General features: G+C 61.7%; 104 protein-coding genes, 1 tRNA gene and 2 pseudogenes (2 of these 107 only partly in view). 57 read left to right on the forward strand and 50 right to left on the reverse strand.

Annotation, left to right across the window (positions count from 1 at the left end):
• On the forward strand, positions 1–1,269 hold the 3' portion of the coding sequence (locus tag ACFQDI_RS15280; protein ID WP_377168262.1) for a pectate lyase. 153 nt of this gene lie to the left of the window's left edge; 1,269 of the gene's 1,422 nt are visible here — the last part of the coding sequence; its start codon lies off the left edge, out of view; the stop codon is at positions 1,267–1,269.
• A 7-nt stretch (positions 1,270–1,276) separates the two neighbouring features.
• Positions 1,277–1,657, forward strand: coding sequence for a hypothetical protein (locus ACFQDI_RS15285; protein WP_377168264.1), 381 nt, complete (start codon positions 1,277–1,279; stop codon positions 1,655–1,657).
• Positions 1,658–1,686: 29 nt separating this feature from the next.
• On the opposite strand, the gene ACFQDI_RS15290 is transcribed toward ACFQDI_RS15285, so the two are convergent.
• Positions 1,687–2,421, reverse strand: coding sequence for a CorA family divalent cation transporter (locus tag ACFQDI_RS15290; RefSeq protein WP_377168266.1), 735 nt, complete (start codon positions 2,419–2,421; stop codon positions 1,687–1,689).
• 144 nt (positions 2,422–2,565) lie between these two features.
• Between ACFQDI_RS15290 and murC the strand changes: the two genes are divergently transcribed.
• Positions 2,566–4,872, forward strand: a complete 2,307-nt coding sequence (gene murC, locus ACFQDI_RS15295; protein WP_377168268.1) for a UDP-N-acetylmuramate--L-alanine ligase — start codon at positions 2,566–2,568, stop codon at positions 4,870–4,872.
• 6 nt (positions 4,873–4,878) lie between these two features.
• Here the strand turns inward: murC and ACFQDI_RS15300 are convergent, their stop codons facing one another.
• Positions 4,879–5,580: a hypothetical protein gene (locus ACFQDI_RS15300; protein ID WP_377168270.1), complete on the reverse strand. Its 702-nt coding sequence runs from the start codon at positions 5,578–5,580 to the stop codon at positions 4,879–4,881.
• A gap of 181 nt (positions 5,581–5,761) precedes the next feature.
• Between ACFQDI_RS15300 and ACFQDI_RS15305 the strand changes: the two genes are divergently transcribed.
• The 4 genes from ACFQDI_RS15305 to ACFQDI_RS15320 all read left to right on the forward strand — a co-directional run bounded on the left by ACFQDI_RS15305 (position 5,762) and on the right by ACFQDI_RS15320 (position 10,808).
• A complete protein-coding gene (locus tag ACFQDI_RS15305; protein WP_377168272.1) occupies positions 5,762–7,678 on the forward strand; it encodes an O-antigen ligase family protein in 1,917 nt (638 codons plus the stop codon).
• 53 nt (positions 7,679–7,731) lie between these two features.
• Positions 7,732–8,328 carry a 3-isopropylmalate dehydratase small subunit gene (leuD, locus tag ACFQDI_RS15310; protein ID WP_377168274.1) on the forward strand — a complete coding sequence of 199 codons (597 nt, stop codon included), beginning with the start codon at positions 7,732–7,734 and terminating at the stop codon, positions 8,326–8,328.
• A gap of 24 nt (positions 8,329–8,352) precedes the next feature.
• A complete protein-coding gene (locus tag ACFQDI_RS15315) occupies positions 8,353–10,107 on the forward strand; it encodes a putative manganese-dependent inorganic diphosphatase (RefSeq protein WP_377168276.1) in 1,755 nt (584 codons plus the stop codon).
• Between the two features lie 251 nt (positions 10,108–10,358).
• Positions 10,359–10,808, forward strand: coding sequence for an endonuclease domain-containing protein (locus ACFQDI_RS15320; RefSeq protein WP_377168278.1), 450 nt, complete (start codon positions 10,359–10,361; stop codon positions 10,806–10,808).
• Here the strand turns inward: ACFQDI_RS15320 and ACFQDI_RS15325 are convergent.
• A complete protein-coding gene (locus ACFQDI_RS15325; protein WP_377168280.1) occupies positions 10,741–11,409 on the reverse strand; it encodes an esterase/lipase family protein in 669 nt (222 codons plus the stop codon). The two genes, ACFQDI_RS15320 and ACFQDI_RS15325, sit on opposite strands and share 68 nt — an antisense overlap.
• Before the next feature lie 107 nt (positions 11,410–11,516).
• Entirely contained in the window at positions 11,517–16,622 is a 5,106-nt protein-coding gene (locus ACFQDI_RS15330; protein ID WP_377168282.1) for a DUF1549 domain-containing protein, read from the reverse strand.
• Between the two features lie 166 nt (positions 16,623–16,788).
• On the opposite strand from ACFQDI_RS15330, the gene ACFQDI_RS15335 reads away from it, so the two are divergent.
• From ACFQDI_RS15335 to ACFQDI_RS15350, 4 genes are read left to right on the forward strand one after another with little or no spacing between them, the layout of a single operon-like run.
• Positions 16,789–18,252 carry a Wadjet anti-phage system protein JetA family protein gene (locus ACFQDI_RS15335; protein ID WP_377168284.1) on the forward strand — a complete coding sequence of 488 codons (1,464 nt, stop codon included), beginning with the start codon at positions 16,789–16,791 and terminating at the stop codon, positions 18,250–18,252.
• A gap of 9 nt (positions 18,253–18,261) precedes the next feature.
• Positions 18,262–18,921 (forward strand): DUF4194 domain-containing protein, encoded by a 660-nt coding sequence (locus ACFQDI_RS15340; RefSeq protein WP_377168286.1) that lies wholly within the window; start codon positions 18,262–18,264, stop codon positions 18,919–18,921.
• Complete coding sequence (locus ACFQDI_RS15345) at positions 18,918–22,313, forward strand: SbcC/MukB-like Walker B domain-containing protein (RefSeq protein WP_377168288.1); 3,396 nt, start codon at positions 18,918–18,920, stop codon at positions 22,311–22,313. Before ACFQDI_RS15340 ends, ACFQDI_RS15345 begins: the two co-directional genes overlap by 4 nt.
• Positions 22,303–23,523, forward strand: coding sequence for a Wadjet anti-phage system protein JetD domain-containing protein (locus tag ACFQDI_RS15350; RefSeq protein WP_377168290.1), 1,221 nt, complete (start codon positions 22,303–22,305; stop codon positions 23,521–23,523). Before ACFQDI_RS15345 ends, ACFQDI_RS15350 begins: the two co-directional genes overlap by 11 nt.
• On the opposite strand, the gene ACFQDI_RS15355 is transcribed toward ACFQDI_RS15350, so the two are convergent.
• A complete protein-coding gene (locus ACFQDI_RS15355) occupies positions 23,514–24,755 on the reverse strand; it encodes a M48 family metallopeptidase (protein WP_377168292.1) in 1,242 nt (413 codons plus the stop codon). The genes ACFQDI_RS15350 and ACFQDI_RS15355 overlap by 10 nt on opposite strands.
• Positions 24,756–24,844: 89 nt before the next feature.
• On the opposite strand from ACFQDI_RS15355, the gene ACFQDI_RS15360 reads away from it, so the two are divergent.
• Positions 24,845–25,660, forward strand: a complete 816-nt coding sequence (locus ACFQDI_RS15360) for an NYN domain-containing protein (RefSeq protein ID WP_377168294.1) — start codon at positions 24,845–24,847, stop codon at positions 25,658–25,660.
• Positions 25,661–25,721: 61 nt separating this feature from the next.
• Here ACFQDI_RS15360 and ACFQDI_RS15365 read toward each other — a convergent pair whose 3' ends face one another.
• The gene (locus ACFQDI_RS15365; protein ID WP_377168296.1) at positions 25,722–26,984 is read right to left on the reverse strand and encodes a bifunctional folylpolyglutamate synthase/dihydrofolate synthase; all 1,263 of its coding nucleotides are present in this window, start codon (positions 26,982–26,984) and stop codon (positions 25,722–25,724) included.
• Positions 26,985–27,056: 72 nt separating this feature from the next.
• Here ACFQDI_RS15365 and ACFQDI_RS15370 point away from each other — a divergent pair, with 72 nt between their 5' ends.
• Together ACFQDI_RS15370 and ACFQDI_RS15375 are read left to right on the forward strand one after the other, a co-directional pair.
• A complete protein-coding gene (locus ACFQDI_RS15370) occupies positions 27,057–28,598 on the forward strand; it encodes an ArnT family glycosyltransferase (protein ID WP_377168298.1) in 1,542 nt (513 codons plus the stop codon).
• Positions 28,599–28,649: 51 nt separating this feature from the next.
• Positions 28,650–29,270 (forward strand): phosphatase PAP2 family protein, encoded by a 621-nt coding sequence (locus ACFQDI_RS15375; RefSeq protein WP_377168300.1) that lies wholly within the window; start codon positions 28,650–28,652, stop codon positions 29,268–29,270.
• 10 nt (positions 29,271–29,280) lie between these two features.
• On the opposite strand, the gene bioD is transcribed toward ACFQDI_RS15375, so the two are convergent.
• Genes bioD through cdaA form a run of 5 tightly spaced genes read right to left on the reverse strand, consistent with a single transcriptional unit; the run spans position 29,281 to position 32,578 of the window.
• The gene (bioD, locus tag ACFQDI_RS15380; RefSeq protein WP_377168301.1) at positions 29,281–29,904 is read right to left on the reverse strand and encodes a dethiobiotin synthase; all 624 of its coding nucleotides are present in this window, start codon (positions 29,902–29,904) and stop codon (positions 29,281–29,283) included.
• A 2-nt stretch (positions 29,905–29,906) separates the two neighbouring features.
• Positions 29,907–30,077, reverse strand: coding sequence for a hypothetical protein (locus ACFQDI_RS15385; protein WP_377168303.1), 171 nt, complete (start codon positions 30,075–30,077; stop codon positions 29,907–29,909).
• A 12-nt stretch (positions 30,078–30,089) separates the two neighbouring features.
• Complete coding sequence (glmM, locus tag ACFQDI_RS15390; RefSeq protein ID WP_377168305.1) at positions 30,090–31,451, reverse strand: phosphoglucosamine mutase; 1,362 nt, start codon at positions 31,449–31,451, stop codon at positions 30,090–30,092.
• A gap of 34 nt (positions 31,452–31,485) precedes the next feature.
• Positions 31,486–31,794 (reverse strand): hypothetical protein, encoded by a 309-nt coding sequence (locus tag ACFQDI_RS15395; RefSeq protein ID WP_377168307.1) that lies wholly within the window; start codon positions 31,792–31,794, stop codon positions 31,486–31,488.
• Positions 31,772–32,578 carry a diadenylate cyclase CdaA gene (gene cdaA / locus ACFQDI_RS15400; protein WP_377168309.1) on the reverse strand — a complete coding sequence of 269 codons (807 nt, stop codon included), beginning with the start codon at positions 32,576–32,578 and terminating at the stop codon, positions 31,772–31,774. The genes ACFQDI_RS15395 and cdaA overlap by 23 nt, the downstream gene beginning before the upstream one ends.
• Before the next feature lie 104 nt (positions 32,579–32,682).
• Here cdaA and priA point away from each other — a divergent pair, with 104 nt between their 5' ends.
• The 9 genes from priA (at position 32,683) to ACFQDI_RS15445 (ending at position 41,455) form a co-directional block, all read left to right on the forward strand.
• Entirely contained in the window at positions 32,683–35,016 is a 2,334-nt protein-coding gene (gene priA / locus ACFQDI_RS15405; protein WP_377168311.1) for a replication restart helicase PriA, read from the forward strand.
• Between the two features lie 72 nt (positions 35,017–35,088).
• Positions 35,089–35,583: a hypothetical protein gene (locus tag ACFQDI_RS15410; RefSeq protein ID WP_377168313.1), complete on the forward strand. Its 495-nt coding sequence runs from the start codon at positions 35,089–35,091 to the stop codon at positions 35,581–35,583.
• A gap of 11 nt (positions 35,584–35,594) precedes the next feature.
• Positions 35,595–36,134: an STAS domain-containing protein gene (locus ACFQDI_RS15415; RefSeq protein ID WP_377168315.1), complete on the forward strand. Its 540-nt coding sequence runs from the start codon at positions 35,595–35,597 to the stop codon at positions 36,132–36,134.
• Positions 36,135–36,170: 36 nt separating this feature from the next.
• The gene (locus tag ACFQDI_RS15420; RefSeq protein WP_377168317.1) at positions 36,171–37,619 is read left to right on the forward strand and encodes a PP2C family protein-serine/threonine phosphatase; all 1,449 of its coding nucleotides are present in this window, start codon (positions 36,171–36,173) and stop codon (positions 37,617–37,619) included.
• Between the two features lie 30 nt (positions 37,620–37,649).
• Positions 37,650–38,216 (forward strand): nucleotide exchange factor GrpE, encoded by a 567-nt coding sequence (locus ACFQDI_RS15425; protein WP_377168319.1) that lies wholly within the window; start codon positions 37,650–37,652, stop codon positions 38,214–38,216.
• Positions 38,217–38,234: 18 nt separating this feature from the next.
• On the forward strand, positions 38,235–39,386 hold the full coding sequence (gene dnaJ / locus ACFQDI_RS15430; protein WP_377168321.1) for a molecular chaperone DnaJ: 1,152 nt from the start codon (positions 38,235–38,237) through the stop codon (positions 39,384–39,386).
• Between the two features lie 6 nt (positions 39,387–39,392).
• The gene (cyoE, locus tag ACFQDI_RS15435; RefSeq protein WP_377168323.1) at positions 39,393–40,295 is read left to right on the forward strand and encodes a heme o synthase; all 903 of its coding nucleotides are present in this window, start codon (positions 39,393–39,395) and stop codon (positions 40,293–40,295) included.
• A gap of 11 nt (positions 40,296–40,306) precedes the next feature.
• Entirely contained in the window at positions 40,307–41,017 is a 711-nt protein-coding gene (locus ACFQDI_RS15440) for an SCO family protein (RefSeq protein ID WP_377168325.1), read from the forward strand.
• A 3-nt stretch (positions 41,018–41,020) separates the two neighbouring features.
• A complete protein-coding gene (locus ACFQDI_RS15445) occupies positions 41,021–41,455 on the forward strand; it encodes a DUF420 domain-containing protein (protein WP_377168327.1) in 435 nt (144 codons plus the stop codon).
• 166 nt (positions 41,456–41,621) lie between these two features.
• Here the strand turns inward: ACFQDI_RS15445 and ACFQDI_RS15450 are convergent, their stop codons facing one another.
• The 8 genes from ACFQDI_RS15450 to ACFQDI_RS15485 form a co-directional block, all read right to left on the reverse strand.
• Positions 41,622–41,930 (reverse strand): putative quorum-sensing-regulated virulence factor, encoded by a 309-nt coding sequence (locus ACFQDI_RS15450; protein WP_377168329.1) that lies wholly within the window; start codon positions 41,928–41,930, stop codon positions 41,622–41,624.
• Positions 41,931–42,008: 78 nt separating this feature from the next.
• Entirely contained in the window at positions 42,009–42,881 is an 873-nt protein-coding gene (locus ACFQDI_RS15455) for an alpha/beta fold hydrolase (protein ID WP_377168331.1), read from the reverse strand.
• 33 nt (positions 42,882–42,914) lie between these two features.
• Positions 42,915–43,955 carry a 3-deoxy-7-phosphoheptulonate synthase gene (locus ACFQDI_RS15460; protein WP_377168333.1) on the reverse strand — a complete coding sequence of 347 codons (1,041 nt, stop codon included), beginning with the start codon at positions 43,953–43,955 and terminating at the stop codon, positions 42,915–42,917.
• Between the two features lie 45 nt (positions 43,956–44,000).
• Complete coding sequence (locus tag ACFQDI_RS15465) at positions 44,001–44,441, reverse strand: hypothetical protein (protein ID WP_377168335.1); 441 nt, start codon at positions 44,439–44,441, stop codon at positions 44,001–44,003.
• 34 nt (positions 44,442–44,475) lie between these two features.
• Positions 44,476–45,855: an APC family permease gene (locus tag ACFQDI_RS15470; protein ID WP_377168337.1), complete on the reverse strand. Its 1,380-nt coding sequence runs from the start codon at positions 45,853–45,855 to the stop codon at positions 44,476–44,478.
• A gap of 113 nt (positions 45,856–45,968) precedes the next feature.
• On the reverse strand, positions 45,969–46,349 hold the full coding sequence (locus tag ACFQDI_RS15475) for an Hsp20/alpha crystallin family protein (RefSeq protein WP_184339709.1): 381 nt from the start codon (positions 46,347–46,349) through the stop codon (positions 45,969–45,971).
• 52 nt (positions 46,350–46,401) lie between these two features.
• Entirely contained in the window at positions 46,402–46,839 is a 438-nt protein-coding gene (locus ACFQDI_RS15480; RefSeq protein WP_377168339.1) for an Hsp20/alpha crystallin family protein, read from the reverse strand.
• 436 nt (positions 46,840–47,275) lie between these two features.
• Positions 47,276–48,052, reverse strand: coding sequence for a TerC family protein (locus tag ACFQDI_RS15485; RefSeq protein WP_377168341.1), 777 nt, complete (start codon positions 48,050–48,052; stop codon positions 47,276–47,278).
• 142 nt (positions 48,053–48,194) lie between these two features.
• Here ACFQDI_RS15485 and ACFQDI_RS15490 point away from each other — a divergent pair, with 142 nt between their 5' ends.
• Both ACFQDI_RS15490 and ACFQDI_RS15495 read left to right on the forward strand, forming a co-directional pair.
• Positions 48,195–49,217, forward strand: a complete 1,023-nt coding sequence (locus tag ACFQDI_RS15490) for an NAD-dependent epimerase/dehydratase family protein (RefSeq protein WP_377168343.1) — start codon at positions 48,195–48,197, stop codon at positions 49,215–49,217.
• A gap of 96 nt (positions 49,218–49,313) precedes the next feature.
• On the forward strand, positions 49,314–49,502 hold the full coding sequence (locus ACFQDI_RS15495; protein WP_377168344.1) for a hypothetical protein: 189 nt from the start codon (positions 49,314–49,316) through the stop codon (positions 49,500–49,502).
• 177 nt (positions 49,503–49,679) lie between these two features.
• Here the strand turns inward: ACFQDI_RS15495 and ACFQDI_RS15500 are convergent, their stop codons facing one another.
• On the reverse strand, positions 49,680–50,606 hold the full coding sequence (locus tag ACFQDI_RS15500) for an aspartate carbamoyltransferase catalytic subunit (protein WP_377168346.1): 927 nt from the start codon (positions 50,604–50,606) through the stop codon (positions 49,680–49,682).
• On the reverse strand, positions 50,603–51,154 hold the full coding sequence (gene pyrR / locus ACFQDI_RS15505; protein WP_377168348.1) for a bifunctional pyr operon transcriptional regulator/uracil phosphoribosyltransferase PyrR: 552 nt from the start codon (positions 51,152–51,154) through the stop codon (positions 50,603–50,605). Before pyrR ends, ACFQDI_RS15500 begins: the two co-directional genes overlap by 4 nt.
• A gap of 138 nt (positions 51,155–51,292) precedes the next feature.
• Here pyrR and ACFQDI_RS15510 point away from each other — a divergent pair, with 138 nt between their 5' ends.
• Both ACFQDI_RS15510 and ACFQDI_RS15515 read left to right on the forward strand, forming a co-directional pair.
• Positions 51,293–51,952, forward strand: a complete 660-nt coding sequence (locus ACFQDI_RS15510; protein ID WP_377168350.1) for a hypothetical protein — start codon at positions 51,293–51,295, stop codon at positions 51,950–51,952.
• A complete protein-coding gene (locus ACFQDI_RS15515; protein ID WP_377168352.1) occupies positions 51,949–52,965 on the forward strand; it encodes a murein hydrolase activator EnvC family protein in 1,017 nt (338 codons plus the stop codon). The genes ACFQDI_RS15510 and ACFQDI_RS15515 overlap by 4 nt, the downstream gene beginning before the upstream one ends.
• A gap of 61 nt (positions 52,966–53,026) precedes the next feature.
• On the opposite strand, the gene ACFQDI_RS15520 is transcribed toward ACFQDI_RS15515, so the two are convergent.
• Genes ACFQDI_RS15520 through hemL form a run of 5 tightly spaced genes read right to left on the reverse strand, consistent with a single transcriptional unit; the run spans position 53,027 to position 57,791 of the window.
• Positions 53,027–54,223 carry a redoxin family protein gene (locus tag ACFQDI_RS15520; protein ID WP_377168354.1) on the reverse strand — a complete coding sequence of 399 codons (1,197 nt, stop codon included), beginning with the start codon at positions 54,221–54,223 and terminating at the stop codon, positions 53,027–53,029.
• Between the two features lie 8 nt (positions 54,224–54,231).
• Complete coding sequence (locus ACFQDI_RS15525; RefSeq protein ID WP_377168356.1) at positions 54,232–54,555, reverse strand: putative signal transducing protein; 324 nt, start codon at positions 54,553–54,555, stop codon at positions 54,232–54,234.
• A 46-nt stretch (positions 54,556–54,601) separates the two neighbouring features.
• Positions 54,602–56,128 carry a hypothetical protein gene (locus tag ACFQDI_RS15530; RefSeq protein ID WP_377168358.1) on the reverse strand — a complete coding sequence of 509 codons (1,527 nt, stop codon included), beginning with the start codon at positions 56,126–56,128 and terminating at the stop codon, positions 54,602–54,604.
• Positions 56,129–56,136: 8 nt separating this feature from the next.
• The gene (locus ACFQDI_RS15535; protein ID WP_377168360.1) at positions 56,137–56,484 is read right to left on the reverse strand and encodes a cupin domain-containing protein; all 348 of its coding nucleotides are present in this window, start codon (positions 56,482–56,484) and stop codon (positions 56,137–56,139) included.
• Between the two features lie 20 nt (positions 56,485–56,504).
• Positions 56,505–57,791, reverse strand: a complete 1,287-nt coding sequence (gene hemL / locus ACFQDI_RS15540; RefSeq protein WP_377168362.1) for a glutamate-1-semialdehyde 2,1-aminomutase — start codon at positions 57,789–57,791, stop codon at positions 56,505–56,507.
• Between the two features lie 163 nt (positions 57,792–57,954).
• On the opposite strand from hemL, the gene ACFQDI_RS15545 reads away from it, so the two are divergent.
• Positions 57,955–58,680: a hypothetical protein gene (locus tag ACFQDI_RS15545; protein WP_377168364.1), complete on the forward strand. Its 726-nt coding sequence runs from the start codon at positions 57,955–57,957 to the stop codon at positions 58,678–58,680.
• Positions 58,681–58,887: 207 nt separating this feature from the next.
• Here ACFQDI_RS15545 and gluQRS read toward each other — a convergent pair whose 3' ends face one another.
• Positions 58,888–59,730, reverse strand: a complete 843-nt coding sequence (gene gluQRS / locus ACFQDI_RS15550; protein WP_377168366.1) for a tRNA glutamyl-Q(34) synthetase GluQRS — start codon at positions 59,728–59,730, stop codon at positions 58,888–58,890.
• A gap of 2 nt (positions 59,731–59,732) precedes the next feature.
• On the reverse strand, positions 59,733–60,500 hold the full coding sequence (locus ACFQDI_RS15555) for a hypothetical protein (RefSeq protein WP_377168368.1): 768 nt from the start codon (positions 60,498–60,500) through the stop codon (positions 59,733–59,735).
• Between the two features lie 30 nt (positions 60,501–60,530).
• Here ACFQDI_RS15555 and ACFQDI_RS15560 point away from each other — a divergent pair, with 30 nt between their 5' ends.
• Positions 60,531–61,286, forward strand: a complete 756-nt coding sequence (locus ACFQDI_RS15560; protein ID WP_377168370.1) for a Nif3-like dinuclear metal center hexameric protein — start codon at positions 60,531–60,533, stop codon at positions 61,284–61,286.
• A gap of 372 nt (positions 61,287–61,658) precedes the next feature.
• Complete coding sequence (locus ACFQDI_RS15565) at positions 61,659–62,261, forward strand: DNA-3-methyladenine glycosylase (RefSeq protein ID WP_377168372.1); 603 nt, start codon at positions 61,659–61,661, stop codon at positions 62,259–62,261.
• On the opposite strand, the gene ACFQDI_RS15570 is transcribed toward ACFQDI_RS15565, so the two are convergent.
• Entirely contained in the window at positions 62,258–62,476 is a 219-nt protein-coding gene (locus ACFQDI_RS15570; RefSeq protein ID WP_377168374.1) for a hypothetical protein, read from the reverse strand. The two genes, ACFQDI_RS15565 and ACFQDI_RS15570, sit on opposite strands and share 4 nt — an antisense overlap.
• Positions 62,477–62,594: 118 nt before the next feature.
• Between ACFQDI_RS15570 and ACFQDI_RS15575 the strand changes: the two genes are divergently transcribed.
• Together ACFQDI_RS15575 and ACFQDI_RS15580 are read left to right on the forward strand one after the other, a co-directional pair.
• Positions 62,595–62,684, forward strand: a tRNA-Ser gene (locus ACFQDI_RS15575).
• 124 nt (positions 62,685–62,808) lie between these two features.
• Positions 62,809–63,063: a GIY-YIG nuclease family protein gene (locus ACFQDI_RS15580; protein WP_377168376.1), complete on the forward strand. Its 255-nt coding sequence runs from the start codon at positions 62,809–62,811 to the stop codon at positions 63,061–63,063.
• Between the two features lie 21 nt (positions 63,064–63,084).
• Here the strand turns inward: ACFQDI_RS15580 and ACFQDI_RS15585 are convergent, their stop codons facing one another.
• Positions 63,085–63,408 (reverse strand): hypothetical protein, encoded by a 324-nt coding sequence (locus ACFQDI_RS15585; RefSeq protein WP_377168378.1) that lies wholly within the window; start codon positions 63,406–63,408, stop codon positions 63,085–63,087.
• Between the two features lie 95 nt (positions 63,409–63,503).
• Here ACFQDI_RS15585 and ACFQDI_RS15590 point away from each other — a divergent pair, with 95 nt between their 5' ends.
• From ACFQDI_RS15590 to ACFQDI_RS15615, 6 genes are all read left to right on the forward strand, one after another.
• Entirely contained in the window at positions 63,504–64,586 is a 1,083-nt protein-coding gene (locus ACFQDI_RS15590; RefSeq protein WP_377168380.1) for a mannose-1-phosphate guanylyltransferase, read from the forward strand.
• Positions 64,587–64,616: 30 nt separating this feature from the next.
• On the forward strand, positions 64,617–65,108 hold the full coding sequence (ruvX, locus tag ACFQDI_RS15595; RefSeq protein ID WP_377168382.1) for a Holliday junction resolvase RuvX: 492 nt from the start codon (positions 64,617–64,619) through the stop codon (positions 65,106–65,108).
• The gene (gene truA / locus ACFQDI_RS15600) at positions 65,083–65,922 is read left to right on the forward strand and encodes a tRNA pseudouridine(38-40) synthase TruA (protein ID WP_377168384.1); all 840 of its coding nucleotides are present in this window, start codon (positions 65,083–65,085) and stop codon (positions 65,920–65,922) included. The genes ruvX and truA overlap by 26 nt, the downstream gene beginning before the upstream one ends.
• A gap of 469 nt (positions 65,923–66,391) precedes the next feature.
• Positions 66,392–66,634 carry a DUF350 domain-containing protein gene (locus tag ACFQDI_RS15605; protein WP_377168386.1) on the forward strand — a complete coding sequence of 81 codons (243 nt, stop codon included), beginning with the start codon at positions 66,392–66,394 and terminating at the stop codon, positions 66,632–66,634.
• Between the two features lie 16 nt (positions 66,635–66,650).
• On the forward strand, positions 66,651–67,223 hold the full coding sequence (locus ACFQDI_RS15610) for a hypothetical protein (RefSeq protein ID WP_377168388.1): 573 nt from the start codon (positions 66,651–66,653) through the stop codon (positions 67,221–67,223).
• A 7-nt stretch (positions 67,224–67,230) separates the two neighbouring features.
• A complete protein-coding gene (locus tag ACFQDI_RS15615) occupies positions 67,231–68,346 on the forward strand; it encodes a glutathionylspermidine synthase family protein (RefSeq protein WP_377168390.1) in 1,116 nt (371 codons plus the stop codon).
• Between the two features lie 39 nt (positions 68,347–68,385).
• Here ACFQDI_RS15615 and ACFQDI_RS15620 read toward each other — a convergent pair whose 3' ends face one another.
• On the reverse strand, positions 68,386–69,828 hold the full coding sequence (locus ACFQDI_RS15620) for a glycoside hydrolase family protein (protein WP_377168392.1): 1,443 nt from the start codon (positions 69,826–69,828) through the stop codon (positions 68,386–68,388).
• Positions 69,829–70,001: 173 nt separating this feature from the next.
• Between ACFQDI_RS15620 and ACFQDI_RS15625 the strand changes: the two genes are divergently transcribed.
• The 8 genes from ACFQDI_RS15625 (at position 70,002) to ACFQDI_RS15660 (ending at position 76,526) form a co-directional block, all read left to right on the forward strand.
• Complete coding sequence (locus ACFQDI_RS15625) at positions 70,002–71,612, forward strand: peptide chain release factor 3 (protein WP_377168394.1); 1,611 nt, start codon at positions 70,002–70,004, stop codon at positions 71,610–71,612.
• Positions 71,613–71,654: 42 nt separating this feature from the next.
• Positions 71,655–72,281, forward strand: a complete 627-nt coding sequence (locus ACFQDI_RS15630) for a hypothetical protein (RefSeq protein WP_377168396.1) — start codon at positions 71,655–71,657, stop codon at positions 72,279–72,281.
• A gap of 14 nt (positions 72,282–72,295) precedes the next feature.
• Complete coding sequence (locus tag ACFQDI_RS15635; RefSeq protein WP_377168398.1) at positions 72,296–72,514, forward strand: hypothetical protein; 219 nt, start codon at positions 72,296–72,298, stop codon at positions 72,512–72,514.
• Between the two features lie 12 nt (positions 72,515–72,526).
• Complete coding sequence (locus ACFQDI_RS15640) at positions 72,527–73,216, forward strand: SDR family oxidoreductase (RefSeq protein ID WP_377168400.1); 690 nt, start codon at positions 72,527–72,529, stop codon at positions 73,214–73,216.
• Between the two features lie 207 nt (positions 73,217–73,423).
• Positions 73,424–74,074, forward strand: coding sequence for a phosphopantothenoylcysteine decarboxylase domain-containing protein (locus ACFQDI_RS15645; RefSeq protein ID WP_377168402.1), 651 nt, complete (start codon positions 73,424–73,426; stop codon positions 74,072–74,074).
• On the forward strand, positions 74,071–74,829 hold the full coding sequence (locus ACFQDI_RS15650; protein ID WP_377168404.1) for an inositol monophosphatase family protein: 759 nt from the start codon (positions 74,071–74,073) through the stop codon (positions 74,827–74,829). Before ACFQDI_RS15645 ends, ACFQDI_RS15650 begins: the two co-directional genes overlap by 4 nt.
• Positions 74,830–74,946: 117 nt before the next feature.
• The gene (locus ACFQDI_RS15655; RefSeq protein WP_377168406.1) at positions 74,947–75,732 is read left to right on the forward strand and encodes an ABC transporter ATP-binding protein; all 786 of its coding nucleotides are present in this window, start codon (positions 74,947–74,949) and stop codon (positions 75,730–75,732) included.
• A complete protein-coding gene (locus ACFQDI_RS15660; RefSeq protein WP_377168408.1) occupies positions 75,729–76,526 on the forward strand; it encodes an ABC transporter permease in 798 nt (265 codons plus the stop codon). The genes ACFQDI_RS15655 and ACFQDI_RS15660 overlap by 4 nt, the downstream gene beginning before the upstream one ends.
• Before the next feature lie 219 nt (positions 76,527–76,745).
• Here ACFQDI_RS15660 and ACFQDI_RS15665 read toward each other — a convergent pair whose 3' ends face one another.
• The 3 genes from ACFQDI_RS15665 to ACFQDI_RS15675 are packed head-to-tail and all read right to left on the reverse strand — an operon-like array spanning position 76,746 to position 82,057.
• Positions 76,746–77,756 carry a Gfo/Idh/MocA family protein gene (locus ACFQDI_RS15665; RefSeq protein ID WP_377168410.1) on the reverse strand — a complete coding sequence of 337 codons (1,011 nt, stop codon included), beginning with the start codon at positions 77,754–77,756 and terminating at the stop codon, positions 76,746–76,748.
• Positions 77,757–77,813: 57 nt separating this feature from the next.
• On the reverse strand, positions 77,814–79,526 hold the full coding sequence (locus ACFQDI_RS15670) for a hypothetical protein (protein WP_377168412.1): 1,713 nt from the start codon (positions 79,524–79,526) through the stop codon (positions 77,814–77,816).
• Complete coding sequence (locus ACFQDI_RS15675; protein ID WP_377168414.1) at positions 79,523–82,057, reverse strand: hypothetical protein; 2,535 nt, start codon at positions 82,055–82,057, stop codon at positions 79,523–79,525. Before ACFQDI_RS15675 ends, ACFQDI_RS15670 begins: the two co-directional genes overlap by 4 nt.
• A gap of 106 nt (positions 82,058–82,163) precedes the next feature.
• Between ACFQDI_RS15675 and ACFQDI_RS15680 the strand changes: the two genes are divergently transcribed.
• Together ACFQDI_RS15680 and ACFQDI_RS15685 are read left to right on the forward strand one after the other, a co-directional pair.
• On the forward strand, positions 82,164–82,376 hold the full coding sequence (locus ACFQDI_RS15680; protein WP_377168416.1) for a hypothetical protein: 213 nt from the start codon (positions 82,164–82,166) through the stop codon (positions 82,374–82,376).
• 7 nt (positions 82,377–82,383) lie between these two features.
• The gene (locus tag ACFQDI_RS15685; protein ID WP_377168418.1) at positions 82,384–82,806 is read left to right on the forward strand and encodes a type II toxin-antitoxin system VapC family toxin; all 423 of its coding nucleotides are present in this window, start codon (positions 82,384–82,386) and stop codon (positions 82,804–82,806) included.
• Positions 82,807–82,815: 9 nt separating this feature from the next.
• On the opposite strand, the gene ACFQDI_RS15690 is transcribed toward ACFQDI_RS15685, so the two are convergent.
• From ACFQDI_RS15690 to ACFQDI_RS15710, 5 genes are all read right to left on the reverse strand, one after another.
• On the reverse strand, positions 82,816–83,718 hold the full coding sequence (locus ACFQDI_RS15690; protein ID WP_377168420.1) for an ABC transporter ATP-binding protein: 903 nt from the start codon (positions 83,716–83,718) through the stop codon (positions 82,816–82,818).
• The gene (locus ACFQDI_RS15695) at positions 83,715–84,077 is read right to left on the reverse strand and encodes a GntR family transcriptional regulator (RefSeq protein WP_377168422.1); all 363 of its coding nucleotides are present in this window, start codon (positions 84,075–84,077) and stop codon (positions 83,715–83,717) included. The genes ACFQDI_RS15690 and ACFQDI_RS15695 overlap by 4 nt, the downstream gene beginning before the upstream one ends.
• Before the next feature lie 269 nt (positions 84,078–84,346).
• Positions 84,347–86,524 carry an excinuclease ABC subunit UvrB gene (uvrB, locus tag ACFQDI_RS15700; RefSeq protein ID WP_377168424.1) on the reverse strand — a complete coding sequence of 726 codons (2,178 nt, stop codon included), beginning with the start codon at positions 86,522–86,524 and terminating at the stop codon, positions 84,347–84,349.
• Positions 86,525–86,906: 382 nt separating this feature from the next.
• On the reverse strand, positions 86,907–88,022 hold the full coding sequence (locus ACFQDI_RS15705; protein WP_377168426.1) for a fatty acid desaturase: 1,116 nt from the start codon (positions 88,020–88,022) through the stop codon (positions 86,907–86,909).
• A gap of 133 nt (positions 88,023–88,155) precedes the next feature.
• Positions 88,156–89,550, reverse strand: coding sequence for a sulfatase family protein (locus ACFQDI_RS15710; RefSeq protein WP_377168428.1), 1,395 nt, complete (start codon positions 89,548–89,550; stop codon positions 88,156–88,158).
• Between the two features lie 178 nt (positions 89,551–89,728).
• On the opposite strand from ACFQDI_RS15710, the gene ACFQDI_RS15715 reads away from it, so the two are divergent.
• A complete protein-coding gene (locus ACFQDI_RS15715; RefSeq protein WP_377168430.1) occupies positions 89,729–91,510 on the forward strand; it encodes a metal-sulfur cluster assembly factor in 1,782 nt (593 codons plus the stop codon).
• 298 nt (positions 91,511–91,808) lie between these two features.
• Here ACFQDI_RS15715 and ACFQDI_RS15720 read toward each other — a convergent pair.
• Positions 91,809–92,192 (reverse strand): annotated as a pseudogene (locus tag ACFQDI_RS15720) (FKBP-type peptidyl-prolyl cis-trans isomerase); the annotation flags it as partial.
• Between the two features lie 1,067 nt (positions 92,193–93,259).
• On the opposite strand from ACFQDI_RS15720, the gene ACFQDI_RS15725 reads away from it, so the two are divergent.
• The gene (locus ACFQDI_RS15725) at positions 93,260–94,831 is read left to right on the forward strand and encodes a glycerol-3-phosphate dehydrogenase/oxidase (RefSeq protein ID WP_377168432.1); all 1,572 of its coding nucleotides are present in this window, start codon (positions 93,260–93,262) and stop codon (positions 94,829–94,831) included.
• Positions 94,832–94,940: 109 nt separating this feature from the next.
• Here ACFQDI_RS15725 and ACFQDI_RS15730 read toward each other — a convergent pair whose 3' ends face one another.
• Both ACFQDI_RS15730 and ACFQDI_RS15735 read right to left on the reverse strand, forming a co-directional pair.
• The gene (locus ACFQDI_RS15730) at positions 94,941–96,659 is read right to left on the reverse strand and encodes a ParB N-terminal domain-containing protein (protein WP_377168434.1); all 1,719 of its coding nucleotides are present in this window, start codon (positions 96,657–96,659) and stop codon (positions 94,941–94,943) included.
• Between the two features lie 13 nt (positions 96,660–96,672).
• Complete coding sequence (locus ACFQDI_RS15735) at positions 96,673–97,572, reverse strand: DNA-methyltransferase (protein WP_377168436.1); 900 nt, start codon at positions 97,570–97,572, stop codon at positions 96,673–96,675.
• A 1,189-nt stretch (positions 97,573–98,761) separates the two neighbouring features.
• Here ACFQDI_RS15735 and ACFQDI_RS15740 point away from each other — a divergent pair.
• Together ACFQDI_RS15740 and ACFQDI_RS15745 are read left to right on the forward strand one after the other, a co-directional pair.
• Positions 98,762–98,986 carry a hypothetical protein gene (locus ACFQDI_RS15740; protein ID WP_377168438.1) on the forward strand — a complete coding sequence of 75 codons (225 nt, stop codon included), beginning with the start codon at positions 98,762–98,764 and terminating at the stop codon, positions 98,984–98,986.
• Between the two features lie 265 nt (positions 98,987–99,251).
• Positions 99,252–99,563, forward strand: a pseudogene (locus ACFQDI_RS15745) (HNH endonuclease); the annotation flags it as partial.
• A 413-nt stretch (positions 99,564–99,976) separates the two neighbouring features.
• Here the strand turns inward: ACFQDI_RS15745 and ACFQDI_RS15750 are convergent.
• Positions 99,977–102,580, reverse strand: a complete 2,604-nt coding sequence (locus ACFQDI_RS15750; protein WP_377168440.1) for a serine/threonine-protein kinase — start codon at positions 102,578–102,580, stop codon at positions 99,977–99,979.
• A 109-nt stretch (positions 102,581–102,689) separates the two neighbouring features.
• On the opposite strand from ACFQDI_RS15750, the gene ACFQDI_RS15755 reads away from it, so the two are divergent.
• The gene (locus ACFQDI_RS15755) at positions 102,690–103,868 is read left to right on the forward strand and encodes a Gfo/Idh/MocA family protein (protein WP_377168442.1); all 1,179 of its coding nucleotides are present in this window, start codon (positions 102,690–102,692) and stop codon (positions 103,866–103,868) included.
• Positions 103,869–103,960: 92 nt separating this feature from the next.
• On the opposite strand, the gene ACFQDI_RS15760 is transcribed toward ACFQDI_RS15755, so the two are convergent.
• The gene (locus tag ACFQDI_RS15760) at positions 103,961–105,103 is read right to left on the reverse strand and encodes a 5-(carboxyamino)imidazole ribonucleotide synthase (RefSeq protein ID WP_377168444.1); all 1,143 of its coding nucleotides are present in this window, start codon (positions 105,101–105,103) and stop codon (positions 103,961–103,963) included.
• Positions 105,100–105,621 (reverse strand): 5-(carboxyamino)imidazole ribonucleotide mutase, encoded by a 522-nt coding sequence (gene purE, locus ACFQDI_RS15765; protein ID WP_377168446.1) that lies wholly within the window; start codon positions 105,619–105,621, stop codon positions 105,100–105,102. Before purE ends, ACFQDI_RS15760 begins: the two co-directional genes overlap by 4 nt.
• Before the next feature lie 87 nt (positions 105,622–105,708).
• Between purE and ACFQDI_RS15770 the strand changes: the two genes are divergently transcribed.
• The 4 genes from ACFQDI_RS15770 (at position 105,709) to ACFQDI_RS15785 (ending at position 109,338) form a co-directional block, all read left to right on the forward strand.
• Positions 105,709–106,305 (forward strand): hypothetical protein, encoded by a 597-nt coding sequence (locus ACFQDI_RS15770; RefSeq protein ID WP_377168448.1) that lies wholly within the window; start codon positions 105,709–105,711, stop codon positions 106,303–106,305.
• Positions 106,295–106,675, forward strand: coding sequence for a hypothetical protein (locus ACFQDI_RS15775; protein WP_377168450.1), 381 nt, complete (start codon positions 106,295–106,297; stop codon positions 106,673–106,675). The genes ACFQDI_RS15770 and ACFQDI_RS15775 overlap by 11 nt, the downstream gene beginning before the upstream one ends.
• Complete coding sequence (gene pyrF, locus ACFQDI_RS15780) at positions 106,672–107,424, forward strand: orotidine-5'-phosphate decarboxylase (protein WP_377168452.1); 753 nt, start codon at positions 106,672–106,674, stop codon at positions 107,422–107,424. The genes ACFQDI_RS15775 and pyrF overlap by 4 nt, the downstream gene beginning before the upstream one ends.
• A gap of 105 nt (positions 107,425–107,529) precedes the next feature.
• Positions 107,530–109,338, forward strand: coding sequence for a lysophospholipid acyltransferase family protein (locus ACFQDI_RS15785; RefSeq protein ID WP_377168454.1), 1,809 nt, complete (start codon positions 107,530–107,532; stop codon positions 109,336–109,338).
• 46 nt (positions 109,339–109,384) lie between these two features.
• Here the strand turns inward: ACFQDI_RS15785 and hpf are convergent, their stop codons facing one another.
• From hpf to kdsA, 5 genes are all read right to left on the reverse strand, one after another.
• Positions 109,385–109,990, reverse strand: a complete 606-nt coding sequence (gene hpf, locus ACFQDI_RS15790; RefSeq protein ID WP_377168456.1) for a ribosome hibernation-promoting factor, HPF/YfiA family — start codon at positions 109,988–109,990, stop codon at positions 109,385–109,387.
• Between the two features lie 30 nt (positions 109,991–110,020).
• Positions 110,021–110,770, reverse strand: a complete 750-nt coding sequence (gene lptB, locus ACFQDI_RS15795; RefSeq protein ID WP_377168458.1) for an LPS export ABC transporter ATP-binding protein — start codon at positions 110,768–110,770, stop codon at positions 110,021–110,023.
• Positions 110,771–110,874: 104 nt separating this feature from the next.
• On the reverse strand, positions 110,875–111,900 hold the full coding sequence (locus ACFQDI_RS15800; RefSeq protein ID WP_377168460.1) for an LptA/OstA family protein: 1,026 nt from the start codon (positions 111,898–111,900) through the stop codon (positions 110,875–110,877).
• A gap of 1 nt (position 111,901) precedes the next feature.
• Entirely contained in the window at positions 111,902–112,453 is a 552-nt protein-coding gene (locus ACFQDI_RS15805; protein ID WP_377168462.1) for a hypothetical protein, read from the reverse strand.
• A protein-coding gene (kdsA, locus tag ACFQDI_RS15810) for a 3-deoxy-8-phosphooctulonate synthase (RefSeq protein WP_377168464.1) crosses the window boundary here: on the reverse strand, positions 112,428–112,817 show its 3' end. Its footprint extends 447 nt past the window's final position; 390 of the gene's 837 nt are visible here — the last part of the coding sequence; the start codon falls outside the window, past its right edge — the gene reads right to left on this strand; its stop codon occupies positions 112,428–112,430. Before kdsA ends, ACFQDI_RS15805 begins: the two co-directional genes overlap by 26 nt.

Raw genomic sequence — 112,817 nt, forward strand, 5'->3', positions numbered from 1 at the left:
AAGGAAGGAAAGATCGGCGAAGTGGAGCACGCGAAATCGCCCACCGTAACCTCCATCCAGCCGCACGGCACCACCACCATGGGGCTCGTCATGCTGAAGGCCTACCAGGCCACCGGAGACGCAGTCTTCCTCACCGCCGCCAAAGACGCGGCCAAGTCCCTGCTCAAATGCCAGCTCGCCACCGGCGGCTGGGACAGCGACTTCGATTTCGATCCCGAAAAGATCAAAAAATACCACCTCCGCAGCGACCTCGACGCAGGCGACAAAGAGCCCGGCAAACGCAGGAACTCCTCCACGCTCGACGACAACAAGACTGAGTCAGCCCTTCTCTTTCTCCTCGAAATGGTCCACGAGCCAGCCTGCAAAGACGACGTCGAGCTAAAGCGCTGCACCAAGTTTGCCTTCGACTCCCTCCTCGCCGCCCAGGCCCCCATCGGTGCCTGGCCCCAGCAGTTCACCGGTCCCGCCGACCCCACCGCGCCCGTGCTGAAGGCCAGCTACCCCGAGACCTGGAGCCGCACCTTCCCCGCAGTCAAATATACCGGCTTTTACACGCTCAACGACGACAACCTCCAACAGATCGCCAAAGTCCTCTTCCGAGCCTATGAGCTCGAAAAAGACGAGCGCTACCTCACGGCCCTCAAAAAGCTCGGCGACTTCTTCATCCTGGCCCAAATGCCCGAGCCCCAGCCAGTCTGGGCGCAGCAGTATGACCGCGACATGCACCCCGTGTGGGCTCGCAAGTTCGAGCCCCCTTCAGTCACCGGCTACGAAAGCCTCGGTGCCATGGAGGTCCTGCATCAGCTCTGGGTGCTCACGGGAGATGACAAATACCTCAAGCCCATCCAGCCCGCCCTCGCCTGGTTCGAGCGCTCCAAATTGCCCGACGGCACCCATGCCCGATTCTACGAGCTGCAGACCAACAAACCCCTCTTCTTCGTCAAGGACACCTACGTGCTGACCTACGACAGCAGCAACATCCCCACTCACTACTCCTTCACTGACATGGTGCAGGACAACATCGACGACTTTAAAAAGAAGCTCGCCAAAAGCCGCGAAGAACTGCAGAAAAACTTCGCAGGCCCACAGACGCCCAAGGAGTGGCTGAGCCGCGCCAAAGCTGCAGCCTCCAAGGCCCGCAAAGCCGCCGAATCCCTCGACAGCGAAGGCCGCTGGCTCAAAAACGATGAAATCGACTCCGGCGAATTCGTCAAAAACATGAACGCCATGACAAACTACATCGAGGCACGGAAAAAGAGCGGTGAGTAGATATTCCGTGGAGCATCCTATCGACTCCCCACCCGGATTCATGCCGGACAAGGCGTTGCGTCTTTTCATTGTCACTGAAATCCTCACCCCCTTCATCGAACAGAAGGCGGCAGAAGGCATCCGGTTGTCCGTGAACGTGGTTTATTCGAATGGCGGTCAGATGATCTCCGGCCCTGACCTTGAGCAGAAGGGGAAGGCAACCGCGGTGCAAGCGACCGTGATTTGCAAGCCCGCTCTCATTCAGCACCTCCTGACTACGGAGATCGTTCTGCAACCCATGCACGAATCCAGCCTGGACTGCCCGTCTTACTCGATTCGATGCGTCGTGCGCAAAGACGACAAAGGTTACTACCTGACGGAGAGCCAGGTCAGCACCTTGTCACCGTAAGATCCTGCCACCGTCTGCCGGGTCGTGTTTCAACGCCGGGCCACCACCAGCGAGCTCATCATCACGCCAATGAGCACACCAGCTCCTGCGATCAGCCAGAAGTTCGTCGGCGTGTCGGCCACGTCCGCCCTCACATACATGCTGAAGAGTCCTGTCAGGGCCGTGAGCGGCAGAAACAGCGCCGCCATCACATTCAGGCGGTGCGAGGTGTTTGCCATGATCTGCGCGCTTTGCGCCTGCGCCTCGGCCTGCTTGGCCACCGTGAAGTTCAGGCCAAACTGCGCATCCTGCAGCAGCAGCTCGGCGGTGCGCTCCACACCTGCGGCCTGATCCCGCAGATTGATCACATCGCGGTCCGCTTTCACAAACTCTCGCGCCTGCTGCAGCGCGCGGTGCATGCCGCGCGAGCTGCGCAGCACCGGGGCGATGGCCTCCAGCACCTCGTGATACTCGGCGGCGGTTTGCGCCGCGTGCTCCGCCTTGTCCAGTTCCTCCAGACGGGCGGCGTAGGCCGCCAGCTGGTTCTGCAGCGCCAGGCTTCCGCCGTTGTCCGGAGCCGACTTCCACACCCCGTCCGGCTGCCTCCAGAACAAAGCCGGACGCCGTTCCACATCATGCGGCCCCGGCAGCTGATGCAGGATGATGAGCAGGTGCCCTTCCTCAAAGATCGCGCGCTGCGTTCCCGCCTCACGCCCCACCCGGTTGCGAATCGCCTCCGGAATCGTTGTCCACAGTTTCGGAATAATCTGAATGTCTGGTTTCATGCATGGGATTTTAAATCCCGCGGCTATGAGAGCAGACCCCGCCCGTGGAGGCGATGACAAATAATCGCCAAGTTTTCAGGCTCCCTAAGAAGTCCCCTTCTTGCCCGAGCGCCAATCACGGCCTAGCTTCCTCACCCACACATCATGTCCCACGCCGTCCTCAGCCTCCTCAAAGAAAGCCGTCACCCCATGCGCATCGACCTCATCGGCGTTGCGGGCTCAGGCATGAGCGGGCTGGCCCTGCTGCTGCTGGGCCTCGGTCACAAGGTCAGTGGCTCGGACAAGGCCACCACCCTGGAAACGGAGCGCCTGCAAAAACTCGGCCTTCAGTTCTTCCACGGCCACACGGAAAAGGAAGTCGAGGACTGTGACATGGTCATCTACTCCAGCGCCATCAAGCCCGGCAACGTGGCCTATGAAGCCGCCTACAAGCAGGGCATCCCGCTTGTCCGCCGCGCGGAGGCTTTGGCCGCCGTGATGGCGAACAAGAAAGGCGTCGTCGTCTGCGGCACCCATGGCAAGACCACCACCTCCGCCCTCACCGCGCACGTGCTGCGCCAGGGCGGTCTCAGGCCCAGCCACTACGTCGGCGCGGAAATCCCCATCCTCGGTTCCAACGCGCACTGGGACACCGAAGGCGAGCTTTTTGTGGCTGAGGGCGATGAAAGCGACGGCACGCTGGTCAATTTCCATCCGGAGCACGCCATCGTGCTGAACATCGAACCCGAGCATCTCGATTTCTATGACGGCATCGAGGCCATCAAGACCGTGTTCCGCCAGGTCCTCAGCCAGACACGCACCCACTGGGTGTACTGCGCCGAAGATCCCGTAGCCAGCGAAGTCTGTGCCGGGCCCCAAGGCGTGAGCTACGGCTGGAGCCGCTCTCACGATTTCTCGGCCAACATCCTCTCGATGAAGCCGGATCATTCCGAGTTTGAGGTGTACCAAAAAGACCAGCTTCTCGGCACGGCCACGCTCGGCATTCCCGGCAAGCACAACGTCAGCAACGCGCTCGCGGCCATCGCCCTCGCCACCCGTTGCGGCGTCACGTTTGAGGCCATCCAGCACGCGCTGCGCACCTTCCGGGGTGCCAAGCGCCGCTTCGAAATCCGCCACAGTGGAGAGCGCTTCACCGTCGTGGATGACTACGGCCATCACCCCAGCGAGATCGCCGCCACTCTGGCCACCGCGAAAGGCCTGAACGCCAAGCGCATCGTCTGCCTCTTCCAGCCCCATCGCTACAGTCGCACGCAGCTCCTGAAAAAGGAGTTCGGCGCCAGCTTTAACGATGTGGACGAACTCTTCGTCACCGACGTCTATCCAGCCAGTGAAAAGCCCCTTCCCGGTGTCAGCGGCGAGACCATCCTCGAAGAGGTAAAGCTCCAAAACGACCACACCAAGACCGGCAGCACGCCCACGATGCCCATCGCACGCGACAAAGTGGGCAACGCCCTCCGCCCCGGCGATCTGCTCATCACCCTCGGCGCTGGCAACGTCCACGAAGTCGGCCGCTGCATCGCCCGCGATCTGCCCGTGCTCGAAAAACTCTGCGCCATCCTCGATGCCAACGGCGGCGGTGTCGCACGCCTCTACGAGCCGATGAACCGCCACACCACCTGGCTCATCGGCGGCCCCGCGCAGTATTGGATCGAACCCCGCAATGAAGCCGCCTTCGCGGAAGTCGTGCGCTACCTGCGCTCGGCCTCGATCCCCATCCGTGTCATCGGCCGCGGCTCCAATCTCCTTGTCAAAGACGGCGGCATCCGCGGCGCAGTGATTCACACGAAAGGCGACTTTGAAAACGTGACCGTGAACGGAGATCTGATCACCGCCGGAGCTGGCGCACGGCTCAAGAAAATCGCCAGCGCCGCCCGCAATGCCGGTATCGGCGGCTTTGAGTGGATGGAAGGCATCCCTGGCAATCTCGGCGGGGCCATTCGCATGAACGCCGGTGCGATGGGCTCCGAGACCTTCGACCAGATCGTCAGCGTCCGCTTCATCGACACGGACGGCAGCATCAAAGAAAAGCCGCTCGCCGAGATCACTCACCACTACCGAAGCGTTCCCGAATTCGAAGAGCGCTACGTCGTCTCCGCCGTGTTCAAAGGCACCCCTGCCCCGCAGGCGGAGATCGACACCAAGCTCGCCGCCTCCCATCAAAAACGCCGCACCTCCCAGCCTGTCGGCGCCAGCGCCGGCTGCACTTTCAAAAACCCCGAAATCTGCGGCGCAGGCAAACTGATCGACGACCTCGCCCTCAAAGGCCGCAGTGTCGGCAAGGCCACCGTCAGCGACGTCCACGCCAACTTCATCGTCAATCAAGGCGGCGCCACCGCCCGCGAAGTCCTCGACCTCGTCTCCCAGATCAAGGAAACCGCCCTCCAGGAGCGCGGCGTGACTCTGGAGATGGAAGTCAAGGTCATTGGCGAAGACCAGCCGCTTCCGCTGTGATCCTCTCTAGCTGAGTATCTGCCCGGAAATCTCATCCGTGGCGAGAAACTGCTGCACGTGCATCGTCGGATCGCAGGTGGCAAAGCGTGCAGGCGCTATCATGGTCGAATTGATGACTCTGGATGCCTGAGCGTCAGGAGATAGAATTGTTGCCCCATGCAGCACGCCATGAGTAGCCCCGAATGTGCCTTGTGCCGCCATGCTGTTGTTGATGACAACAATTCGGGGCCTGTCCTCCCGCCAGTCCGATATGGAGACGAGATACTGACGTAGCAGTTCAGCACCAGGGCTGTACATCGGGTTGTGCAGCCGCAAAAACTCAGAGGGGCTGATCCCGAGATCATGGGCACAGCGGGTGAAATCCGCGATGTGAAACTCACTGCGCACTTGCGTGGGCTCGTAGCCAAGCATCAAAAACGATCTCTCCGGCGCGCCATCCAGATGGAGCCGCGTAGTGTTTTGCTGATCAAACCGTCCCAACGAAAGATACTCAAGTCCCTCACCCCACTTCGCTGTATGCATTTGGGAAAGGAGCTCTTTCAAGGCCGTCATGTGACGCCTCAGTTCACGTGAACTCGTCTCGGCTGGTAGCACCATAACAGCAAAACCTAGCTGAGTAAAATCTGTGCGAAATACGCGCGTAAAGACCGCTTCGGCGTCCTGAGTGACGTCTTTTGTTTCCATCAACAGGCTGGCGGTTGGAGGCATGCAGGGACGAGAGGCGTGAACCGGTATTGCGCAAGCCACGGATGGATTTTTGCGCACCTTTCATTCGTGCTCCGCTGCCGCTGTGACAAGCCCCTGACAACTCAGACACTTTTTTCAGTGTCCAAGACCGCAGAATCGGTGTTCAGTTTCAGCGTTTTCCGTCCTTGGGCGGTCTTTTGGCATGCAGAAACTCGCTCTCATTCTCTTTCTCCTCGGCCTTTTCGTGACCGGATTGCTCGGCACTGAGACCCGTTTGCTGTTCTTCTGGCCAGGGTGTCTGCTTCTTGGCCTCGCAGGTTTGACGGCCGTGCTCCGCTGGAAGCTGCGAGTCAGTTTTCAGCCAAGCGACTGGTGCCTGCTCACCATGCTCCTGCTCGCGGGATACGTGGGCTGGCGTGCCTGGACCTCTCCGGTGGAGATCTACGCACGGGAGGACGCCGCCGTGCTGATGGCTGGCTTTGTGGCCTATTTGCTCACAGTGACGGCCGTCAGCGACTCAAAATGGCGTCTTGCCATTGTCTCCGTCCTGCTGGTGCTCGTGGCAGGAAATTTGACCGCCGGCTGGCTGCACTTCAAAGGACGCTGGGACTTCCATCTGGTGCCGGGCTTCTTCCGCTCCTTCCCTCCCGGGCGCATCGGCGGCTTCTTCAACAATCCCAACCACCTCGCGGCCTTCCTTTCCTTTGCAGCCTTCCTTTCGGCAGGCGTCATGCTCTTTGCCCGCATCCACATCGCCTCGCGGCTGCTGCTGGGGTTTGGCATTTTGTCGATGCTGGCCGGAGTCGCTCTCACCATGAGCCGCGCCGCCATGCTGGGCCTCGGTGTCGGCGGCGGGGTGTTTGTATTGCTCGCTCTTTGGGTTGTGTGGTGCACCAGACGTTCCCTGTTCAAGTGGCTGCTCATCGCCTTGCTGCTGGTGGGGGGCGCTGCAGGCGGCGCACTTTTCAAAGTGAACGCAGACTCCATGCTCACACGCCAGCTGACCAGCCCGCTGGGCGAAGACATGCGCGTTCACATCTGGCGTGCCGCACTCGCACAGAATGCAGAATCACCCTGGATCGGCATGGGGTCGCGCATGTTTTACGAGGGGTGCATCACCCACCGGGACCCGGAGTCCTCGGCTCATATGGGAGATGCGCTCTTCGCCCACAACGAATACCTCCAGACGCTCGCGGATTACGGCTGGGCAGGTCTGGCGCTTGTGCTCCTCGTGGTGCTGGCGCACCTGCTCAACGGCCTGCGTTTCCTGCGCTGGTTCACGGTCGAAAAATTTCCCGCCACCGGCATGCTCGGGAGCAATGCGCTGGCGCTCACCCTCGGCGGCATCGCCGCGCTGGTGGCTACGCTGGTCCAGGCCGTGTTTGAGTTTCAAGGCCACATCCCCATCACCGCGCTGGTCGGCGCCATCCTCCTCGGCATGCTCGCCAATCCGGGCATTGAGAGCGAGGTCTTCCGGCCGCGCCGCATCTGGGGCCTGCGCTTCCTCATGAAAATCGCCATGCTGGCTGCCTCCGCCGCGCTTGTCGGTGCCGCCGCGATCTTTGGCACCGCTGATGGCTATGCAGCCTTGGCTCGGTACCAAAACAGCCGGGGTGAAACCAGCAAAGCCTTGGCTCATTTCTCCCGCGCCGTTCTCATGGACCCCCGCAATGCCGTGCTGGCCTATCAGCAGGGGTTGGCTTTGATGGACTCCGTCAAACCAGGCATGACCAAGGATGCCTACCTTCGCACCGTGGAGGCTTCCCTCAAAGCTCTCACGCGCGCGACGACGCTGAACCCTTTCAACTACCTCTACCAGCTCGCGCTCGCAGACGCCCTCGACGCCGCCGGAAAAAATGACGCCGCATTCCAGGCCATCCAGCGTGCGCTGGCCCTCGCCCCCCTCTACGAGGAGCCCCGCCTGGCCCTCGGCATCCACTATCACCGCCTAAAACGCTATCAGGAGGCCGAATTTGCCTACCTCTGGGCCGGAAAAGCCGGCGCGCTCAACCCTGAGGGCACCACCAACTGGCTGGACAGCTACCGCGAGCTCCTGCGCCAGACGGCTCTGGATGCCGAAAAGGCACGCAACTCCCTCATCCAGCAGCAAGGGCGCTGAGTTTGAGATGCGCATTTGCCCTCGCGCCGAATTCCGCTACTGTCTCCCCCCTCATGGCACTCGCAAAAATCACCCAAGTCGCCGGTCGTGGCGTTTACGTCCCCGGTTCTGACATCGACACCGACCGCATCATCCCCGCACGCTTCATGAAATGCGTGACGTTTGACGGCCTCGGCGAATTCGCTTTCTACGACGTCCGTTACGACAAGGACGGCAAGCCCACCGGCCACCCGCTTGACGATCCCCGCTTCAAGGGCGCCAACATTCTCCTCTCCGGCACCAACTTCGGCTGCGGCAGCTCCCGCGAGCACGCCCCCCAGGCCCTCTACCGTTTCGGCATCCGCGCCGTCATCGCCGAAAGCTTCGCCGAGATCTTCTTCGGCAACTGCACCACCCTCGGCATCCCCTGCGTGTGCGCCAGTGCCTCAGACATCCGCGTTCTGGCCAACGAGATCGAGCGCAACCCGCAGCTCGAGGTCACCATCGACGTCGCCGCCGGCAAGGTCTTCTTTGAAGACCAGGAGTTCTCCATCACCCTGCCAGCCACCGCCCACGAGGCGCTGACCACCGGCAAGTGGGACCCCATCGCCGAACTTCTTGAAAACAAAGACGCCGTGCACGCCCGCATCACCGCGTTGGGCTTTGCCTGAGCTGGCCTCCACACCGCCTGACGCATGGCCGCCACAGAAACAGCCGCGACGGATCATTCGTCGCTGATCGTCCGTATTCCCTCGGCTATGCGTCAGTCCGCCTCGCCGGACACGATCCACGTGATCGGGCACCGCAATCCCGACACGGACGCCATCTGTTCCGCCATCGGCTATGCCGCCTTTCTGCGCGATGTCCGCGGCATGAAGGCTGAGGCCGCCTGCTGTGGAGAGCTCAGCGTGCGCACCAACTGGGTGCTCCAGACCGCCGGTGTCCCCGGCCCCAGGCTCCTCCTGGATGTGCGCCCCACAGCCGCCACCATCTGCCGGCGCGATGTCTTCACCGCCAGCCCACACCAGACTTTCCTCTCGGTGTACCGGATGATGATGGATCACAACTTCCGCAGCATCCCCATCGTCGATGACGAAGGCCGCCTGCTCGGCATGCCGGCCATTCAGGAGCTCGGACAGCTCTTTCTGCCTGCTCAGACCACTGACAAGACGGATGCCGCCAACCGTGAAGTCCGTACCAGCCTGCTCAACATTGTCAATGCTCTCGACGGCATCCTCGGCGGCGCTGCAGCAGATCTGGAGACCATTCAGGACTTCGTGCTCGTCGTCGCCGCTTCCAGCCTCGAGACCACTCGCAAACGCGCTCAGCAGTTCCCCTCAAACCGGCTGGTGATGGTCACCGGCGACCGCCCGGAAATCCACGAGCTCGCCGTCGAGATGAATGCGCGCTGCCTCATCATTACCGGCAAGTTCAAGGCCACCTCCAGCATTCTTACACGTGCTGCGCAGCAGGGCGTCGCCATCATTTACTCCCCTTACGACACCGCCAGCACCTCCCAGCTCCTGCGTTTCTCACGCCCCATCGGCGAGGCGCTGACGCACGAGTTTCTCTCCTTCGGCTCCCGCACCCCCCTGCGTGAGATCGTCCCCGCGGCGCAACATTCCGGCCAGCCTCTTTTTCCCGTGGTCGATGAGGAAACCCACAAGCTCCTCGGCGTCTTTTCCAAGTCAGACCTCATCGACCTCCCGCGCATGAAGCTCGTGCTGGTGGACCACAATGAATTTGCCCAGGCCGTCGCCGGTGCGGATGAGGCCGAGATCATCGAGGTGATCGACCATCATCGTCTCAGCGGCAATCTGCGCACCAAGGAGCCCATCCGCTTCATCAATGAGCCTGTGGGCAGCAGCTGCACCATCGTGGGCATCATGTACCGCATGCGCGCGGCCGCGCCGGACAAGGCCACCGCCATCTGCCTCTGCGCAGGCATCATTTCCGACACGCTCCACCTCACCAGTCCCACCACCACCAACACGGACAAGGAGATCCTCGAATGGCTCAGCGCCATCGCCGGCATCGACAGCGCCCAGTTCGTCAAAGACTTCTTCGCCGCAGGCTCCATGCTCCGGGAAAACACCCCTGACCGTGCCTTGGAAAGCGACCGCAAGGTCTTCGAGGAAAACGGCTGGCACATCAGCATCTCCCAGATCGAAGAACTCGGCCTCGACGAATTCTGGAAGCGCGAGTCCGACCTCCAGGGCGCGCTGCAGGCCCTGCTCTCCAAGCACAATCTCCACTTCGCCTGCCTCATGGTCACCGACATCACCCGCCACCACAGCGTCCTGCTCGTGGCCGGAGACCAGCGCGTCATCGACGCCATCGACTACCCGCAGGCCAAGGAGCATGTCTATGACATGGCCGGCGTCGTCAGCCGCAAAAAACAGCTCTTCCCCTACATGAGCCACGTGGTGACCAAGCTGGCGGCTCCGTGAGGTGAGCGGGCGAGGGCGAAATATCGCCCCTCACCCAGCCTCTCCCCGAAGATAAACTTCGAGCGGCGTAGCTTGGGACGGGGAGAGGAGAAACCAGCTACGAACCCAATTCGCTTTCAAAGCGATCCAACGCGAATCCCCTCTCCCCGCCCGAGGCTCCGCTGATCCACCGCAACCTTCGGGGAGAGGCAGGGTGAGGGGCGACCCAAAGCCACCTTGACACTCTCTCCTCCTTTGGGTGTAGTCCCCATATGCTGACTCGACTGGAAGAAATCCGCCACGAGATCACCGGCGAACGTCTCACCCTCATTGAATTCGCCCGCAAGCTCCGCCAAGACGCCACCGACCCTGAAGCCCTCTTGTGGGCCTGCCTGCGGAACCGCCGCATGAACAAACGCAAGTTCCGCCGCCAGCATCCGCTGGCTCCTTATGTCCTTGATTTCTACTGTGCGGATTTAAAGCTCGCAGTCGAGCTGGATGGCGGACAGCACAACTCCACCGAAGGAAAGCAGCATGACAAAGTCAGAGATTCGTTCTTACGATCCCTGGGCATCGAGACCCTGCGATTCACGAATGACGATATGATGCGGCATACCGACAGTGTGTTGAACACGGTCTGGAACCGTACCGCCGTCACTCCGCAAAACTCCCCGTCTTCAAAAACCGGTGCACCGCCCGGAAAACCGCCGGCTGCAGGATGATGGTGGCATGATTCGTCGGCAGCAGCACATGCTCTGCCTCTCCTTCCCCATGCGAGCTGGCTATCGTCACCACACCGTCCGACTCATCTCCAAGGAATCGGCGGAAAATGGGCAGCGTATCCTTGTTGCCCATGATGACGCCCGTCTCCGGCGGCAGCGGCCCCAGCATGTTCGGCGTGCTGTTGGCATCCGTCCCCAGCTCTGCTGACACCGGGCCCAGCAGCCAGCGCACCCAACCCCACTGGCGCAGTTCATCAATGATCTGGCTGCCCTGATTGGGAGGAGCCAGCAGTACCGCACGCCCCAGCGGAAACGCCGGATCACGCTGCGCCGCCCAGGCACGAAACACGATGCCGCCGAGGGAATGGGTGACGAAATGCACCTGCGTCCCTTCTTCGATCTCCAGCTTTTCCAACGCCGGATTGATGTGATTCTGCACCGCATCCGCAATCGAACTGCGGTGGGACGGGTAACCGATGCTTTTCACCCGATATCCGCAGAATTTCAGCCACAGCCCCACCAGCCACATGCTGCGCCGCGTACGACCCAGCCCATGAATGAGGACGACGGTGGGAGTGGGAGAAGCAGGGGGCGTTGCCATTTGAAGGCATGATCCTGAACTGAGCGCACCGAGAAATCAACAACACAGCCTTCATGGCTGATAGCCCGGCTGCGATGCGGTGCGGCCGGGCTGCTTTGCCAAAACGCTTAATGATTAAACAAGAACGCCGGTGAGTTGATCAACGCCCAGGCAAGATCCTGCGCAGCCGTCAGTCGCTTGTTGCCAAGCTGGCTCTGGCTCAGCCCGGCATCACGGCGCAGCTGCACCAGCTTGGGATCAAGCATGATCGGCTTCTGAGCATCCGCGCGCTTCGTTTCCAGCGCCACGAGCTGCGGGTCCACGGGCAGTGGTTTGCGGGCGTTGGCCAGCACCTTGTTCTGAGCTTGGAAGTCCTTGAACTGATCCAGGAAGTGCTGGGCCAGCAGCGCCTTTTGCTCCGGCTTGCGCGCAGCGGCGGGAGTCTTCAGCGCGGCTGCCACGGCGGCAGGCGCACCGAAGCGCACGGTCGGGCTGGTGGTGACCCACAGACGGAAGCGGCCAGGGTTGTACTTCCCGTTTTGGAAGTTGGAGGTGATCTGCACGCTGAACTGCGAGCCGCCCTCGTGCGCGATGGGTTTGGCAAACTCAAACGTGGCCTCATGGCGGAAGCCACCCTGCGGACTCACGGCCCAGCCACGGTCACGATTTCCCTTCTTGAGCGCCTCAGTGACGACAAAGTTTGTCTGCTCAAAGTCAGCCTTCGGATTCTTCAGCAGCTGCTCCTCGCCGCCGCGCTTGCTGCGCTTGGCATCGATGGGATCGGTGCGCACGGTGATCTCGCCAATGACAAAGTTGCCATCGGGGGCGAGGCCGGGGCCGTTGTTCGGCAGGCGGTCGTCAGGCAGCATCTCCAGCTTGATGGCGGTGATGTTGGTCAGCGTGGTCTTGCCGATGAGCAGGTAGTTGCCGGTGCTCTCACGACCCGCGGGCATCGCCGTGGCAAAGAGGCTGCCATCGGGCTGCACTTCCAGCTTTTCCACGCCCCCCGCGCGCTGCACCTTGATGCTGTCAAAGGGCTGCCACTCAGTGGTGAGGTCCAGGTAGTTTTCCCACGCAGGCTGGTTGGCCGGGGCGGTGTCCTTGATGGTTTTCGCCTTGGCTTCGGCAGTGGTGATGGCGGCTTTGCGAGCGGCTTCTTTCTTCGCCACTTCCGGCGCGATTTTGGCCTTGTAGCCTTCCAGCTCCTTCTTGGCAGCCTCAATGGCGGCCAGGCGCTCCTGCTCGGCTTTCTCGATGATCGGCTTCTGCTCGGCCTCCTTGGCCTGCAGGGTGGCAGCGAGCTCCTTGTTCTCAGGATCGATCTCCTGCATGGAGGCCAGAGCGGCGTTGATTTCTTTCTCGCTCGCATGGCGGTTGATCACGCGCATGAAGATGGCATCCACCAGCTGGCGGTCGTCCTTGATCTCATTCGTCAGCTTGGCGATGGCGTTGTTCGGATCGCTGATGGCGTCTCCCACCGTCGGGCCGCTCATGAGGGCCATCACGGGGCCGAGGTTCACCTCGTTGCTGCGTTCGCACTCGCACACGGACTCACGGGCAGGTTTGCCGAAGTTGGCGAGGAAGCCGTCCTGCAGCTTGATCTGGCCGTCTGCCAGAGCGGCGGCGCGGGTGCCTTTGGGGACGCCGGGGATGTTGGGCATGCTGCCGGTCACGGCAAAGACGGAATCAAACAGCACTTCGGCGGGCAGGCGGCGGGCCTTGGCGTGGCTGTAGTTGGTCTTGTCGTCCTCGTTCCATTTGTTGGTGGCCAGGCTCAGATTGTAGGTGCGGCTGTTGGCGATGATCTTCATCAGGTGGCGCACATTGAAACCGCTCTGGATGAACTCATTCGTCAGATACTGCAGCAGCTCGGGATTGCTCGGTGGATTGCCGGCGCGGATGTCGTCCAGCGGCTCGATGACGCCGGTGCCGGTGAGGTAGCCCCAGATGCGGTTGGCGTAGCTCATGGCAAAGTAATCGTTCTGCGGGCTGGTCATCCAGGTGGCAAACTGTTCGCGGCGGGTGCTGGCGGTCTTGCTCACGAGCTCGTTCTCATACGGCACGCGCGGAGCCACGGGCTTGTTGGTGCGCAGGTGCAGCACGTCGCCGTCCTTCTTGTCGCTCACGATTTCATACAACGGCTTGGCGCCTTCCACAGCGGTGCCGCCGATGGTCTGGCCTTTGGCGGCAGGGTCGCCCTTGAGGTCGATCTGCGCAAAGTAGGACGCGGTTTCATAATACTGGTCCATGGTCCAGCGCTCGAAGGGATGGTCGTGGCACTTGTTGCAGTTGAAACGTGTGGCCAGGAAGAGGTGCGTGGTGTTCTCGCTGATCTCCTCCGCCGTGCGCACGGTCTTGAAGTAGGCGGCGGCGGGATTGTCCTTGTTGGAGCCCGTGGCGGTGATGATGCGGTAGGCAAAGCGGTCATACGGCGTGTTGTCCGCCACCTGCTGCTTGATCCACGTCCGCAGCCCCATGGCTCCTTCATTACCGAGGAACTTGGAATTCACCTGCAGCATGTCAGCCCATTTGTTGGCCCAGTGCTCCACGAAGTCGGGATTGCCGATGAGCTTGTCGATGATCTCGCTGCGCTTGGTGCGCGTGTCGCGCTTGTCGGCCAGGAAGGCGGCCACTTCCTCCGGCTTCGGCGGCAGGCCGGTCAGGTCCAGGTGGATGCGGCGCAGGAAGTCCTCGTCGCTGCACACACCGCTGGGCTCGATCTTCATGCGCTGCCATTTCTGCGCCACCAGCTCGTCGATCTTGTTCCACTTCTCCGGCTCCTTCCAGGCAAAGCCGGTGCGGTCGCCCATCACCGTGATGGTGGTGGCCGCATACGCGCCTTCAAAGCGGGCCAGAATGGGAGCCTCGCCACGGCGCAGGCTGGTCATGAGTCCCTTTTTATCAGCTTCGATCACATCACCATTGCCGCTTTCCAGGAAGGCCTCGGCAGTCACGTCTTTGACATAGCCATCCGCATAGTGTGCGATGACGCGCAGCTGCTGGCGCCCGCCGATGCGCTCGATGACCGGGTTCTTTGGAGACAGCTCGATGCTGGTGACGCGCGGTGTTTTGAGATCCAGCTTTGCACCCTGGCCGATCCAGGCCTTCAGAGACTCATAGTAGAGCTCTCCGGGCACCGTGAGCTGACCGCCCTCATGCGGCACGGCACCACTGGCCTTGAGCAGCATGAGCGAGTGCTCCGGCGAGGCCACGTTGGCGCGGCGGCTGGAGATGTCGTCGGTGAAGGCGAGCACGTCATACACGGGATCATAGCCACGCAGCGAGAGCTTGAAGCCCGCCTTGCCTTCCTTGGCACCATGGCAGGTGCCCTGGTTGCAGCCCAGCTTGGACATGATGGGCATCACATCGCGCACGTAGTCGGGCTTCAGTGCCACATTCATACCTGCAACATTCACGGGAATGTTCGCGGTCTTGCCCTGGAAGGAGATCTTCACGTTGGTCGCGCCATCCTTGTCCGGGCGCACCATGCCGCGGGTGTTCACATCCACCACATCGGTGTTTTCTGCGGTGATCTTGGCCATGCGGGTGACGTCCGCGCGGGTGCCGTCGCTCATGCGGGCGGTGATGAGGAGCTGGGCATATTCCGTTGGCTTGCCGATCTTGATCGTGGTGGGCTCCACATCAATGGAGGCCACCGTCGGGCCCGTGTGCAGGGTTTCCACCTTGGTGTCTTTTTCCAGCACCGCACGCACGCTGTCGTCCACGATCACATCCGTGGCGGCGAGCACCTGTTCCTTCACCAGCGGCACGGAGACAAACTCCTTGGCGATGGCTCCGGTCGCAGCATCGATCACGCGGATCTGGCCGTCCTGACCTGCCACCGCAACCGTCTTGCCATCCGGGCTGAAGGTCACGCTGAAGATGCCGCAGGGCACGGGCGTGCTGCTGAGCTGCTTCACATCTTTGACGATCCACGCGTCCAGTTCAGGTCCCTTGCCGTTCACGGTTTCCACGATCTTCTTCACCGCCTCGGGCATGGTGCTGTCGTAGTCGCTGGAGTAGATGTTCACCGCGCCCGCACCTTCGTTCGAGGAACCCACCGCGATGCGCTTGCCATCCGGCGCGAAGTCCACGCCAAAGATGCGCCCCTGCATGGCTGGGAATTTACGGATCAGGTTGGCGTTGTCGCCAATCACACGCTTGGTAAGCCGCTCCATGCGGTAGATCGCCGGCACACCGTCGGTACCGCCAATCAGCACCTCATTGCGCTGCGGATGCCGCGCCAGCACCTGCACACCGCCCTTCAGTGCGCCGGGGGTGATGGAGGTGATGTTATCAACGAAACGCTGCGTGGCCACTTCCGTGAGCTTCACGCTCATGTCACGGCCGCATGATACGACATGCTTGCCATTCACACCCCACACGGTGTCCAGCACCCAGTCGCTGTGGCCGCCCATGAAGAGGGTTTCCTTGCCAGTAGCCACCTCGATGGCTCGCACCGCATTGTCACCGCAGCCAAAGGAGAGGAATTTGCCATCCGGCGACCAGCTCGCGCCATACAGTGTGTCAAACGTGAGCGACTTGGAGAGTTCAAGCTTCTTCGCCGCCACGTCCCAGATCTGGATTTCACCCATGCGTGCCGGGCTGCCACCGGTAACGGCGATTTTTTTGCCATCCGGAGACCACGCCAGTTTCTGAATGCGCTCCGCCAGACCCACCAGACGTGCGACGATCCCGCTGCCATCCGCCTTGTGCACCAGCACTTCATGATAACCCGCCACGGCGATCATGCTGCCGTCAGGCGAATACTCGATGGAGGTGATGGCAGGCGCCTTCACATAGACTGGAGGGTGGGCCATGTCGTATTCCGCCTTGGCAGAGGCAGGCGTGTCATCCTTGGCACCTTCCGCGATCCAGCGCTCGATCAGCGCGATCTGCGTTTCATGCAGCGGATCGGCCTTCTGCGGCATCTCCACCTTGCCCTTTTCATCCGGCTTGATCAGCTTCAGCAGGTTGGACTCGGCAGGTTTCCCCGGGATGATCGCATGCCCTTCCTCGCCCCCTTTGAGCAGCGCGACGAACTCCGTCATGATATAGTCGCCTTTCTTCTTGGCGGGCTGGTGGCAGCCGTTGCACTGGGCCTGGAAGATGGGGCGGATGTGCTTGTAAAAGGAGACCGGCTTGTTCGGGTCGATGCCCTCCTCCTTCTTCGGCGGTGCAGCATGCACGGCGGCGGAAAGGAAGAGCGCAGGGATGAGGAGACGTGTCTTCATGGGTTGGCTGGGGCGTTTTTGACAAAATTGGGGCAGTCCGGGACAACGCTGGTGCTATTCCACCTCTTGCGCCCCCCGTCCTGCAGGGCGGGATCGTCCATGCCTAGAGCGGAGTAGGACGGGCAGTTGCCACGCGGTGAAGCCTCCGCATGGTGGGCGGCTCACCATGTCAGACCTCCTCTCCACCAGCCTCTACCGTGAAGTGCGCGATCCCGCGTTCTTCCGCGTGCTGGCTGGGAAAAATGCGCCCACCTATGTGGACGTGCTGGACGCCTTGGATCGCGAGTGCGGAGAACAGCCAGACGGGCTGGACCGCAGCGATGCCATCGAAATCATCGCCGAGGTGTTGGCCCGGCACCCGGAATTCCAGCCAGAGGAGGACGAACCTGCGGCAGAGGGCGAGCAGGCCCCCGTCTCGCTGCCTCCGCGTGAAGCCGCCCGCCGTGTGCTGGACCACCTGGCCCGCTGCCGCTGGCTGGAGGAGCCGCCGCGCAAGGACTGGAAGCGGCGGCTCTACTTTGACGCGCACGGCTCCACGCTGATCGCCGCCTTGCGGCAGATTGCCCACCCCGAGGCCGCCGTCTTTACGGACAAGCTCACCGCCGTCTGTGCCGCGCTGGCCAATGAGCCCGAGCTGATCGAGCGCCCGCTGCAAACTGTGGACGTCTGCCTTTCCAACACCCGGCAGGGCTTGGGCGAACTGCGCACCATGCAGAAGTCTGTGCAGCGACTTACCCGGCGTCAGCTTGAAGAGGACACTCTCAAAGGCAATCTGGCCCTCGTGTTTGAGGATTACGCGGAGCAGATCGCCCACGGCGCCTACGCCGAGCTGATCCGCGCGCGACTCCCTGCTCGCCTGCCCGAAGCCGTACGTCGCATCAGCGACCGACTGCAGGATGACTCCAGCGTGATCGCCGAGATGCAGACCGAGCTGCTGCGCCGAGAGCCCACTCTGAGCGCCGAGACCGCCCGTGCGCGTGTGCGCCAGCGGTTGGATGACCTGGCCCATCTGCTGGAGCTGGTGCAGCCCATGGCGGATGAAATCGACCGCCGCACCGCTGACTTCACACGCCGTTCACTTTCGCGTTTCCGCTATCTGCAAGACGTCACCGGCGAACGCCGCGGAGAGATACGCAACTTTTTCCAGACCGTGAACGGCATGCTCTCCGGCAAGCGCCTTTCCAGCGCCTGGGAAGTGCCAGCGCTTCCAGCCCTGCGTCTGCCAGAGACACGCATGCCCGCCGGGCTGGATTCCCTCTACGCACCGCCCACACGCCGCACCACCGCCGAGCAGGCCGCTCTGGACGACGAAGTGTCCGACGCCGAGCGCGACGAGGGTCTGCGCGGCATGGCACGCGCGCTGCGCGATTCACTTTCCGTGCGCCGTGCCAACGAGTTTGTAAAACGCATCCCCGGAGAGAAGGGAGCGCGCATTTCCAGCGCCGACCTGCCCGTGGCCTCGGAGGCGGATCTCACCGAACTCATCGCCTTGCTGCTGCATGCGGAGTCCAACGAGGCCTCCTACAAGATCGAAAGCACCCGTGCCAAAACCCGCGAACACGCCGGCGACATCTCACTGGACGCGCTGCCTGGGGCGCGGGTGGAGCACTTTGACCTGATCAAGAAATAATCCCGACGAATGAGCGACACCGAAAACGGCCTTCATGAACCCTCCGCACCGGATCCGCTGCTGCGGCTGCAGGAGCAGGACCGCAACCGTCTCGCGGAAGCGCTGCAGGAGCTGCTGGCGCATGGTTCCCTGCTGGGGCTGGAGAGCGGCCAGAGCGGACTCTACAACTGGTGCCGCCAGAATTTTGACTGGCTGCGCGAGACCGCAGCGCTGGCAGGGCTGGATGTGGCTCTGCTGCACGAGGAGCGCATGGTGCAGGCCATCCCGCGCGTCTCCTCCATGGTGCTGCATCTCAAGCAGGATGCCACGCTGGTGTGGCTGGCACTCTGGTATGCCGGAGATGTGCGCTGGCGCGATGAAGGCGAGACCCAGGCCTTTCTCACCGTGGCGGAACTGAATGCCCTCATGAAGGACCAGCTTCTCCCAGATGCGGTGGGCCAGATTTCCCGCAACCGCCTGCGCGAAATCCTGCGCCAGGCTGCTCGCTTCAACCTCATCAAGTTTCAATCTGCCGAGTCCTTTGAAGACTCGGGCATCGAGGTACTTCCCGCCATCCGCCGCGTGGTTCCCTTCCGTGAACTGGCGGAGTGGACAGAATCGGCCCATGCGCTGAAGCGCGGTGAGGCACAAGCCGTGAACTCCAGCACCGAAGAGGAGGTGGAGGCATGAGCACCAAAAGCCGCGCCATTCGCCTCTCCCGCCTCCATGCCATCAACTGGTATGGCTACCAGGACACGCTGCCTGTGCAGGGAAACCTCGTGCTGGCCGGCGTCACCGGTTCGGGAAAATCCATTCTGATGGACCTCCTCATGCTGGTGCTGGTGGGTCCTGAACGTGCACGCCATCACTTCAACCGCAGCGCCACCGGCACGCAGTCGGACCGCACGCTGAAAGGCTACTGCCTGCTGGATACCAAGCAGCAGTCCGAAAGCGGTCAGCCGCAGTTCTACCACGACAAAGGCGTGACCACCTACGTGGCGGCCGAATTCTCCTGGCCCGGCAGCAAGCGCGTGGAAACCTGGGGCCTGCGCATCGAATTCCGCAACACGGCGGAAAACGACGGCCACATCACCCCCTTCTTCTGCCCCGCCAAGCTGGAGAAGGATGACTTCATCCATGTCTCGGCGGAGGATGGCAAACGCCGCACGTTGGACATCCTGGGCTTCCGCCAGCTCGTGGAGGGACGCGAGGGGCACGTCTTCGCCTCATCCCGCGAATACCTGCGCGACATGAGCAGCGGTGCGCATCTGAACTTCAACCGCGAGGTGCTGGACCGCCTGCTGCCCAGCGCGATGTCCTTCACCAACCTCAAGAGCTTTGACGACTTCTGCCGCCGCTTTGTGCTGCCTGGCGAGGCCGTGCCGGTGGAGGATGTGGTGGCCAGCTACCGCGACTTTGAATCCTACGAAAACGAGCTCCGCCTGCTGCGCGGCCAGCTCACCCGCCTGCAGACGATCCGCCAGCTTTCTGAAACACGCGCGAATGCCCAGCGCGATCGCGATGTTGCCAGGTTCCTCGCCACCGAGCTGAACCACGAGCATACTCAGGGTCTGGTGACCAGCATGGAAAAGCGGCTGGCCGAGCTGCGCGAGCGCTTCTCCGTGGATGAGGAGCGCCTGCTGGAGCTGGAGAGCGAGATCTCCCGCTGCCGCAGCGAGCGCGAACGCCTGCTGGGACTGATGCACGAGTCCTCCGAAGGCCGCCTCTACCACCAGCTCACCGAGCAGGGCCGCAAGCTGGAAGCAGAGCTGCTGCGCCTGCGTGAACTCGGCAGCAAGCTCAGCGACCGCCTGCGCAAGCGTGTGAAGGATGCGAAGGCATGGCTCAAGGACGTGAAGCAGGCTCCCCTGCCCCGCCCGGTGGACACACAGCGTTTTGAAACCGCTCTGGAACTTCTCGAGGGCTGCGATGAAGCCGCCACGGCCAATGCCCTCAGCCTCCTGCGCGATGCTGCAGATCAGGTGTGCAAAAACCTGCGCCAGGGCTTTGCCGCTGATGCCGAGGAGCTGCGCCGCCTGCGTGCCGAGCGCTCTGATCTGGAGGCCCAGATCAGCACCCTCAAAGCCGGGCTGCCGCCCATCGAGCAGCCGCTGCTGCATGAACTGAACAGCAAGCTGCTGCAATTCCAAGGAAGGTCCGCAGCGCATGCGCTGCGGGAAGTGTGCGAGGTGGCGGACGAAGGCTGGCGCGAGGCCATCGAGGTGGCCTTCACCGAGAAGTTTGCCGTGCTGGTGAACGAGGAGCAGCATGCCGAGGCGCTGCGTCATTTCCATGAGCTGAAAGCCGGAGCCCAGGGGCCAAAAGCTGCGCTGGAGTCACTCGTGCATCCAGCACGCATGCTCGCGCTAAAACCGAAGGTGCTGAAAGGCTCTCTCGCTGAAAAGATCGAAACCGACGACCCCGTGGCCCGCGCCTGCGTCGATCACTGGTTCGGTCAGGTGAAGTGCGTACAAAAGCTGGCGGACTTCGAGAAGCACGATGCCGCCATCCTGCCCGACGGCCTCATGCTGCGCGACGGCGTCACGCATCGCGCGCGGCGCTACGATGGCGTGCCGTTTGTCGGCAAACGCGGCCTGCAACGCCAGCAGGAGATCAAGCAGGCGCTGCTGCAGGAAATCGTGGCCGGCATCCGCCGCCTGGAACCGCTGGAAACGGAGATCAATGCCCTCATCTCCGACAAGGACACCAAGCTGCCAGACCACGGCACGCTCGCTCAGGATCTGGTGCGCGTGGAGTCACTGCCCAAGCTGGAACAAGATCACGAAGAGCTCATGAAGCGGCTCCAGGAGATCGACACCGGCTCCCTGCACGAGTTGGAGCAGCAGGCGCACGAACTCAGCATACAAGCGGATTCCTTTGAGAAGGAACGCCTCGAAATCGCCCGCAAAGGATTGCAGCGTGAGATCGAGCAGATCGAAAAGACACTGGCCACACGCCGTGACGATGCCTCCAAGCGTGAAGACGAGCTGCTGCGTGTGCGCAGAGAGATCGACATCTCCGCCCATCTGGACCGCTACCAAACTTGGAAGCAGGACATGCTGGAGAAATATCTCGCCGCCGATGTCGCAGCGCGGGAGTTCGAAAAAGAGCAGAGCAGGGCCGCCGTCAGTGCCGCGCAGGCTGAGGGCGACCTCAAGGCCGCGATGGTCGAATTCAAAAAGACCTTCTCCCCACGCTTCGACGACCTGCCCGAAGACGGCCGCAGTACGAAGGACTATGAAAAGCTGCTGGCCCGCATCGACGGCCAGGGCATCCCGGATTTCGAGAAGAAGGCCGGGGCCGAGCGCAAACGCTGGGAGGGCCTCTTTCGTACGCAGGTGCTCAGCCGCATGCAGAAGGCGCTCAAGGAGATCGACAACATCATCTTCCTGCTCAACAAGCAGCTCAAGCGGCAGATCGGCAATGATGTCTATCACATCAAAAAGGAACCGAACCCCGAGTTCCGCTTCTACCGCCATCTCATCGACCTCAACTCCACGCGCGATCCCGACGACCTCTTCTTCTCCAGTCTGGAGGGCGAGCTGCGCACCGCGCTCGATCACTTCCTGCAAACGCTCGTCAAGCAAGGCAGCAGCCCCGAGGCCGCACGTCTGCTGGACTACCGCCAGTACTTTGACTACGACCTCCTTGTCTCCGATGTGCGCCATCCGGACGCGAAGCCGGTGAGCGTGGACAAGCAAAGCGGCAAAATGAGCGGCGGCGAAAATCAGAGCCCCTACTTCGTGGCCATCCTCGCCAGCTACCTGCACGCCTACAACCGCCACGAGACCCGCTGGAAAGAGCCCAGCCTGGCACTCGTGCCCATCGACGAGGCCTTCAGCAAGCTCAGCGGCGAGCGCATTCAGGACTGCCTGGCCGCCATGCAGGAGCTCGATCTGCAAGGCGTCTTCAGCATGTCCAGCGGCAACATCCCCTTCGCCTTCAGCCTGTGCGACGAACTCATCGTGGTGACAAAGACGGAGAAACGCGAAGGCGGCAAAACCCGCATCCGAAACATTCCCGCCGTGCTCTTCCGCGACACCCCCGAAGGCCGCGAATGGATGGACAAGCATGGCTCATGATCTTCCAGACGTACTGAAGGTCTTCGCCGACCGCTACCGCGCGTCCCAGGCAGGTCGCACCGGCGTCAGCAGCGGAGACTTCACGCTGGATTACATGAAACTTCTCAAAGCCGCCGGTGCCCAGTCCGCCGCAGCCCGCAGCTCAGCCGAGGAGCGCCTGCGTGCAGCCTCCGCCCGGTCTCAGGGCATGTTGAAGCTCGACACCCATGCCCGCGATGAGCGCCTGATCCATATCGTGCGCCTCTCACGCGAAGGCGGCGAGCAGTGGCTGTTTCGTCATCTGCACGAATCCTCTCCCACCGAGGAGAGAAGGCAGCTTGCAGATCTATTCGGGTCCTTTGCAGACACGCATGTCCCACAGCATCAGCAAGCCTGGTCGTCCTGGTGCCGAAAGCTGGCGCAGCAGGTGCTCGATGGCACCTCCATCGCACCCTTTGCGCGAGATGATCTGGAAGGAAATCGCGAACTCCTCACCCTCCTCCCGCGCGTGCTGGGCTGGCAGGGCGAATCGCTGATCCGCTTCGCCAGTTGCAGCATCTGCCGCAGCTCGAAAAGGCTGGAGGAGCTGCGACCCCGCATCGAGCTCGCGCTCAAGCAGCTTTCAAACAGCACAATCAGCTCTCTCGAAGACCTCGGCCTCATGGAAAAGCCGCGTCAGGTCTTCCTTTGCGGCCCGCTGCTTCTGCAGCTGCCCGAAGGCCCCCTGAACCTTGGGCTTCTCAAGGCGCCTGTTTCCCTTTCTGAAACCGACATCCGCCGTGCCGTAGCCACTCACTGCACGGCCTCTCGCGTGCTCACGGTGGAAAACGAAACCACCTTCATGGAACTGACAAAGCTGGGTGGAGACACTCTCTTCATTCAAACCAGCTACCCAGGCCGTGCTGTGCTCGCCCTCTTGGCTCGTCTTCCCGCCAGCCTGCCCATCCATCACTTTGGCGACAGCGACCCCGCCGGCTTCGACATCCTCCGCGATCTCCGCGAGCGCTCCGGCCGCGCCATCACCCCGCTGCATATGCGCCACCGCCCGTGCGCAGATTCCGCCGCACTACAATCTCACGACCACCAGATTCTCGGCCGCCTCCTCGCAGATCCACACATGGCAGACTGCCACGCGGAGTTGCAGGCCATGCAAACCGCCGGCACCAAAGGCGACTTCGAGCAGGAGTCTCTGGGACCGCCAAGCCTCACGGCGTGGCCGTTTTACCGGTGATTTTCGAGCCTGGGCTCTGCTCGGGCCTTGGATGAGCGCGGAGCATTCGTCGGTATCTGGGTCAGCATCAGGACCATCATGGCCACAGGCATCAGCAGCACCACCCATCCCGGCCAGGCCATGATCCCCGGACGCTCAGGGCGCGCATAGTCAGGCGTCACCCCGGCGGCGAGCATGCGGTCATAGAGATGCGGGTGCACCATGCTGTTGCTGCGCATCACGGCGGGCATCTGGTTGGCTTCGTAAAGCTTTTCCAGCGCACGCGCATACTGCACCGGATCAGCCCCCTGGATGGCGGCATCATCCGCACGATGCTCCATCCGCCGCGCGATCGCTCGTGCAAGACGTGCACACAGCACGGGGCAGAGAAACAGCAGCACAATGCCATTCAGGCCATAGACATGCTCCACAGGATTCATGAAAGCCAGGGCGGAAATGCCCACGATGGGCAGCAGGCGCGAGAGCTTCACCCCAAACCCCTCTCGCAGATGCGCCACCTCATGGTGCAGCACGGCACGCAGCTCCTCATCGTTCAGGATCTCCATCAGGCGGGAGGTCAGCACCAGACTGCGCAGATGCACCAGCGCACCGGCAAAGGCCTTGGGCGACTTGCTGAAAAAAATCCACCGGGGTGTCAGCCCCGTCTGCACAGAGACCTCCCGCACAAGAGCCTCCAGCCTTTCCTCCTCCGGCTTCCGCTTGTGCGGAAAGAGCTTCAGCAGCGGCAGCCACACGCCGGTGGCGATGACCAGCACCCCCACCAGCCCCACGGCAAAGCGCAGCCACTCAGCAGGTCCGACAGCGTTCGGCATCGACCACATCAGCCCGAGCAGGATGCCGTAGATGCCAAACTGCACCAGCGCCATCCAGAATGTCTCACCCAGCCAGGTGAGGAAGCGGTAGCGCGGCTCGATCGCGCGCGTGAAAAAGAACGTGCCTGCCAGAAAGCCGCACACAAGTCCCGCCACGGAGCAGGAGTTCACCAGCCAGCTGGCGCGGTCCACCCCTCCCAAAAAGCCGCCCGACAGACTGCAGGCAAACACGAGCGCCACAGACACCCGCCGCGCAGGCCAGAGCAGCCGTGCACGCTCCGTCCAGTGGCAGCCCGCACTCCGCCGCCAGGGTATCAGCGCCAGATGCATCACCACCGTGGTCAGCAGCGCCATGCCTGCCGCTGTACAAAGAAAAATCTGCCATTTCAAATCCATCCGCGCATCGAAGCGGAAAAGCACAGCCAGTGTCAATCCTTTGCGCAACATACTGCGGCCGTTGACGAGACACCGGTTGACCATCCGCCTGCATGGACGGACCTTCCCTCATCATGGCAGCCCACCCCGACCGCACCCACACCATCGCCGTTTTCTGCGACTTTGAAAACCTCGCCATCGGCGTGAAGGATGCGCAGTATGACAAGTTTGACATGAGCAAGGTCCTCGACCGCCTCCTGCTCAAAGGCAGCACCGTCGTCAAGAAGGCCTACTGCGACTGGGACCGCTACAAGAGCTTCAAGGCCGCCATGCACGAGGCCTCCTTCGAGCTCATCGAAATCCCCCACGTCCGCCAGTCCGGCAAAAACTCCGCAGACATCCGCATGGTCGTGGACGCCCTCGACCTCTGCTACACCAAGCCCCACGTGGACACCTTCGCCATCGTCAGCGGCGACTCAGATTTCTCCCCTCTCGTCAGCAAGCTGCGCGAAAACAACAAGACCGTCATCGGCGTCGGCGTGAAGCAGTCCACCAGCGGCCTCTTCATCGACAACTGCGACGAGTTCATCTTCTACGACGACCTCGTGCGCGAGGAGGAAAAAACCCGCAAACGCCTGGCCCGTGCCAAGCCCGCACCCACACCCGGCAAAGCTGTCTCCCAGGAAAAGAAGCCGGGTGGTGACCCTGAAAAAGCCATCCAGATCGTGGTGGAAACTGTCGAGGCCATGCTAAGCCGCAGCGGCAGCGACACCGTGTGGGCAGGCCCCGTCAAGCAGGCCATCCGCCGCCTCCAGCCCCAGTTTGACGAGCGTTTCTACGGCTTCAGCACCTTCAGTTCCCTGCTGGAGGCCGTGGCCGGGCGCGGCCTCATGAAGCTCGAGAAAAACGAGAACGGCTACAAGATCAAAGTCACCGCCTCCGAAGAATAGTACGATGGGCACTCTTGCCCGTCGATCAGCGGCACCGCAATCCATGAGGCGCCACCGCACCTCACTGCGCACTCTTCTCAAACGCCGCCGCCCTGTCTTCCAGCAGCGCCAGCGCCTCGCCCGCCAGATAAAGCGAGCCCGCAATCAGCGTGCGCGCCTCCGGCTTCATCGCCTTCAAGGCATCCGCAACCCGTGCATGCAGGGTTACAGGCCGGGCCTCAATCCCCAGCCCGTTCCAAATCTCCCGCAGTGCCTCCGGAGTCAGCGCTCGCGGCGACTCAAAGCCTGTGAAACGCCAGCTCCCAGCAATCGGCGCCAGCTCCCGCATCACCGCAGCCGTGTCCTTGCCAGCCACTGCACCAAAGATCATCTCCGCCCGCTCGTCCGGAAACTGCTCCCGCCACGTCTGCGCCAGCACACGGGCTGAATCCAGATTGTGCGCACCATCGATGATGCAGCCGCCGGCCTTCTGAAACCGTGCAGGCCACTGCACCTCGCGCAAACCTCGCGCGATCACCTCTTCCTCAAGCTCAAACCCCGCTGCGTGCAAAGCAGCAGCAGCTAAGGCTGCATTCCAACGCTGATGCGGGCCTGCGAGACCGGTTTCCCCATGCCATGGCGAGTAGATGATCGTGAGCGGTGCCCCACGTTCCGCTGCAGCGAACGCGATTTCTTCCATCGCTTCTGGCTCCTGGTCTATCGTCACCACCGGCACTCCCGGCTTGATGATCCCCGCCTTTTCCGCTGCGATCTTCGCCAGTGTGTCCCCCAGCATGTCCATATGGTCCCAGCCGATGGGCGTGATCACACTCACCTCGGGCATGATGGCATTCGTCGCATCCAGCCGCCCGCCCAGCCCCGTCTCCAGCACCACCCACGGGCAGCCCTGCTGCGCAAACCATTCCAGAGCCAGCGCCAGCGTCAGCTCAAAAAACGTGGGGTGCGGGTCCCAGCCTGCCACACGCTCTCGCAGCCGGTTCACTCCGGCAGCAATCTCCTCCGCCGTGATCATGCGTTCCGCATCCCGGATCCGCTCGCCAAAATGGATCAGATGCGGCGAGGTAAAGAGCCCCGCGTTGATCCCGGCAGCTTTTAGAATCGAATGCATGAAGGCACACGTGGACCCCTTCCCATTCGTCCCCGCCACATGGATGAACTTCTGCCCCGCCGCTGGCAGTTTCAGCTCGCTGAGCAGCCGCTGCACATTGTCCAGCCCCAGCTTGATGCCGTAAAACTGCGTGCTGTAGAGCCAGTCGATTTCTTTTTGCGCCTTGTCGTTCATCATTCCTTTGCCGCACGGTGCCTGCGTCGCAGCAGGGTGCAAGCCGCCAAGAAACAAGACCGGCAGATTGCTTTCCCATTTCCCACCCGGCAGTCGCGGCTATCATGCGCGTGCATGTCTGTGATTCCCGCTTCTGACTCCTCGATCTGGATTAAACGCTTCTGGTGGCTTCTGGCCGCCGTTTTCATCGTGCGCGTCGGCCTCATGCTGCTCTTTGTGAATGGTGCCGATCTCATCGGCGATGAGGCCTACTACTGGGACTGGGGCCGCAGGCCGGACTGGTGCTACTACAGCAAGCCTCCCATGATCGGCTGGATGATGGGCTCCATCGGCTGGCTCACAGGCAATGCGGAGTGGGGCATCCGCTTCGCCGCCCTGCTGCTCGGCACCGCCACGCTGGTCATCATCCACCGTCTGGCGCTCGTGCTGTTTGACGCCCGCACCGCTTTCCTTGCCGCCGTTCTGGTGCTCCTCACTCTCGCCAACGCTGCTCTCAATCTCCTGCTCACCATCGATGCCCCGCTTCTCCTCTGCTGGACGCTCGGCCTCCTGATCTTCTGGCATGCCGCGCAGAAACCCGCGTGCAACCTGCGCTGGCTCGCCCTCACTCTCGTCATCGGCTTCGGCACGCTCAGCAAGCAGATGATGCTCGCCTTCCCCGCGCTCATGCTCGTCTTCGCCGCCTTCTCACGCGAGGATCGCCCCCTCCTGCGCAATCCCCGCATGTGGATCTCCATCCTCCTCGGCATGGCCTTCATCATTCCGGTGCTTCGCTGGAATCAGCAGCATGCATGGATCACGCTGGAGCATACCAAGCACCACTTCGACACCTCCAGCCTCGGCTTCAGCCGCTGGCTCGGCCGCACGGGTGAAAACATCGGCCTCCAGGCTCTGATCTACACCCCCGTCACCTTTGCCGCCCTGGTCGCGGCCATGATCGCAGCGGTCAAACTCCGCCGGCAGATCTCACGTCCCGTCCTTTTCCTCCTGCTCGCCTCCGCTCCGGCGCTGGCCTGTTTCGCCCTGCTCTCCCTGCGTCAGCGCATCAATCCCAACTGGCCCGCAGCCTTTTTTGTCCCCGCCTTCATTCTCGGGGCCGCTTGGCTGCGCGGCGTCTCACCCTTCAGGCTGCACCCAGGCTGGGAGCGCTGGTCGCTGCGCATCGGCGGTGCCCTCGTCCTCCTGGCTCATGTGGGACTGGTCGTCATCCTCACCACGGATCTGAAGGCCATTGGCAAGCTCGCCGACATGCGCGGCTGGAAAGAGGCCGGCATCGAGGCCCAAAAATTTCTGGATCGGGTGCCTCGCAGGGAAAACACCTTTGTCATGGCCCTCGGCCATCGCTACTCCGCTGCGGAAATGGCTTTTTACATGCCCTCTCATCCGCGCGTCTATCGCTGGGAGCCCAGCGGCACGGTCCTCTCTCAGTATGAGATCTGGCCAGGGCCTGAGGAGCGCATCGGCTCGGACGCCCTCATTCTCGAACCCGGCTCCTACGCCAGCCTGGCCCAAAATGAAGTCTTCACCGCTGCCTTCGAAAAAATAGAGTTCCTTGGCACCATCCGCGTTCCCCTGGGCAGCCAGGCGCTCGAGTTCAGCGTGTTCTTGGGCAGAAATTTGAAAAACTGGCAGCCGGTTCATGCCGGCGGCAAATGACGGGGCAGCCACTGTTCCGCCACGCTTCATTCTGATCACCTCTGTTCTCACATGCCGTTCCCCTGGGATCTCAGCCTTCTCCACCAGATCAATTCTGTGTGGTCTCATCCGGTGCTCGACTGGCTCATGCCTGCCCTTTCCGCCATCGAGGCCTGGCTGCCCCTCATCATCGCAGCAGCTCTGATCACCGCCTGGCGCGGCGGCAAGCGGGCCCGCATCATGCTGCTCTGTCTCGGCATCGCCATCGGCCTCGGCGACGGCGTGATCTCCAACACTCTCAAAAAAACCGTCGGCCGCGTGCGCCCGCGCGATGCCCGGCCCGATGTCATCATTCGCGATCTCGGCCACGGCTCCCCCGCCTTCATGCGCCTCTTCCAGCCTCCCGTGGTCAAACCCAGCGAGCCCAACGGTGCCACCCGTGGCAAGTCCTTCCCTTCCAGCCACACCGTCAATCTCTTCGCTGCCGCCACCGTCATTGCCTCCTTCTATCGCGGCGCAGGCATCCTCATGTACCTCCTGGCGGCAGCCGTGGCCTGGTCACGCATCTACTGCGGTGCCCACTGGCCCAGCGACATCCCGCCCTCCATGGCCCTCGGCATGCTCGTGGGCCTGCTGGTCGTTGCCGTGGCCAGGCGCACGATTTTCAGAGAGCCGGTCAAACCGGCAGTCTGAAAAACCGCATTCACAGCGGCCACTCGATTTCCGTCTCGCCGTGCATCACTTCCGCCAGCACCGGCACATCGAGAAAATGTTCCAGCACCATCCGGTTGCTGATGCTCGCCGCGTCGCGTTCCTCCTGCACATAATTGAGAATCACCCCGGCGCAGGTCATGCCACGGGCCTGGATGTTGCGCACGGTGAGGATCGTGTGGTTCAGGCAGCCCAGCTTGTTGTTCACCACCACGATCACCGGCAGCGCCAGCCGCTGCGCAAAATCCGCCATCGTCGAAAACTCATTCAGCGGCACCTCCCAGCCTCCCGCCCCCTCCACCAGCACATGCTCATGCCGCTGCGCGATCTCCTGAAACCGCTCGATGACCTCGTTCAGCTCAAACCTCCGGTTCTCCATCAGTGCCGCCGCATACGGGGCCGCAGGCACCTTGAACCACACCGGATTCACTTCGTCCACCGTCAGCCCGCCGCTGCCCGCATTCGCCAGATGGATCGCATCATCGCGCTGGCCGCAGACAAACGGCTTGAAGCCCGTCACCCGCCTCCCCTCACGCTTCAGCGCCTCCAGCAGCAGGCAGGTGACATAGGTCTTGCCTGCGTCGGTGTCCGTACCGGTGATGAAATAATGGCTCACGCTCAGTCCTTCTTTGAGATTTCCATGGCCGTTTTGAGCAGCCAGCCACCAAAGGCGATGGCGATGAATGCGACGATCTGGCCTGCGTCCCTGCCAAAACCCATGGCAATGACACCGCACCCGATGATGATGCAGGCGCCAAGGGCAAGGGCCGGAGCGAAGTGGCTTTTCATCGCAGTACGGTGTTATCCGATCTGCGCCAGCACCGCCGAAGCGATCTTGTCCGCCTGAGCTTCGAGATATTCCACATCACGCCCTTCCACCAGCAGGCGGATCAGCGATTCCGTGCCAGAGTACCGCAGCAGCACGCGGCCATAGTCGCCCAGCTTCTTCTCGGTCTCCTTGATGATCTTCTGCGCCTCCGCCAGCTGGTCCACCGGCGGCTTCGCACGCACACGCAGGTTGCGCGCGCACTGCGGGAATTTTTTCAGGCACTTGCGCAGCTCGCTCAGCGGCTCGCCGGTTTCCTTCATGATTCGCAGCACCTGCAGGCCCGAGATCAGGCCGTCCCCGGTGGTGGCCCAGTCGCCAAAAATGATATGGCCGCTCTGCTCGCCGCCAAAGTTCAGGCCCCGTGCACGCATTTCTTCCAGCACGTAGCGGTCGCCCACGCCTGTGCGGATCACGCGGCCGCCCAGCCGGGACACGAGATCATCCAGCCCGTAGTTGCTCATCACCGTCACCGCCAGCGTGTTCTGCTTCAGCGTTCCTTTGCGCAGCATGGACTCGGCAGCGATGGCCATCAGCTCATCGCCGTCCAGCGCGATGGCCAGCTCGTCGCACAGCGCCCCGCGGTCGGCATCGCCATCATGCGCGATCCCCGCCTCCGCCTGGCACTGGCGCACGATGCGCTCGATCTCTTCAGAATGCGTGCAGCCGCACTCTTCATTGATGTTGAAGCCGTCCGGCTCGGAGTGGAAGACCTGCACATCCGCGCCCAGCTGCTCCAGCGCCAGCGCGCTCGTAAAGGAGGACGCGCCATGCGCGTTGTCCAGCGCCACGCGCATCCCGTCCAGGCGCACGCCGCCCATCGAGGAAACCGCATGCGCCACATAGCGGTCCACACCGTCCGCCAGCTTCGTGATGCGGCCGATCCCACGCCCCTCAGGGCGCGGCGTGTCTTCCGTGCCCAGCACCAGACGCTCGATGGCAGACTCCGTCTTGTCGTTGAGCTTGTGCCCGTCGCCGTGGACAAATTTGACCCCGTTGTCCGTGAAAGGATTGTGAGAAGCGGAAACAACGATGCCAAAATTGGCCCCGAGCTGCGCGCTCAGCATCGCCACCGCAGGAGTCGGCAGCTGGCCGGCCAGAATTACGTCCACACCGGCCGAGTTCAGCCCGGCGGCGATCGCCGACTCCAGCATCTCCCCTGAGGCGCGCGTGTCACGGCCCAGCACGGCTTTGGGGCGCTCCCCGCCCTCCGGTTTCCCGCCGAGCACGACGGCGGCCGCCTGCGCAAGGCGCATGACGAACTCTGGGGTCATTGGATGACGATTGGCCACGGCACGAACGCCGTCGGTGCCGAAGAACTGACGCTTTTCAGACATAGGACCGCGCTTCTAGCGCAGGACTTCCTGAGTGTCAAAGCCCGGCGGCGCCGCTCAGCACTGTCCCGGCTCCGCGCGGCGGCGCAGTCCCTGCATTGGGCGGCGAAAGCATCGGCTCCAGCTCCGAAGGCAGTTGCACAGGCGGCGGTATCACTGGCGTGAGCTGCGGCGGCGCCGGAGACGTCGGCACCGGCAGCCTCGGCGCCGGCATGGGGTACGTCGGCATGTTTCGGGCGTCCTGCGCCTTGATCATGAACCAGAACAAAAACGCCAGCACCAGGGAGACGATCTTCTCCCGCCAGTTGCGTATGATAAGTTCTTTAAGCTGATGCCCCCAGTTCATGACTGCCCTCCGTTGCAGATTCCAACCCAGCGCCTGCCCCCTCCGTGAGGATTTCATTGATCCGCTGGCGCAGCTTCGCCGGCTCCAGATCATGCTCCAGCCGGCCCTGAAAGCACAGTGAAAGAGCTCCCGTCTCCTCGGAAACGACCAGCGCTATCGCATCCGTCTCCTCCGAAATGCCCATCCCGGCACGATGCCTCAGACCAATCGCGCGGTCCTGGATCTCTCGCTGGCTCACCGGAAAAACACAGCCTGCGGACGAAATCCGCCCCTGGTCAATGATCGCTCCGCCATCATGCAGTGATGTCTTCGGGTGGAAAATGGTGGTCACCAGCTCATTCGATATGACCGCATCCAGCTCCACGCCAGACTCGGCGTACGGCTTCAGGTCGATGCCGCGCTTCAGCGCAAACAGCGCCCCGCAGCGCCTTGAGGACAGCTGCTGCATCGCCTCCATCAGCACATCCAGCACCTCCGGGTCAGGACGGTTGAAGGAAAAAATACGGCTGCTTCCCAGCTCTGCCAGCACACGCCGCAGCTCCGGCTGGAAGATGATCACCAGTGCTATCGCCAGAAAGACCGAAAAGCGCTGCAGCAGGCTGCTGATGACAGACAGCTCCAGCAGCAGCGAAAGCAGCGCCAGACTCAGCAGCAGCACCAGCAGGCCCGTCAGAATGCGTGCACCGCGCGTCGCACGGAAAAAAAGATATCCGTGATACGCCAGCGCAGCGAGGATCAGTATCTCCACGCCGTCGCGCCAGTGCTCTGTCAGAAAGTTCCACATGCCGTTCGCTCCATGCTGCTCTGTGGAACTATCGCACGGGGTGTTTTGTTTCTCAAAAGAAGAATCGTTTTGGCCTGCGATTCACGAAGGCTAGGTTGCGCCAGATGCCTCCCACCAGCCCAAGCACTGCACCCCGGCCCGATCAGAGCGATCTGTTTGGCACCCCCGCCGCTGCAGCGCCTGCCCCTCCCTCACACGTACGGATCGCACGCGTTCAGCTCGAAGGGGCCGCCGCCATGGAGCTCGACTACGCCATCCCCGCCCACCTCAAAGACGAGATCGTCGTGGGCTCGCGCGTGATGGTGCCTCTGCAAAACCGCCGCATGAATGCCGTGGTCCTCGAGCTGCTCGACGACTCCCCCCACCGCGGCCGCCTCAAGGAGATCGCCTCCTTCGTCGCCAAGCGCCCCATGTTCACCCCCGGCCTGCTCAAGCTGGCGCGCTGGATCGCCGAGTACTATCTCGTCTCCGTCCACACCGTGCTGCGCACCATGCTTCCTCAGGCCGTTCGGGACAAACCGGGCAGCTTCGTCATGGACAGCCATCTCAGGCTCCTGCGCGAACCGCCTCCTGAAGAGTTTGAAAAGCTCCGCCACAAAGCCCCCATGCAGGCTCGCGTGCTCGACATCCTCCGCAGCTGCCGCGGCGAAGCCACCCTCAGCCAGATCCGCCGTGACCTGCCACGCGCCGCCTCCATCCTCAAGCCTCTCCTCAAGGCAGGCTGGATCACCCGCAGCGAGGTGCGCGTGGAGCGCGACCCTTTCCAGGACGAAGCCTTCCTTCCCACCCAGGCCCTCACATTCACCCCGGAGCAGCAGGCCGCCTACGCACGCGTCTCCGCGGCGCTCGACACCTCCGGCCAGACCCGCCCCATCCTCCTCCACGGCATCACCGGCAGCGGCAAGACCGAGGTCTACCTCCAGGCCATCGCCCGTGTGCTCGAGCGCGGCGGCACCGCCCTCGTCCTCGTTCCGGAGATCGCCCTCACACCTCAGACCATCGAGCGCTTCAAGGCGCGCTTCTCAGACCGCAGCGATCGCATCGCAGTCCTCCACAGCCACCTGAGCGATGGCGAACGCCACGACGAATGGTTCAAGATCCACGAAGACCGCGCAGACATCGTGATCGGTGCCCGCAGCGCCATCTTCGCGCCGCTGGAGCGTCTCGGCATCATCATCGTCGACGAGGAGCACGAGCCCTCCTTCAAGCAGGACGAAACACCCCGCTACCATGCACGGGACGTCGCCGTCGTGCGCGGCGGCATCGAAAAATGCGTCGTCCTTCTCGGCAGCGCCACACCCAGCCTCGAATCCTTCGAAAATGCCGCAAACGGCAAGTACGAGCTCCTCCGGCTCATGCAGCGTACCGACGGCCGCACCCTCCCCCTCATCCGCATCGTCGACATGCGCATGGAGCGGCGCAAAGGCACCGGCACCTCCGTGGCCAATGCCGGCATCCTCTCCGAAAAGCTCCGCGCCGCCATCACCTCACGCCTCGAGAAAAAAGAGCAGACCATCCTCTTTTTGAACCGCCGCGGTTTCAACACCTCCATGGCCTGCCTCGCATGCGGAGAGACCATCCAGTGCCAGGACTGCAGCATCCCCATGACGCTCCACAAGCACGAAAACCGCCTCGTCTGTCACGTCTGCGGTTCCCGGCGCCTCCCCCCCTCCAAATGCCCCTTCTGCCATGAGCCCGGGCTCAAGCTCGCAGGCTTCGGCACTGAGCGCGTCGAAACCGTCGTCCGCGAGGTCTTCCCTCACGCGCGCATCGCCCGTGTGGACACCGACACCATTCAGCGCAAAAACCAGCTCCGCGACTTGCTCCGCGACTTCCGAGCCCAGAAGCTCGACCTCATCATCGGCACCCAGATGATCGCCAAGGGCCTTGATTTCCCCAACGTCACCCTCGTCGGCGTGTTGAATGCCGACCTCGCCCTCAATCTCCCCGACTTCCGCGCCGCGGAACGCACCCTCCAGCTTCTGGTTCAGGTCGCCGGCCGCGCCGGCCGCGGCGAGGTCAAAGGGGAGGTCGTCGTGCAGACCTACGCCCCCCACAGCCCCGCCGTACAGTTTTCACGCCACAACGACTTCGAGGGCTTCGCCCAGCAGGAGCTCGAGCAGCGCCGCGCTTTTCATTACCCCCCCTACACACACGTCGTCATTCTCGCCAGCCGGGGAAAACACCAGACCATGGCGGAGTTCGCCCTCCAGACCCTCCATCGCCGCCTCCTGGAGGGCCTCCCCGAAGACGTGCTCATCGGCGAGCCCGCACCTTGCGCCATGGCCAAGGCCCACGGCCAGTTCCGTTATCAGCTCCTGCTCCGGGCCGCCAAAATACGCCCCCTCTGCCGCCACATCCAGCAGGTCCTCCAGTCCACCTCCCTCCCGGCTGACGTTATTGTCACTTGGGATGTTGACCCCGTCTCACTTTTGTAAATTATCCTTTGTCGATTCGAAGAATCGAAGGGAACGTTGACATCAAGCGTCCCGATTCAATATTCCTACTTCATGACGACAGAGAAACGCACCTCCTGCCTCCGCCTCGGATGCCTAGCCATCCTGGCCTTTGCGCTTTCTGCCTGTTCAAGTCCGGTCAAAGGCCCTGGGGGAACCATCGCCAAGGTGAAATATTATCACCTGATGCCCTTCTTCACCCCTCAGACCACCAACCAGACCATTCTGTTTGAGCGCCAGCACTACATTTACGGCGCCGTCACCAAAAAGGACATCGTTGACCGCTTCGGCCACTACTACGCCTTCTTTTGGAAAGCCGATGACCGCACCGGCCCCGTGACCGTCAAATTCGAATACCAGCAGGCAAAATCAGGCCTCAGCAAGCGCGTTCAGGAGCTGGTCATCGATGACATCCACCGCAGCAACGTCGCCAAATTCCAGGTCGTCGGCTCAGAATATCAAAAAAGTGGCCGGGTGATCGCATGGCGCGTCAGTATTTTGCGAGGCAAGGAAGAACTGGTCAGCCAGCAATCCGCGCTCTGGAACTAACTCCGCAACGCATGACTCCTCCCACTCATATTCTTGTTGGCACCATCGGTCGCGTTTTTTGGATGAGGGTGGACGGCAGAGGGACCTTTCAAAACAGTCTTCAGGCCAAACGGGCCCTCCAGCGCGTCGTCGATCAGGGCATGCGCAATCTCGTCGTCGATCTCGAGCGCTGTCCCATGATGGACTCCACCTTTCTCGGCATGCTCACCGGCGCGGCCCTCAGCCTCCGCGAGTCTGGCGGCGGCGGCTCCCTCAGCGTCGTCAATGCCAACCAGCGCAACCTCCAGCTCCTCACCAGCCTCGGCCTCGACCACATTCTGGAACTCGACCGCGACGGCAAGCTCTGGGAAGCCGAACGCAAAAAAGTCTGCGACGCCCTCCAAAACTGCGGCGAAACCACCGCCGAGTGCAAGGAAGTACAGACTCAGCACGTGCTCTCTGCACATCAGGCCCTGGCCGATGTCAGTGACGCCAACGAAAGCCGTTTTCACGATGTGATCGAATTTTTGGAAAAAGAGCTGGAGGCTGGCACATCTGCTGTTCCCGCCTAGGCGCCACCCGGATGAGCCGGGCCGCCTTTTACACCCATGATCATCGCTCTCCTTGTCCTGATCGTACTGCTGATGACGGCGGGACTGGTAATGCTGGCTAAGATTGCACGTCAGCAAAAGCACGCCATCGCAGCCCTCCGCGCCGAAGAGGAGGCCATCGTCGCCGAAGAACGGCGCATGTTCCATTACCTGCACGACCTCGGCGAGGCCATCTGGCGCGACGACCAGCAGGCCTCCATGTACCGCCTGATCGTTGAGGGGGCCATCCGCGTCACCCAGAGCACCGGCGGCGCCCTCTACCTCTACGACGAAGCCTCTCAGCAGCTCGTCCCACGCCACTATTCCGACTTCTGCGCCCCCCTCATCAGCCTCCCCGAGCGTGTGCGGCAGCAGATGAAGGAAAACTCCGCCACCCTCCTCAGCACGCTCCGCATGCATGCTGAAAAAGTCCAGTCAGGCCTCCTCGGCAGCGTTTTCATGCAGCAGAAGACCGAGCTCCTGCCAGACCTCGGCACCGACTCCCGCCTGGGCGAGCACCTCGTCCCCTCTCAGCAGCATGTCACCGCCATGATCGGCCCCCTCAGCTTTGGCGTTCGCAGGCTCGGCGTGCTGGCCGTCACCTCCCCCAAGGACGGCCGCAGCTACAACGCCAACGACTTCGAAGTCTTCAATTCCCTCATCGAGCAGTCCGCCTTCGCCCTCGCCAATGCCATGTCTCACCAGGAGGCGTCAAAAAACCGCATGGACCAGCAGGAGCTCCAAACCGCCAGCCAGATCCAGAAAGTCCTCCTCCCGGACCGCGACCCTCAGGTCCCCGGCTTCATCATCGCCGGCAAAAACATCCCCGCACGCACTCTCAGTGGCGACTACTTCGACTTCCTGAGCCTGCCCGACGGCCGCTTTGGCGCCGTCATCGCCGACGTTTCAGGCAAAGGCCTCGGCGCTGCCATGATCACCGTCATGTGCCGCACCCTCATGCGCGCACAGTCCCAGATGTACGAATCCCCCAGCGCCGTCCTCGCCGCAGTCAACCGCCAGATCGCCCCGGACATACGCGAAGACATGTTCATCACCATGTCCTACGTTGCCATGACGCAGGACGGCTCCAGACTCACCCTCTCGCGCGCCGGCCACAATGCCGCCCTGCTCTGGCGCCAGGCTTCCGGCAAGGTCGAGTCCATCCACCCCCCGGGACTCGGCGTCGGCATTGACAAAGGCGCTGTCTTCGAGCGCGTCACCAAGGACGAAAGCTTCGAAATGCTGCCCGGAGACTGCCTCCTCCTCTACACCGACGGTGTCAATGAGGCCATGGACGCCAAAGGCGTCGAATTTGGCGAAGATCGCGTCCAGCAGGAGCTCGCCAAACATGCCCCCAACGGGCCCAAGGCCGTCATCGGCGGCATTATCATGGATTTGGAGCACTTTTTGAAAGGTCGGCGCTCCCATGACGACATCACCTTGATTGCTATTCAGAAGACGGCATAGTCGCGGCCCCCCAAAAAACCGCGAAATCCTATGACCGAGCCGAGTCCAGACACGACCCAGCAACCCTCTGCTGAAGAAATCCCCAGCCCTGAAGCCGCCGCGCCCGTCGAGGAGGCTGCTCCGCTGGACCCCATCACAGCGCTCACCCAGGAAGTCGAACGCTGGAAAGACATGGCCTACCGCAGCCAGGCCGAACTCGACAACTTCCGCAAACGCTCCGCCCGCGAGGCCCAGGAAACACGCGCCTACGCCAATGCCGACCTCCTCCGCGCTCTCTTCCCCATTCTCGACAATTTCGACATGGGCCTCGAAGCCGCCCGCGCCGAATCCGAAAAATCCATGATCTTCATGGGCATGAGCATGGTCAGCCGCCAGCTCCAGGACTTCCTCCGTGAAAGCGGCGTCCAGGAAATCGAGGCGCTCAGCAAAGCTTTTGACCCCAACCTCCACGAAGCCGTCGCCCAGGAGCCCAGCACCTCCGCACCGGAAGGCACCATCATCCGTGTCACCCGGCGTGGTTACAAGCTCAAGGACCGCCTCCTCCGCGCCGCCAGCGTCATCGTTTCCAGTGGTCCCGCAGCCACCCCAGAGGCGTAACCCTCTCTCTACCCTCCCATGGCTGACAAACGCGATTATTATGAAGTCCTCGGCGTCTCACGTGACGTCTCTGCCGAGGATTTGAAAAAAGCCTACCGCAAGCTCGCGGTGAAATATCACCCCGACAAAAACCCGGACGACAAATCCGCCGAAGCCAAATTCAAGGAAGTCGGCGAAGCCTACGACGTCCTCAGCGACGAGCAAAAGCGCGCCGCCTATGATCGCTACGGCCATGCCGCCTTCGCCGGTGGCATGGGCGGCCCCTCCGCAGGCGGTGGTGGCTTCCACGATCCGTTCGACATCTTCCGCGAAGTCTTCAGCGGCGGTGGCGGCGGCATTTTCGAGCAGTTCTTCGGTGGTGGCGGTGGCGGCGGTGGTCGCCGCCGTGACGGCCCCCAGCGCGGCAGCGACCTGCGCTACGGCATGGAAATTTCCCTCGAAGACGCCGCGCACGGCGTGGAGCGTGAAATCGAGTACGAGCGCAGCGCCTCCTGCAAAACCTGCTCCGGCTCAGGCTCCGCCAGCGGCGGCGGCAAGAAAACCTGCCGCACCTGCGGCGGCGTCGGCCAGGTCATCAGCTCCCGCGGCTTCTTCCAGATCCAGCAGACCTGCCCCGACTGCAGCGGCAGCGGCGAAATGATCAGCGACCCCTGCCGCAGCTGCCACGGCACCGGCCGTTCCAAAGAACGCACCAAAGTCCGCGTCAAGGTCCCCGCCGGCATCGAGGACGGCTCCCGCCTCCGCTCCACCGGCAACGGTGATCTCGGCGTCAAAAACGGCCCCGCCGGAGATCTCTACATCGTCGTCCAGGTCAAGCCCCACGAAATCTTCGAGCGCGAAGGCAACGACCTCCACTGCGACATGCCCCTGTCCTTCGGCATCGCCGCCCTCGGCGGTGAGATCACCGTCCCCACCATGGAGTCCAAGGCCTCCGTCAAAGTGCCCGCCGGCACCCAGAACGGCACCACCTTCCGTCTCCGTGGCAAGGGCATGAAAATCCTCGGCGAAGACCGCTACGGCGACCTCTACGTCCACGTGCAGATCGCCGTCCCCACCAAGCTCAATGCGGAACAGCGCGCGAAGCTCGATGAATTTGCCAAATCCCTCGGCGAGCAAACCTCCCCCATGGAGGAAAGCTTCTTCGAAAAGGCGAAAAAGTTTTTCCGCTAACCGCCCATGACCACCCGCGATCTGCTGACTCTGACGAAGTTCCGCCTCAGCGCCCTCGTCATCGTCACGACGTTTGTCGGGTTCTGGCTGCGTGCCCCCAAGGGCTTCGACTTCTGGCTGCTTTTTCACACCATCATCGGCAGCACCCTCGCTGCCTTTGGTGCCGCCGTGTTCAATCAGCTCATGGAGATCGAGCCCGACTCGCGCATGCAGCGCACCTCAGACCGTCCCCTGCCCTCCGGCCGCGTCAGCCCTTCGGCAGCCTTCGGCATCGGCTGGCTCCTCAGCGCCTGGGCCCTCATCCATCTCACCATCCAGGTGAATATGGAGGCCGCCGCGCTCACCGCCCTCACCCTCGCGGTATACCTCTTCATCTACACCCCGCTGAAGCGTCAGAGCGCCACCAACACGCTCGTCGGCGCCGTCTCCGGCGCACTGCCTCCCCTCATCGGCTGGGCCGGTGCCGCCGGGCCCCTGCCTGCGGGCTCCGTGCCGCATTTCCGCTGGGAGCTCATGGCAGAGCCGGGGGCCATCTACCTCTTCCTCCTCCTGTTCCTCTGGCAGCTCCCTCACTTCCTCGCCATCAACTGGATGTACCGCGACGAATACCGCAAGGGCGGCTTCGTCATGCTCGCCAATGACGACGAACACGGTGCCCGCACCTCCAAGCACGCCCTCGCCTACGCCGTCAGTACCGTGCTCCTGATGTTCTATCCCGTTTACGCCGGTGCCGCCTCGGCATGGTGGTTCCTTCCCCCTGCGCTCCTCCTCAGCGGCTGGCTCTGCATGCTCGCCTTCCGTTTCAACCGCCAGCCCGAACGCGCCTCAGCACGCAAGCTTTTCTTCTGCACCCTCATGTATCTCCCGGGCATTCTGATCGTATCCATCCTTGCCTGGAAACACGCGTAAACCGCACCTCCATGAACGAATCCCCCCCCAAAGCCAAGCTCAGCCCCTGGACCATCTGGGTGCCTGTCATCATCGCCGTTCTAGGCCTCGTCGTCTTTTACAACTACCTCATCTACCGCTCCCGCATCGACAACGACGTCAACCGCCCTCCCATCCTGGGTCGCCTCGAAAAAGACCTCGAGCTCACCGAGCGCAGCGGCAAAACCGTCCACCTCGAAGATCTCAAGGGCAAAGTCCTCGTCATCTCTTGGGTCTTCACCCGCTGCCCGCGTGGCTGTGCCGCCGTCATCGCCAAGCTCAAAAAGCTCCAGTCAGAATTCGCCAGCGAACCCGGCGTCCACTTCATCAGCTTCACCCTCGACGCCGATGACACCCCCGAGATGATGCAGAAATTTGCCCGCGGTCTCGACATCAAGGACGACGCCAATTGGTGGTTCGTGAATGGTGAAAAAGACGCCGTGCGCAAGTTCATGACCAGCCAGGTGCAGTTCCGCCCCGTGCAGGACATGCCTGAGGCCGAGCGCCTCTCCCCGGACGACAAATACATCCACGACCTTCGCGTCGCTGTCGTTGACCACCGCGGCCATCTCCGCCGCCTTGAGGACATCCTGAACGGAGATCCCGAAGCCGCCAAATTCTGGGATGGCAAAATCCGCGAAGACCTTCGCTACCTCCTCGCTGACCAGAAAAAGGCCCCCTACAAGCCAGCCTCCTCAAACTGAATCATGGACGTCACCGAACTCCCCAAGCTCTACACCATTTTCAACGGCTGCGCCCTGGTGCACATCCTCCTCGGCCTCACCATGATCAAGCTCGGCCATAAAAAGCCGCACATCGTCAGCATGATCATCGCCCTGCTGTTCTCCACCGCCTTCCTCGGCTGCTACCTCTACTACCACTACCACGCGGGCCACGTGAAGTTCGCCGGCACGGGCCTCACACGCCCCATCTACTTCACCATCCTCTTCACCCACATTCCCCTGGCCATACTCAGCCTGCCCATGATCATCATGACCGTGGTCCCGGCCCTGCGCAGCCGCTTCGACAAACACAAGCGCGTCGCCAAATGGACCGTCCCCGTCTGGCTCTACGTCTCCGTCACCGGCATCATCGTTTACCTCATGTGCTACGTCTGGTACGGCCCGCCCATCCGCGGATAGGCCAAAACCTCTTCAATCAAAAATCGATTGTTCATCAATCGTCAATCACGTGCGCCCAGGACGCGCCTAAGCCGGAGGATTGACGATTGTCGAGCCTTCGATTTCTGATTTTCTAGGTTCCAAACCACCGGACAGGCTGTCGCTACATCCATCCTACGGCCAAACCTCACTCCTCAAACTTCCACGACTTCTGCTTCGTCGGTTTGAGGTCCGTTCGCCCGCGTTTCTTCCGAAACACATCAAACACCACGTCGGACCCGTCCGCCTTCATCTGGTGCACCATTTGCAGCAGCACCCCCAGGCGTCCTTTCGGAAACCCCGCCTTGTTCGCAAACCACCCCAGATACTCCGCCGGAATGTCATAGATCGGCACCCCGTTCGGCGGGAAATGCTGCGGCCCGTACTTCCCAAACGGCATGAACGTCCGCCCGATCTCCTCAAAATCGGCGCGCATCCGTGCTTCCAGGTCGTCCATGCCGCAAAGTAGTGCGGGCAATCCTGCCCGCGAGTACCTTCTGTAGCCGCAAAAAGAGACTGGGGCTATTTCACCGCCTCAGCGAGCCCCCCGCACCAGCTCCTCCACGATCTCCTCCGTGCCAAGAAACGGCAGCGAATAGTGCCCGTCCTCCTCCTTCAGAGTGAGCGTGGCATTCGGAATCTTCTGCACAAACCGCTCCACCATCGAAGCCGGGATGTTGCTGTCACGGCCCCCATGCCAGTAGCGGATGGGAAAGCTCACACTGCCCAGATCAATGCCCCAGTCGCTCGAATAGATGTTCCCATCCAGCCTCACCGCATGCACCGGAGACGTCACCCCCACACGCCCGCTCGTCGTCAGAATGCGGTACAAGTCCGGCCGCGCAAAGGCCTGCTGGTCGCGCTCGCACATCTTGCACACCTGTGCCGCCACCAAAGGCGATGCCGCTGGCAGCCGCATGAACTGCGCCGCCACCGCCAGCCCCGCCCCCAGAAACCACGGCACCCGGTCCTGCGCCCACAGCGCCAGCCGGTAGGCCCACAGCAGATCCTTCGTTCCCACCTCCCGCAGCGGCGGCGCCCCGCAGACCACACCCGCGCTCAGCAGCCGCTCCGGCATCGCATAGGCGCAGGCCAGCACATACGGCCCGCCTCCCGACACACCCAGCACATGAAATTTCTCCCACCCGAGATGCGCCGCCAGCTCGCGCATATCCCCAGGCCAGTCCAGCAGCCGGCGCCCCGGCTGAAAATCCGAAAGCCCGATCCCCGGACGGTCCGGCGACACCACACGCAGGCCAAACTTCTTGCCCGCTTCATCCAGCATCTCTCCCTGCAGCCGCGAGCCCGGCCAGCCATGGAAATAAAACATCGGCACCCCGCTCGGATCACCGTATTCCGCATAGCCCAGCCTCCTGCCGTTTGAGAGGGTCACTCTATGGTCGCTCATGGCAGGGATCAGACTACAGTTTGCGGCCCGGTGTTACAACAAACCATGCGCCTCTCGCAGCAGCGCCTCCGTCGTCTCCCAGTCAATGCACGCATCCGTGATCGACTGCCCGCGCACCAGCTTGTCCAGCGGCTGCGGAAACTTCTGGTTCCCGCCCACCAGATTGCTCTCCAGCATCGCGCCGATGATCGCCTTCTGCCCCGCCGCACGCTGGCGCACGATCTCACGAAACACATCCGGCATCCGCCGGTGATCCTTCGCACAGTTGCCATGGCTCGCATCGATCATGATCGCAGGCTTCAGCTTCGCCGCTTCCAGCCCGTCGATCGTTTCCATCACATTGTCCGCGCCGTAGTTCGGCCCGTCTTCTCCGCCGCGCAGGATGATGTGGCAGTCCGGATTCCCGCTCGTCGTCACCGCAGAGGCCACGCCATCCTCGCTCACCCCCAGGAAAGTCTGCGGCTGCATCGCCGCCTTGATCGCATTGATCGCTGGCGCGATGTGCCCAAACGTCCCGTTCTTGAAACCCAGCGGCATCGACAAACCCGACGCCATCTGCCGGTGCGTTTGCGACTCCGTTGTCCGCGCACCGATCGCGCTCCAGCTGATCAGATCCGCAATGTACTGCGGCGTGATGGGGTCCAGCAGCTCCGTCGCCGTGGGCAGCCCCAGATCCAGCACATCCCGCAGGATCTTCCGCGCCAGCCGCAGCCCCGCAGGAATGTCGCAGCTTCCATCCAGATGCGGATCCATGATCAGCCCCTTCCACCCCACCGTCGTGCGCGGCTTTTCAAAATACACACGCATCACGATGCACAGCCTGTCCTTCAGCTCTTCCGCCAGCGCCGCCAGCTTGCGCGCATACTCCATGCCCGCCTCGGGATCATGGATCGAGCACGGCCCCAGGATGACGAGAAACCGCTCATCTGTGCCGGACAAAATGTCCCGGATCTCCTGCCGCGAACGCTCCACAAAGGCTGTCTGCGCCTCCGTTGGCGCGATCTCGCTCATCATCCCGCGCGGTGCGGGCAGCGGAATGTTCGAGGCGATGTGGAGATTGGCGGTCTGGCTCATGACAAGGTGTTCCTAGCACCATCCGCTCCCTGTCTCATCTGTATTTCACCACGTTAACACATCGCACCTCACCTGCTGGCCGTCTCGCAGCCGGATGTTTCGGTCCTCCGCCGAGATCGTCAGCCCCGCCAGACCTTCACGGTTGATCATCTGCCGTCCTCTGGCAGGCCGCGGCATTTCCATGGCGATGTACTGCCAGCATTGGGAGTTGCTGGTTCCCCATGCAAAAGGTTTCAGCTTCGCCCGGTCCAGCAGCTGGCCAAGCGTGGCACCTTGCGGCAGGTGGTAATGCCCGGGGCGTCGAAACCCTTGCAGCACCGTCACCTGGATCGTTCCAGGAAGCGATGCTCCATAATGGGGCATCGCTTCGGCGCGCAGCGTTTCATAGGATGACGCGCAGCCCGTCAGGCACAGAGCCATGACGATGAAAACGACCGGGCCGGCAATGACTGCGGCGGCTTTCTGGAGACGGACGGCCTGGCTCATGGGAGCTCTCCCATAAGCCCGGAACCACCCTTCTTCAATCTTCCTGCGCCACCGGATTCTTCGGCTTGAGGATGAAGTAAAGCACCACGCTGATCAGTACCACCGCCCCCGCGATCAGCGGTGCCGTGCGCTGCGCCGCATCCGTGCTGGTGATGGCGCTCTGCACCCGCACCACGATCAGCGAGGCGCACACCAGCGCTCCCAGCACCGGCACAAACGCCGGAGGCTCAAAGCCCCCCTTCGGCTCATCAGGTCGGCGCTTCAGAATGATCAGCGAGATGTTCACCACCGTAAACACGATCAGCAGCAGCAGCACCGTGGACTCCGCCAGCTGCTTCACCCCACCGCTCAGGATCAGCACCGACACGATGCCAAACAGCACAAACACCGCCACATGCGGCGAGTGCCGCGTGGGGTGCAGACGGCCCAGCACCGCCGGCAGCAGCCCCTGCCGGCTCATCCCATACAGCAGCCGCGATCCCATCAGGTAGTTCAGCAGCGCCGTGTTACCGATCGCGAAAATGGTGATGAAGGCATACACCGGCTTGATCCCCGTGAACCACGGCGCAGCCCGCCGGGCCACCTCCATCAGCGGCGCGTCACTCTTCGCCAGCTGCTGCCAGGGCACCACGGACACCGCCGTGATCGCCACCGCCAGATAGATCATCGTGGCCAGCACCATCGCGCCGATCAGCCCCAGCGGCACATTGCGCCCCGGGTTTTTCACCTCCTCGCTCACATTCAAAATGTCCTCAAAACCGATGAACGAATAAAACGTCAGCACCGCCCCCTGCATGATCAGCGCCATCGTGATGCCCGAGCCCGTACCGCCCGCCGCCGTGTCCCCCGGAGATTCCAGGTAGTTCACCCCGCCCCAGTAGCGCACACCGATGATGATGATGAAAATCAGCCCGCTGGCCTCGATGATCGTGCACAGGATGTTCAGCCACATGCTCTCCTTCAGGCCGCGGTAGATCACACAGCCCACCAGGCCCACCACCCCGATGGCGCACAGCTTCACCACCATGTCCGCCAGCTGCCAGCCCATCAGCTCCTTGACCTGCCCGATGATCGCCTGCGCCCCGGTGGCCATGCTCGTCAGCCCGCTCATCATCACCGCGATGCCGATGATGTAGCTCAGCAGCGGCTTGCCCAGCCCGCGCTGCGTCACATACGCCGCACCTCCCGCCTTGGCATACCTTCCTCCCACACACGCATACGTCAGGCCCGTCAGCAGCGCGCCCACCATCGCCATGATGAAGGCCAGCCACATCGCATTCCCCAGCCCCGCCGCCGCTTTGCCGATCAGCGCATAGATCCCCGCCCCCAGCATGGACCCCAGACCATAAAACATGATCTGCCAGGGTCCGAGAGTCTGCTGCAGTGACGGCTGGGAAGGGGAAGAGTCGGCCATGCCTACGCTAGTAGCCGAGATCATGCCGCGCTGGAAGACAAAAAGAGGCCGCCCGCATCGCACAGTTCGGCGAGGCGGGCGGCAGGGCTTTTCAGACGCTGTCGGCTCAGAGATTACAGCACGGGGATCTGGCGCGGCTTGGCCACTTCTTTCAGTGGCAGGCGCAGCGTCAGCACGCCGTCTTCGAGCTTGGCCGTCATCTGCTCCTCATCCACCGGCGTGTTAAGGCGCAGGCGCAGGAGGTAGCTCAGCGGGGAGAGCTCGCGGTGCAGCGTCTTCATGCCTTCCGGCACGGTGGCGTTGCGTTCACCCCGGATGGTTAGGATGCTGTCTTCGAGGTCGATCTTCACGCCGCCCTTCGGCACGCCGGGCATCTCGACGCGCACTTCATACGCTTCGGCGTTGCCATTGACGTTGTAGAGGGGCTTGCGCAGAGATTCAGTGACGCCGGAGGTGGCTGGAGCGCAGGAGCTGGGAGAGCAGGTCGTATTCATGGTAGTTTTAAAGATAAAGGGATGGGATTGGAGTTGGGGGAGATGGGGCGGATTAGTTCAGAGTGATCGTGCGCGGCTTGCTGCGTTCCTGCTTCGGCAGCGTCACGGTCAGGATGCCGTCTTCGAGCTTCGCGGAGATGGCTTCGGCGTTCACCCCTTCAGGCACCGACACCGAGCGCGTCAGGCTGTAGGAGCTTTCTTTGTCGCCGTCCTTCTCGCGCTTTTCCACGGCCACGCTCAGCAGGCCGTTGTTCAGCTCGATTTTGACGTCTTCCTTCTTCACGCCCGGCACTTCAAAGCTCGCCAGGTAGTTGTCTTTGTCTTCATGCACATCCACGGCCAGCTTGTCATTGGCCACGCCGGGGAAGACCTCGCCGAGGTGGTTGAAAAACGTGCTCAGAGAAGGCATGCCCGCAAACGGATGGCGGAACCATTCGTCAAAGTCGGAGACGCGGTTGAGGCTGAAGGGATTGGTGCGGATGAGTTTCATGGCTTCGGATGGTTTGGTTTGAGTTTTGGGGTTGGAGTGATGTTCCGCTCCATACTCATGCATCAGTCGTGCCAGCCCCATTTTCACACCATCAAAACATTGATAACCAATGATTTGAAAAACATCACCCCGTTTTTCCCCACGCTCCGCCGAGCCTCATTGTGCCACAAAATTGGCACCTCTTGTCACATCACTGAGACATTTTTGCCAAATCACCGCAGCCTTCAAAAAGCTGCCCCCCTGCTGGGCCTTCACGACGCCCACGACACCTCAATTCCCGCCCAAGAACCATTCGTGAAAATTCGCGGACATTCCCCGTCATTCGTGTTCAAAACACTCAGCTCATGCTCATGACGTCTCCTCGGTGGGCCGGCAGCGTCCTCAAACAGCGCCGCTGCACCACGAAAAGCTCCGCCGCCCCATTCCGATCACCACCCTAGGCCTTGGCCGCAGCCTTCTTCTTCGCCTTCAGGTTCAGCATCTCCACCGCCATCGAAAAGCCCATGGCAAAGTAGATGTACCCCTTCGGAATCTCAAAGTGGAACCCCTCTCCGATCAGCGCCGTCCCGATCAGAATCAGGAAGCTCAGCGCCAGCATCTTCACCGTGGGATGGCGCGCCACAAAATCGCCCACCGCCTTCGCAAAAAACATCATGAACCCCACCGAGATCAGCACCGCTGTCACCATGATGGAAATGTGCTTCACCATCCCCACCGCCGTGATCACCGAGTCCAGGGAGAACACAATGTCCAGCAGCGCCACCTGCACCATCACCGCGCCAAACGCCGCCCCCTTGCCCACGCTGCTCCTCACCTCGCCCTCGGGGTCGCCTTCCAGTTTCTCATGGATCTCGTGCGTGCTTTTGTAGATCAGGAACAGCCCGCCAAAGATCAGCACCAGGTCCTTGCCCGTGATCGTGTGCCCCAGCAGCGAAAACAGCGGCGCCGTCAGAGACATCACCCACGTGATCGAAAGCAGCAGCAGAATGCGCGTCAGCATCGCCAGCCCCAGCCCCATGAACCGCCCCCGCGCGCGCTCCTCCTCAGGCAGCTTGTCCACCAGGATCGAGATGAACACAATGTTGTCGATCCCCAGCACAATCTCCAGCACGCACAGCGTCAGCACCGCAACCCACGCCTCCGGGCTGGCAACCCAGGAAAAATCAAACACATTCAGATTGGCGGTTACAGCAGCGGCGGCAGAGGCGATCATCGTGCGCCGATGCTAGCGGTAAATGCCGCCTAGGCAATCGCCGGAGAAACTTTTGCTCATTTTGCAACGCCAGCTCCGCCTCCCCCCAGCCGTTTGAATCAAAGCATTTTTCGAATCGCAAAACCCGTTCATAAATGCGCCCATGCCTCCTGCCAGTCTCGTCGATCTCGAAGAACAGCTCAGCCGTCCCACCCCCGCCGTCATCGAGATGATGAGCCGCCTGCCCGGTGACATCATCATCCTCGGTGCCGCTGGCAAAATGGGCCCCTCCCTCGCACGCATGGCCAAACGCGCCAGCGACGAAGCCGGCACCCAGCGCCGCGTCATCGCCGTCTCCCGCTTCAGTTCCCCCGGCTCCGCCGAGACGTTCCAGCAGCACGGCATCGAAGTCATCTCCTCAGACCTCCTCTCCGCCAACGCCGTCGCCTACCTCCCGCATGCCCCCAACGTCATCTACATGGCCGGCATGAAATTCGGCTCCACCGGCCAGGAGGCCATGACCTGGGCCATGAACGCCTGGCTCCCCGGCCTCGTCTGCGAGCGCTACCACCGCAGCCGCATCGCCGCCTTCTCCACCGGCAATGTCTATGGCCTCGTACCCCTCGGGAGCGGTGGCAGCCGTGAAGAAGACGCCCTCAATCCCAAAGGCGAATACGCCATGAGCTGCCTCGGCCGCGAGCGCATCTTCGAATACTTCAGCCAGACACGCGGCACCCCCGTCTCCCTCATCCGCCTCAACTACGCCTGCGACCTCCGCTACGGCGTCATGGTCGACATCGCCCGCCAGGTCTGGAACGGCCAGCCCGTGGACGTCACCATGGGTTATTTCAACACCATCTGGCAGGGCGATGCCAACGCCCTCTCCCTCCTCAGCCTCGCCAAGGCCCAGAGCCCCGCCTGGACCGTCAACCTCACCGGCACCACCACCCTCAGCGTGCGCGAAGTCGCCACCCGCTTCGGCAAACTCTTCGGCAAGCCCGTCCAGATCACCGGCAAGGAAGCCCCCGACGCCCTCCTCAGCAACCCCTACCGCAGCTTCGTCGACCTCGGCGTCCCCTTCATCCGCGACGAAGAACTCACCGAATGGGTCGCCCACTGGATCTCCCACGGCGGCGAATCCCTCGGCAAACCCACCCACTTCGAATCCCGCGACGGGAAGTTTTGAAGGCGGGAACAAGGACGAACAACACTCGACAGGGATCTTTCCCATCCAATACTTGAGCGCATGAGTGCTGCGCGGAAAATCTGGTTCTTCATCGCCATGCTCTACGCCATCACTTGGATTGGTGGCTTCCGTCTCCATTCTATTGCTTTGAAAAAGCAGGCGCAGTCACTTTATGACGAATGCCGTAAAGCTGAGGCTGAAGCTGCTGTTGATCGAGCACATCTGGGACTAGCCCCCTATCAATCGGATCTTCTGCCTGGTGGCCCGGTCGCGACAACTAACTAGTGTATCCCAATATTGCCGGGAGTCTTGATCGCAGACTCTGAATACATCATCGCTTCACTTTGGGGTGGAGGCGGAATCCGGATTTTAATATTTTATGGGTCAGGTTTATGGGACAGCGAACCCATTGGAGGATGGGTCATGTGACTGCTGAAAGCAGTTTTGCCTAACGTCAAAACCCTACTCCGCCGCCCCCGGCCTCAGCCAGTACAGCACGCTCATCCTCACCGCGATGCCATTCTCCACCTGCTGGTTGATCAGGCACTTCTCGTAGCTCATCCCCGCGTCCGTGATCTCCACGCCCCGGTTCACCGGCCCCGGGTGCATCAGGTGCAGCCCGCGCTCTCGCAGCACCTTCACCCGCTCATCCGTCAGCCCGTAGTTGCGGTGATACTCCGCCGAGCTCGGGATCAGCGGCTCATCCAGTCGCTCTCCCTGCACTCGCAGCAGATAGATGACGTCCGGCTTCCACTCAAAGGCGTCCGTCCAGTTCCCAAACTGCGGGATCTCCTGCGGCACCTCGCGCGGCATCATCGAGCCCGGCGCCAGATACGCCACCTGCATGCCCAGCCTGCGGAAAATCAGGCTCGTGCTGCGCGCCACGCGCGAGTGCTGGATGTCTCCCACGATCAGCGCACGGCAGCCGCGCAGGTCCTTGTGGATCTCCCGCAGCGTAAAGGCATCCAGCAGCGCCTGCGTCGGGTGCGCATGCCAGCCGTCACCCGCATTGATCACACTCGCCCGCGTGTTTTTCGCGATCAGGTTCGGCGTCCCCGCCTGCTTGTGCCTCACCACGATGTAGTCCACCCGCATCGCCTCCAGCGTCTCCACCGTGTCCAGCACAGACTCCCCCTTCACCACGCTGCTCGACTCGATGTCAAAGTGCGTCACGTCCGCAGACAGGCGGCTCGCCGCCACCTCAAAGCTCGACCGCGTCCGCGTGGAGGGCTCGTAAAACAGCGTCAGCATCGTCCGCCCCTTCAGCGTCGGCACCTTCTTCACGCTGCGCTTGAACAGGTCCTTGAACGGCCCGGCGTTGTCCAGCACGAAGGAGATTTCCTCATCCGTGAGCGAGGCGATGTCGAGGAGGTCTTTGCGCGGGGTCATCTTGCTGGAGCTTGGGTTTGCACGGTGCAGGCGTCCTGGCCGTCCACTTCTTCAAATCGCACGGCCACCCGTTCTTCAGGCGCCAGGGTCACCTTCAGGGCGGAAAAATCCGGCTGCACGGGAAACTCACGCCCGCAGCGGTCCACCAGCACCGCCAGCTGCACGCGTTTCGGGCGGCCAAAGTTCAGCAGCTCATCCAGCGCCGCACGCACGCTGCGCCCGGTGTAGATCACCTCGTCGCACAGCACCACGTTCAGGTCGTCGATGTCAAAGGCGATGTCAGACCCCTCCAGCTTCGGCACCATCTGAAAGGTGTTCAGGTCATCCCGGTACTGCGTGATGTCGATCGTGCCCAGAAACACCTTCACGCCCCCGAGCTTTTCGATCTCCGCCGCGATCCGCTTCGCCAGCGGCACCCCGCGGGTAAACACCCCCACCAGCGCCAGGCTCTCCGCCCCGGCATTCGCCGTCAGGATGCTTTGCGCCAGAGCCTGCACCCCTGCGGCCATCTGCATTGGGTTGAGGAGCGTGCGTTCATTGCCTGGCATGGTGAAAAAAGAGGGTCGCCGACACTCCGGCGATTCGTGAGGTTGTCAAATCAGGCGATCACCGCAGCACCACAGAAGTTTCACACTCGGGCCGCCTCCAGGGTTGCAAAGCAGGCCCGTATTTGGTTTGATGTCTCCATGCACCGACTTCCCCGCACCGTTTTGATGCTGGCCCTTTCCGGACTCCTGGCCAGCTGCGATGTTCTTCGCGAAAACAAGCTGCTCATCACCACGCACGTGCAGACCGCACAGCTCGAGCACCCCAGCGAGATCATGCGCCTCCCCATCGGCGGCCAGGAGATGACCTTCAAAAAATCCCCCGAGTTCAGCCAGCGCAGCATCTCCGCCTTTGAGCCCTTCGAGGCGGAAAACAACGAAGGCTACGGCGTCGTCCTCCAGCTCGACACCAAAGGCCGCAACGCCCTCGACCTCGCCTCCCGCGAGTATCACGGCATGGTCTTCCTCACCCTCATCCACGGCATGCCCATCGACATGGTCGAAATCGACAAGCCCATCACCGACGGCCGCTTCATCATCTGGCGCGGGCTCTCCAAACAGACCATCGATGAAATGGACAAGTTTTACCCGCGCATCAAATACATGAAATCCTCCTCCCGCTGGATGGATGACATGATGCCGTCCACCTCCAAGGAAAAGCTCAATTCACGCAGGGAAGCCAAAGCCCTGGAGGCCGCCGAAAAAGCCGCCGCGCGCGACAGGGAACGTGGAATCGTCCCAAAGGTGCCCAAGACCAATGACATCCCGCTTGAAGGCTACAAACTGCCCGGCACCAGATGATCCGCCTCGCCCTGTCATTGTCGCTGCTCTCCGTGCTCACCGGAGCCCTGCCCGCACAGCAGCTCCGGCTGCCCACCGCCAACCACGCCCTGTTTGAAGCCCCCCCGGACTTCTTCCAGTTTGTGGACCGCGACTTCGACGGCGCCAAGACCACCCCCTGGGAGGGCGGTCAGTTCGGCTTCGTGCGTGACCCCCGCCACATCGGCAGCCGCATCGCCTACGCACGCTTCCACGAAGGCCTCGACATCAAACCCCTCCAGCGGGATGCCAGAGGCAATCCCCAGGACGAAGTCGGCGCCATCGCCGACGGTGTCGTGGTCTATGCAGCCGCCGCGGCAGGCCTCAGCAACTACGGCCGCTACGTCGTCGTGCGGCACGACTGGGGCGGCAGCCCTTATTTCTCCCTCTACGCCCATCTCGCAGCCGCCCATGTCAGCGTCGGCCAGAAGGTCAGGGCAGGCACCACCCTCGGCATCCTCGGTTACACCGGCAGCGGCATCGACCAGCGCCGCGCCCACCTCCATGTGGAGCTCAATCTCTTCCTCTCCAGCCGCTTCGAAGCCTGGCACAATGCCAGTTTCCCCACCCCCAATCATCACGGCCTCTACAACGGCCTCAATCTCATCGGGCTCGATCTCCAGACTCTCTACCTCGCGCAGCAGAAAAATCCCGGCCTCACCGCCGCCAGCGCTGTGCGCGCCACCGAAAGCAGCTACCGCGTGGCCGTCCCGGGAGACGCCGAGATGGAGATCCTCAAAAACTACCCCTGGCTCCTGGACGGCCCTCGCCAGTCCAAGCCCGCCAGCTGGGAGGTCACTTTCAGCCGCTGGGGCCTGCCTCTCGCCGTCAAAGCCTCCTCCACCGCCGTCGCCGCCCCTGCCGTCACCTGGGTCAAAGACTCCGGCCTCCCTCACTACCTGTACACCCGCGGCTGCGTCACCGGCAGCGGCAGCACCGGCAAACTCACCGCCGAGGGTCTGCGCTTCGTGAAGCTCGTCTGCGGCTGGTTCTGACCGTAGCACAACCGTCCCGCTCGCCGCAGCATCGGCCCGTAGAGCAACCGTCCCGCCTGCCCTACTCCGGTTTGTAAAACCGCCCCATATACTCAAGGATTTTCTCCCGTAGCTCATCCCCGTCCACTGGCCCATTGTGGCGGTAGATCACCTCGCCACCCGGTGCCACCACCAGCGTGTGCGGGATCGGCCCCGGCCACTCAGCATCCAGCGCTTTGATCAGCCCATCCTGGCTCGCCTCGCTAAACACATACGCATTCCCCTTGCGCCCCTCCGCCTTGAGCGAGGGCTTCAGCTTCTCCGGCACCACCGCGTTGTGCTTCTCCAGAAACGCCTTCACCTCCCCCATGTCCTTGGGGTCGTCCATGCTGATGCTGATAAACTCAAACTCACGCAGCCCAAACTTCCGCGAAGTCGCCACCAGCTGCGGAAACTCCTCCACACACGGCCCGCACCACGTCGCCCACACGTTGAACATCCGCACCTTCTTCGTGTCGTTCTTGCGCAGCGCCTCCACCCCCTTCGCGTCGATCAGCTCCACCTCCACCTCGCCCTTCTCCCACTTCTCATTGTCCGCCGCCAGCAGCTTCCGTTTGTCGATCCATTTCGTCGAGCATCCATGCGGCTTCGTCACCTCCACCGGCACCGGCTTCCCCGCCACCAGCGCCTCGATCGCATTGCGCGCATCCGGCGCCGTCACCGTCGCCTCATCCGCATAGCGCGAATCATCCAGCCGCCCCTGGTACCGCAGCTTCCTATCCTGGTCGAAAAGGAACACATGCGGCGTCGCCAGGCACCCATACGCCAGCGCCGTCTTCTGCGTGTCCCCGTCGTAGAGGTAGGGAAACGTAAAGCCCTGCTCCTTCGCGTGCAGCTTCATCTCCGGGAAGCTGTCGTTGTACTTCGAGTACCCCAGCTCATCCGGCCGCAGCGCCGCCGGGTCATTCGGATTGATCGCCACCACCTTCAGCCCCTTGCCCTTGTAGTCCTTCTGCAGCTTCTTGATACGCCCCTCCACCGCCTGCGAAGTCGGGCAGTGATTGCTCAGAAACGCCACCATCAGCAGCTCCGCGTCCGCGTACTCCTTCAGCGTGTGCTTCTCCTCATCGATGCCCACCAGGTCAAAATCAGGCGCCGCATCACCAATCTTCAGCTCATGAAACCCCTCCGGCATCGCCGGCTTCTTCACCTTCGGTGTTTCCGCAGGGCTCAGGGCCGGAAGCAAGGCTGCCAGCAGGGTGATTGCGATCTTGTTCATGGTCTCGATCATTCGTTTTTGACAGCCTGGCATTTCCAACACACTTCAAACGCGGCGGGATTCGATTCTTTGCACTCCTGGCAGAGCCATTCGCTGGCATTGCCCGCAGCACCAAAATGCTCCCGCAGCAGTGCCACCGCCTCCTCGGCACGCTCTTCATCCACCACACACAGCCGCGGGTCGTTCAGCGGCGTGTGTGAGAACCCAAAGATGCTCGGCCCCAGCGTACGCGTGTTTTCGTTTTGGATGAAACTGGCGATGCCCGCCGATTCGAGAATGTTTTTCGCGAAGCCCACACGTGTCGAGTCTGGATCCACAAAGACTGCTGTCATGCTTCAGACTCAAGCATTCCTGCACCAACTTGACCAGCCTCAACCCTCAGTTTTTCCAAACCCAGTCCCCGAGGTAGTCTGCCCTGCCGATGCGCTTGGCATCTTTGCCCTCCGGGCGCTTGCCACCGTCATCCTTGCAATCCCGTGCGATGGACCAAAGGGTGAAGGACCCGCCCTCGACACGGTAACGCATCGGCTCTGCGTCGATGGGATCCTGCGGAACGGCGGAAAGAAATTCAGGGACCAGTTCCGCCAATGTGGACGGCAGCTTCGAATGAGAGAGTCGATAACGCTCTAGCGCGATGGCAGCGATCGACTGGCGCCTCAAAGTTTCGGCATAAATCGCTTGTCCGATGATCATCTGGTACGCGGGAAAGCCAAGCACAGTCAGCACATGATGCGGCGAAGTCATGCCCCGATGCTCCTCCAACAAGATCTCCATTTCTTCAGAGCTGCGCAAAAGGCTTCGCCCATCACCATCCTTCACCGGCTTGCGCAGGTAGTCAGATCCTATCCGCAGCACATTGGCGGCATTGTGATCGAACCAGCCCGCTGGAATCATCCGGATCACCGCCGACGCGTACCAAGGTGGCTCAGTCTGATCGGACATGATCTGGATTTGCGAGCAGACACTGACGCAGTCATCACGGTTCCGCTTGTACCATTCAATGCTCTCCAACTGCCAGACCAGTTCGCTGTGAATGGCCTGCCGCAACGAACGCTTGAAGTCCAACCGCTCCAGATCAGCCTGAAGTCGGGACAATTGCAAAGCCGAGTTCGTGTGGCTGTGGAGCAGGAGCCAGATGGAATTCGAATCAAAAGTGGCCGTGGTGATGGCACAGAGCAGTCCGATCAGCAGCGGCTCTTTGCCCAAAGCCTGGGTAAAGCGCTGCGACGCCTGCATGGAGCGCACCGCACTTTCCGCGTCACCCGCTGCCACGGCAAACTGCGCCCGCAAGGCAAGGCCCTTCGCGGCTTGAAGCGCACCGCTCATATAGGGGCCAGGACGTTTATAAGGCGCACCAACATGCTCATGTCCGACTGCAGGGTCAAAGCACGCCTCGGGTCGCTCCACCGCAGCATCACTCAATTCCTTGAGCAGCGGATGCATCCTGTCGATCGCTGCCAGGACTTGAGCTGCATCAGCATTCGGCGGTGTATCGATGAAGGAGATTTCAGAAAGGTAGGCTGCCGCGCTCTGCGCATCAAAGGGCTCACCCAGTACGCAACCGCCATTCAAATTGGGCCAGGGTGTCTTGGGGTTCTTCCCAGAAGCCGCAAGCCCCCAGTCGATAGACCGAAGTTTTTGAAGCAGCGCTGAATTATCATCGCTCTGCTGGGTTGAAATGCCAGCAAGCTGCTCAATGGCCAAAAAGTTCGAACCCGTCGGACCCGGCTTCGGCCGGAGCTGCTCAGAGTCGAGCGTTCCCCCTTCCTCGATAAAAGCTTCCTTTGCCTTCGCAAGGGCTCGGGCTCCCGTCCAATTTTCCAGCACAACACCCAGCAGGCACAGGAGCCCAAGCCCCATCACCAGCGTGGCGAAAAAGCGGAGAGACAAAAAGCGCTTCATCATCTGGAAAATCACACCTCAAACTCATCCGCCGGATCAAAAGGCGGCATCGGCACATTGATGATTTTGAGCTTCCCCACCGCCCGGTGCACACACCCCGGCCGGATCATCACCGTCGTCATCGGCTTCAGCGGCACGATCTGCCCGTCCACCTCCAGATGGCCCTCACCTTCCAGCACAATGTAGATCTCCGTCATCTTCTTGTGGTAGTGCGCCTTCGAATCCGCGTGGATGTCCGTCAGGTGCACCGTCGCCAGCGTGTTCCAGTCCTCCTTGAACGCCCTCCTCGCCTGCCCGCAAGGACACGGCGTCGGCGGAATTTCATCCAGCTGGGCAACGGCGAAACGAGGTTCAGACATAAAGAAAAGGGTTCACATTTTTACAACGCCGCCAGCGCCGCCGCAGCCACCTCCGCCGTCTGCTCCAGGTCATCACGGCTGTGCGCCATGCTGATGAATCCCGTCTCAAACTGGCTCGGCGCAAAGTAAACGCCGTTGTCCAGGCAGTGGTGGAAGAACTTCCGGAACGCCGCCAGGTCTGACGTCTTCGCATCCTGCAGGTTGTGCACTTCCTTCTCCGTGAAGAACAGGCAGAACATGCTCCCTCGGCGGTACCACCGGTAGTTCAGCCCCTTCTTCTTCAGCACTTCCAGCACCGCGTCCTCCATGATCTGCCCCAGGTTTTCCAGCAGCGCGTAGCCGTTCTTCTTCTCCAGCTCACGCAGCTGCGCCAGACCTGCCGCCAGCGCCACCGGGCTGCCGCTCAGCGTCCCGGCCTGATACACCGGCCCGACTGGCGCCAGCTTGTCCATGATGTCTGCACGGCCACCAAAAGCACCCACCGGCAGCCCGCCGCCGATCACCTTGCCCAGGCACGTCAGGTCCGGCGTGATCTTCTCCAGCTCCTGCACCCCGCCTCGGGCCAGACGGAAGCCCGTCATCACCTCGTCAAAAATTAAGAGCGCCCCATGCTTCGCCGTGATGTCCCGCAGCTTCTGCAGGAATCCGGGCTTCGGCAGAATCAGCCCCGCATTCGCCGGGTAGGGCTCCACGATCACACACGCGATCTCGTGCCCCTGCTTCTCAAAAAGCTCCTCCAGCGCCGCCTCATCATTAAACGGCAGCACGCTGGTCAGTTCGGCAAATGCCTTCGGCACCCCCGCGCTGTCCGGGTTCCCATGCGTCAGCGCCCCGCTGCCCGCCGCCACCAGCAGGCTGTCCGAATGCCCGTGATAGCACCCGTCAAATTTCACCAGCCTCTCACGCCCCGTAAACCCACGTGCCAGACGGATCGCCGACATCGTCGCCTCCGTGCCGCTGCTCACCATGCGCACCTTCTGGATGCTCGGCACCCATTCACAGATCGTCCGCGCCATCTCCACCTCATAAAGGTTCGGGATGCCAAAGCTCACGCCTTCTTTGGCCGCATTGTGGATCGCCTCGATCACCGGGATCGGCGCATGCCCCAGAATCGCCGGGCCCCACGTCCCCACGTAGTCGATCATGCAGCGGTCATCCACATCGTAGATCCGGCAGCCTTTGGCGCGTTTCACAAAGAACGGGTCACCGCCCACATTGCGGAAGGCGCGCACAGGAGAGTTCACTCCGCCGGGGATGTATTGCTTGGCGAGGTCGAAGAGCTTGGTGGAAAGAGGTCCGTTTGGCATGGTTGGGGTGGGAAAGGGATACGGGAGCGCGGACACTCCTGTCCGCCCATCCGGTCCGTTTGGGGTGGTAAGGAATACGCGGGAGATTTTAGGCGTCGAACAAAAGGTTGCCCGGAACCGTCAGACTCGGCTACTCTCAGCCCAAATCCCAGCCTCCCTGCCTATGAAAGCGCTCTGTTTGGTTCTCCTCACCCTTTGCACCACCCAGGCCGCCCGCGCGCAGTCCGTCACCTCCTCCCCACGCAACCGGTCTTCGCTCACCACCGTCGAGCCCGGCACCTTCGCCGTCGAGGGCATGACGCCCAGACCCATCCCTCTCAAAGTCCAGATCGAGGCCCCCGTCTATCCCACCAGCAAGCTCCAGGGCGCCCTCGGCTCCTTCGCCCCCGGCACGATCGTCACCCTCCTGGCCATGTCAGACACCGCCTACCGTGTCCGCGGTCGCGCCCGCCATGGCGACGTCGCAGGCTGGGTGCGCATGAACGAAGTCATCTCCGCCGTGCCGAACCTGAACGAGAACCTCAAAAAACTCTATGAGCGCACCAAGCTGGTGGAAGAGCTCATCCTGCGCAGGCAAGTCGCTCTCGGCATGACCAGCCAGGAAGTCCAGGCCTCCCTCGGCAGGCCCACCCGCAAGTCCAGCAAGATCACCGCCGCAGGCAAGGAGGAGCGCGTCGAATATGCCATCTACGAGCAGGTCCCGCAGACCACCACCGGTGTCAATGCCTTCGGCCAGATCGTTCAAACCGTCGTCTACATCCGCGTCGAAGTCGGCACCCTCAGCCTGAGTTTCAAAGACAACGTGGTCTCCGAAATCGAAGAAACCAAAGGCAATCCCCTCGGCGGCGGCGGTGCCCGCACCATTCCCCCACCCGTCGGCGGCTTCTAAGCCACCCATCTCCTGTCGGGCCCCGCATCGCCTCCACCACGCGGTCAAACTTCGGCAATCAACAATCGATTGCTCGTCAATCGTCCATCACGCACGCCCAGAGCGCTCCAAACCTAGGCGGATTGACCACTGCCCTTCGCTGCCTCCGCCAGCTTCCGGTGCCCGCTCTTCCACCCCACAGCGCCACCATTCGTCATTCGGACTTGCTCATCCGTCATTTCTTCCGAGCACCTCCCTCACCCTCTCCGCCGTCCACCCCGCCTCACGCAGGCTGCGCAATGACCGCGCATCATCCCGCTTCGCCAGCCGCTTCCCGTTCTCATCCGTGATCAGCCCATGGTGCCACCACTCCGGCACCGGCAGCCCCAGCAGCGCCTGCAGCAGCCGGTGCAGATGCGTCGCCTCCAGCAGGTCCTCCCCCCGCGTCACCAGCGTGATCCCCTGCAGCGCATCATCCACCACCACCGCCAGGTGATAGCTCGCCGGCGTGTCCTTGCGCGCCAGCACCACATCGCCAAACACCCCGGGCCGCGCCGTGAAAACCCCACGCCCACGGTCCCTCCATTCCAAGTCCCCTCCCACAAGCCCCGCCGCCTTCGCCACATCCAGCCGCAGCGCATACGGCTCCCCTGCCGCCATCCGCTGCGCCCGCTCTTCTGCACTCCGATTCCTGCACGTCCCAGGGTACAGCGGCCCATCCGGCCCCTGCGGCGCATTCCCCGCCCGCGCGATCTCCTCCTGAATCTCCCGCCTCGTGCAAAAGCACGGATACAGCACCCCCAGCCCCTCCAGCCTCTTCAGCGCCGCACGATAGTCATCGAAGTGCTCCGACTGCCGCCGCACCGGCCTCTCCCACTCCAGCCCCAGCCACGCCAGATCCTCAAAGATCGCCTCCTCATACTCCGGCCGCGCCCGCGTCCCGTCAATGTCCTCCAGCCGGATGAGAAACCTCCCACCCGCCGCCTTCTCCTGCGCAAACAACGCCGCATACGCATGCCCTAGATGCAGCCATCCGGTCGGGCTTGGGGCAAATCGTGTGACTTCAGGCATGCTCACACCTTCTTCGGCTTCACCAGAATGTCCCCGTTGTCACAGACACCACGGATCTCGTTGCGGTACACATGCATCTCCGGCCGGATCATCCCATGCGTGTAGCCGCACTTCACCTTGGTGACAGCCAGCCCCGGAGACTCCTCCCAGCCCCCACCCATCACATTCAGGCCGGTTCCTTGCAGGTAGAGCTTATGGTCAAAAGTCTCCTTCGCATGGATCTTACCGTCGTGAATGTGCATCGTCGGGAAAAACACCGTCCCCGCCAGCGCCGTCGGAAATGAAAACGCCATCGGATGCACCTGCGCCTTGCCCGGCTTCAGCTTGAACACCGCAAACCCAAAGTCCTCATATCCCGGCAGTTTGTCCCAGGTTCCCTCAGGCAGGCGGAAACGCTCATCCAGCCGGCTGAAATCCGCCGCACTCGGCACAAAGCTCGCATCGTACGCACCCACCGAGACAACCGCGAGAGACCTGCTCGTCGCAGCCGCGGGCGCAGCCCCAAAGGGATCCGCCCCGTAACTGCGCATGGGAAACATCTCCCACAGATCATCAAACACCCGCTCATACTTCGAGAAATCAAAAAACTTCACCGCATCCTCTCCCGTCCCTTTCTTGATCGGAATCGGCAGCACCATCGCCAGATCCCGCGGCACATTCACCGACATCTGATAGATCAGCACCTGGTTCCCATGCTCGCCCAGGCGCGCAAAAATGCGCGTGTTTTTGACCTCCTCGACTTTTCCCGTGAAGCAGCACATGATGTGCATGCTATCGAACCGACTTATCCACTGTCCAGCATGAATCTCGCCGACCTCGTCTCCCACCTCGACACCGAACTACGCATCGCCGAGATCGCGGACTACTCCAACGCCCTCAACGGCCTCCAGCTCGAAAACCGCACCGGCCAGATCACCAAGATCGTCGCCGCCGTGGACGCCACCCTCCCCGTCATCAAAAAAGCCGTCGCCGCAGGTGCCGATCTCCTCATCGTCCACCACGGCATGTTCTGGACCGGCCTCCAGACCTGGACCGGCCCCGTCTTCCAAAAAATCCAGACCGCCCTCGATGCCGGCCTCGCCATTTACAGCTCCCACCTCCCGCTCGACTTCCATCCCACCCTAGGCAATGACGCCGTCCTCGCCCGCGCCCTCGGCTTTGAACCCTGCGGCAACTTTATGAAGACCAAGGGCTCCGAAAACGGCGCCAAAATCGAAACCGAAATCAGCCGCGACGAGCTCGTCACCCGCCTCGCCACCGCCACCGGCGCCCGCGTCCATCTCTGCCCCGGCGGCCCCGCCACCTGTCGCAAGATCGGCATCATGACCGGCGGCGCAGGCTCCGAAGTCGCCACCGTCGCCAAGGCTGGCATCGACACCTTCATCACCGGCGAAGGCCCCCACTGGAGCTACACCCTCGCCGAAGAGATCGGCGTCAATCTCATCTACGGCGGCCACTACGCCACCGAGACCTTCGGCGTCAAAGCCCTCTCCGCATACATCGAATCAAAATTCGGCATCCCATGGGAATTCGTGGATCATCCCACCGGCCTCTAAAGTAGCGCTGAACAAATCGCCCACTGCATCGAATAGAACTCCGCGAAATTCGGACTCTGAAGGTATTCTCTGCGCCACGCACAGCTGAAAACGGGGCTTATGGATGTAAGCAAGCATCCCATGCGGCCAGCCAGCGCTCTGGCGGAGAGGGATCGTCCCGATCCCTCACGCTCACGCATCGCCCTGCATTCTCGAGTCTCCAAAAAGCCGAGCCTCCCTCATCATCCAGCGCTCTCGCACATACGCGAACACGCTGCAGGTGGGGGGATCAAGATGATCCCCCTCCGCCAGCTCGTGCCTCCAGCTTCAGACCCGTTTTTAACAGATTGTGGTATAATCTCTTGCGGTGTTAAATCAGTGTTTCTCGATTCCATGCCCTACCTCGGCACATCCTTCTTCCAGCGCGACGTCCTCACCGTCGCCCGCGACCTCATCGGCGTCGAGCTCGTCTGGCACGGCTGTGCCGGCGTCATCGTCGAGACCGAGGCCTACACCGTCGAGGGAGATCCCGCCTGCCACACCGCCACCCGCCCCAGCGCCCGCGAGTTTGTGAAAGCCATGCCCCCCGGCGCCGCCTACGTTTACTTCAACTACGGCATGTACTGGCTCTTCAACCTCCACGTCAAAGGCGGCTCCCAGGACGGCCTCATCCTCATCCGTGCTCTGGAACCCACCCGCGGCATCCCGCAGATGCAGCAGCGCCGCCAGCGTGAAAAGCCCCGCGACCTCTGCTCCGGCCCCGGCAAGCTCGCCCAGGCTCTCGGCATCGACGGTACCCACCACGGCCTTCCCATGGCAGGTCGTGGCCGCCCCGCAGGCTGCGGCCTCATCCAGCACGCCGCCACCCCTCACGAAGTCGTCACCGACATCCGCGTCGGCATCAGCCAGGCCGTGGACTACCCCTGGCGCTTCCTCTCAGCCCACAGCCCCCACCTCAGCGTGAAGCACGGCAAGGTGAAGCTGCCCAAGGTTTAGAAGAACCCGCCGCCGAGAAACAGACGCAGCGCAGCACACAGCGCCACAGCCACATTGATCGTCAGGCCAATCTTCCGCTGGCAGAACGAGCCAAAGATGATGCCCAGCACACAACCCGCCAGTACGGCCCATTGAAGCCAGCCCAGTCCTGGAAAGAGCCCGGGGACAAGCAGAACCGCGCACACCAGGCCAACGAGTACAGAGAGAATTTGCATAACGCCCTTACTGATCCTCACCCGGCCCGGAACTCAACTGCAATTCTCCAGGGGCATTGTAAAGCCGCGCCTTGCATTCAGCCGCAGAGGCTGTACTCTCCACGCCTCGAAATGATCCGGAGAGGTGGCTGAGTGGTTGAAGGCACCTGACTCGAAATCAGACGTTGTCGTAAGGCAACCGAGGGTTCGAATCCCTCCCTCTCCGCCATTTTTTGCCGTCTAAGCGGCAAAAAATGCCCTCCGTAGCTCGCAGAGCGAAGGACGGGCCGCCCCCTTCCTCCAAGTTTAAAAGGACTTGCCTTCATCTGTCCCTATTGCCCAGGTTGAAAACCATGTTCTACGTGTATCTCCTCCGCAGCGAATCCTCCCCTGCACAGGTTTACATAGGCTATACCGAAGACCTCCGCCAGCGCCTCAAAGAACACAATTCCGGCAAATCCCCCCACACCAGCCAATACAAGCCCTGGATTCTCGAAACCTATCTGGCCTTCTCTGATCGAAACCAAGCCCAAGACTTCGAACGCTACCTCAAGACCGGTTCAGGAATCGCATTTGCCAATAAACGGCTGCGTTCTTCCGCTCCGTAAAACGAGAAGCCTCACGCTCCCTCACCGCTTCGCCACAAACGGCTCCGGCGTGTCCGCAAAAAACTCGCCCACATCCCCGTCCGGCATCCCGTGATTGCGGATGCCTTCCAGGCGGCGGCGGCTGCCGCGCTCGCTGCCAGGGCGGTTCGCCGTACGCTGCACCAAATCCGTGATGACCGGCGCCGCAATCGCGGCGCTGGCGGCCAGCAAGGTCAGCGCGATCACATTGGACGACCCACGGCGCATACCCCGGCCAAACAGGATGCCCAGCGCGCAGCCAGCGGCCGCAGGGGCGATCAGTGACGCATACGTTTCATATCCAGGAGCTGTGGGAGTTTCTTGCATGCTTAAACATAACCTCACTGAGAGAATCACCAAAGAGGAATTTGCCCGTATCCTGCTTTCCGGCTAATGGAAGCCCGACCTCAAACCCACAGCCCATGTCCCAAGCCGAATCCAAAAAACGTTATGCCCTCATTCTGGCCGGCGGCAGCGGCCAGCGCTTCTGGCCCATCAGCCGTGATGCCCAGCCCAAACAGCTCCTCAAGCTCTTTGGCGAAAAGACCCTGCTCGAGCTCACCATCGACCGCCTGGACGGATTCGTGCCCAAGGAAAACATCCTCATTCTCACCAACAAGCAGCAGGAGGCCTCCGTCCGTGCCTTGATCAAGGACCTCCCGGTGGAAAACATCGTCGCCGAGCCTGAAAAACGCGACACCGCACCCGCCATTGCTCTCGCCGTCGGCTGGGTTGTCTCCCGTGACCCCACCGCCACCATGATCGTGCTCCCCGCGGACCACCTCATTCAAAATCAGGCCGAATTCCAGCGCGTGCTCTCCAATGCCGCCCTCGCCGCCGAAAACAGCGGCAGCCTCGTCACCGTGGGCATCACCCCCACCTGGCCCTGCCCCAGCTACGGCTATGTCGAGCGCGGCCGCCGCGCCAGCATCGGCGGGCTCAATGACCTCCCCGTCTGGGAAGTCGCCCGCTTCCGTGAAAAGCCCAACCCCGATCTCGCCGAGCACTTCATCAGCCAGGGCAATTTCCTCTGGAACGCCGGCATGTTCATCTGGACCATCCCCGCCATCTTCAGCGAGCTCAGCCGCCACTGCCCCGTCCTCGCAGACTTCGTCTCCGAGCTCCGCGGCTCCAAGGACTTCAACGCCACCGTCGAAAAGCAGTTCGGCAAGCTGCCCAAGCTCTCCATCGACTACGCTCTCATGGAGCACGCCTCCCGCGTCCTCAACATCGAGTCCACCTTCGACTGGGACGACGTCGGCAACTGGACCAGCGTCGGCCGCTATCTCAAGACCGACGAGCATGGCAACCAGCACAACTGCGCCCTCTCCCAGCTCGACACCCTCAACAACATCGTCTTCACCCAGACCGGCCAGCACGTGGCCCTCATCGGTGTGCAGGATCTCATCGTCGTCGCCTCCAAGGACGGCCTCCTCGTCGCCACCCGCAGCAAGGCCGAAAACATCAAAAAGATCGTGGACGGCCTGCCCCAGCAGTTGCGCTGATCTGCCGTCCAGGGTCCATCCTCCAGCCCCATGCCGCGCATCCTCGCCATCGACCACGGCACCGTACGCATCGGCCTCGCCCTCAGCGACGAGACCGAGATCGTCGCCAGCCCGTTTAAAACGATCGATGCCAGTCACGAGCCCGAACGCACCATCGCCCGCATCGTGACGGAAAAGCACATCGGCAAAATCGTCATCGGCATGCCCTTTCGCATGAGCGGAGAGCGCGGCAGCGCCGCCGAGCGCGTGGAAAAATTCGCCACCAGCCTCGGCAAGGAGCTGCAGCACTCCGTCCCCATCGAGTTCGTCGATGAGCGCCTCTCCTCCGTCGAGGCCGAGGCCTCCATGTCACGCGCCGGCATCACCGGCAAAAAGGAGCGCAACGAGATCGTCGATCAGCTCGCCGCCGTCGTCATCCTTCAAGAATACCTCAACCAGCAGCGCGGCCCCGCAGGCTTTCTGCTCCCCGACGAGTCATACGAACTCTCCTGGACCGATGAGCCGAAGCGACGTCGAAAGTAAGGCCGGCAGGCATCACGGCCCCCCGCCGGGATTCAAACGCCTGCGCCTCACCATCGCCTACTGCGGCACCCCATGGCGCGGCTGGCAGAGCCAGGAAGGCGGCGGCGGCATTCAGGACGAAATCAACACCGCCATCCGCAAAGCCACCCGCATCGAAACACGCGTGCAGGGCAGCGGCCGCACCGACGCCGGCGTCCACGCCCTCGCCCAGACCGCCCACTGCGACGTCCCCGACACCGTGCGCATGAGCACCGAGGCCTGGGCCCACGCCCTCAACGCCTGCCTCCCCCTCACCATCCGCATCCTCAACGTCGAAGAATGCCCGCCCCTCTTCCACGCCCGCTTTGACGCCGCCGGCAAAACCTACCGCTACCGCATCTGGCGCCCCCGCATGCTCTCCCCCTTTGAAGCAGACCGCGCCTGGCACGTCTACGGCCCCCTCGACCTCGACGCCGTCCGCTGGTGCTGCGAAAAACTCGTCGGCACGCACAACTTCGTCCGCCTCTCCGCCAACCGCGGCGACATGCCCGAAACCGAGCGCCGCCAGCGCACCGAGAAAACCACCCGCACCATCCACCGTGCCGAACTCCGCGAAGACGGTGACCTCCTCACCCTCGAATTCTCCGGCGACGGCTTCCTCTACAAAATGGTCCGCCTCATCGTCGGCAGCCTCATCCACGTCGCCCGCGGCCGCGAACCCAAAGAATGGTTCGCCCGTCTCCTCACCGACCCCACCGGCCCCCAAAGCAATCAAACCGCCCCCGCCTGCGGGCTGTATTTGGTCAGAGTGGAGTATCCCCAAGGACCCATTTGAAAATGTCTCGAAGGCCAAGGGCCTTCCTTCATGCAGCCCAGGGGTGCCGAGCTTTAGCGAGTGCTCCCCTGGGTGACTGACATCCTGACCGGGAAGCAAACCCAGGACACCGCCACACCCTGCGCCCTCCAGCAGCGTCTGCCATGCGCCCCGCCGCGCTGTTCAGTGAATCACGAGGATATGACTCCCAGTTCTCTGCTTGCCACATTCAACCATCTCATACCATGGACGCATACCCGCCCGTAGGTTGGGTGTGGCGACAGCCCGCCCGACCATGAGCGCGTGAAAACTCCCCATCCCCACCTGCCGCCGCCCAGCTGCGCCGATGCATCGTCGCGTGTTGCCTCCCGCCACCCTCCAACAAAATTCCACGCCCCTTGTAATTTATCTTTCCTCCCTATGCGGCTCTTTCATAGGCTCAAACCCACCGCTGTCTCCGCCAGCCACCCATCACCCCTTCTCCCAGCCCATGCCTCTTCTCTCCACCCACATCCTTGCCGAATACTCAATCTCCCACGGCCTGGAGCTCTTCATCGTCTTCGGCTTCGCCGGCATCCTCATGGCCATCGCTGGCTACAAGCTTTTCGACAAGCTGACCCCGGGCAATCTCCATGCCGAAATCTTCGAGCACAAGAACATCGCTGCGGCCATCCTTGCCGGCAGCGTGATCATCGGCGTGTCGCTGATCCTCGCGGCTGCCATGAGCAGCTAACGCTCCCTTCCGTCGCATGAAACGCAGCAATGTCATCATCCTCACGCTGGCGGGCGTGGGCCTGGGTGTCACCGGCTACAATCGCATGACCGAGCCGGTGAACGTTCACAGCACGGCCGTGCTGCCGCCCGAGTCCCTCAGCCCCGCCATGCGCGCCAGCCTTCCCGCCTTTGTGGCCGGGAATGACGTCTCGCGCCAGAGCCCTCCGCACAACGCCTACGACCCCCAGCTCGGCTACTACCACCAGCCCTGCAATGGCTGGTTCCCCTACCCCTATGATCACTACGATCAGCGCTGGGGCTACTACCGCTGCGGCAGGTGGTCGCGTTATCACAGCACCAGGGCCTACCCTTCATCCTCCACCTATTTCCGCAGTGGCTTTGCAGGTTCGGGTTCATCGAACAACACCGTTCCCTCCACTCCCACGAGCCCTCCGGCGATCAACAACGACTACGCACGCCAGCCCACCGGAGCCCCCATCCACACCGGCGTCCCCCAGAGCCAGGCCGGCATGACACGCTCCGCCTTCACCAGCCGTGGCGGCTTCGGCAGCACCGGGCATTTCTCCGGCTTTTTCTCCGGCTCCTGATACCTCCGTGCAACGCATCACCGAATCCCCCCGCCCCGACTGGCAGGCCCAGGTCGAAGCCCTCGGCCTCACCTTTCACACCGCCGACGACCATCCCTACTGGGACGAATCCGCCCACTACCGCTTCTCCAGCCGCGAGATCGACCAGCTCGAGCAGGCCACCGCCGAACTTCAGCGCATCAGCATCGCCGCCGCTGAGCGCGCCATCCGCGATAACTGGCGCGACCGCCTCGCCATCTCTCCACAGGCTTGGCAGGAAATCATCCACTCCTGGGACCGCGACGACCTCTCCCTCTATGGCCGCTTCGATCTCATGTGGGACGGCTCCGGCCAGCCCAAAATGCTCGAATACAACGCCGACACCCCCACCAGCCTGCTGGAGGCCTCAGTCGTCCAGTGGCAGTGGCTCCAGCAGACCCGCCCCCACGCCGATCAGTTCAATTCCATCCACGAAAAACTCCTCACCGCCTGGCCCTCCTGGCCGCAGCAGCAGATCCATTTCTGCGCCCAGCGCGGCTCCGAAGAAGACTGGCGCACCCTCCTCTATCTCATCGACACCTGCCGCCAGTCGGGCAAAACCACCCTCGACCTCGCCGTCGAAGACATCGGCTGGAACGCCGGCATGCAGAGCTTCGTGGACCAGCAGGACCACCCCATGGACCTCCTCTTCAAGCTCTACCCTTGGGAGTGGATGTGGCTGGAGGATTTCTCCTGCCATCTCCCCGGCCGCTGCCAGCGCTTCATCGAGCCCGTCTGGAAAATGCTATGGAGCAACAAAGCCTTCCTCGTCCTCCTATGGGAGATGTTCGAAGGCCACCCCAACCTCCTCCGCACCTCCTTCAAGCCCGACGGCATGCGCGACCACGTCGAAAAGCCCTACTTCAGCCGCGAAGGCACCAACGTCCGCATCGTCCAAAACGGCAGCCTCCTCGAAACCACCGACGGCCCCTGGCATGCCCAGCCCAAGGTTTACCAGGAGCTTCACTCCGATGTCAGCTTCTCTGGAAACCACCCCGTCATCGGCTCCTGGATCATCGGCGGCGAGCCCGCCGGCATCGGCATCCGCGAAGACACCTCCCTCATCACCTCCAACACCAGCCGCTTCATCCCCCACTGGTTCTGAGCGCACTCATCGCTTCCATCACCTGCGGCTCGGCGGAGCTCACTCAAACTTCAAAGCAAAGAGGTCGGCGTCAGACATGACAAACCTCAGCTTGATCACCGTGCCCTTCAGCTTGGACACATCGCTCTCCTTCTTCCACGTCACCACGCGGGAGATGTGGTCCCCGTAAATGGGATCGCACTCACTCAGCGAGAAGCCAGGCACTGGCTTGCCTTGTGCATCCTGAATTTCCACCTGCATCTGGCCTGCGGCGCTTGTCGCGTAGTTGATCGTCAGTTCCTTGCCCTCAAAGGTCAGCGGCCGGGTGATGAACTCGCCGCCTTCCAGCGGCGCATTCACCGACACAAACCCGTCCAGCCGCAAAGTGTAGCGCCTGCCGTTTGTCAGGAACAAAGACAGCTCCGTGTCCCCCGTCTGATGAATGCCGATCGCCGCGTAGTTTGCCCGGTTGGCCCAGCCCTCATTGCTCAGTCCGGGCCGGATCAGGCTCTGTGTGAAAAGGCGGTCATACACCTCCCCGCCCCGCGTGCTCATAAAAAGAACATCCGTGGCCGCACCCCGCTTCTCCATGAAACGGGTGGGCAGCGCCAGGTAAAGGTGGGGTGCCCTGAAATAGGGCTGCGTGCATGCGGTGTACAGATGCTCTCCCGGCAGATTCGCCTTCATCTCCACAAACGGCGTCCAGTGGATGAAATCCTCCGAGGTGGTTCGGGCGATGCCACGCAATCCACCGATGAAGCGGCGGAAATAGCAGACGTAGCATTGCTCGGCCTCGCTCCAAAAGGCATAGTTCTGCGAGTCAAAGTACTTGCCCCATGCCTCCGGAATCACAGGCTCCTCTCGCAGCTTTTTCCAGTGGATGCCATCGGGTGAGACAAACGCTTTCAGGCCTCCTGGGCCACGCTTCTCACGCACCGCCTGCTGCTGCGGCTGAAAGGCCAGACCGCCCAGCGCCTTGTATTTCTCATCGGCAGGCACACCCGGCCGGGTGTCAATGAATGGCGTGAAATTGTGATTCACCATGAACTCGTTCATGAGGACAATGTTGCCTTCGGGAAAGGCAGGATGCTCATGCAGGCCCAGCTTCGGCAGCTTCCAGTGAATGCCATCCGCACTCTCGGCATAGAGCGTCACCTCGCCGTCGTGATAGGCTTCGATGCCTTGGTTCTTCCACGTCACTTTGGGGTCTTTGTCACCCCGGTAGTAAAACTGAAACTTGTCCGGCGCTCGCAGCACCGTGGCGTAATGGCCATTCGGCCTTGGCTGCGTCACCGGAGACATCAGCTGCGGCTCATGCAGCTTGAGTGTCGTGTTTTTCAGCTCCCCCACCAGCAGGCGGTCCACAAACAGTTCACGGCGTGACCCGATGGCCACCGCATCTTCCGCACCTGCTGCTACCTCCCCCCAAACCAGCACTCCCAGGATTGAAAAAAGGATACGAGGCAGCCCTGACTGGCAGCGAATGATTGAGTGGAAATTCATGGGGCAAAAATGGAGTTCTCCGCCCGCCTAAGAAACATCGACGCGGCGGACAGGAACGGTAATAATCTGCGGAATCTTCGGCCAAGCCTTCGGGATTCGTCATTCGGATTTCGTCATTCGTCATTTGAAACCCACCCCTCCTTGCGGCATGGACACTCCCCCCTTGCTGCCCCATGCCCCACGAAGCCCAAATCGCCCGCCGTCGCTCTTTCGCGATCATCTCGCACCCGGACGCCGGTAAAACGACCCTCACCGAAAAGCTCCTGCTCTACGGCGGCGCGGTTGCGCTCGCAGGCTCCGTCACTGCGCGCAAAAATCAGCGCGCCACCACCTCCGACTGGATGGAGCTGGAAAAGCAGCGCGGCATCTCCGTCAGTTCCACCGTCCTCCAGTTCGAGTACAAAGACAGCGTGGTAAACCTCCTCGACACCCCCGGTCACAAGGACTTCTCCGAAGACACTTACCGCGTCCTCACCGCCGTCGATGCCGCCATCATGGTCGTCGATGCCGGTAAAGGGATCGAGGCCCAGACGCGCAAGCTCTTCGAAGTCTGCCGCCGCCGTGGCGTCCCCATCTTCACCTTCATGAACAAGCTCGACCGCCCCGCGCGCGAGCCACTCACCCTCCTCGACGAACTCGAAACCGTCCTCGGCATCGGTGCCTGTGCCATCAACTGGCCCCTCGGCCTCGGCCAGCAGTTCCGTGGCGTCTATGATCGCCGCAAAAAGGACGTCCATCTCTTTGAGCGCACCGTGCACGGTGCCTACCGCGCCCCCGAAAAAGTTGGCGGCCTCGATGACGACTTCGTCGCCCAGCACACCGTCCCCGAAGCCCTCGAACAGGCCAAGATGGAGCTCGAAATGCTCGACGGCGCAGGCCATGCCTACGACCGCACCAAGATCGATCGCGGCGAGCTCACCCCCGTCTTCTTCGGCAGCGCCAGCAACAACTTCGGCGTGCAGATGCTCCTCGACGGCTTCCTCGAACTCGCCCCGCCCCCCGAGCCCCGCATGGCCGCCGACGGCCGTGTCATCGAGCCCACCGCCGAAGGCTTCTCCGGCTTCGTCTTCAAGATCCAGGCCAACATGGACCCCCGCCATCGCGACCGCATGAGCTTCGTGCGCATCGTCAGCGGCAAGTTCGAGCGCGACATGCAGGTCACCCACACCCGCACCGGCAAGCTCGTCCGCCTCGCCAACTCTCAAAAGCTCTTCGCCCAGGATCGCGAAACCGTCAACGAAGCCTACGCGGGCGACGTCGTCGGCATCGTCGGCAATCACGGCTTCGGCATCGGCGACACCCTCGCCACCGACCCCAAGCTCAAGTTCGACGAAATCCCCCGCTTCGCCCCCGAAGTCTTCGCCTACCTGCACAACCCCAGCACCGCGCACTACAAGCGCTTCCGCGACGGCCTCGAGCAGCTCCTCAGCGAAGGCGTCGTCCAGCAGTTCATCCAGCCCCACGCCGGCCAGCGCGTCCCCCTCCTCGGTGCCGTCGGCCCCCTCCAGTTTGAAGTCGTGCAGTTCCGCCTCGAAAGCGAATACAACGCCCAGAGCCGCCTCGAAAACGCCCCCTACACCGTCCTCCGCTGGGTCCGCACCAAAGACGGCGGCTCCATCGAAGACTTCGACATCCCCAGCGGCGTCGCCACCGCCCAGGACGCCGAAGAACGCTGGGTCGTCTTCTTCTCCGACCAGTGGGCCATCAACTACTTCGAACGCCGCAATCCAAATGCAGAGCTTTCCACCATTCCATGGGATGAGGTGGAGAAGGCGAAGGTTTGATTTGAGTTGCCCGTACGCGCATTCATCCGCCATGCTCTACGCATGACCGCCGATGAAATCGCCACCGCGCTCAAACTGGTTCGCGAAGAAACTGACTTAAATTCCAAGTCCCTCCTCCTCGCAGGACTCGTCTCCGAGCTCTTCCGCGAGCGTGGCTTTGAGCCTGTGGTTGTCGGCGGCTCCGCCATCGAGTTCTACACCGACGGCGCCTACATGTCCGGCGACACCGACATCTGCTGGACCGGCTGGCCGCAGCCCAGCATCGATGAGCGCGGTGAAATCATGCGCCAGATCCCTGGCATTCAATGTCGCGGTGCCAACAAGAGCTGGACTGTCGAAGGCCTGTGGGTTGATCTGCTGGGAGAGATTGATTATCGCTCCGAGAAGGAGTTTTCCCGATTCTATACTCCTCATGGAGAAGTGAGATTGATTCCCGTGGAGGATGCTCTCGTCGAGCGGATTTACTCCGCCCGGAAGTGGGTCGGTCGATACGATGAAAAAGATGACGACTGCGCGAAAAAGATAATGGCAGCCGTTGTCTCTGGTCGGCTCCCTATCGACTGGAACGAAGCCTATCGTGTGGCCGCTTCTTCCAAATTTGATTGCGTACCCGAATTCAACGCTGTGAAGACCGAAGTGGAAGCCGAACTGGCAAAATCCAAGTCCTGAGCTAATCTATCATTATGACGCCCTCGAAACTCAAATCCAGCCCCGAGCGCACATGGACCTGGGAGCAGTGGCAGGCCGGCCGCGCCGAGCGCCGCCGGATTGGGAATCTCGTGGCTCCGAAAAACATCCGCCGCGAGAAAAGTGAAGGCGACGAATACCTCCGCGAAACCTACGACGGCGAACGCGGCCCGCCCTTCAACAAGCCCTTTGATCCTTCCGCAGACGAGAAGTAACGGTGGGTTCGCATGAACCCCAAAACCGTCGTCATCACCGGCTGCACCCGCGGACTCGGCCGTGCCATGGTCCCGCTCTTCATCAAAGCCGGCTGGAACGTCGTCGGCTGCGGACGCAACGCCGCCCAAATCGCCGACCTCGCACGCACCTTCCCCGCCCCACATCATTTCCAAACCTGCGACGTCTCCCGCGCATCCGACATCGCCACCTTCTGCGCCACCCTCCTCGAAAAATTCGGCGCACCTGATCTCGTCCTCAACAACGCCGCCATCATCAACCCCAACGCCCCCCTCTGGGAAACCAGCGCCGAGGACTTCAGCCGCATCATCGACATCAACATCAAAGGCCCCGCCGCCATGATGCGCCACCTCCTCCCCGCCATGCTCAAGCGCGGCAGCGGCGTCATCGTCAATTTCTCCTCCGGCTGGGGCCGCTGCACCGCCTCCGACGTCGCCCCCTACTGCGCCACCAAGTACGCCATCGAAGGCCTCTCCATGGCCACCGCTCAGGACACCGGCGGCAAGGTCGCCGTCATTCCCATGAACCCCGGCATCATCGACACCGACATGCTCCGCAGCACCTTCGGCTCCAGTGCAGGCGGTTTCCCCGATGCCGAAGACTGGGCCCGCCGCGCCGTCCCCTACTTCATCAAACTCGGCCCCAAAGACAACGGCAAGCCCCTCACCGTCCCCGGCGGATAGGCCTCCGGCCTGTCACCGGATCGAGGCGTCCCGCCTTGGTCTGATCAGTCAGCATTGGCTCCCATGTCCTCAGTCTCTCATCTCAGACTCTCCGATCAAAAATTCCGCGTTCTCCGAATCTCTGCGGCGCATCTCTTGATCCAGACCTCATCAAATCTCTGCGTTTTTCCAATCTCTGCGGTGTAAAATCAGCCCTCCCTTCTCCCAATGCGCCTCCTCATCACCGCCGGCCCCACCCGCGAGCCCATCGACCCCGTGCGGTTTCTCTCCAACCGCTCCTCCGGCCGCATGGGCTACGCCCTCGCTGAAGCCGCCCACGCCGCAGGCCATGAGGTCATCCTCATCTCCGGCCCCGTCACCATCTCTCCCCCCTCCGGCATCCAAATCATCCGCGTCGAAACCGCCCGTGAAATGTACGACGCCGTCCGCACCCATCTCCCGGGCTGCACCGCCGCCATCTTCAGCGCCGCCGTCGCCGACTACCGCCCCGCCCACGCCGCCACCCAAAAAATCAAAAAGTCCGCCACCACCCTCACCCTGGAGCTCGAACGCACCGAGGACATCCTTGGCTCCGTCCGCTCCACCTTCGGCTTCCAGGGCTTCCTCGTCGGCTTTGCCGCAGAAACAGAAAACCTCATCCCCCACGCCCAGGACAAGCTTCGGCGCAAAGGCTGCGACCTCATCATCGCCAACGACGTATCCCAATCAGGCATCGGGTTTGACAGTCTGGAAAACGAAGTCACCCTCTGCCTCCCCGGCGGTCACTCGATTCCCCTCCCCAGGCAGTCGAAAACCGCCCTCGCGCGCGAACTGATCGCGCACATCTCCCGTCTCTCATCCCCCCACGCTCCGCAGTGAAAGAACTCCTCGCCACCGCCACCGCAGCCGCCCACGCCGCCGGAAAACTCATCACCGAAAACTTCGGCTCCGAACTCACCGTCAACGAAATGCAGCGCCACGACATCAAGCTCGAGCTCGATGTCCGCTCCCAGAAGCTCATCACCGACATGATCCTCGCCCGCTTCCCCGACCACGCCATCCTCGGCGAGGAAGGCGGCGAAACCGGCGGCAACGGCGACATCGAATGGATCGTCGATCCCATCGACGGCACCGTAAATTACTTCTTCGGCATCCCCCACTTCTGCGTCTCCATCGCCGCCCGCAAACGCGAATCCAAAGAGCTCCTCATCGGCGTCATCTTCGACCCCATGCAGAACGAAACCTGGACCGTCATCCGTGGCGAAAAGCCCCACCTCAACGGCAAGCCCATCGCCGTCAGCAACCGCGCTGAAATGGCCGAAGCCGTCGTCACCGTCGGCTTTTCCAAGAGCAAAGAAGCCCTCGATCTCGGCTTCGAGCGCTACAAGCGCATCGCCTACGAAGTCCGCAAAACCCGCATGCTCGGCAGCGCCGCCCTCGCCATGGCCTACATCGCCACCGGCCGTCTCGATGCCTACGTCGAAGAACAGATCAGCCTCTGGGACATCGCCGCCGGCCAGCTCATGGTCGAAATGGGCGGCGGCAAAGTCATGCTCAAGCCCAGCACCACCAAGCCCGGCACCATGTTCATCTGCGCCTCCAACGGCAAGCTCCCCATCGAGGAGTACCTTTAAGAACCCACTGAGCCATACCGCAGTGGAAAAAACCGCAGAGAAAAATACTCAAAACTCAGATCTCTGCGTTTTTCCAATCTCTGCGGTGTAAATCATTCCGTCTTTCCCCAACCGCGCATGCCCTCCGCCCCCGACACCCGCGAAGTCATCCTCGAAGCCCGCGATCTCACCCGTGAGTTCGACGGCGTGAAGGCGCTCGACCGCTTCAGCTTCCAGCTCCATCGCGGCGAAGTCCTCGGCCTCCTCGGCGCCAATGGAGCCGGCAAGACCACCGCCATGAACTGCCTCCTCGGCCTCACCTTGCCGACCTCAGGCGAGCTCAACGCCTTCGGCCTGCCTCTGCAGAAGCACCGCATCGAGATCCTCCAGCGCTCCAATTTCTCCTCCGCCTACACCGCCCTCCCCGGCAATCTCCTCGTCTGGCAAAACCTCAGCGTCTTCGCCCGCATCTACGGCGTCCCGAATCCCAAGAAAAAAATCGCCGAGCTCATGGAGCTCCTCGAAATCTCCCACCTCGGCAAGCGCGTCACCGGCCAGCTCTCCGCTGGAGAATCCACCCGCGTCAATCTCGTCAAAGCCTTCCTCAACGACCCCGAGCTCCTCATGCTCGACGAGCCCACCGCCAGCCTCGACCCCGACATCGCCGACAAGGTCCGCAAAGTCGTCCGCAAAGTCCAGCGCGAGCGCAACATCGCCATCCTCTACACCTCCCACAACATGCGCGACATCGAGGAAGTCTGCGACCGCGTCATCTTCCTCCACAAAGGCAGGATCGTCTGCGAAGGCACTCCCGCAGACATCGTTGCCCAGTCCAGCAGCGACAACCTTGAGGATGTCTTCATCAAAATCGCCCGTGACGGCGAGCTTCTCGACGAACCAAAGAAAGAAGAATCAGCCCTATGAATTTCCGCATCATCAGCGCCCTCGTGATGCGCTACCTGTTTCTTTACGCCCGCAGTCCCATGCGCCTCGTCGAGCTCGCCTTCTGGCCCGTCGTTGACCTCGTCGTCTGGGGAAACGTCACCGTCTTCATCCAGAAGAACACCAATCCCGAATTCGGCAGCTACGTGCTCTTCTTCCTCGGCGGCATGATCCTCTGGGACATCATGTTCCGTGCCCAGCAGGGCGTTGCCATTTCCTTTCTGGAGGACGTCTGGACCCGCAACCTGCTCAATGTCTTCGTCGCCCCGGTTCGTTCCTCGGAATACATCAGCGCCACCTTCATTGTCGGCGTCCTGCGCATTCTCATCACAGCCGTCGTGCTCAGCCTCATCTCCTGGCTTGGTTACGCCTTCAATGTCTTCCAGCTCAGCTGGTGGCTCATCCCATTTTTCGCCAATCTCATGCTCTTCGGCTGGGCGCTCGGCATGATCTCCACCGCACTCATCCTGCGTTGGGGGCTCGCCGTCGAATCTCTCGCCTGGGCCATCCCGTTCTTCTTCCAGCCCGTCGTCGCCGTTTTCTACCCCGTGGAAAACATGCCCGCCTGGTCACAGCCCATCGCCTGGTGCTTCCCTCCCACCTACATCTTCGAAGGCATGCGCTCCGTCATGAAAACCGGCACCATGGACTGGAACTACCTCTGGCTCTCCGCCGGCCTCAACCTCATCTACCTCACCCTCGCCGGCTGGCTCTTCGTCTGGGTCCTCAACCTCACCCGCAAACGCGGCCTCCTCACCAAGTTCGCCACGCAGTAAGTAGCTCGGGCAATCCTGCCCGAGTATAGCGCCCCCGCAAAGACCCACCGCCATTGCGCCACCCAGGCACGCTCTCCATTTGGACTGCGGTTGCGCAGCGAGGAACGAGCGCAGCTACCGCTTTCCGCGGGTCGGTCAGCTCACGCATGCCCAGGTTGCTCGACAGTGCCCAAAGCATGCTGTGTTCCCAAACAACCGTTCAGCCACCGTCAGCTCCCCTCACTGCTCCCACGCCCCCGCCGCCCGCATCACCGTCTCATGCACGGCCACATCATGCGCCGCATCCCACGCCAGCTTCTTCTCGCCGCGCACCACCGTTGCCAGGTCCGTAAACTCCCCCGCATACCGGTCCTTCGGCACCTCCAGCTGAAACGACTGCGCCCCCTTCTTGTAAGCACCACGCGCCTTCGTCAGCGACAGGTTCACCTTCCCGCTCTCCATCGGCACAATCTCAAACGTCCCCTCCGTCCCCGTCACGTTAAAGCGCCGCCTCGGCCCGCCAAACGGGTCCGCATGATTCACCCGCACCACTGCCGTCGCCTTCGCATACTGAAGCACTGCCATCTGGTTGTCCTTCACGCCATCATCCCGCGTCGGCGTTGAAAAAGCGCTCACCCCCTGCGGCTTGCCCAGGATCGTCACCACCGCGTCGATCACATGGCAGCCCAGCTCAAACAATCCCCCGCCCGGCAGCGCCCCCATAATGCTACGCTGCCTCGCATCCCCCAGCTTCCCCATCGCTGCATCGATCTCCGTGATCTCCCCCAGCCACCCCTCGCGCACCGCTTGGAACAGCAGCTCAAACGCCGGATTATAGCGCAGCATATACCCCATCTGCACCGTCAGCCCCCGCTTCTCCGCCTCCAGCCGCATCGTCTTAAACTCCGCATGCTTCAGCGCCCCCGGCTTGTCCAGATGCACATGCTTCCCCGCCTCGATGCACCGCAGCGCCGTCGCACACGAATCCTCCATCCGCGTCTCCACCGCCACCGCCTTCAAATCCGGCGTCCCCAGCAGCTTCTCCTCCGTCAGCGTCGGCACTCCCTCATACCCCTTCTCCTTCGCCACCACGCCCACCACCTCCCAGAGCTCCGGCAAAGCGCGCATCGCCGCCATCTTCCCCGCCGCATGCGCATGCTCCGTCCCGATCTGCCCTATGCGCAATCTGGCGCTGCCACTGGCAGCAAAAGCGGTGGACCCACAGGCAAGGAGAAAGGCGCGTCGTTTCATGGCAAATCCTAACGACGCAAAGCGGTCATTCCTCACGCCAACTTTGCCCCCGTCACCTCACGGCTTCTTTTCGCCCTTCTTCACAGGCTCCGGCAGCACCTCCGCCATCTGCGCCGCCGTCAGTTCAAACTCCACCACACCACGTTCCTCCGCATGCCACACGCTGGCCTTCTGCGCGTCGATCCACTCATCCCGCGTTCGCTTCAGGATCACTTCCTGCTCTCTCGGCGTCCACATCCGGATTTCGAAGCCCTGGTTTTCATCCGTCTGCCACTGCTGGCTGCGGTCCCGATAGCTGGACCACTGCCTCTCCCTCTGCACCAGCCCCAGAGACAACACCCGGTTCTCCTTCAGGTCCAGGTCTTCCAGCACCAGGCAAAAGTCATCACTCAAATCACGGCCTCTCACATGCACAGGGCGGGTGGGTTCTTCCGTCAGGATGGAAGAAGACACCCGGTGCGCCCGGCCATGCATCTCCCACGCATCTCGCAGCCAGGCATAGGCATTGCACTCCAGCCTCAGTCCCGGGCGGATCAGAAACTCGTTCTCCTGCGTCCAAAACTGCCGGAACGGAACCGTCGCCACGCGTTTCATTTCATGCACCACCAGCCGCAGCCGCCAGCGTCGCGTGATGGCCTCCTCCCGTTTCAACCGCAGCGCCTGCATCACCTCCACCAGCGTTTTACGCCCGTTGTACATCTCGTTGTTCCCAATCTGCTGCCGCCAGAGCGTCGTGGCTGGGTAGTGTTTGAAAAGCACGCGTGCATGATCTTGGTGCAGCCACGCGTCATACCCGTTGTCATTCACCTTCAGGTCGCTGTAGCTCCCCTCCGGCGGCCAGGTGGCTTGGTCATCCACCGGCGCAAATTCCGCGATGCTCGCCACCTCGTCTTTGCCCAGACCTGCGATGCGCAGTGTCGGCCACAGCCCGCGTCCCGGCGTCTTGTCCGCAGGGTCCGCCTTCCCCATCTTCAGGCTGAGCTTCGCTGCGTTCGCATACTTCAGCGCAGGCGGTGTGATCCAGTCGGTTCGCCACGCACGCGCTATCAAAGGCGCGGCCACCAGCGTCCCCGTCATGCAGCAGGCTGCCATCCACCGCCTCCTCGGCACCGTCACCAGCCACCACGCCACCAGCAGCCCGGCCAGCACACAAAACGCAGCGATGAAACTCCCGCACTGCTCCACATGATGCTGCTCCAGCGTGATGCCGGCCGCCTCTTGCACGCTCCCCGGTATCACCAGCTCAACGCCCACTCCCAGCACCGCCACCACTCCCAGGGCAAACACCTGCCGCGATGTCGATGCCAGCGCAGTCAGCGTTCCGGCCATCCCGCAGACCAGCCCACCGCTCAGCATCACCGCACAGGTCAGGGCATCCCATTGCCCCGTGCCGAGCCCAAATCGCTGCCAGCTTGCACTGACCACGAGTGCAGTCGGCACAATCACCGCACTCATCAAAAAAAGAAGCTTCCCACACCACAGCGCCGACTGCCCGACAGGTCGCGTGAGGCTGAAGGTGTCCGTGTTCGCAGGCATGTCGGCACTCACGCTTCGCCAGGCCACCGCCGCCGCCATCAGCATTGTCCCGACTTCCAGCCACAGGTCCAATCCTGCGATGGACAGTTTTGAAAACATGGCCCTTGCCTCATGCGCACGATGCCATTGCCTCATGAGGAGCACCGACAGCCACAGCAGCACCATGCCGTACTGGTGCCGCCACTCAGCCCGGCATTGATGAAACATTCGGTAGGAAAAGGATGGCGCGTTCATAGTTGGCGAATCTTCCAGGCTCGTTTCTCAGGCACGTACTCACAGTCTTCCACCTTCAGGCGGCGGAAAAACGGCCACCTCTCGCTGACCGGCATGCGCTTGTCCCAGAAGTTGCTGCCATCGGCGTTGAGCAGTTTCAGGTAGGGATGCGCGACGCTCCTTGAAGTGAGATCTCCGCCGATGGACAGCCAGCGCAGGCAGAGGGCAAAAGCTTCCGCCGAGCCAAACTCCGCCGCACGGCTCAGGGCGCGCGCGCTCTTGTTGGAAGGAATCAGCGGCACCGTGTCTTCGAACTGCTTGCTCACCACCGCCTCAACCGCCGGCCTCCTCTCTGGCACTTTGTCCAGTGCGTGGATCAGCCCCCCGTTGAAATCGTTGGGCGCTTCCTTCAGCATCCTTTCGGCAGCATCAGGATCATCCTTCCAGGCGATCAGCAGTTCGTCTGCACCGGGCGGCAGCACCACGCTGGAAAGGATCTGCGGCTTCAGCCTCTTGGCCGCCTCCGCCCAGCCTTTGCGCACCACCAGGTCAGCCAGCATCGCCTGACTCGGCGCGCGGTCGATCAATAGCTCCCGCTGCTCCTCGGTCACGTAACGTTCCAGCTGGTTGTTCGGCGGCTTGTTCGACCAGCCAGGCCACGATTGTCCACGCAGATCCAGCATCAGCGGCAGATGGTGGCGGCCCAGGGGTTCAAACGCCTCGGCGATCAGCGGATGCGCCGCATAGGTGTACACAGCCTGTGTGACAGAGGCGGCGGAAAACAGGTCATAAACATACCGCCGTGCCTCCTTCTCCGTGCTCTCCGCCGTCGGTGGCGTCAGGGTGGCCATGCGCTCCTGAAAGGCTTTCATCTCACGCCCGGCATACAGCGCCTTCGACTCAAACCACTGCAGGCTCTTGCCCCAGTTGGAGGGCAGGTCCGCCAGCCTCATCTCCGGCGACTTCCAGTGCTGCTGGGTTTGCCCCAGATACCGGCTGCGCAGCAGAATCAGCCGCGCCTTGGAGAGATCCGCTCCGGTGGGATCTCCCTCCGCATGATTGAAAATGTAGTTCCAGGTCAGATCCACCTGCTGATGCCTCCAGCCGGTATGCTCCCCGCGTTCGCCCGCGATCACCTGCTTCGTCGGCTCCAGCCTCAGCATGCGCTGCTCCGGCAGGTGCAGCAGAATGGCATGCCCATTTTCAGCCACCCAATGCGCCCGCGACTCCACACGCAGCGAAACCGTGAGCGCTCCCGGCTGCGGCCCCGCCGCAGGCATTACGCGCAGGATTTCCCATCTCACATCTTCGCAGGTGCCTTTTGCTCCCGCTGCCACGGGCACATCCAGCGCCAGATCACGCCGATACCAGTCCACCACAAAATCGGTTTCGATGCTCAGAGGCTCATCAAACTTGGGGTGGGGCGCGGAAAAAGCGGCCAGTTGGGTGAGCGGCTGGTCCTTCAGCGTCCACTTGGGAAAATACTCGTCATTCGCCATCAGCAGCGTGCCCTTTGGAAAAAAGTCGCGCAGATTTCTGTCTCCACGAAAAACCTCCATCTGCGGGGAATCAAACGGAGAGCGGCGGTACGGGTTCTTCTCCGTTCTTTCGACATGGCGCACACTCCCCCCTTGGGCCAGGTCACTTCGCTGCGGCCGAAACACCACATGCACCCCCTGCATGTGCGTTTCTTCGTTCACCTCGGCGGTCAGCCTCGGGCCATAGCTCTTCTCGGGCCCCTCGAATCGGGCTTTGGACAGATCCACATGAAACTGAAATTCTGACGACAGCTTTTTCACCAAAGCCGCATCCTGGGCTTCAGGTGGCGAATCTTGCCATGACCAGAACCGCGCTGTGAGCAGCGCCACCAGTCCCGCCACCAGCGTCATCCCCAGCCTTCGCTTGAATGAAAATCGCTGGCTCAGATGCCTCCACGCCAGCACTCCACTCATCACCGCAAACACCACCCACCCTGCTGCCCGCCCCGCCCACGTCTGGTAATAGCTCGCGTAATACTCCCACCACGCCGCCCCTGCGACGTCCAGCATCTTGGACACCCCCACCAAAACCAGCACCACCGTGAGCAGCATCTTCCACAGCTCGCTTCGCTTCCACAGCACCAGCGTGGGCAGCAGCCACGCGGAAAAACCCGCTGCAAAGCACAGCCTCTCCCACATCCCCCGCAGCACATCAGCCGCAGGACGGCCGGAAATAATCAGGTACAGTCCGTTTTGCACCACTACCGGCAGCACGATCAGCAGCAGCCAGATCAGCAGCCGCGCCGTCCAATAGGCCTTGGCAGGCATGGGCCGCGTGCTGATGAAGCTGCGGTCGGTTCCCGGTCGGTCCTCCGGGCACGAAATCAGCAGCGAAAGCCCCGCCAGCAAAATCACCACCGGCACATAAGTCAGCCAGCCAGGCGAAGCCACCCCCGCCCGCATCGGCAGCACCCATTCCAGATTCACCGCCAGGTCAAAACCCAGCAGCCCCAGAAACGCCAGCAGGCGCAGCCGCAGATACCGGAACTCTTTCAGGAATTGATGAAGTGTCATAGGCCAGATGAGGAGTTATCAAAATGACAAGCCTTGATCCTAAAGGTGCAGCCCCGCTCTCCAAATGCCGGTTGGCAAATGCTGGCCTGGCTGTTAAAATGCACCCATGAAGGCTCTCGAAAATTCAGCCCTGCCCACCTTGTCCCAAGACGAGAGGTATGCTGCCGTGGTCGAGAAGCTGAAAAAGCTCGGCGTTCGAGTGGCCCCACGAAACTCATGGAAACAATCGTTTGGCAGCATGGAAGGTAGCGAGCATTTCGACGAGGCTGTTCGCCTCGGTGCGCAATGGCGCGAACAAGCGAACCGCGGCGAATCTTAAGTCCGTAATGTTCCTCCTCGACACCAATCACTATTCTGAATTCGTTCGGAAAAGTGCTGCGGGACTTCGATTGCAAAATCGAATGGAGCTGTCCCAGGTTGATGACTTCTTTCTTGCGGTCATCACTCCTCAGGAGGTACTCAAAGGCTGGCTCGCTGAGATTCAGCCTCATCGGCAGTTGGATCGCGGCGTGCGTTCTTACGCGCAGTTCCAGAACAGCTTGGCTGACTTGCAACGATGGACCTGTCTTCCTTGGAGCGCAGATTCCGCTGACATCTTTGACGGCTTGAAATCCTCCAAGCTCAATATCGGTACCCTCGATCTGCGCATCGCTTCCATCGCGCTCGAATACGGCGCCACGATCCTCACCCGGAATCTCGTCGATTTCGAGAAGGTCCCGGGCTTGCGTGTAGAAAACTGGCTGGATTGAATTCATGCTTCATTTCCCTTCCAGTCGGTAAGCCCTCGCCAGCGCCACAAAGATCTCCCGCAGGCTCATCGCCCGCACCTCATGCTGCGTCGCCCCCGGCACCGCCTCCCGCAGCACCGCAGCCAGCGCCTCCTCATTCGCAAACCGGCTCGCCGTAAACCGCAGCGTCCTCCCCGCCTGCTCCGCATGCAGCCAGTCATTCGGCAGATTCACCGGCGCTCTACCATCATCTGGTAGCACCACCTCCACCGCACGAAACCTCGCTTGCAGGCTGTCGCTCGTCTCAGCCAGCGCCAGCTTCCCCCGGTTGATGATCGCCACCCGGTCCGCCAGCCGCTGCACCTCCTCGATGTCATGTGACGACACAAACACCGTCCATCCCTCCTGCTCCGTCAGCTCCAACAGCCCCCGGATAAACTCATCCCTCACCAGCGGGTCCAGCCCGCTGAAAGGCTCGTCCAGCACCACCAGCTTCGGCCGGTACGCCAGGCTGCTCAGCAGCGCCGCCTTCATCCGCATTCCGCGCGAGAGATCCTTCAGCTTCGTCCCCGTCGGCAGGTCAAACTGCCCCATGAGCTGCTTCTCAAACGCCCCGTCCCAGTTCGGATACAACGGCCTGCAGTAGTCCAAAAACTGCCCCACCGTCATCCACAGCGGCAGCTCCATGTTTTCAGACACATAGCCAATCTGCGTGAACTGCGCCGGACCCAGCTTCCGCGAATCCCCGCCCAGCACCTCAATCCGCCCGCTGTCCGGCCGGTGCAGATTTAAGAGACATTTGATCGTCGTGCTCTTCCCTGCGCCATTCGGCCCCAGAAACGCCGTCACCTGCCCCTCCGGCACCTCCAGGCTCAGACCCGCCACGGCCTCGGTTTTGCGGAAACGTTTATGCAGATCGGTGATCGTGATCATAGGCTTTTGAGATGTTTGATGACTTGCTCCAGCGTGAGATTCAGTTCCGCCGCCTCCTTGAGCAGCGCCCGGCATTCCGGCGTGATCTGCGCCAGCCGTTCCGTCAGATTTGGCTGCTCCGGCACCGTCACCACCATCCCGATCCCCGGTCGTGCATTCAGCCACCCCGCGTCCTTCAGTTGCAGCACCACCTTGTGCGCCGTCGTCGGGCTGATCCTCAGCTCCTGGCTCAGCGTCCGCACACTCGGAAACGCATCCCCCGCCCTCATCTGTCCCGTCAGCAACGCCTTGCGCACCGCCCCAAGTATCTGGTCAGACACCGGCGTCCCATCTTGAAGCTGAATCGAAAAAGGCAGCATACGCGAAGTGTTATTAGTGTAACAGCACATCTGTTACACTGGCAAGCAAAATTTTTCCCTCCTCTTTCGGTCCCTCCGACTGCCCCAAGGAATGAGAGATCTCCGTCCCTCAAAATCACTTCATCACTCCCACTCAGCCCACCGCCTCCCTCAATCCAATTCCCCCATTCAATTGCTCTCAAATCCCTTGCAAAAAAACTCTCGAGCCCCCACTCCACGAGCCACCTTCACAAAACTGAAATCATAAATTACAAATCGTAAATCATAAATTACCTCCCCTTCCTCCCCCCGCGCTTTCCCTTCCCATACACCACACTCTTTCGCTGCGCCGGCAGCGCCCCCGTATCATCCGCATTCAGCCCCGCACGCTTCTTCAGCTCACGAATCTGGTCCCGCAGCAGCGCCGCGCGCTCATACTCCAGCTTGCTCGCCGCCGCCGCCATCTCCTGCTCCAGCTCACGGATCGTCTCCGTGATCGCAAAATCCCCGCCACCCTCGCGCACCACGCTCTCCTCCACCTCGCGCGCCTTGCCCAGGATTTGCAGGCTCTCCTGCACCGCACGCTGCACCGTCTGCGGCGTGATCCCATGCCTCTCGTTGTGCTCCATCTGCACCTGACGCCGGTACCCGCTGATGCTCAGCAGTTGCTGGATGCTCTTCGTCTGCAGATCCGCAAACAGCACCACCTCCCCGTTCACATGCCGCGCCGCACGTCCCGCCGTCTGGATCAGTGACGACTCACTCCGCAGAAAGCCCTCCTTGTCCGCATCCAAAATGCACACCAGGCTCACCTCCGGCAGATCCAGCCCCTCTCTCAGCAGATTGATCCCCACCAGCACATCGCAGTCCCCCGCGCGCAGACTGCGTAGAATCTCCACCCGCTCGATCGCATCGATGTCGCTGTGCAGATACCGCACCTTGAAATTCAGATTCCTCAGGTAGTCCGTCAAATCCTCCGCCGTCCGCTTCGTCAACGTCGTCACCAGCACACGCTCACGCTTCTCCACCCTTTGCCGGCAAAGCTCGATCGTCTCATCAATCTGCCCGTTCAGCGGCTTCACCGTGATGACCGGGTCCAGCAGCCCCGTCGGCCGGATGATCTGCTCCACCACCAGCGCACGCCCCTTCGTCGTCACATCAAATTTCTCCACCGGCTCCGCGCTTCCGCTGATCTTCACCGTCCGCGCCATCGGCAGCGCATCCGCCACCTTCGCGATGTACCCGGCATTCCCCACCACGCTGTTCTCAATCTCAAACCTCGCCGGCGTTGCGCTCACATACACCAGCTGCCCCACCTTCCCCATGAACTCCTCAAACCTCAGCGGCCGGTTGTCCAGCGCGCTCGGCAGCCGGAACCCATGCTCCACCAGCACCGTCTTGCGCGACTTGTCCCCTTCAAACATCCCCCCGATCTGCGGAATGGTGACGTGGCTCTCGTCGATGAACATCAGCGGCGGCTCCTTGAAGAAATCCAGCAGCGTCCCCGGCGTCGCCCCCGGCTCACGCCCCGTCAGGTGCCGGCTGTAGTTCTCGATCCCCTGGCAGAAGCCCATCTCCTGCATCATCTCAATGTCATACTGCGTCCGCATCTTGATCCGCTGCGCCTCCAGCAGCTTCCCCTCCTTCTCAAACCACGCCACCCGCTCCTCCATCTCCTCCCGGATCTTCACGATCGCACGCCTCAGCTTGTCCCCCGGCGTCACAAACTGCTTCGCCGGAAAGATCGTGTAGCTCGGCATCTTCAGCGTCACCGTCCCCGTCAGCACATCCACCGCGCTGATCCGGTCGATCTCATCCCCAAAAAACTCAATCCGGATCGCCTCGTTCTCCAGATACGCCGGCACCACCTCGATCACATCCCCCCGCGCCCGGAATTTCCCGCGCGTCAGCTGCACATCATTCCGCTCATACAGCATGTCCACCAGCTTCCCCAGCAGCGTCTCCCTCGTCATCTGCATCCCCACGTTCAGCGGCAGCATCATCCCCTCATAGTCCTCCGGCGATCCCAATCCGTAAATGCACGACACACTCGCCACGATGATCGTGTCCTGCCGCGTGATCAGCGCCCCCATGCTCGCCAGCCTCAGCCGCTCGATCTCATCGTTCACCGCGCTGTCCTTCTCAATGTACGTGTCCGTCCGCGCGATGTAGGCCTCCGGCTGGTAGTAGTCGAAATAGCTCACAAAGTACTCCACCGCATTGCGCGGAAAGAAGTTCTTAAACTCCGAATACAGCTGCGCCGCCAGCGTCTTGTTGTGCGAAAACACCAGCGCCGGCCGCCCCACCTCCGCGATGATGTTTGCCATCGTAAAGGTCTTCCCCGAGCCCGTCACCCCCATCAGCGTCTGGTGCCGGTTCCCCGCACGCACAGACTTCGTCAGCTTCGCAATCGCCTGCGCCTGATCCCCCTGGGGGCTGTACTCTGTGTTAAGCTGAAAAACAGACATGCTTCAAAGTACGACTGCGGTCCTCCGGATGCACCGAATAATACCATGCGCCGTTAAAAATGAGCCTGCATCCACGGCACTCAAAGAGCACCACTTTGACCCATTCCCCCGGCCAGACACCAGCCCTGAAAGGGCGACGGATTCAGCCGGGGCGCAGGAGCGCAGCGACAAGCCCTGGGTCTTCATACCACCGACCAGAGAAGCAAACCCACCTCTCCGCCACACCCATCGGCCTCCAGCAGCGTCTGCAAAACGCCCCGCCGCAGGCCTCGCTTCGCCAGCCCTCTACACCCCTCGCCAAGGCTGCCTCTTTCCCAAAAAAACAAAGCCCGCAGGTATTCCCCGCGGGCTTCAAATTCTACGCTGTTAAATCGACGCCCTCTTACGACATCCCGGAACCGATCTCGCTCGGCGCAGGCAGATCCGCCGGATCCACTTCCTCCGTCTTTGCCACAGGCGCCTCCGCGCCATAGCGCTGGCGGTATTCCTTCCACGAGATCAGCTTCTTGTCGCTCTCGTCGTAGATCCGCAGGTTGATGCACTTCAGGCTCTCCCAAAACGTCAGCGGCTTGATCGAGTAAAACATCGGGTGCGAGTTATGGCACTTCTCCAGGTAGTAGTTCGGGATCCGTGAGCTCAGGTGGTGCACATGGTGAAAGCCGATGTTCCCCGTGAACCACTGGAAGATCTTCGGCAGCTTGTAGAAAGAGCTCCCCTGCAGCGCCGCCGTCGTGTAGTCCCACTCATCCTTGTGCTCCCAGTACACGTCCTCGTACTGGTGCTGCACATAAAACATCCAGATCCCCGCGATCCCCGCAAACATCGTCACCGGCAGCTGCATCATCACGTAGTTCTTGAAGCCAAACAGCCAGCTCATCGCCACAATCATGAGCACCAGCGCCACGTTCATCACCATCACCGACTTGCGGTCCTTCCCCTTCGCACGCGGCGAAGGGAAGCGCTGATGGATCAAAAACAGCGCCAGCGGCCCCACCACAAACAGCGTGAACGGGTTCCGGATCAGCCGGTAAAACCAGCGCCACTTCGGGCTCGCCGCCTGGTACTCCTTCACCGTCATCGTCCAGATGTCCCCGTCCCCTCGGCGGCTCAGGTCACCCGACGTCTGGTGGTGCACCGAGTGCTGCCAGCTCCAGTGCGAATACGGCGTGAATGTCAGCATCCCGCAGATGAAGCCCAGTACGCTGTTCGCCCTCTTCGACTTGAAAAACGACCCATGCCCGCAGTCATGGAAAAAGATGAAAATACGCACCACCAGCAGACCCACCACCGCCGCGATCGCCAGCGTCAGCCAGTACGATACCGAAAGGCTCCAATACATCGCCCACCACAGGAGCACATACGGAATGAAAGTGTTGAGGATCTGCCAGATGGCACGTGGGACAGAAGGGACCTGGAAAGGTGCGACGATCTTTTTCCATTCGGAAATCGTCGCCTGGGGCTTGGGAGAAGTCATCTCAGGGGCGCTGGCGCTGGTCATGTGTTTGGATGGAGCCCTCTCATTAGCACGTTTTTTGCAATAGTCCCATACTCAATTTGTGAAATTCTTCTCATCAATTGCCCTGTTGAGATCGTTTCTCATTATAAATGACTCATTCACAGACATTTGGCCATCAGTAGTCCCGAAAGGGCCCCCTCGCCTCGCTCGCCTCCATCTCTGCCCGCCACGCCGCAAATCTCTCCCGCACCATCTTCACCACCTCCGGTTTCTCCCCCGAAAGGTCCTTCTTCTCCCCGCTGTCCGTGCTCAAATCATAGAGCCCCCCGCCGTTCTCAGACGCCACCCACTTCCAGTTCTCCACCCGCGCCGCCTTGTCTCCGCGCCTCTGCCAAAACATCTCCCGCCTCGGCGATTTCACCTCACCCCGCAGCACCGGCAGCAAGTTGAATCCATCCAGCTTCACCCCCTCCGGACCCTGCGCACCCGCCGCCGCCAGCAGCGTCGGCACCAGCTCCAGCGAAGTCATGAACTCATCCGTCACCTTCCCCGCCGGCACCTTCCCGCCCGGCCAGCGCACGATGAAAGGCACCCGCAGCCCGCCCTCCCACATCGTGCTCTTGTGCCCCCGCAGCGGCTCGTTCCCGCCATTCCCGCTCCCCCCGTTGTCAGACAAAAACACAAACAGCGTGTTCTCCCGCTGCCCCGCCTTCTCCACCGCCTCCATCACCGCGCCGATCGCCTCGTCCATGCACGTCACCGCCCCGCAGTAGCGCGCCAGCTTCTCGCTCTTCACCTTCCCCCGGTACATCGCCACGTACTTCTCCGGCGCCTGCACCCCCTCGCTCAGCTTCTTTTCCCCCTCCTTCGTCCCCTCCCCAAAGCTCGACGCCCCATGCGGCGCGTTGAAGGCCAGGTACAAAAAGAACGGCTTCCTCCCCGCATGCTCATTTAAAAAATACAGCGCCTCCCGCCGGAACACCTCCGTCACATACGTCCCCCTGTCCTCCTCCGTCCTCACATTCCCCCGGAACAGCGACGCCACCCCGTACCGCTCATGCGTGTAGTAGTCGATCCCGTTGTTCCCGTGCCCGTAGAAGAAATCAAACCCCCGCTGCAGCGGCAGAAAGCGCCTCGCCTGCCCCATGTCCCACTTCCCCACGCACCCCGTCGCATACCCCGCCTTCCGCAGCATCTCCCCCACCGTCACCTCCCGCACATCCAGCCCCAGCGTCATCTCCGGAGACACCGCATACTCCTCCGCATCATACCGGTGCCCGTAGTTCACCAGATCATTCCGCACCATGTCGTAGAGCCCGTTCCGCTGCGGATACCGCCCCGTCAGAATGCTCCCCCGCGACGGCGTGCACGCCGGCCACGTCACATAAAAGCTCGTCCCCCGCACCCCCTCCGCCGCCAGCCTGTCCAGATTCGGCGTCACCAGCGGCTTGCTGCCGATGCACCCCAGATCCGGGTAGCCCTGATCATCACTCACAATCAGGACGATGTTGGGCTGCGCGGCAAAACAGACACCACCCAGCAGGAAACACAGAAGAAAGCGGAACATCATGGCTGCTAAACGCAGCCAATCGCAGCTCCTTGCCTCCGGCAGTCTGCCGAAAGTGTGTCGCACAGCCCTTCAGCCCCCACCCACGCCCCCCCACGCATTTCATCCAAAGCCTCCAAAGCCGGAAAGATCAGCGCCCCGCTCCCCCTATTTTCCTCACCACCCCCGCCCACCCCATCACATGAGCGAAAACACCTACTGGGAAAAAACCGACAGCTTCGAGACCAAGCTGCGCCTGCTCGAAGAAGCCTGGAAAAACAAAGACTTCCGCCTCGTCCGCTCGCTCACAGACTCCCTCCGCACCACCACCCTCCAGGCCCAGGAGGAAGGCGCACACCCCGGCACCCCCTTCGTCCCCACCGCACAGTTTGTCCCCGTCTCCTCCCTGCCTCCCCCCTGGCGCACCTGGGCCTCCGGCTGGCAGTTCTGCAAAGTCCTCACCCTCGACGAAACCATCGGCCTCGACCGCGCCCCCGAGCCCGTCGAGGTCCTCCTCAGCTGCGCCGCAGATCAGGCCGTCTCCCTCACCCGCGAAGTCCGCGTCGCACGCATCCAGCCCGACCACACCCTTCTCGAGATCCCCAGCCAGACGCACAGCGAAGTCCGCCGCGGCCCCGAGCGCCTCGCCCACGTCCTCTTCATGGCGCAGGGCGCCGCCCACCTCCGCCAGACCTACCTCCTCTTCTACGGCAATCCCGACGCCGAGCTCCCCGCCTACCTCACCGACCTCCAAACTCGCGGCGAAGGCTACGCTCTCGACATCGAAAACGACACCTACAAGGCCTCCCTCTCCCACCAGATGGGCCAGCTCGAGCGCATCACCCTCAAGCGCGAGCACGGCCTCGAGCTCTTCGCCGGCGGCGAAGGCCACGGCGAGCCCCCCGGCATCGACTGGGCCCACGACTACGCCACCGCAGGCCACTTCCAAAAGATGCGCATCACCCTCTGGGAGCGCTGCCCCGACTACGAGGTCATCCGCGGCCCCCTCTGCACCATCGTCCGCCGCTGGGGCTTCCCCTACTCCCCCGTCCATCCCGTCTTCTCCCCCAGCCGCCTCCACATCGAAGTCGAGTACCGCTTCTACGCCGGCATCCCCTGGTTCCACAAGCTCGGCCGCATGCACGTCATCAAGGAATTCGAAGCCGCAGCACTCCGCGATGACGAGTGGGTCTTCTCCGGCCAGTCCTTCACCGAAATGCTCTGGATGGGCCCCGATGGCAAACTGCAAAGCGGCCCCGTCGACCCCAGGCAGCGCGACAACATCTGGGCCGTCGGCTTCGCCAACAAAGACAGCAAAGACTCCTTCGTCGCCCTCTACCTCGAGCACACCGCCCAGGGCATGCCCGAGCCCCGGCATTCCGGCTCACCGCAGATGTTCTACCGCTGGCACGGCCACGTCTGGAGCCGCTACCCCCTGCCCCAGAAAGTCGTCCCCGCCGGAGCCATCCTCCACCAAAAGAACGCCTACGTCGCCATCCCCTTCACCGCCGCCGAAGGCCCCGCTCAGATCGAAGCCCTCCGCCACTGCCTCGCCCATCCCCTCCACCTCTCCCCCGGCGAAATCCCCCACGGCATCACCCCGCCAAAGCAGACCACACGCCTCGCCCGCCCCGGCGAAGCCGGCGACAGCCCCATCCCCAAGCAGGCCCTCTGGGACGCCCTCCGCGAGTGCAAAGACGAGCAGCTCTACACCGCCGGCATCAGCGTCGTCGACCTCGGCCTCGTCCACGACATCCGCGTCCGTGGCGACACCGTCCACCTCCTCATGTCCATGCCCCATCGCGGCCGCCCCCGCCTCGGCTTCTTCACCTTCGGATCCGGCGGCAACACCCACCCCGTCGAGCCCCAATTGCTCCAAGTCCCCGGCGTCAAACACGTCGTCGTCCAGCAAGTCTGGGACCCCGCCTGGTCCTCCAACCGCCTCACCGACGAAGGCCGCCGCAAGCTCGGCCTCGACACCTAGAGCATGTCAAAACCATCGCACTCCTCCATGTCACCCACAGCCCAGCCTGCACACATGGATTGAAGTACGACAGACACTCATGTCTGTCGACCAGCGCACCCCCATCCCCCCCCGACCAACGAACCCTGCCCATCCCACTCAAAAAGAGTCTTCCGCCTAGCCACATCAAAATGAAAAGGCTCTCCCCCCACACCGCCACAAAAAAACTGGGCGGCACCGCAGCACCGCCCAGCAACAAAAAACAAAAAACAAAAAACAAAGAACCAAGAACAAGGAACAAAGAACCGCGCCAAGCGCCTCACTTCACCTTGATCAGCTCCACATCGAAAATCAGCGCCTCATTCGGCCCGATGTCACGTCCCGCACCACGCGGGCCATACGCCAGCTTCGACGGGATGAAGAAGCGGTACTTCGCCCCCTCCTGCATCAGCTGCACACCCTCCGTCCAGCCCGCGATCACACGGTTCAGCGGAAACTCGATCGACTCCTTCCGGCGGTAGCTGCTGTCAAACACCTTCCCGTCGATCAGCGTCCCCTCGTAGTGCACCTCCACCACGTCCGTCGCCTTCGGGCTCTTCCCCGTTCCCGGCGTGATCACCTGGTACTGCAGCCCGCTGGCCGTCACCACCACGCCCTCCTTCTTGGCATTGTCTTCGAGAAATTTTTCACCTTTGGCGAGAGCGATGTCGGACATGGAATTCAGTAAATAAGAGGTTGGTTAACTTGGGGGGTCCCACCCCTAGCACCCCGCCACCACTTGTCGACCCCCGAATGCTCCCCAGGAACGCGCGGAATTCATTCCGCAGCACCCCGCTGCCACTTGTCGACCCCCGAATGCTCCCCAGGAGCGCGGAATTCATTCCGCAGCACCCCGCCACCACTTGTCGACCCCCGAATGCTCCCCAGGAGCGCGGAATTCATTCCGCAGCACCCCGCCACCACTTGTCGACCCCCGAATGCTCCCCAGGAGCGCGGAATTCATTCCGCAGCACCCCGCCACACCCACCCTTCCGCACACTCCCTGCCCGCCACACCCACGTCCCCCTCTTCTCCTCAACCATCCCGTTTTTCCCTCCCTTTTAGCGCCCCTTTGCGGCCAAACCTTCCGCCCCCAGCGCCCCACATTCGACATTATTTCGTCATTCGGATTTACTCATTCGTCATTCCCCCCTCCGTCTTCCCCCTCCCCTTCTTTGCGCCTTCTTGCGGCCAATCCATCCGCCCCCCTCCGTCATTCCCCCTCCCCCTTTTTTTGCGCCTCTTTGCGCCTCCTTGCGGCCAATCCCTCTCCCCATCTGATGGTCTCATTGTCCGACTGTCTCCCCTTCTCCGGCTCAACCACCGCAAACAACCGCAAACCACCGCAAACAACCGCCCCCCTCCGTCTTCCCCCTCCCCTCTTTGCGCCTTCTTGCCGCCCATCCATTCCCGCCCCTCTGCGGCACCAAGTCCCTTTCCCACGCATCGCCAGCCACACCGAACTCAGCCCTTCGAGCGTCGACATTCGTCATTATTTCGTCATTCGGATTTACTCATTCGTCATTCCCCTCCGTCTTCCCCCTCCCCTTTTTGCGCCTCTTTGCGCCTTCTTGCGGCCAATCCATCCGCCCCCCTCCGTCTTCCCCCTCCCCCTTTTTTGCGCCCCTTTGCGCCTCCTTGCGGCCAATCCCCCCATCTCCCCCCCTCGCCCCCTCCCTCACTCCGCCCTTCCCTTTCCCCCGCGCTCCCCCTAAACTCCCCCCAAATCCCATGAACCGCGAGCGCCTCCTCTCCCAGCTCTCCGCCCACACCGGCCCCTTCGACATCGCCATCATCGGAGGCGGCGCCACCGGCCTCGGCGCCGCCGTCGATGCCGCCTCACGCGGCCACTCCGTCGTCCTCATCGAGCAGTCAGACTTCGCCAAAGGCACCTCCTCCCGCTCCACCAAGCTCGTCCACGGCGGCGTCCGCTACCTCAAGCAGGGAAACGTCTCCCTCGTCCTCGAGGCCCTCCGCGAGCGCGGCCTCCTCGTCCGCAACGCCCCCCACCTCGTCCACAGCCTCCCCTTCGTCATCCCCAGCTACCACTGGTGGGAGGGCCCCTTCTACGGCATCGGCATGAAGGTTTACGACACCCTCGCAGGCCAGCTCGGCCTCGAGCCCTCACGCTACCTCTCCCGCGACGAAATCATCGAGCACCTCCCCACCCTCGAAACCGAAGGCCTCACCGGCGGCGTCGTCTATCACGACGGCCAGTTCGACGACGCCCGCCTCGCCATCCACCTCGCACGCACCGCCGTCACCCACGGCGCCATCGTCCTCAATCACACCCGCTGCGTCGGCCTCCTCAAAGAGAAAAACGGCCACGTCATCGGCCTCCAGGCCGAATGCGTCGAAACCGGCCTCCAGCACGAAATCCGCGCCCGCACCGTCATCAACGCCACCGGCGTCTTCGTCGATGACATCCGCCGCATGGACGACCAAAAGGCAGACACCATCGTCGCCCCCAGCCAGGGCGTCCACCTCGTCCTCCCCCGCGAGTTCCTCCCCGGCGACTCCGCCATCATGATCCCCAAGACCGACGACGGCCGCGTCCTCTTCGCCGTCCCCTGGCACGGCCGCGTCATCATCGGCACCACCGACACCCCCGTCCAGCACGCCACCCTCGAGCCCCATGCCCTCCCAGATGAAATCGAGTTCCTCATGACCCACGCCGCGCGCTACCTCACCCGCGATCCCCTCCCCTCAGACGTCCTCAGCATCTACGCCGGCCTCCGCCCCCTCGTCGCCATGAAAAATGCCGACGCCCACTCCACCGCCGCCCTCTCCCGCGATCACACCATCCTCGTCGCAGACTCCGGCCTCATCACCATCACCGGCGGCAAATGGACCACCTACCGCCGCATGGCGGAGGACGTCATCGACCACGCCGAAATGGTCGGCGGCATCGGCCTCCGCCACTGCACCACCCACACCCTCATGATCCACGGCTCCGCCACCGTCCTCCCTCCCCACGATCCCCTCGCCGTTTACGGCAGCGACGCCGCCGAGATCCGCGCCCTCGCCTCAGAAAACCCCGCCTGGGCCGCCAAAGTCCACCCCCGCCTCGACCTCATCGGCGCCGAAGTCATCTTCCACGCCCGCCACGAGATGGCCCGCACCGTCGGCGACGTCCTCGCCCGCCGCAGCCGCTCCCTCCTCCTCGATGCTCAAGCAAGCATGTCCGCCGCCCCCCACGTCGCCGCCCTCATGGCCCCCCAACTCTCCTGGACCCCCGAAAAAACCTCCCACGAAGTCGACCGCTTCCAAAAACTCGCCTGCGGCTACATCCTCGAAGGGTGAGCCGCGTTTAAGTTGAACTGGTCGTCCTGCCACCGCACAGTTCGAAGCGCGACCTGTCCTACGAAGCTCGAAGAAGAAAGCTTATGCAAAAGTTGGACAGATATATTTTCTATCCGTCTTTTGTCTCAAAGAAGTTTGAATATAAATCCCGAGCCATTGCAGCATATTGGCTAGACTTATATTGGGAAAAGTTAAAGCTAGAAAGCTTAGCAAGGCTTCGCTTGTACCCAGCAAAGTCAGAAATCATGTTATTCTGGATCAGAAGCCTTAGACAAATAACCAGCCCGTTGATAACACTTGTCGTCAATATCTTCTCTTTACACTTTTTATCCGTTGTCCAGTGTGATGGCGATATTGATGCTTTAACTGCACTCATGAAAATGCAAATCTGACTCGAACAGTAGTCAATATACTTCTCTAAAAGAGGACGGTCGTCTTCTTTTAATAGGTTACTCTTTTGCGGATCATCCCATATAGAATAAAAGCTGTCATTGCCGCTAAGTTTGACGAGAGGTTTAAGGCCGTAGCTGACAATAGACATTGTTTTTACTTTATCTTTCTCAAAGAAATATTCTTCGAAGCAGCCTTCAAGAGGTGAGCGGCAATTCATTTTGTGAATAACAGCCTTTGCAATCGATTCCGAAGAAAATGGCTTTAGTACCAGCCCAATTGCCTGCTTTAGGTCCGACTTTGCATTGGATTGAGTCGAATTAATTTCCAAAAAAAGCCGGGCTTCAAATTTCATTCGGTCAAGCTCTGTCGCTTTAATCGGATAAATAATTCCTGTAACAAGGAGATTTTGCTTCTGCCTCAATTGGGCAATCACCTCTTCATATTCGCCACCCTCATGGTATGAAAATACTCGGTGCTGACCATCGACTAATCCTACAGTGTTAAATCCTCTCGGAATTTGAATCGTTGCGCTCTGTATCTGAGTGAGGGCCGTTGGTTGAACCGTATCACCTTTATCATCAAGAATCTTTGTGCCGGATGGTAGCGTTGCAATGACGTTATTGACAAAAACCCGTCTTTCTGAATTCAAATACTTTCTCATACTAGCAATTTTCGCGGGCACGATCATTCGTTGGTAAGTTCCAAAAGCATCACTCCACCCATCGCTTCGTAAGACATAAGCCCGCTCCAATAGAGAGCCAGCATCAATGTAAAATGTTACTACCTTATAACCTTTCGGAAAACTACTGTAGGACTCCGGGAGGACAAACCCAGTTGCATCTTTCTTTGAGCTTGCGTTGAATCCAATATCTTTACAAGACAAACCAATGAAATGTAGAAATTCATAGATCGAAGATCTTTTAACTGCAGCGGTAACAATCTTGAAGTAGCGAAGAATAGGATAGTCGAAAAAAACCACTTCAGGCAGATGAATTTTATGCTCATTCAACAGGTTATGTCGTGAGCAATATAAAATTTTAATCCTGCAATCTTGATCGGAATAGATTGTATCACGAGCATCAGCAAATGTAGGAAAAGTAGTTTCAAGCATTTCAAGAAACGCCTGCTGATCAGAATTGATTAAATCAAACAGTACCTTTTTCTTCAATAAATGATCCGATACATTCGACTCTGAGCTGCAAGTGTACTCTGCGAGAACAATTACATTCTTATACACAAAAATGTCATCAAAGTCTCCCTTTCGATCTTTGAATTTAAACTCCTTATCACTCACTGAGAGCACCTTTTTAAAACCGGCATCACTAAAAACAGCTCGCACGTCTTTTCTGAGCGCCCGTTGTTCCAGCTCTTGGGGAGTGGATTTTCTTTTCTTCCGCTTGCGCCTTTTTCGCCCTTGTTGTTTGTCGTCGGCCATATATATCTCTCATTCAAAGTTTCTTGTTTACCTCCCTGAATGAAGCGGGCACCTGTGCAACTTTAGTTGCCGGGTTGGGCTCATCGATTGGTTTATCGTGTTGTCTGAATACGAGGGTTCCAGACATAGCTTTTTCGCAACGTTGCTTCGCGATTGCGTAGTAAGACTTATTTAGTTCGGAACCCACAAAACGTCTGTCTTCGACAATTGCAGCAGCAGCCGTGGTTCCAGACCCAAAAAAAGGATCGAAAACAAGGTTCCCAGGTTTGGTTAAAGAAAGAATTAGTCTTTGAACAATTGCATGCGGAAACTGACATGGGTGGTCAGTTTTCTCCGAGTGGCGGGCATTAACGGCAGGTATTTCCCATACGTCACCCGGATTTTTTCCTTTTGGATTGCCGCTCGGCCGTCCTTTGTTACTGCCTTTGTAGGAACGCTTTCCTGGGTATTTTTGAGGTACTCGGACTTCGTCTAAATTAAAATCAAAATCCTTCCCTTTCGTAAACCACAGCACCGTTTCATGGCGGCCACTAAACCTCTTTTGACAGTGAAGGCCATGTCCGAATGTCCAAATGATCCTATTGCGCAGATAAAGCCCCTCACACTTTCCAAATGTAGAATAAACCAGATAATCCAACGGTGTCACCACACTAGAGGCAACATGGAACCCAACCTGCCAGCAAATGCTGCCACCCGGTTTGGTGATTCTAAAAAGCTCTGGAATCAGCTTTTCATGTAAACTGATGAAGTCTTCGTAATTGGTTGAGGTCTCATATTCTTTGCCCATGCAGTAGGGCGGTGATGAGATGGTCAGATCAATCGATTCATCAGGAATGCTCCTGATCAGTTTGAAGCAATCTCCGGGGTAGAGAACGCATTGTTGATCATGGGCATATTTCTTAGAAATTAGCATATGCAAGTGGGAGCCTGCGAAGAAAGTGGAGTATTGCAACCAATTAACGCACAAGGACGGAACTGTATTTCGTTTTGAGAAATTTTGTTATTTCCATTTGGCTGTCCGGCAAAGAACTCACTCAATCAAGCGAGTTTTAATCAGAGGGGCAAGGAGGAAATAACTATTGTAGAATAGCCCTCGGCTGTGATTTCCCTCTCCTTGAATGTGCCACGACTCTTCGACAAAATGATGCCAAGCATTACCTAGCCTGATCAACGCAGAGTGTTGATCGGCAGATCACGAGAATCACCCAACGGACCCGATCCAGCCGCGCAAAAGCCAGGCCAGGATCTTCCCCACGGCCGCCCCTTCAGCGTCCCCGCCCCCGCCTCATCCTCCGCTGCTTCTCCGGCAACTTGAGCCGAGCTTTGCGAGACAGGCGAAGCCAAACTCTCCCCCTTTCTCACCCTCCGCTCCCTCTGCCTCTTTGCCCCTCTGCGGCAAAACCGAACACCCCATCGCCCCCGATGGCCCAGTCCTAAAACAGAGAACTGCGAACCGAGAACAGAGAGCCGCAAACAAGCACAGCTCACGTCCCCAGGATCACCTCCCCAAATTCACCGTCTCCTTCAGCCCTCTCTCCGGCCCCTCGGCTCGGCCTCGGGGGTGAAATCAAATCTGGTGCCTTTATCAGCGTCTCATCAGCGTCCTATCAGCGGTTAAAAACCCTTCTCCCCGCAACCCCTCGCATCTCCCTCACGCCCCCACGACCAAAGCCTCCAAGATTCAGCTCCCTGGCCTCAGCATTCCGACAAACCACCGTCAACCACCGTCAAAAACGTTAAACCACCGTCAACTCCCCCTCTGCCCCTCTGCGGCAAAAACGAACGTCCCAGCGCCCCCTTCGCCCCGCTGTCACGTCCCGCCCATCCGGGTTGACTGCGCTCCGGTTCACTTCGTTCGGCTCTGTGTATTCAGTATGTTCCGTAGGCCGTCATCTCTGTTTCTGAGCTGAAATTCCGGCCTCTTTTTTGCGCCCTTCTTGCGCCTCTTTGCGGCCACCCAGATCCGGCTCAGAAAAATCTCTGCGGCGCAAAAAAATCCGGAATCAGTAACTCCTCTTTTTCCCCTCTTTCCTCTTTTTCGGCCAGTCCAGCTCCTGCCTCGATGCCCATTGACAAACCAAGCCCATCTTCGATTTTCCCCCATGCCTGCCACCATTCCCGCACCCGAGACATGGATCCGCTCCATCGGTGATTTGCGCCTGCCGCCAGAGACGGACCGGCATCTGCAGGAACTCATGGACCGCAACAACGACGGACTCCTCCAGCCCGCCCAAAAGCAGGAGCTCGCCGCCCTCGCCGCGTGGAGCGAGGAAATCTCCCTGCTCCGCGCCGAGGCCCTCCAACTCCTCGGTCGTCGGCCCGCATGAGCCTCCCCGCTTCACTGGCTGAACTCGTCAAGACACGCGCCGGTGGTCGCTGCGAGTACTGCCGGATGAGCCAGTCACTTTAGCAGCCTGTTGAAAAACTCGGCTGTGAGGATTTCAGAGCGCCGGAGCATGGATGGCAAGGCGAGTGGCGCAGTCGCTATCGAAGGAGATAACGGCAAGCCGCTCAACGCAGCCAGTCATGCTCCGCCGCCTTAAAGACTCCAGATGGAGTTTTTCAACAGGCTGTTAGGGCACCACGTTTCATTTCGAGCACGTCGTCCCGCGCACCTGCGGCGGCGAAACCACAGCCGAAAACCTCGCCCTCGCCTGTCCCGGCTGCAATCTCCACAAATCAGACCGTTCTCATGCCACCGATCCCGATACGGGACTTTCGGCACCCCTTTACCATCCGCGCCAGCACCCCTGGTCAGATCACTTCACCTGGCAGGACACCCGCATCCTCGGCCTCCCCCCCACCGGCCGCGCCACCATCAGCGCCCTCGACCTGAATCATCCCCGCCGCCTCCGCGTCCGCGCCGCCGAAGCCCACTTCGATCTCTTCCCGCCGCCCGTCTAGCTCCCCTCCCAGTTTCAACCTCCGCCCCCTCTGCGGCAAAATCGTTCGTCCCACGGATCAGTGCCAGCCAGTGTCCCCTCAGTGGCCCAAAAACTCCGGCCCCCCGCTTGGTCCAGATCAGATCTCTGTGCCCTCGGCTTGGACCCTGTGGTGAAAACAACATCACTTCCATCAGCCTCAGCGCCTCCTTGAACCCGCCGGACCATCCCCACCCATCCGGGCGAATGGCATCGAGCATCAGTCCATCAAAACGCGATTGCGCGGCTCCACAACGCCGTCAAAAACCAAGAACCAAGAACCAAGAACCAAGAACAGAGTCCTCGATCCCGCAACCAACCTGCAACATTGCCAGATCCGACACACCCAAACGCCCCTTTGTCCACACCCGTCACCATGACGATTCTTGACCTCCCTCACCCCTGGGCACCCTTCATCGCTTTCGCCCAGGCCCCCACCTCCTCCGGGGCCACCGCCGTCGGGTCCGCCGCTTTCACAGTCTTCCAGGTCTTCAGGGCGAACTCCGCCATGTACTCCAGGTAATCCGGCTCCAGCCTGGACGACGGCTCCGCCAGCGTCTGCCGCCAGGCATCCCGCGCATGCGCCAGGGCCTCCTGGAAACGCTTCTGTTTCAGTCGGATACGCGTCATCTCCCGCAGATCGTCCAAACGGTTCTTGTAGCTCGCGTTGTGCTCCGCGTGGTTCTCGTAGATCTGGTGGTGAAGCTGCCAGGACTCCTCCAGGTGCCCCGCCGCCTCCTCCGCCCCGGCCAGCGCCGCCAGCGCCCGCGTCATGAGCGTCTCCGTGCCCCCCTGCTGCGCCACCCGCAGCCCCTCCCTCGCAGCGGCCAGCGCTGCATCGAACTGCTTCAGGCTGCGATACGCTGCACTTTGAATCTCAAACGCCGCCTGCAGATGCTCCCGCAGGGTGTCCGCCCGCGCGTCCTCCTGGGAGATGGCCGCAGTCCGCGCCTGGATGAGCGTCAGGGCCTCCTCCGCCTGGGCGATGGCCTCCCGGTGCCGCCCGGCGCGGTTTTCGATCTCCGCCAGCCAGACCATCTGATGCGGCAGGTCGGCGCTGTCCGGCTCCGTCTTCTTCAGGCCCTGCACCCGTTTGCCCTGCAGTTCCGCAGCACGCGCCAGGTTGCCACGATGGATCATGAGCTCCACCATCCGTGTGTCGAACTCCCACTGGTGGTCCGGGAGATCTCCCCGCCGTGTGGCCAGGGCGATGCACTCCTGGATCTGCTTCTCCGCCGCATCATACTCCCGCGCGGCCTCCAGCGCCTCGGCATGCGACATGAGAATCTTGTGCAGTTCCGTGCCACTGAGCGCCTTCTGCCGCGCCACAGCCACCGCCTCCGCACTGGCCTGGGCGGCATCCTGCCCCCGGCGCAGCTTGATCCACGCACGCACCAGCATCCCCTGCGCCCGGAACCAGACCGCGCTGCCCCGCCCCTCATGCTGCTCGATGTGGCTGCGCAGAGCCTTCAGCAGGTCCACCGCCTCGATCCGTGAGCCGTGATCCACGGCCATGATGATGTGCTGGAAGGCGGCCTCGCGCGCGGCGGGATTTTCCGGCCCCAGCCTTGCGGCAGAAAGCTCCGCCGTGCGTCGCAGTGCCACCAGCGACAGCTTGCGGTCGCTCATCAGATCAAACAGGCGGGCCACCTGGTTCATGAGCTCGATCTGCAGGTCCGGGTCCTGCCGCATGTCCTCGATGCGCTGCTGGCTGGTGATGAGCGCCAGCCGCAATGCCTCCGGGTTCCGCCCGTTGCGCACCTCTTCAGCCACTTCCTTGAGCAGGTCCGTGAGGAAGGTGGCGGACTCCCGGCTGCGCAGCGCCTCGGACTCCGCCCGCCCCTGCGCCTCGCGCGCCAGCTTCGCCTGCCAGATGGCCACGCCCGCCCCTGTGACCAAGGCAAGCACGCTGACGCAAGCCGCCGCAAAGGCCACCCGGTGGCGCCTGATCCAGCGCGAGGCGATGTAGCGCCGGCTGGGCGGATGCGCGGAGACCGGCGCACCCTCCAGAAAGCATTGAAGATCAGCGGCAAACTCCGCCGCGCTCTGGTACCGGCGCTGCGGCTCCTTTTCCAGCGCACGCAGGGCGATCCAGTCGAGGTCCGCCGGGAGCTGGGACACATCCATGCGCCTCTCAGCGCCGGGCTCAGGCGCAGGAAGGATCCGGGTGGTGAAACTGGTGGAAGGACGTGGCGGATTTTTGTCACGAACAAGGCGCCAGAACTCCTGCCGGGTCTGGCCCTGCTGGGTCACCTCCGCAAAGGGCGGGTGGCCGGCGAGCATCTCGTACAGCACCGTGCCCAGCGCGTAGATGTCGCTCCGCGTGTCCACGCTGCCCACGTCCTCGATCTGCTCCGGGGACATGTACTGCGGGGTGCCGAGAATGAAATTCGCCTGCGTGGCGAAGGTCATGCCCTGGACATCTCCGGAGGCGAGGACCTTGGCGATGCCAAAATCGATGATCTTGGGCACCGGCCTGCCATCCACTTCCAAAACAAGGATGTTCGAAGGCTTCAGATCCCGGTGGATGACGCCCTTCTGGTGCGCGTGCTGCACACCGCTGCAGACCTCCCGAAAGAGGCGGATGCGCTCCTTCAGCGGCAGGTGGTGCTCTTCGCAAAACGCGGTGATGGGCCTGCCGCGCAGCAGCTCCATCACAAAAAACGGCCGCCCGTCCGGGGACATGCCTGCATCCAGAATCGTCGTGATGCACGGATGTTCCATCGCCGCGAGCATCCGGCGCTCCTGCTCGAACCGCGCGAGCACCTGGCGGGAGTCCATGCCACGCTTCAGGAGCTTCAGCGCCACCTCCCGCTTCACCGGCTGGGACTGCTCCGCCCGCCAGACGATGCCAAAGCCCCCTTCGCCCAGCTTTTCCACCAGCCGGTAGGGGCCGAGCTGGGAGCCGGGCTTTTCATCGCCCGCCTCCAGGGGCTCGAGGCCGCCCCCCAGCATAGCGGCGGCGGCTTCATCAGAGAAGGCATGGGAGGCGTCAGACATGGACGAAGGCAGAACTGAATATCCTTAAGAACGGGGAATGATCCATCAATTCATGCAGCGAGTGCTTTGCCGCATTGACCAAGCCCCTCCTCGCGCTTCACTGACCGGCATGACTCCCCTTCACCACCTCCGCGCCGGCATCATCGGCACCGGCTTCATCGGCCCCGTTCATATTGAGGCACTTAAGCGACTCGGCGTGACCGTGAACGGCATCTGCGGCTCCACCAAAAGCGCGCGCCAGGTGGGCAATCTGTGGGGCATCCCGGAAATCTACGGCGACTACGACCATGAGGCCATGTATGCCAGCCCGAACATCGACGTGGTGCACATCACCTCCCCCAACAAGGTGCATGTGGAGCAGTGCCTGCAGGCCCTGGAGATGGGCAAGCACGTGATCTGCGAAAAACCGCTGGGCATGACCGCGAAGGACACCCAGCTCGTCGTCGATGCCGTGCGCAAGGGCGGCAAGAAGGGCCCGGTTTTTGCAGTGAACTACGTGTGCCGATTCTTTCCCGCCATCCTCCAGATGCGCGCCATGGTCGCTCGCGGCGACCTCGGCAAAATCATCCACGTCCAAGGCCACTTCTTCCAGGACTGGCTGCTGCATGAAACGGACTACAACTGGCGCATCCTTGCAAGCGAAGGCGGCAAACTGCGCGCCGTGGGAGATGTCGGCACCCATTGGATCGACGCCGTGAGCTTTGTGCTCGGCGCGAAGGCTCAGAGCGTCTTTGCCCACGTGGAAACCTTCTACAAAACACGCAAGCGCCCGAAGGGTGAGGTGAAGACCTTTTCCAAAGTGGACCCCAAGAAGATGGTGGACTACAAGGTGGATACGGAAGACTTCGGCAGCGTGCTGCTGAAATTTGGCAAGGCGAAGCACGGCTTTGCAGATGGGGTGCATGCGAATGCCAGCATCTCCCAAGTGGCGGCAGGTTGGAAATGCAGCCTGAGCTTCGGCATCTACGGCACCAAGGGCAGCGTGCGCTGGGACCTGCAGCAGCCGAACGAGATCCTGGTGGGACGGCGCGATGAGCCGAACCAGATCATGCACCGTGGCACCCCCGGCTTCCTCGAAGACGTCTCCAACTACACCGACTATCCGCCCGGACATGCGGAAGGTTTCAGCGACGCGCACAAGATGCACTACCGTGCCGTGTATGAGCACATCGCGAGCGGAAAACAGACACCAGTGCTGTTTGCGACGGCCGAGGACGGCCACCATGAGATCAAGCTCTGCGAGGCGATGCTGGAGAGCACCGAGAAAGGTGCGTGGGTGAAGGTGTAGAGGGGCTGTGTTTGCGCACGCTTCACCGGCTCGAAAGCGGTAGCTGCGCTCGTTCCTCGCTGCGCAACCGCACTCCAAAATGCTGTCGCGTTCTAGCCGATGCCGAGAGCTTTGCGAATCGCCAACGCGTCTTCGAGTGCTTTTGCGATGGTATCTCCTAATACGGTGAAGTGGCCCATTTTGCGGCGGGGGCGGGCTTCGCGTTTGCCGTAGAGGTGGAGCTTGGCGAGGAGGTGATTGAGGACGGGGGACCAGTCGGGGTGGACGAGGGGGGCAGGCCAGACGTCGCCGAGGAGATTGACCATCACCGCCGGTGTGTGCTGGGAGGCGTCTCCCAGCGGGAGGCCGCAGACGGCGCGCTGCTGCTGCTGGAACTGATTGGTGCGGCAGGCATCAATGGTGTAGTGGCCGCTGTTGTGCGGCCGTGGGGCGATCTCGTTAACGATGACTTTGCCGTCGGTGGTGACGAACATTTCGACGGCCATGGTGCCGACGTAGTCGAGGCCTTCGGCGACGGCTTTCCAGAGATCGAGAGCCTGCTCAGTAATTTTGGGATCGACGCGGGCGGGAGAGATGGTGACGTCGAGGATGTGGTGGGTGTGCTGGTTCTCGACGCAGCCGTGAGTGGCCATCTGGCCTGAGATGCTGCGGGCACCGACGACGGAGACTTCGCAGACGAAGGAGACCCACTGCTCGACGACGGCGCGCTGGCCGGTGAAGCCGCTCCAGGCCTGGGCGAGGTCGGTTTCGGCGGTGACTTTGCACTGGCCTTTGCCGTCGTAGCCGAAGGCGGCGGTCTTGATGACGCAGGGGCGGCCGAGCTCGGCGACGGCGGCCTCAAGTCCAGCGAGGTCGTCGATGACGCGGAAGGGGGCGCAGGCGATGCCCTGATCGCGAAGAAAGTTTTTTTCGCGCTCGCGGTGCTGGGTGGTGATGAGGGCCTTGGCACCGGGGCGGAGAGGCTTCACGGCCTCAACAGCGGCGAGGCAGGAGGCGGGGATGTTTTCGAACTCGGCGGTGACGACATCGACCTGCTGCAGGAAGTTATTCAGGGCGTCGGTGTCGGAGTAGGGGGCGTTGATCTCGACGTCGGCATACTGCCCTGCGGGGCAGCCGTGGGGCTCGTCGGTAAAGATGGCGACGCGGTGTCCGGCGCGGCGGGCCTCCAGGGCGAGCATGCGGCCGAGCTGGCCGCCGCCGAGGACGCCGATGGTCGAGGGGGGCGGGAACTTCATGCCTGGGGTTCGACTTCGAGTTCCTTCTGGCTTTCGAGCACCTTCTTGGTCTGGCGCTTGCGGAAGGCCTCCAGCTTGGCGGTGAGGCCGGGGCTGTCTGCTGCGAGCATGGAGACGGCAAAGAGGCCGGCATTGATGGCGCCGGCGCTGCCGATGGCGAAGGTGGCGACGGGAATGCCGCCGGGCATCTGGACGATGGAGTAGAGGCTGTCCACCCCGCTGAGGGCACGGCTCTGGACGGGGACGCCGAGGACGGGGATGAGGGTCATGCTGGCGGTCATGCCGGGGAGATGGGCGGCGCCGCCGGCGCCGGCGATGATGCACTTGAGCCCGCGCTCGGAGGCGGTGGTGGCGTAGTCGTAGAGGAGCTGGGGGGTGCGGTGGGCGCTGACGACTTTCTTTTCAAAGGGCACGCCAAATTCCTGCAGCACCTCGGCGGCGTTTTTGAGGGTGGGCCAGTCGGAACTGGACCCCATGATGATGCCCACGAGGGGCTGGTCGGAGGCTTTGATGCTCATCGGGAAAGGTGGTCAAAATGGCGGGGCGGGGGGCCGGGCACAAATTTTTTCTGGCTGAGATTTGCGGCCCGTCCATAAATGCCGCCCATGATTGCAGAATTCAACCGCAGGCAGGTGGTGTGGGGGGTGCTAGGTATCGCGGGCGCTCTGGTCTGCTATGTGCTTGCCTGGCTGTTTTTCAGATATGGCGCGGCGATGGCCCTGCATGCATTCGGTTTTTCGACCGGGTCCGCTCCCTGGCTTGCCTTTGCGGCGCTGGGAGGCATCTCCTTCAGCGGGTGGCGGACCTGGAAAAAAGACGAGGGATTCCAAAGCTACTCCGAGTCTGTCTTTTACCATGATCTGGGGAGTGCTGCAGATACGGCGGGCGCGCATATTGTGGATCACTATGCAGGCCAGGTCACCGGGCCTGCCTATGTTTTGAGCCAGTTGTTTCTGGGCGGACCGCTTTTGCTGCTGAAGAGCATTCATCGCCTGCGGAGCCGCATCCCAGATGATGCCGGACTGGAGCCGAAGCTCGCCCATCTGCTGGCGGTGCTACATGCGGCGGGCAAGTGGCAGGGACTGGCGGATTACCCGGGGCAGGAGCGGGAGGTTTTTCTGCTGAACCGCATGAAGAAGATCGACTTCAGCCAGCACAAGGGCAAGGTTCGTTTCAAAGCCAGAACATCCGATGGAATTTAACTTTGAATGGAGACGGCTGGTGCTGCTGGCGGCTTTACTGGGAGGTTTTGCCTTCATAGGTGGCTTTTCCGTGCCGCAGACGGATGAAGATCACTCACCAGCCAGGGCGCGAAAAGCGTGGTTCTATTGTGTCCTGCTGTTTGCCACTGGTGCGGCGTCTGCGAGCGTGGTGGACCATTACACCGGGGGCATGAGCTATTCGAACCTGCGCTCAGTTTACATCCTCTTCGGGGCTCTGCTGATGGTTGCAGGAGTGCTGTGGTTAAAACTTCTGAAGCGGGAGCTCGTCAGGCCACCGCCATTGGCCGGGATGATCGTTTACCAAGGGCCTTGCCGGAGGGCACAGGCTGTGGCAAGCAGGATGCCATGACCTTCCTCGACAAACTGAATCAGCGCATTGCCAAAACTGGATCGAACCTGTGCGTGGGGCTGGATGTGAGGGCGGAGAATGCGGAGGAGAGCACGAAGCGGTGGATTCTGGACGTGATCGAGCAGACGGCGCCGTATGCGGCGGCGTTCAAGCCGAACTCGGCGTACTTTGAGGCGCTGGGCTGGCGGGGGATGAAGATGCTGGAGGAGATTTTGCAGGAGATCCCGAAGGAGATCCCGGTGGTGCTGGATGTGAAGCGTGGAGACATCGGCGAGACGCAGGGCTATTATGCGAAGGCCTGTTTTGAGGCGATGAACGTGGATGCGGTGACGCTGAACGCCTACATGGGCCGGGACACGCTGGAGCCTTTCCTGAAATACGCGGACAAGGGACTGTACCTGCTGGGGGTGACCTCAAACCCCGGGGCGAAGGACATCGAGCTGCAGCCCACTGGCGACCGCCAGGTGTACGAGCTGGTGGCCGCGATGACGGCAGGGCACCCGCAGGCGGGGCTGGTGGTGGGGCTGACGAATGCGGCACCGAATGTGCTGGACCACATCCCGGATGTACCGCTGCTGATCCCGGGCCTGGGAGCGCAGGGGGGAGACCTGGCGGCGCTGAAAGGGAGCGGGCGGAAGGCTCCGCTGCTGGTGAATGTTTCCCGAGGGGTTCTTTATCAAAAGGATGAACTGAGCTTCGCCGCACGGGCGGAATACTGGATGAAGCAGATTCAAGGGGCGCTGAGCTGAGCCTTTCAATTGTGATAATGACAAAAACGATACGCTGATGGCGCTTGCTTGAAGCGTATTCAGGAGGATGGGTGAGGCACACCCGCCTCATATACAACCGTCTTCATGGTTTTTGACCTTAACGAGCACCTCAAAACGCCCCTTCAGCGCCGGATCTACCGACTGATCGGTCCCGCCTTGGAAACGGCGCTGGGGCTGCGTGGCTTTGAGGCTTGCTACCAGGAGTCTGCGCGGCTTTTCAAGATGCACCCGCAGCACCCGAATGTGTTTGCGTGGTTTGACTCGGTGTCGCATGCGCTGCAGCTGCAGGAGGAGGTGGACCTGCCGACGGATTTTGCCTTTCCGAAGCAGGGGCCGCTGATCATCGTGGCGAATCACCCGTTTGGCGTGATTGACCCGGTGATGCTGGCGCGCTGGGCGGGGCAGTTCCGGCCTGACCTGAAGGTGATGACGAACTCGCTGCTGCTGGCGATGAAAGAGCTGTCAGATCACGTGATTCCGGTGGACCCGTTTGGGGGAGAGGGTGCTGCGAAACGCAACCTGGCACCGATGAAGGAGGCGATCCGGCTGCTGCGCGGCGGGGGTGCGCTGGTCATTTTCCCGGCTGGTGAGGTGGCCTCCTACAAACCTGGACGCGGCATCGATGAACCGGCCTGGAGCAACCATGTGGGGTCTCTGGTGCGGCGGACGCAGGCGACGGTGCTGCCGGTGTATTTCCCGGGCTCGAACAGCGCGCTGTTTCACGCTGCGGGGATGATCCACCCGCGGCTGCGCACGACGCTGCTGCTGCGCGAGTTTTGCAACCGGGCGAACACGCCGGTGCCGATGCGCGTGGGGCAGCCGATCCCGTATTCGCGCCTGAAGAAATTTGAGGATGATGAGTCCCTGACGCGGTACCTGCGCATCCACACCTTTGTGCTGCACCAGCGTGGCAAGGAGCAGACCGCCAAGCTGACGGTGGAGGGGCAGAACGTGAGCATCACGCCGCCGTCTGAAACGCAGCAGGAGCACATGGTGGAGGAGATCGACCGGATCCGTGCGCGAGGGGGGCGTCTGGTGGGGCAGGGCAATCTGTCCGTCTATCAGGCGCATTCACACGAGATCCCGGTGCTGCTGCCGGAGATCGGGCGGCTGCGCGAAGTGACCTTCCGCGAGGTGGGTGAAGGCACGGGCAACGACATCGACCTGGACAAATACGACCGGTACTACGAGCACCTGATCCTGTGGGATGAGGAGAAGGAACAGGTGGCGGGCGCGTACCGTCTGGGCCGTGCGGACGTGATTCTGCGCGAGTATGGCTCGAAGGGACTGTACACGAGCACGCTGTTCCGGTTTGAGAAGCCGTTCCTGGCGAATCTGGAGCATGCGGTGGAGATGGGGCGGAGCTTCATCATCAAGGCCTACCAGCGGAACCTGGCCTCCCTGCCGCTGCTGTGGAAGGGCATCGCGCACTGGGTGGCGCGGAACCCGCACTACAAGAAGCTGTTTGGCCCGGTGAGCATCAGCAAGGACTACAGCAGCCTGTCGCGGAAAATGATCGTGGAGTTTCTGCAGGACAACCGGATGCACCCGCACCTTTCGAGCTTTGTGAAGGCGCGGAACCCTTTCCGCTACATGAGGAACCGGAGGATGATGCGGGAGTTCATCAGCGCGGATCTGCAGAACGTGGACGACTGCTCTGCGCTGATCTCCAGCCTGGAGACGGACGGCAAGGGGATCCCGATCCTGCTGAAGCACTACCTGAAGCTGAATGCGACGCTGCTGAGCTTCAATGTGGACAAGGATTTCTCCTCGGTGGTGGACGGGCTGATCATGGTGGACTTCACCGACATCGACGAGAAGCTGCTGGCCAAGTACATGGGCGAGGAAAACTGCCGTGCGTACCTGGCGAAGATCAAAAAAGAAGCGGCCTGAATCCAGGCCGCTCCGGTTGAGTGATGAATGAGGTGTGAGACGCGCCTTACTTGGCGGTGCCGTTGGAAGCCTCCATTTCGGGCTCGATGAGACCGTAGTCGCCATCCTTGCGACGGAAGAGGAGAGCGAGACGGTGGGTCTGCTGGTTGTGGAAGAGGACGAAGGGGCGGTCGCTGATTTCGAGGTCCATGATGGCCTCGTCTGCATAGAGGGGGCGGATCTTGTATTTTTCCTTGTGCACGTAGGCGGGCTCAATGTGCTCGTCCTCGGTGTGGAGCACTTCCTGATGGAAGACCTGCTCCTCGATGTGGCGGATGGAGACCTCCTTGCGCGGGCGGTGGTTTTTGAGCAGGCGGGTCTTGTACTTGCGCATGCGCCGGGCGATCTTGGAGGCGCTTTCGTCGATGGAGGCGTAGATGTCCTCGGTGACGGACTTCACTTCGATGACGATGTGGTCGGCGCAGAAGAGGATGATTTCAGCGATGTGACGGTGGTGATTCTGGACATCGAGGACGACCTTGGCCTCGATGATACGGGGGTAGTCAAGGTGGAGACCTTCGATCTTTTTGTGGGCGTAATCACGGATCGCATCGGTGACGTCCATATGACGTGCGGTGACGATGATGGGGAGGTTGACGTTGTGTTTTTGCATGGTGGTTCTCCTTTTTGGGTTGGACAAAATTTACATGGTGAAGCCTTCACCGAGGTAGAGGCGGCGGGCCTCGTCGTCCTGGACGAGGAAATCTTTGCTGCCGTGGCGGCGGACGCGGCCCTCAAAGATGAGGTAGGCGCGGTCCACGATGTTGAGGGTCTCACGGACGTTGTGGTCAGTGATGAGAATGGCGAGGCCCGCACTGCGAAGCATGCGGATGATCTCCTGGATTTCGCTGACGGCGATGGGGTCAACGCCGCTGAAGGGCTCATCGAGCATGAGGAGCTTGGGCGAGGTGACGAGGGAGCGTGCGATGGTGAGGCGGCGCTTTTCGCCACCGCTGAGGGTGATGGCGAGGTTGTCGGCGACGTGGTCGATGCCGAACTTTTCCATGAGGGACTGGGTCTGCTCCTCGCGCTCGGCCTTGGAGTAGGGCTGGGTCTCCATGACGCCCATGATGTTTTCCCGGACGGTGAGACGGCGGAAGATGGACTCCTCCTGGGGGAGGTAGCCCATGCCGAGCCTGGAGCGCATGTACATGGGCTGGTGGGTGGTGTCCTTGCCGTCGAACATGACCTTGCCGCCATTGGGCTGCACGAGGCCGACGATCATGTAGAAGGTGGTGGTCTTGCCGGCGCCGTTCGGACCGAGCAGGCCGACGATCTCACCGGTTTTGACCTCGATGTCCACGCCATTGACGACGGCGCGGCCGTCATAGACTTTTTTCAGCCCTTCAGTGTGAAGAAGGGTGTTTTTGTCCGGGATGATGGGTGCAGGCATGCCGGGGTCGTGCGAGGCATGCGACCGTGTTTCTGCAAGGTCCAGGGACGGCAGGGAATCCCCGCCGCTGACGTCCTTCATTTTTTTCTTTCGCGAAGCCATGTTCACTGCTGTGCGGGTGCGGGCGAGGCCTGGCCGTTTTTGCGAGGCGCGATCTCGTCTCCCTGGAGAATGATCGTCTCATGGCCACCGGTGGTGGTGAGCTTGCCGGTCTTGTCGATGACCATGATGCAGCCGGCTTCGGTAGCTTTGTGCAGCTGATTGCCGGCCTGGACCTGGGGCCATTCGAGGAGGGTGGTCTGCTCGGTTTTGCCGTCGTAGATGAGGTGCTTGCAGTGGCCGATCTGGAGCTCGCCATCTTCAGAGATTTTTTCGATGGTGACCATGGGGCCGCGGGCGTCTGCTCTGTCGATGGGCGGGGCGGATCTGCCGGTTTTTTTTGCGGGAGCGAGAATGTCCGAGTCCTTGGCGGCGGGTCCGTTTTTGGGGGGCTTGGGAGCACCGAGCACGGAGCCCTGCTGCTTGGTCATGAAGAGCTCGAGCTCCTCGCACTCGATGTACATCTGGGGATGGCGGGCCTTTACATCCCCGGTGTAGATGCCGTAGTTGTTGTTGGCATCGAAGAAAGCGCTTTTCTGGGCGGTGATGTCGATCTGGCCTTTGGTGGCCTTGGGTGCCTCGTCCAGGTTCAAGGGCTGCAAAGGTTTGGGCTGCGGGCCAGAGGGTGGTGGTGGTGGTGGCGTTTCAACGACAGCCACCATGGGGGCTGGGGCTGGGGCTGGGGCTGGCGCAGAAGCAGGGGGGGGTTCTGTGGCGATGGGGGGCGTAGCCGCTGCTGGGCTGGAAGCGGTGCCCTGGCCTTGGATCATCGACTGGGCAGCCTGAAGTGCCTTCTGGCGCATTTCAGCGCTGTCGGGCGAGAGGAGCAGTTCCTTGGCCTTGTCCTTCATCTCATCGGGCACCTGCTTGACGGCCTCCTTGGCAGTATCAATGGCCTTGACCTTGGTTTCTTCGTCGATCTTTTTTTTGCGGAAATCGAACAGAGGGCGTGCGCCGCCGCCCGGGCCTTGTGCCAAAGCGCCGATGCTGCTGATGAGCAGGGCGAGGAGCAGAATGGATGGCGTCTTCATGTCACTTGGTGGGGCGGGATTCAGCGGGGCGTGGTACCTCGCTGCTGAGAGCGCTGCTGTCAAAGATGACCATGTGGATGTTTCCTGTCATGCGTCCCTGATTTTTTGCGGTGTCGTAGATGAGGCTGTCCCCCTCAATGTCGAAGTCGGCATGGCGTACATGGCTGCGCTGGGTGCTGCGGAGGATGCCGCCCGTGCCGGCCATCTGGTAAAAGGCGGTCTTCAGGTCGATGCGGACGTCGTTTTTGGGGTCTGCGCTGAACATCTGGACCACGAGGTTTTCAGCATAGATACGCTCGTCGTCGACACGACGGAGCATGTCTGCGGTGATGAGCATGGTGCGACGGCCGGTGGAGTCGAAGGAGGGGATGACGGCCCCCTTGTTGACGGCTCCGGGGGGGACCATCTGCAAAAAGGCGGCCATGCCGGAGTCTGAGCCGGAACTCTGCTGGCCGAGGGCAAACATGGCGAGGCCTGCCACCACTCCGAGGGTGATGGAGAGTGCGATCCTGCGGCGGTAGAGCCGCTCAAGAGATGTCGCGAACGAGGCCATGAATCTTGCGCAAGGTTTCGACCACTTCGGCGATCTGCGAAAGCGGGATTTGATTGGGGCCGTCTGAGAAGGCTTTGGCGGGGTCCGGGTGGGTCTCCATGAAGACGCCATCACAGCCGGTGGCCACGGCGGCGCGGGCGAGTACGGGGGCGAGCTTGCCATCGCCACCCGTGGCGGTGCCGAGGCCACCGGGGCGCTGGACGCTGTGGGTGGCGTCCATGACGGCGCGGTAGCCGAGCTCGCGCATCCAGTAGAGGGAGCGCATGTCGGCGACGAGGTTGTTGTAGCCGAAGGTGGTGCCGCGCTCGGTGAACATGAAGTTCTGGCAGCCGGAGGCGACGAGCTTGTCGGCGATGTTTTTGAC

Source organism: Prosthecobacter fluviatilis, assembly GCF_042655725.1.
GTDB lineage: Bacteria > Verrucomicrobiota > Verrucomicrobiia > Verrucomicrobiales > Verrucomicrobiaceae > Prosthecobacter > Prosthecobacter fluviatilis.

Excerpts from the sequence above, each read along its gene's own strand:
- ACFQDI_RS15290 (WP_377168266.1), bottom strand. The coding sequence starts at position 2,421 with ATGAAACCAGACATTCAGATTATTCCGAAACTGTGGACAACGATTCCG.
- murC (WP_377168268.1), top strand. The coding sequence starts at position 2,566 with ATGTCCCACGCCGTCCTCAGCCTCCTCAAAGAAAGCCGTCACCCCATG.
- ACFQDI_RS15300 (WP_377168270.1), bottom strand. The coding sequence starts at position 5,580 with ATGCCTCCAACCGCCAGCCTGTTGATGGAAACAAAAGACGTCACTCAG.
- ACFQDI_RS15305 (WP_377168272.1), top strand. The coding sequence starts at position 5,762 with ATGCAGAAACTCGCTCTCATTCTCTTTCTCCTCGGCCTTTTCGTGACC.
- leuD (WP_377168274.1), top strand. The coding sequence starts at position 7,732 with ATGGCACTCGCAAAAATCACCCAAGTCGCCGGTCGTGGCGTTTACGTC.
- ACFQDI_RS15315 (WP_377168276.1), top strand. The coding sequence starts at position 8,353 with ATGGCCGCCACAGAAACAGCCGCGACGGATCATTCGTCGCTGATCGTC.
- ACFQDI_RS15320 (WP_377168278.1), top strand. The coding sequence starts at position 10,359 with ATGCTGACTCGACTGGAAGAAATCCGCCACGAGATCACCGGCGAACGT.
- ACFQDI_RS15325 (WP_377168280.1), bottom strand. The coding sequence starts at position 11,409 with ATGGCAACGCCCCCTGCTTCTCCCACTCCCACCGTCGTCCTCATTCAT.
- ACFQDI_RS15330 (WP_377168282.1), bottom strand. The coding sequence starts at position 16,622 with ATGAAGACACGTCTCCTCATCCCTGCGCTCTTCCTTTCCGCCGCCGTG.
- ACFQDI_RS15335 (WP_377168284.1), top strand. The coding sequence starts at position 16,789 with ATGTCAGACCTCCTCTCCACCAGCCTCTACCGTGAAGTGCGCGATCCC.
- ACFQDI_RS15340 (WP_377168286.1), top strand. The coding sequence starts at position 18,262 with ATGAGCGACACCGAAAACGGCCTTCATGAACCCTCCGCACCGGATCCG.
- ACFQDI_RS15345 (WP_377168288.1), top strand. The coding sequence starts at position 18,918 with ATGAGCACCAAAAGCCGCGCCATTCGCCTCTCCCGCCTCCATGCCATC.
- ACFQDI_RS15350 (WP_377168290.1), top strand. The coding sequence starts at position 22,303 with ATGGCTCATGATCTTCCAGACGTACTGAAGGTCTTCGCCGACCGCTAC.
- ACFQDI_RS15360 (WP_377168294.1), top strand. The coding sequence starts at position 24,845 with ATGGCAGCCCACCCCGACCGCACCCACACCATCGCCGTTTTCTGCGAC.
- ACFQDI_RS15370 (WP_377168298.1), top strand. The coding sequence starts at position 27,057 with ATGTCTGTGATTCCCGCTTCTGACTCCTCGATCTGGATTAAACGCTTC.
- ACFQDI_RS15375 (WP_377168300.1), top strand. The coding sequence starts at position 28,650 with ATGCCGTTCCCCTGGGATCTCAGCCTTCTCCACCAGATCAATTCTGTG.
- ACFQDI_RS15385 (WP_377168303.1), bottom strand. The coding sequence starts at position 30,077 with ATGAAAAGCCACTTCGCTCCGGCCCTTGCCCTTGGCGCCTGCATCATC.
- glmM (WP_377168305.1), bottom strand. The coding sequence starts at position 31,451 with ATGTCTGAAAAGCGTCAGTTCTTCGGCACCGACGGCGTTCGTGCCGTG.
- ACFQDI_RS15395 (WP_377168307.1), bottom strand. The coding sequence starts at position 31,794 with ATGAACTGGGGGCATCAGCTTAAAGAACTTATCATACGCAACTGGCGG.
- cdaA (WP_377168309.1), bottom strand. The coding sequence starts at position 32,578 with ATGTGGAACTTTCTGACAGAGCACTGGCGCGACGGCGTGGAGATACTG.
- priA (WP_377168311.1), top strand. The coding sequence starts at position 32,683 with ATGCCTCCCACCAGCCCAAGCACTGCACCCCGGCCCGATCAGAGCGAT.
- ACFQDI_RS15410 (WP_377168313.1), top strand. The coding sequence starts at position 35,089 with ATGACGACAGAGAAACGCACCTCCTGCCTCCGCCTCGGATGCCTAGCC.
- ACFQDI_RS15415 (WP_377168315.1), top strand. The coding sequence starts at position 35,595 with ATGACTCCTCCCACTCATATTCTTGTTGGCACCATCGGTCGCGTTTTT.
- ACFQDI_RS15420 (WP_377168317.1), top strand. The coding sequence starts at position 36,171 with ATGATCATCGCTCTCCTTGTCCTGATCGTACTGCTGATGACGGCGGGA.
- ACFQDI_RS15425 (WP_377168319.1), top strand. The coding sequence starts at position 37,650 with ATGACCGAGCCGAGTCCAGACACGACCCAGCAACCCTCTGCTGAAGAA.
- dnaJ (WP_377168321.1), top strand. The coding sequence starts at position 38,235 with ATGGCTGACAAACGCGATTATTATGAAGTCCTCGGCGTCTCACGTGAC.
- cyoE (WP_377168323.1), top strand. The coding sequence starts at position 39,393 with ATGACCACCCGCGATCTGCTGACTCTGACGAAGTTCCGCCTCAGCGCC.
- ACFQDI_RS15440 (WP_377168325.1), top strand. The coding sequence starts at position 40,307 with ATGAACGAATCCCCCCCCAAAGCCAAGCTCAGCCCCTGGACCATCTGG.
- ACFQDI_RS15445 (WP_377168327.1), top strand. The coding sequence starts at position 41,021 with ATGGACGTCACCGAACTCCCCAAGCTCTACACCATTTTCAACGGCTGC.
- ACFQDI_RS15450 (WP_377168329.1), bottom strand. The coding sequence starts at position 41,930 with ATGGACGACCTGGAAGCACGGATGCGCGCCGATTTTGAGGAGATCGGG.
- ACFQDI_RS15455 (WP_377168331.1), bottom strand. The coding sequence starts at position 42,881 with ATGAGCGACCATAGAGTGACCCTCTCAAACGGCAGGAGGCTGGGCTAT.
- ACFQDI_RS15460 (WP_377168333.1), bottom strand. The coding sequence starts at position 43,955 with ATGAGCCAGACCGCCAATCTCCACATCGCCTCGAACATTCCGCTGCCC.
- ACFQDI_RS15465 (WP_377168335.1), bottom strand. The coding sequence starts at position 44,441 with ATGAGCCAGGCCGTCCGTCTCCAGAAAGCCGCCGCAGTCATTGCCGGC.
- ACFQDI_RS15470 (WP_377168337.1), bottom strand. The coding sequence starts at position 45,855 with ATGGCCGACTCTTCCCCTTCCCAGCCGTCACTGCAGCAGACTCTCGGA.
- ACFQDI_RS15475 (WP_184339709.1), bottom strand. The coding sequence starts at position 46,349 with ATGAATACGACCTGCTCTCCCAGCTCCTGCGCTCCAGCCACCTCCGGC.
- ACFQDI_RS15480 (WP_377168339.1), bottom strand. The coding sequence starts at position 46,839 with ATGAAACTCATCCGCACCAATCCCTTCAGCCTCAACCGCGTCTCCGAC.
- ACFQDI_RS15485 (WP_377168341.1), bottom strand. The coding sequence starts at position 48,052 with ATGATCGCCTCTGCCGCCGCTGCTGTAACCGCCAATCTGAATGTGTTT.
- ACFQDI_RS15490 (WP_377168343.1), top strand. The coding sequence starts at position 48,195 with ATGCCTCCTGCCAGTCTCGTCGATCTCGAAGAACAGCTCAGCCGTCCC.
- ACFQDI_RS15495 (WP_377168344.1), top strand. The coding sequence starts at position 49,314 with ATGCTCTACGCCATCACTTGGATTGGTGGCTTCCGTCTCCATTCTATT.
- ACFQDI_RS15500 (WP_377168346.1), bottom strand. The coding sequence starts at position 50,606 with ATGACCCCGCGCAAAGACCTCCTCGACATCGCCTCGCTCACGGATGAG.
- pyrR (WP_377168348.1), bottom strand. The coding sequence starts at position 51,154 with ATGCCAGGCAATGAACGCACGCTCCTCAACCCAATGCAGATGGCCGCA.
- ACFQDI_RS15510 (WP_377168350.1), top strand. The coding sequence starts at position 51,293 with ATGCACCGACTTCCCCGCACCGTTTTGATGCTGGCCCTTTCCGGACTC.
- ACFQDI_RS15515 (WP_377168352.1), top strand. The coding sequence starts at position 51,949 with ATGATCCGCCTCGCCCTGTCATTGTCGCTGCTCTCCGTGCTCACCGGA.
- ACFQDI_RS15520 (WP_377168354.1), bottom strand. The coding sequence starts at position 54,223 with ATGAACAAGATCGCAATCACCCTGCTGGCAGCCTTGCTTCCGGCCCTG.
- ACFQDI_RS15525 (WP_377168356.1), bottom strand. The coding sequence starts at position 54,555 with ATGACAGCAGTCTTTGTGGATCCAGACTCGACACGTGTGGGCTTCGCG.
- ACFQDI_RS15530 (WP_377168358.1), bottom strand. The coding sequence starts at position 56,128 with ATGATGAAGCGCTTTTTGTCTCTCCGCTTTTTCGCCACGCTGGTGATG.
- ACFQDI_RS15535 (WP_377168360.1), bottom strand. The coding sequence starts at position 56,484 with ATGTCTGAACCTCGTTTCGCCGTTGCCCAGCTGGATGAAATTCCGCCG.
- hemL (WP_377168362.1), bottom strand. The coding sequence starts at position 57,791 with ATGCCAAACGGACCTCTTTCCACCAAGCTCTTCGACCTCGCCAAGCAA.
- ACFQDI_RS15545 (WP_377168364.1), top strand. The coding sequence starts at position 57,955 with ATGAAAGCGCTCTGTTTGGTTCTCCTCACCCTTTGCACCACCCAGGCC.
- gluQRS (WP_377168366.1), bottom strand. The coding sequence starts at position 59,730 with ATGCCTGAAGTCACACGATTTGCCCCAAGCCCGACCGGATGGCTGCAT.
- ACFQDI_RS15555 (WP_377168368.1), bottom strand. The coding sequence starts at position 60,500 with ATGCACATCATGTGCTGCTTCACGGGAAAAGTCGAGGAGGTCAAAAAC.
- ACFQDI_RS15560 (WP_377168370.1), top strand. The coding sequence starts at position 60,531 with ATGAATCTCGCCGACCTCGTCTCCCACCTCGACACCGAACTACGCATC.
- ACFQDI_RS15565 (WP_377168372.1), top strand. The coding sequence starts at position 61,659 with ATGCCCTACCTCGGCACATCCTTCTTCCAGCGCGACGTCCTCACCGTC.
- ACFQDI_RS15570 (WP_377168374.1), bottom strand. The coding sequence starts at position 62,476 with ATGCAAATTCTCTCTGTACTCGTTGGCCTGGTGTGCGCGGTTCTGCTT.
- ACFQDI_RS15580 (WP_377168376.1), top strand. The coding sequence starts at position 62,809 with ATGTTCTACGTGTATCTCCTCCGCAGCGAATCCTCCCCTGCACAGGTT.
- ACFQDI_RS15585 (WP_377168378.1), bottom strand. The coding sequence starts at position 63,408 with ATGCAAGAAACTCCCACAGCTCCTGGATATGAAACGTATGCGTCACTG.
- ACFQDI_RS15590 (WP_377168380.1), top strand. The coding sequence starts at position 63,504 with ATGTCCCAAGCCGAATCCAAAAAACGTTATGCCCTCATTCTGGCCGGC.
- ruvX (WP_377168382.1), top strand. The coding sequence starts at position 64,617 with ATGCCGCGCATCCTCGCCATCGACCACGGCACCGTACGCATCGGCCTC.
- truA (WP_377168384.1), top strand. The coding sequence starts at position 65,083 with ATGAGCCGAAGCGACGTCGAAAGTAAGGCCGGCAGGCATCACGGCCCC.
- ACFQDI_RS15605 (WP_377168386.1), top strand. The coding sequence starts at position 66,392 with ATGCCTCTTCTCTCCACCCACATCCTTGCCGAATACTCAATCTCCCAC.
- ACFQDI_RS15610 (WP_377168388.1), top strand. The coding sequence starts at position 66,651 with ATGAAACGCAGCAATGTCATCATCCTCACGCTGGCGGGCGTGGGCCTG.
- ACFQDI_RS15620 (WP_377168392.1), bottom strand. The coding sequence starts at position 69,828 with ATGAATTTCCACTCAATCATTCGCTGCCAGTCAGGGCTGCCTCGTATC.
- ACFQDI_RS15625 (WP_377168394.1), top strand. The coding sequence starts at position 70,002 with ATGCCCCACGAAGCCCAAATCGCCCGCCGTCGCTCTTTCGCGATCATC.
- ACFQDI_RS15630 (WP_377168396.1), top strand. The coding sequence starts at position 71,655 with ATGACCGCCGATGAAATCGCCACCGCGCTCAAACTGGTTCGCGAAGAA.
- ACFQDI_RS15635 (WP_377168398.1), top strand. The coding sequence starts at position 72,296 with ATGACGCCCTCGAAACTCAAATCCAGCCCCGAGCGCACATGGACCTGG.
- ACFQDI_RS15640 (WP_377168400.1), top strand. The coding sequence starts at position 72,527 with ATGAACCCCAAAACCGTCGTCATCACCGGCTGCACCCGCGGACTCGGC.
- ACFQDI_RS15645 (WP_377168402.1), top strand. The coding sequence starts at position 73,424 with ATGCGCCTCCTCATCACCGCCGGCCCCACCCGCGAGCCCATCGACCCC.
- ACFQDI_RS15655 (WP_377168406.1), top strand. The coding sequence starts at position 74,947 with ATGCCCTCCGCCCCCGACACCCGCGAAGTCATCCTCGAAGCCCGCGAT.
- ACFQDI_RS15660 (WP_377168408.1), top strand. The coding sequence starts at position 75,729 with ATGAATTTCCGCATCATCAGCGCCCTCGTGATGCGCTACCTGTTTCTT.
- ACFQDI_RS15665 (WP_377168410.1), bottom strand. The coding sequence starts at position 77,756 with ATGAAACGACGCGCCTTTCTCCTTGCCTGTGGGTCCACCGCTTTTGCT.
- ACFQDI_RS15670 (WP_377168412.1), bottom strand. The coding sequence starts at position 79,526 with ATGAACGCGCCATCCTTTTCCTACCGAATGTTTCATCAATGCCGGGCT.
- ACFQDI_RS15675 (WP_377168414.1), bottom strand. The coding sequence starts at position 82,057 with ATGACACTTCATCAATTCCTGAAAGAGTTCCGGTATCTGCGGCTGCGC.
- ACFQDI_RS15680 (WP_377168416.1), top strand. The coding sequence starts at position 82,164 with ATGAAGGCTCTCGAAAATTCAGCCCTGCCCACCTTGTCCCAAGACGAG.
- ACFQDI_RS15685 (WP_377168418.1), top strand. The coding sequence starts at position 82,384 with ATGTTCCTCCTCGACACCAATCACTATTCTGAATTCGTTCGGAAAAGT.
- ACFQDI_RS15690 (WP_377168420.1), bottom strand. The coding sequence starts at position 83,718 with ATGATCACGATCACCGATCTGCATAAACGTTTCCGCAAAACCGAGGCC.
- ACFQDI_RS15695 (WP_377168422.1), bottom strand. The coding sequence starts at position 84,077 with ATGCTGCCTTTTTCGATTCAGCTTCAAGATGGGACGCCGGTGTCTGAC.
- uvrB (WP_377168424.1), bottom strand. The coding sequence starts at position 86,524 with ATGTCTGTTTTTCAGCTTAACACAGAGTACAGCCCCCAGGGGGATCAG.
- ACFQDI_RS15705 (WP_377168426.1), bottom strand. The coding sequence starts at position 88,022 with ATGACCAGCGCCAGCGCCCCTGAGATGACTTCTCCCAAGCCCCAGGCG.
- ACFQDI_RS15710 (WP_377168428.1), bottom strand. The coding sequence starts at position 89,550 with ATGATGTTCCGCTTTCTTCTGTGTTTCCTGCTGGGTGGTGTCTGTTTT.
- ACFQDI_RS15715 (WP_377168430.1), top strand. The coding sequence starts at position 89,729 with ATGAGCGAAAACACCTACTGGGAAAAAACCGACAGCTTCGAGACCAAG.
- ACFQDI_RS15725 (WP_377168432.1), top strand. The coding sequence starts at position 93,260 with ATGAACCGCGAGCGCCTCCTCTCCCAGCTCTCCGCCCACACCGGCCCC.
- ACFQDI_RS15730 (WP_377168434.1), bottom strand. The coding sequence starts at position 96,659 with ATGGCCGACGACAAACAACAAGGGCGAAAAAGGCGCAAGCGGAAGAAA.
- ACFQDI_RS15735 (WP_377168436.1), bottom strand. The coding sequence starts at position 97,572 with ATGCTAATTTCTAAGAAATATGCCCATGATCAACAATGCGTTCTCTAC.
- ACFQDI_RS15740 (WP_377168438.1), top strand. The coding sequence starts at position 98,762 with ATGCCTGCCACCATTCCCGCACCCGAGACATGGATCCGCTCCATCGGT.
- ACFQDI_RS15750 (WP_377168440.1), bottom strand. The coding sequence starts at position 102,580 with ATGTCTGACGCCTCCCATGCCTTCTCTGATGAAGCCGCCGCCGCTATG.
- ACFQDI_RS15755 (WP_377168442.1), top strand. The coding sequence starts at position 102,690 with ATGACTCCCCTTCACCACCTCCGCGCCGGCATCATCGGCACCGGCTTC.
- ACFQDI_RS15760 (WP_377168444.1), bottom strand. The coding sequence starts at position 105,103 with ATGAAGTTCCCGCCCCCCTCGACCATCGGCGTCCTCGGCGGCGGCCAG.
- purE (WP_377168446.1), bottom strand. The coding sequence starts at position 105,621 with ATGAGCATCAAAGCCTCCGACCAGCCCCTCGTGGGCATCATCATGGGG.
- ACFQDI_RS15770 (WP_377168448.1), top strand. The coding sequence starts at position 105,709 with ATGATTGCAGAATTCAACCGCAGGCAGGTGGTGTGGGGGGTGCTAGGT.
- ACFQDI_RS15775 (WP_377168450.1), top strand. The coding sequence starts at position 106,295 with ATGGAATTTAACTTTGAATGGAGACGGCTGGTGCTGCTGGCGGCTTTA.
- pyrF (WP_377168452.1), top strand. The coding sequence starts at position 106,672 with ATGACCTTCCTCGACAAACTGAATCAGCGCATTGCCAAAACTGGATCG.
- ACFQDI_RS15785 (WP_377168454.1), top strand. The coding sequence starts at position 107,530 with ATGGTTTTTGACCTTAACGAGCACCTCAAAACGCCCCTTCAGCGCCGG.
- hpf (WP_377168456.1), bottom strand. The coding sequence starts at position 109,990 with ATGCAAAAACACAACGTCAACCTCCCCATCATCGTCACCGCACGTCAT.
- lptB (WP_377168458.1), bottom strand. The coding sequence starts at position 110,770 with ATGCCTGCACCCATCATCCCGGACAAAAACACCCTTCTTCACACTGAA.
- ACFQDI_RS15800 (WP_377168460.1), bottom strand. The coding sequence starts at position 111,900 with ATGAAGACGCCATCCATTCTGCTCCTCGCCCTGCTCATCAGCAGCATC.
- ACFQDI_RS15805 (WP_377168462.1), bottom strand. The coding sequence starts at position 112,453 with ATGGCCTCGTTCGCGACATCTCTTGAGCGGCTCTACCGCCGCAGGATC.